The organism is Streptomyces flavotricini (assembly GCF_020639365.1).
Classification (GTDB): Bacteria; Actinomycetota; Actinomycetes; order Streptomycetales; family Streptomycetaceae; genus Streptomyces; species Streptomyces flavotricini.
In genome coordinates, this window is record NZ_JAINUL010000001.1 from 1,409,805 (window position 1) to 1,525,147 (window position 115,343).

Sequence of the window (115,343 nt, forward strand, 5' to 3'; positions counted from 1 at the left end):
CCGCCGTCGAAGTGCTGAGCCCCACCGACCGGTACACCGTGTCGGGCACGGGCTACGGGCTCGAAGGGAAGGTCCACCATGCCGCCGGGTCCGCCGCGGGCATCGAGGACGCGATCCTGCCGTACGTGGTGGCCAGCGACGCCAAGCTGGTGGGCGGCAAGGTGGTGGGCGACCCCACCGAGGGCGCGCTGCTGGTCCTCGCGCACAAGGCCGGCCTGGACACCGACGCCACCCGGGACGCCCTTCCCCGGCTCGCCACCCTCCCGTTCGACCCCGAGTACAAGCTGATGGCCACCTTCCACTCGGCGACCGACGCCTCCGGGCGGCAGGTCGTGCGCTGCTTCGTCAAAGGGGCGGCCCCGGCCGTGATGGAGCGGGCCGCCACCGCGCTGGCCGCCGGCGAAACGGTGCCCTGGGACGCCGAACTGCTCGGTCGGGCCGAGGCGGCGAGCGAGCGGATGGGCGGCGAGGGCCGCCGCGTGATGGCCGCGGCCACCCGTGACCTGGACCCGGCCGGCTTCGACCCGGAGGGCGAGCTGCTCCCGTACGTCACCGGTCTGCGGATGACCAGCCTCGTCGGCATGGTCGATCCGCCCCGCGAGGAGGCCAAGGCGGCGGTGGCCGACGCCCAGGCGGCGCACATCCGGGTCCGTCTGGTGACCGGGGACGACGTCACCACCGGGGCGGCGATCGCCCGGCAGATCGGCATCCCCGGCGAGGCCGTCCTCGGGGCCGACTTCGCCGCCATGAGCGAGGACGAGCAGCTCTCCCGCATCGAGGGCATCGGCGTGGTGGGGCGGGTCGCGCCGGAGCACAAGGTACTGCTCGCGAACACGCTCAAGAAGAAGGGCGAGGTCGTGGCGATGACCGGGGACGGTGTCAACGACGCTCCCGCCATCAAGGCCGCGGACATCGGCATCGCCATGGGCAGCGGCACGGACGTGGCGAAGAACGCCGGCCGCATGATCCTCTCCGACGACAACTTCGCCACCATCGTCTACGCCGTGGAACAGGGCCGGACGATCTACGACAACCTCACCAAGTACATCCGGTTCGTGCTGCTCCTGCTGGTCACGTTCGTACTGACCTTCCTCGGGGCCACCGTCTTCAACGTCGCCGCGGGCGAACCCTTCACCCCGCCGCAGGTGCTGTGGATCCACTTCGTCGTCAACGCCTCCTTCGGCTTCGCGCTCGGCTTCGACCGGGAGAGCGCCGGACTCATGCGGCGCAGGCCCCGCCCGCGCGGGGAATCGGTGCTCACGCGGCCCGTGCTCGTCACGGTCGGACTGGGCGGGCTGGCGATCACCGTCCTGCTGCTCGGACTGATCAGGCTCGGACAGACCCACTACGACAGCGTCGCGACGGGCCAGTCGATCGCGTTCACGGCCTTCTCGCTCTGTCTGATCGTGGCCGCCTTCGAATGCCGCAGCGAGACGGAGTCGGTGCTGACGACCTCCACGTTCGACAGCAAGCAGATGAACTGGGTCGCCCTGGCCCAGCTCGTGCTCTCCGTGCTGGTCACCCAGATGGACGGCTTCCAGCGCATCCTCGGAACGACCGAGATCGACGCGCGGCAGTTCGGCTGGGCGTTGTTGTCCGCCCTCGCGCTCCTGCTGCTGTGGGAACTGGGCAAGTTCGCGGCCCGCCGGACGAAGACCTCCTGAGGAAGGCCCGTCCGTGACCACCCGGCACGACGGCCACGGGGCGCTCTCCCGTTTCCGGGCGGTCCCCGGGATCCGCGCCGTGTCGGCCTACCGGCGCGAGTGGCTGGTCAAGGACCTGGTCGCGGGCGTCGTGCTGACCACGCTGCTGGTACCGCAGGGCATGGCGTACGCCGAGCTGGCGGGCCTGCCGGCCATCACGGGCCTGTACACGACCATCCTCTGCCTGCTCGGATACGCGGTGTTCGGCCCGTCCCGGATCCTGGTGCTGGGCCCGGACTCCTCGCTGGGGCCGATGATCGCCGCCACCGTGCTGCCCCTGGTGGCCGCCGGCGGGGATCCCGACCGGGCCGTCGCACTGGCGTCGATGCTCGCGGTCATGGTCGCGGCCATCATGATCCTCGCCTCGGTGGCGAAGCTCGGCTTCATCGCCGACCTGATCTCCAAACCGACGATGATCGGCTACATGAACGGCCTGGCCCTGACCATTCTGATCGGCCAGCTGCCCAAGCTGCTCGGCTTCAAGGTCGAGGCGGACGACCTGATCGGCGAGTGTGCCGGCCTCGTGCGCAAGATCGCCGAAGGGGCGACGGTGCCGGCCGCCGCCGCCGTGGGCCTGGGCGGGATCGCCCTGATCCTGGTCCTGCAGCGCTTCCTTCCGAAGGTCCCCGCGGTGCTCGTGATGGTGGTGCTGGCGATCGCCGCGGCCGCCGTCTTCGACCTGGACGAGCACGGCGTCGGCCTGGTCGGGGTGCTGCCCGAGGGCTTCCCTCCGTTCACGATCCCCGACGTGCGGCTCGCCGACCTCGCGCCGCTGCTCGGCGGCGCGCTGGGCATCGCCCTGGTCTCCCTGGCCGACACGATCTCCAACGCGTCCGCCTTCGCGGCCCGTACGGGACAGGAGGTCCGCGGCAACCAGGAGATGGCGGGCGTCGGTGCGGCCAACCTGGCGGCCGCCCTCTTCCAGGGCTTCCCCGTCAGCACCAGCGGGTCCCGGACGGCGGTGGCGGAGCGCGCGGGGGCCAGGAGCCAGCTCACCGGGGTCGTGGGGGCCGCGCTCATCGTCCTCATGCTCGTGCTGGCTCCGGGTCTGTTCCGCAACCTGCCGCAGCCGGCCCTGGCCGCCGTGGTCATCACCGCGTCACTGTCCCTGGCCGACGTACCGGGAGCCGTACGGCTGTGGCGGCAGGGCCGGGCGGAATTCCTGCTGTGCTCCGCCGCGTTCGCCGGCGTGGCCCTGCTCGGCGTGCTGCCCGGGATCGCCATCGCCGTGGGCCTGTCCGTCCTCAACGTCTTCCGGCGCGCCTGGTGGCCGTACGACACCGTACTGGGGCGTGTGCGGGGCCTGGAGGGCTACCACGACATCCGCTCCTACCCGCGGGCCGAGCAGCTGCCGGGCCTGGTGATCTACCGGTTCGACGGCCCGCTCTTCTTCGCCAACGCCAGGACCTTCCGGGACGAGGTCAGGCGGCTGGCGGGCGCGGAGCCGCGGCCGAGCTGGATCGTGGTGGCGGCGGAGCCCATGACCGACGTGGACACGACCGCCGCCGACGTGCTGGAAGAGCTCGACGAAGCGCTCAACGCGCAAGGCGTCCACCTCGTGTTCGCCGAGATGAAGGACCCGGTGCGGCGGAAGATCGAGCGGTACGAACTCACCCGGACCATCGACCCCCGGCACTTCTTCCCCACGGTGGAAGCGGCCGTCACCGCCTTCCGTCTGCGCACCGGAGCGCGGTGGGCGTCTTCCGACGCGGGCGGACCGCCCGCCGGACCGTCCGCCGGGCCCGAACCCGGGTCCACCGGCACCGCACCCGCCGGCGGGAAGTGACCGCCCGCCGGCCGCGGCGACCGGGAAGCCCCCGACGGCCGCCGCTCAGGCGGCGCCGTGTCCCGCCGCGGTCCGTCCCATGGTCAGCGCCAGCCGCCGCACCCGGCGCCAGTCCATCGGCGGCGCGGCACGCGGCACGCCGGGACGGTGCCGGGGCACGCGCACGCGCAGGACGCCGGACGCGATGCTGCAGTGCACGGGGGTGGACAGCACCAGTGCCTCGCCGTCGACGCCGACCGGGATGGCGCTGGCGTCGGCATCGACGACGACCTCGCGGGCGGTCACGGCGGTCAGTCCGCGGCCCTGCCTGCCGTGCAGCAGCAGCCCCGCCGCTTCGGCGGCGCTCGAGACCTCGACGCCGAGTACCCCCAGCCGACCGGAGTCCAGTCGCTCCCGGCGCCCGAGCCCCGCCGAATCACCCTTCTGATAAGGGTTGTTGCTCACCAGTACGGCCTGGGGAGCGTCCAGGACCAGCGCATCCGCACGGACGCTCAGCTGCGAGCCGCTGCCGTGGGTCAGCAGGTCCGGAAGCATCTCCAAAATGGTGCCGGCCTTGTCGTCACGGTAGGCCGGACTCTGGACGACTTCCGCGTACACGCCGAACGAGGCGCTGTTGACGAACACCCGCCCGGTGTTCCCGTCCGCCGGTTCTCCCTCGTGGATGTAGCCGAGGTCGACGTGCAGTTCGACACCGTCGGTCAGGGCCTCCAGGCACCGGGAGGGATCCTGCCGGTCCAGGCCCAGATCCATGGCGAAGTGGTTGCGCGTGCCGGCACTGATCACCATGAACGGAATGTCGTGCTCTACGGCCACGGCGGCGACCAGTGCCTGAGTGCCGTCGCCGCCCGCGACGCCCAGCAGGTCGGCCCCGCCCTCGACGGCCTGCCGCGCCAGCTCGGCCACGTCCTGGTGCCGGGCAGGATCCAGTACGACGACCTCGGCGCCCAGGGCCCTGGCCCGCTCCGCCAGGCGGAACTTCTCGACCTTTCCGCCACCCGAGCGCGGATTCATGATCAGGAAGGGCCGCTCGGCCGTTCCGGCGGCGTGCTCCGGCATGCCCTGCGCGTCCTCGGCGAGGGCGGCGCTGCCCGCGGCGACGGCCAGCGCCCACAGGGCGAGCGAGACCAGTACGACCCACAGCAACCCGGCGGCCGAGTAGAGGAGCAGGACGGCGAGCGGTGCGCCGACCACGAGCAGCCCGGCGAGCACCCTGATCCAGCCGGTGTGGGTGAGCATCCACCACCCGCCGGCCGCCGTGAGGACCAGTCCGGCCCACCCCACCGCCATCAGCAGGAGGCTCGCGAGGCCGCCGAACACCACCAGCACCACGAGCGCCGCCAGGCCCGTCGCCAGGGCCAGACGTGCGGTCCAACGCCTGCTCATGGGACCACCTCCCGCCGTTTCACGGGCCGCCGGACAGGAGTCGGCACCCACTTCAGGCTACGAGCGCCGACCCCGCGCGGCCTGCCGACCACGGCACGCCCCGGCCGTCCGCGCCGGATGGCACGACCGACCGGGCCTTGGGACCATGGCCGCGGAGGCACCCATGACCGCTGACCCCCCGCCGGTCCCCGCGTCCGCGCCGAAGGAGCCGGCACCGCGCGAGTGCCGCCGGCGGCTCCGCCTGACGCTGCCCGGCTGCTGGGGCGCCCTCGTCCTGGCGTGCCTGTCCTTCACCCCGTCGCTGCTTCCCCGCGGAGGCGTGCTCCAGGGACTGGTCTGCGGCATCAGCGCGGCCATCGGGTACGGGCTGGGCGTGGTCGGCGCCTCCGTGTGGCGCGCTTTCGCCGACCGGGAGGCGCGCCGCGCCTCGCGCAGGTCATGGCTGATCCTGCTCGTCAGCGCGATCGTGCTCTTCGGCGTCGCGTTCGGGCTCGGACAGTACTGGCAGCACGAGATCCGCCGGCTCATGGACGTCCCCGACCACGACGTCCTCGCCACCGTCGCCTGCCCCTTCGTCGCCGCTCTCGTCTTCCTGCTGCTGCTCCTGGCCGGGCGGGGGCTCCGGGCCCTGTACCGGTGGGCCGCCCGTCACCTCGCGCGCTGGGTCGGCGCGCGGGCGGCGCGGGCGGTCGGCTGGATCCTGGTGGCCGCCCTGGCGTGGGCCGCGTTCTCCGGACTGCTGCTGAGCGGCATCGTGAACGCGGCCAACGAGGCCTTCTCGCTGCGCGACACGCAGACCCCGGAAGGCGTGCACCAGCCCACGTCGACACTGCGCTCGGGCGGGCCCGGCTCGCTGGTGCCGTGGGACTCGCTGGGCTATCAGGGCCGGGCGTTCACCGGCAGCGGTCCGTCGGCCCAGACCATCGGTGCGTTCACCCACCGTCCGGCGCGGGAGCCCATCCGGGCCTACGCCGGGCTGGAGACCTCCGGCGACACGGAGACCCGGGCGGCCCGGGCCGTCGCGGACCTCGAACGGGCGGGCGGCTTCGCGCGCGAGAACCTCCTCGTGATGACCACCACGGGCAGCGGGTGGGTCGATCCCGCCGCCGTGGACTCGTTCGAGTACCTCGCCGACGGAGACGCGGCCAGTGTGGCGATCCAGTACTCGTGCCTGCCGTCGTGGATGTCGTACCTGGTCGACCGGTCCAAGGCGCGCGAGGCCGGCCGCGACCTCTTCGACGCGGTCTACGACAAGTGGTCCAAGCTGCCCCAGGACCGGCGGCCTCGCCTGTTCGTGGCGGGCGAGAGCCTGGGCTCGTTCGGCGGTGAGACGGCCTTCAGCGGGGAGGCCGACCTGCGCAACCGCACCGCCGGCACCGTGTTCGCCGGCCCGCCCAACTTCAACACCCTGTTCCGCGAGTTCAGCGACCACCGCGATACGGGAAGCCCCGAGATCGAGCCCCTCTACCGGGCGGGCCGCACCGTCAGGTTCACCGACGACCCGGCCGCCGGGATCCCGCCCGCGGACCGGCCGTGGGACGGCCCCCGGGTGCTCTACCTGATGCACCCGTCCGATCCGATCGTCTGGTGGAGTCCCCAGCTGGCCCTCTCCGAGCCCGACTGGATCGGCGAGCGTCCCGGCTCGGACGTGCTCGGCGCGATGGTCTGGATCCCGTTCGTGACCTTCTGGCAGGTCACCGCCGACCTGCCCTTCTCAACTGGCGTACCGGACGGCCACGGGCACACCTACAAGGCCGCGTACGTCGACGCCTGGAACGCCGTCATGCGGCCCCAGGGCTTCACCGCGCAGGACCTGGACCGGCTGAAGGACGTCGTCTCGCCGCCGCCGTGAACCCGTCGAACCGGTCAGCGCAGCAGGAACCCGACGAGGTAGCCGAGTGCGTTGACCGCCCAGTGCAGGCCCATGGGTGCCAACAGGCTGCCGCTGCGGCGGCGCAGTTCGCAGAACAGGACGCCCGCCGCCGCCGTGAACAGCACGGCCCCCAGGACCGCCAGAGCCGCCCCCGGCCCGGACTGGCCGACGACCGAGCCCACGGCCGGCTTCGCGGTCGCCAGGTGCAGCGAGGGCAGCACGTGCCACAGGCCGAACAGCACGCTCGACACGGCGGTCGCCCACACCGCCCCGCGGTCGCGGCGGACCAGACCGTAGAGCACCCCGCGGAAGGCGGTCTCCTCCACGAGGACCGTGCCGACGGGGACCAGCACGAAGACGCGCAGCATGACCTCGCCGCCGTCCATCGCGCTGTACCGCCGGTCCTCGAACAGCGTCCTGGTGGCCGGCAGCAGGGCCCCGGCCAGGTAGACGGCGGCGACCAGGCCGATCAGGGCCAGCGCCCAGCTGGCACCGCGGGCCAGTGTGCCCGGCGCCAGCCCCGCGTCCGCGAGGGTGCCGCCGGCCAGGCGGAGCACGCCGAGCAGCACGGCGCTGACCACGACGGCCGTCCCCACGCCCCAGAGGCCCGACCAGCGGTGCAGGGCCAGGTTGGCGGCGGCGAGGACGGCCACCGTGACTCCCACGGCGGGCCAGGTGCCGATCGGCCGCAGGCGGCGCCCTGCGTCGGCGGGGGTGCTGCGGGTCATGGGAACCCACTACTTGAGCACAAGGTTGGCCACGGCCTCGGAATGCCCCTCCGCCGCGGCGGCAAGGGAGAACTCCGTCCAGACGGTCTTGCCGTCCCGGGTGTAGCGGGTGCCCCACCGTTCGGTGAGCTGGGCCACCAGGAAGAGGCCGCGCCCGCCCTCGTCGGTGGTGCGCGCCCGTCGCAGGTGCGGAGCGGTGCTGCTGCCGTCGGAGACCTCGCAGACCAGGCTGCGGTCGCGGATGAGCCGCAGGGTCAACGGCGTCCCGCCGCCGTACCGGTAGGCGTTCGTGACCAGTTCGCTGACGACGAGTTCGGCGGTGAAGGCCAGCTCCCCCAGGCCCCACCCGGTCAATGTGGTCTCCGTCAGGTGTCGTGCCCGGGCTGCGGCGGTCGGCTCCGCGGGCATTTCCCAGGAGGCGACCCGCTCCGGCGCCAACACGCGGGTGCGGGCGAGGAGCAGTGCGACGTCGTCCGGTGGGTGATCCGGCAGCAGCGCGTCCTGCACGTCCGTGCAGGTCTCCTCCAGCGAGCGGCCGGGCCGGCACAGGACTTCTCTCAGCCGCTCAAGTCCCTGGTCGAGGTCGAGGCCACCGGCCTCGACCAGGCCGTCCGTGTACAGCGCCAGCAGACTCCCCTCGGCCAGTTCCAGCTCGGCGGACTCGAAGGGGAGTCCGCCGAGCCCCAGTGGCGGCCCCTCGGGCAGGTCGGGCAGGCTGACCGTGCCGTCGGAGGTCACCACGACGGGCGGCAGGTGGCCCGCCCGGGCCAGGGTGCAGCGCCGGGAGGTGGGGTCGTAGACCGCGTAGAGGCACGTCGCGCCGACGATCTGCTGGCCCGGCGGGTGTCCGTCGGCACGCTCCTGCTCGGCTGCCAGCCGGTTGACCAGGTCGTCCAGGTGGGAGAGCACCTCGTCCGGGGCGTAGTCCAGGCCGGCCAGGGTGTGTACTGCCGTGCGCAGGCGGCCCATGGTGGCCGCGGCGTGCAGACCGTGGCCGACCACGTCGCCGACGACGAGGGCGACGCGCGCTCCGGACAGCGGGATGACATCGAACCAGTCGCCGCCGACGCCGGTGGCGGGATCGGCCGGCAGGTAGAGGTGCGCCACCTCGACCGCGCTGTACTCGGGCAGCGCCTGCGGCAGCAGGCTTCGCTGCAGGGTCAGCGCGGCCTGATGCTGCTGGGTGTAGCGGCGGGCGTTGTCGATGCACAGGGCGGCTCGTGCGGCGAATTCCTCCGCGAGCGTGAGGTCGTCCTCCTCGAACGGCTCGGGCCGCCCGGCCCGCCACAGGCTGAGCAGGCCCAAGAGCGCACCGCGGGCCGTCAGCGGTACGACGATCAGTGAGTGGGCTTCCAGGCCGAGGGCGCGCCGTCTGCGCTCCTGGTCCCGGAAATACCAGCCGGGGTCGCTCCGGAGCACGGGTTCGAGGATGGGCCGCTGTTCGGCGAGGCACCTGGCCTGCGGGGTGCGAGGGTCGAAGCGGAAGAGCTCGCCGTCGGAGTACATCACCCGCAGCGCCTCTGCCATGACCGAATGGACGGCCATGCGCCGGACCGGTCCACCCGCTTCCCGGGCGGCCGGCTCTTCGCCCCGGGCCACCGACTCCAGCAGATCCACCGAGACGGCGTCCGCGAGGTCGGGGACGGCGACGTCGGCCAGCTCCCGGGTGGTCTGGGCGAGATCCAGGGTGGTCCCGATGCGGCTGCTCGCCCGGTTGAGGAGGGCGAGCCTGTGCCGGGCCCGGTAGCGGTCGGTGACGTCCTCCACCAGTTGGGTGACTCCGAGGATCCCGCCGGAGGGCTCCTGCATCCGGAACGCCGACACCGAGACCACCCGCTCGTGGTCGGGGTCGCTCCGCAGGCGACAGGGCTGCTCGGTGAAGATCAGCGGGGCGCCCGTCTCCAGCACCCGGCGCAGCCGGGTCTCGATGGTCTTCACGTCCGGCCCGATGAGGAAGTCGCCGATGCGCAGGCCCCGGATCTCCGCCGCGGACAGCTGCGTGAACCGGGCCAGCGCCCGGTTGATCCGCAGGACGCTGAGGTCGGGGGCGTGGACGGACAGGCCGATCGGGGAGCGTCGGAACAGACCGTCCAGGACCGACCGATCGGTCTCCCACCGGAGCACCTCCTCCGCCGGGGCGACGACGAGGAACCACTCGCGGGCCGAGCCGGCCCGGACGACGGCGCGGGCCCGGAAACCCAGCTCCACCCGCCGCCCGCTACGGTGCAGGACGGGCAGGATGCCGGACCAGCCCCGGTCGCGCTCGCACGCGGCCGCCGCGTCCCGGACCGCCTCACGGTCCCGGGGGTCGCACAGGAACTCCAGGGCCTCGCGGCCCAGCACCTCCTCGGGCGGGTAGCCGAGGTGCTCCTGTGCGCGCTCGCTCCAGCCGACGACCCTCCCATGGCCGTCCAGAACGGCCGAGGCCGAGTTGTGCAGCGCGAACGGGTCCTCGGGCGCCTCGCCCGGTCCGGGCGCTCGTGCGTCCATCGCTGCCACCCTTCGACCTGCCGAACGGACCGCACAGCGGGCATTGCCGCGGCGACTACCCAAAGTGATCGCAGACCACGGTCGAGCAGTCGGCTCACCTTCAGTATCGCCGCGCCGCCGTACGTCGGCAGAAGGTCGGGATCGGGAGTCGGCCGAGCCCTCGGCCTCGCCGTGGCGGGTCCCCGGGTCACCCCGGAGCGGCACGTGGAGCGGCATGCGGAATGGCGTGCCGCCTTCGGCGTAATGACCGTTCTGCCCGTAACGCCGTGACACGCTGTGGTCCCGATCGACCAGGGTCGTGTCAGGAGCACCGGACGCACGTGATGGCAGGGAACGAGGAAGCGAAGCAGCCCGGGCAGCCGCACCTTCCCGACCTGCACGTACGTCTGCGAACCGAGTTGACCAGGATCGACGAGCAACTGCGCTCCCTGCTGGCCGCCATGGACCGGCTGCAGGGCCTGCTGGACGCGGTGGTGTCCATCAGCCGGGAGGTGGAGCTGACCGACGTGCTGCACCGGATCGTGACCACCGCCATGGACCTGGTCGGCGCTCGGTACGGGGCGCTGGGCGTACTCGGCGAGTCCGGCGAGCACTTGGAACAGTTCATCACCGCCGGCCTGTCCGAGCAGGAACGCGCCGCTCTGGCCGGGACCGGTCTGCCCCGCGGTCTGGGTGTCCTCGGGCACGTGATCCACCACCCCGAACCCCTGCGGGTCGACAGCATCTCGGCCCATCCGTCGTCCGCCGGGTTCCCCTCCGGCCACCCGCACCTGCACACCCTGCTCGGCGTCGCCATCAGCGTCCGCGGCGAGATCTACGGTGACCTCTACCTCTCCGAGCGGCGCGACGGACTTCCCTTCGACGTCCACGACGAGAACGTCGTCGTCGCCCTGGCCAGTGCCGCCGGAATCGCGATCGAGAAGGTCCGCCTGTTCGAACGGGTTCGCCTCGGGGCCGAGCAGTTCCAGCGGCTTCTGCTGCCCACCCTGCCGGATCTGCGCCCTTTCGCCGCCGCCGCCGTCTACCGGCCCGCTGCCGAGCCGAGCCAACTCGGCGGGGACTGGTACGAAGCCATCCGGCTGGCCGACGACACCGTGGCGATCGTCATCGGTGACGTGGCCGGTCACGATCTGGAGGCCGCGGCCTCCATGGCCTGCGTCCGTAACATGCTGCGGGCTCTGCTGTTCGAGCGGAGCAATCCGCCCGGCGCCGTCCTCGCCCAGCTCGACCGCACCCTGCACGCCATCACGAGCAATCCCGTCACCACCACGACCCTGGCACGCATCGAACCCGCGGGACCGGGCTGGCGACTCCGCTGGAGCACCGCGGGCCACGTCCCACCTCTGCTGATCACCCCTGGGCGCCCGGTGGAGTACCTCTTCGCCGAGCCCGGGGTACCGCTCGGGGTCGACCCCGAACAGCCCCGCCCCGACCATTCCCGCTTCCTGCCCCCGGACTCCACCGTGGTCTTCTTCACGGACGGGCTGGTCGAACATCCTGAGCACCCCATCGACGAGAGTCTCGACCGGCTCACCGATCTCGCCACCCGGTACGCCGCCCTGCCCCTGCAGGAGTTCGTCCAGGCCCTGGCCGATCACCACCCCAGCGACGGTCACGACGACCTGGCCATCCTCGCCCTGCGCACCCCGCCCCTCTGATCCCCATGCGTCATGTCCGGCGCGACAGTGCCGTGGAGGATCCGGGGGATCCGACGGATGATGGATTTCGGGACGACGTCGATGCGGAGGTGTCGCCTGATGACCGCCGCACCGCCTGAACGGCTGCGGCAGGCCGGCTTGGCCGCCCTGGAGATCTGCGCCGTCGCCGCGCTGTACTACGGCTCGGCCACGCTGGGACTGATCCAGCAGCTGGTGGGGGGCCAGGTCACCCCGCTGTGGCCGCCGACCGGCATCGCCCTGGCGAGCCTGCTCCTGCGTGGTCTGCGGGTCTGGCCCGGGATCGCGCTGGGTGCGTTCCTGGTCAACGTCCCGCTCGGCCCCTCCGTGCCGGCCGTGCTCGCGATCGTGGCGGGGAACACCCTCGCGCCCGTCTGCTCGTACTGGCTGCTCCGTCGAACGGGGTTCCGTACGGAATTGGACCGGCTGCAGGATGCGCTGGGGCTGATCTTTCTGGGCGCGCTCACCGGGATGCTGATCAGCGCGACGGTGGGCAGCGGCACCCTGGCCCTCGCCGGTGCGCTGAGCGCCGAGGACTTCTGGCCGACGTGGTCGGTCTGGTGGACGGGCGACGCGATGGGCGTACTGGTGGTGACGCCCGTCCTGCTCGTCCTCCGCTTCGCACGCTGGCCGAAGGACGCGCGGCCGGCCCGTTGGGCGGAGGGGCTGCTGCTTCTGGCGGCCACGGTGTTCGTCGGCTTCCTCGAGACCAGCAGCACGCCGCTCCTGTTCCTCGGCTTCCCGCTGCTGATCTGGGCGGCCTTCCGCTTCCAGCTGGCCGGGGCCGCGCTCTGCGCCCTGTCCGTGTCGACCTTCGCGATCGTTGCCGCTGCCCGCGGCTCAGGCCCGTTCGCCGGTCATGACCTGCTCACCAACATGATCACCCTCCAGGCGTTCAACGGTTCCTCCTCGCTGACCGCGCTGCTGGTCGCGGCCGCCGTCAGCGAGCGCAACCAGACCCAGACGGAGATCGCACGAGCCTGCGGGCTGCTGGCCGACATGGTGGCCGAAGCCACCGCCGGCGGCCACCACCCGAGGCTCCCCGGTCGCGGCGACACGACGCAACCGCACGCCGACCGACCCGAAACCCCAACGTGACGCAGCTGAACGGGCGCGCCGCCTCCGTAAGCGGCGAGCTGGCCACCCCTGGGGTCGGCCACGTGTCAGCACACGGCGTACGGGGGCCGGGCGGTCCGGGCGGCGGAGGAGGGCGGGCACACACCGCCGTGCAGGAGCGGTCGCGCATGGATCGCGCGGTCCGCGGCGACGTCCTGATCCGCGGTGCGGATGGTGCTCCTGGGGACGAACTCAACGGCCGAGCTCCCAGATGCGGAAGCCGTCGATGGCGGTGGGCAGGGTGGGGTAGATGCGGTCCTCGCCGACCGATGCCGTCAAGCCGTAGGCATCGAGCGGGGCGCGGAGGTCCTGCTTGACGCGGGCCAGGGCGAACACGACGTCGCGTTGGACGAGTTCGGCGCGCAGTGCCTCGACGGCGTCGAGGGCGGTGATGTCGACTTGGACGTTGGCCTCGGTGTTCAGGACGAACCAGTACACCGGTTCGTCCTGGGTGTCGACGGCGTCCAGTGCCCGGCGGTGGAAGTCCTCGGCGTTCGCGAAGAACAGCGGGGAGTCGTAGCGGTAGATGAGGAGGCCGGGGATGGTGTGGGCGGACGGGTAGTCGTCGATGTCGTGCATGCCGGCGAGGCCCGGGACGACCCCCTCGACGGCGTCGTGCGGGCGTGCGACCCGTGCGAGCAGTTCGGCGACGGACAGCGCGACCGCGACCAGTACGCCGTACAGGATGCCGAGGGTGAGGACCCCGAGGGTGCAGCCGAGAGCCAGGAGGAGTTCGCGACGGCGGAAGGCGGCCAGTCGGCGGAACTCGCTCAGCTCCACCAGGCGTACGGCGGCGTAGACGACGATGGCGCCGAGAACGGCAGTCGGAGTGCGGGTGAGCAGCGGGCCGAGGAAGAGGAGGACGGCGGCCACGCAGGCGGCACCGACGAGGGAGTACGCCTGCGTGCGGGCTCCGGCGGAGTCCCCGAGGGCGGTGCGGCTCGCGCTGCTGCTGACAGGAAAGCCGTGCAGGACGCCTGCGCCGATGTTGGCCGCCCCGAGCGCCAGCAGCTCGCGATTGGCGTCCAGGGGATGCGGGTCGTCGCGGCGGGCGAAGGCGCGGGCGGTCAGGACCACGTCCGAGTAGCCGACGAGGAGCACGCCGAGGGCCGGCAGGAAGAGATCGGCATAGTCCGATGGTCGGGGCAGGGCGAAGTCCGGCAGACCGGTCGGGACGGGGCCGATGACGGCGATGCCGTGTTGGGTGTCGAGGGCGAATGCCGCCACCACGGCGGTGGCGAGGACGAGCACGAGAAGCGGTCCGGGAAGCGGGCGCCACAACAGCGGCAGGGTGAAGAGCAGGACGAGGCAGGATGCGGCCAGGGCGGCGGTGGGCCAGTGCACGTCACCGAGGTGACCGAGGAACGAGAGCAGTCGGGGGAAGAACCCGGATCCGCTGCCGTGGGCGCCCGTGAGGCGGGCCAACTGGTCCACGATCATGATGAAGGCGACGCCGGCCAGGTAGCCGACGAGCAAGGGCCGGGAAAGCAGGTCCGCGAGGAAGCCGAGCCGGACGGCCCAGGCGGCGAGGCAGAGCAGGCCGACCACAACGGCCAGGGCCGCCGTGAGCGCCGCGTACCGGGCTGGGTCACCGGCCGCGAGCGGGCCCACGGTCACGGCGGTCATCAGGGCGGTGGTCGACTCCGGGCCGACGGACAGCAGGCGCGAGGACCCGCTCAGGGCGTAGAGGGCCATGGCCGGGAGAGCCGCCCACAGCCCGACGACGGGCGGCAGGCCGGCGACCCCGGCGTAGGCCATGACCTGAGGTACGAGATAGGCGGCGACCGTGATCCCGGCCAGGACGTCGCCGCGCAGCCAGGTCCTGCGGTAGCCGTGGAAGGCGGGTGGGAGCACAGCGATCCGTCCGTGCTTCGGCATGGCACCTCCGGGACTCCCTGCGGGCGTGTGCGGCACCATCGTGCCGCGCGGAGGGGCACAGGGGCGTGAAGCGCGCACGCGGGCCGACGGCTACGGGCTGTCCTCCCGCAGGCGGAATCCGGTGACCAGGCCGGGCCGGATCCGAATGGCGCCCGATGCGGTACCCGGGGCCCAAGGCTGGAGCAGGCGCGCGTAGCGCTCGATCTCGGTGGGGTCGGTAACGGCAGTGGCGTAACCGGTCGCGACCACGCTCCAACCCAGGTGTGACCGCGGATCGATAGTGTCCGCTTCGTACGCGACGACGATGCCCGCGTCTTCCTGGGTCGCGAGCAGCGCTGCGAGCGTCGAGCCGTCCTGAACGCGAACGATGATGTCACCCGCGTCGAGAAGGTGGTTGACCGGACGGACGGCGGGCAGCGCGTGCCGGGTGAAGACGATGCGCCCCAGCTCTATGGAACCCAGCAGCTTCAGCGCCTCGCCGGTAGGCAGATCCTCCACGCGCCGCTTCGCCGTCCGGAGAGCGACCGGAGTGGGGGCCGTACCGAATCGATGGCTCTTCATCGTGGGCACCTCGGTCAGCAGGAGGACGTCGGTCGCTCATCCGCAGTGGGCTCGGCGGCAGCGGCCGCAGAGGGAGGTCTCCTGCCAGGGTCTCCGGGGCGCACTCGTCCGGACAGGGGCCGGTCGGACCACAGGGGGGGCCACAGGGCCCATGCCCGGGAGGGGCCGGACCCCCCAAGACTGGAGGCACACTCGAATCAAGGAGGCTGTTCATGAGCACCCCCTCCTCTCCCCACCCGCTTCGCCACGGCGCTGGCCACCGAGTGCCGTTCCCGGCTGATGGAACTGGCCCACGAGGTCAATTTCGACGAGGGTACGAGTTCGACGCGGAGCGAGTGCGGGCGCTGATGGACGCCGACGCCGTATTCGGCTCCGCCCTCGGCCATTGGGTCGGGGAGGTCCTCGCCCACCGGCTGCAGGCGGCCCGAGTTCGCCTTCTCGATCTGTACGCGCCCCACGGCAGCGGCAGCTTCCTCTGACCATCCGTACGGCGAAGGAGCCCCGGCCATGCCCGCATCCCGCTACACCGTCAGTGACGTCATGACGCACACCGCGATCGCCATCGGCCGGGAGGCGTCCTACAAGGAGATCGTCGAGCTGATGCATCAGTGGAAGGTCAGCGCGGTCCCCGTCCTGGAGGGCGAGGGCCGGGTCGTCGGCGTGGTCTCCGAGGCGGACCTGCTGCCGAAGGAGGAGTTCCGGCGTACGGATCCCTCTCTGCCCGATCAGCTGGAGGAGGCGTCGAAGGCCGCCGGGGTGCTGGCCGAGGAGCTCATGTCGAGCCCGGCGATCACCGTGCACCCCGATGCTCCGGTCGCCGAGGCCGCCCGGATCATGGCCCGCAAGCACGTCAAGCGCCTGCCGGTCGTCAACGCGCTGGACATGCTGGAGGGCGTGGTCAGTCGCAGTGACCTCCTGAAGGTGTTCCTGCGGCCCGACGAGGAGCTCGAAGAGGAGATCCGCCACGACGTGCTTGCCGAACTGGCGCGCGGTACGACCGTGAATTTCGTCGTGCAGGAAGGCGTCGTCACCTTGTACGGCCCGCTGCGCGACCGCCACCTGGTACCGCTTCTCGCACGAGCCATCCGTACGGTCGAAGGTGTCGTGGACGTCAGGATGGACTCGGACCGCCCGCTCGATGCGGCTGCCCGGTCCTGACCGTCGGCACGTACCTGGCCGCGCCATGGGGTGCATCGCATTCCCCGCTGAGACAATCCGACTGAAGAAACGAATTTCGGACCAAACCAGGGGCGATCATGGCCGACGATTCGAACGCCTCCGCCGAGGCTCCCATCAAGGTGTTCCTCCTCGACGACCACGAGGTGGTCAGGCGCGGACTGCACGACCTCCTCGACGCCGAACCGGACATCACCGTCGTGGGCGAGGCGGGCACGGCCGAGCAGGCCGTGGCCCGCGGACCGGCACTGCGGCCGGACGTCGCCGTGCTCGATGTGCGTCTCCCCGACGGCGACGGGATCAGCGTGTGCCGCGAGCTGCGCTCGCGCATGCCGGACCTGGCCTGTCTGATGCTGACCTCGTTCGACGACGAGGACGCCCTGCTGGACGCCATCATGGCCGGTGCCGCCGGATACGTGCTGAAGCAGATCAAGGGCTCGGACCTCGTCTCCGCGGTGCGGACGATCGCAACGGGCCAGTCCATGCTGGACCCGGCCACCACCGCCCGCCTGATGCATTCGCTGCGCGATCCGGACGTGTCCAAGGAGCCCGAGGACGCTCGGCTCACCGGTCTCTCCGAGCGGGAGCGGGCGGTGCTGGAACTCATCGGCGAGGGCATGACCAACCGGCAGATCGCCAAGCAGCTCTACCTGTCGGAGAAGACGGTCAAGAACCACATCTCGCGGCTCCTGGGCAAGCTGGGCGTGGAACGGCGGGTCCAAGCGGCCGTGATCGCGGCCCAGGTCCACGAGCACGAGCACGAGATCGGCGACCCGAAGCACTAGCCAGGTCGACAGGCACGGGTCACGGCGACGGGGGCTTCAGCGGTACCCGCCATTCCAGGCGGGTCCCCCGCTCCCCCGCACCCCGCGCAGCGACCCCCATGGTCCCACCGAGCTTCTCGGCGCGCTCGGCGAGGTTGCGCAGACCGCTGCGCCGGCCGCCGTCGGGCAGGCCGATGCCTTCATCGGTCACCGTGACCGTCAGCGTGCCGTTGGCCGCGACGACGGAGACCTCCGCCCGGGCGGCCCGCGCATGCCGGGCGACGTTGGTCAGGGCCTCTCCGACGACGGCAAGGACCTCTTCGGCCACGTTCGCGGGAACGTCGGTGTCGATCAGCCCTTCCATGCTCAGTGCCGGGGTGAACCCGAGGACGGCGGCAGCCTCGTCGATGGCCTGGACGGTTCGGGAGCGCAGCTTCAGGGGCTTTCCGGCCGCTTCGTGTTCACGGAGCCCGAAGATGGTGGATCTAATGATCTTGATGGTGGCGTCGAGGTCGTCTACGGCCCGCGCCAGCCGTTCGGAGGCTTGGGGATGGTCTACGAAGCGTTGCGCACTCTGGAGGGTCATGCCGGTGGCGAAGAGGCGCTGGATGGCAAGGTCGTGGAGATCGCGGGCGATCCGGTCGTGGTCCTCGAGCAGGCTCATCTGCTCGGCGTCGTGGCGCCGGTCGGCCAGTTCCAGGGCGAGGGCGGCCTGACCGGCGAAACCGGCCAGGGGGGCGACCTCCGCAGGGGCGAACACGGGACGGCCGTGACGCCTGGCCAGCATCATGACGCCGCTGAGCTTCTCCTTGGTGCCGACGGTGACGGCGACGGCCGGGCCGAAACCCGTCCAGCGTTCGGTCTGCACGGTGACCCGCTCGTCGGTCGCCACGTCCGTGACCGTGATCAGGCCGTCGTTGGCGAGGGCGGCCTCGGCGAGGGTGCCCTCGGTACCGGGCAGGATGATGTCGCGGTGGGCCTCGGCGCCTTCTCCCAGGACGAGGGAGCCGCGTAGTTCTCCCGTGGGGCCGAGGATGTAGAAGATGCCCATGTCCGCGCCGGCGATGTCCTTGGCACGCTCCAACATGCCTTCGAGGACCTCGTCCCGGGGAGTGCCGGAGAGCAGGGCGCTGGTGATGTCGGAGCTGGCCGCCAGCCAGCGCTCGCGCAGCCGGACCTCCTCGAAGAGGCGTGCGTTCTCGATGGCGATACCGGCCGCGACGGCGAGGGTGGACAGGACTGCTTCGTCCTCCTCGTCGAAGTCGGTGCCGCCGCGCTTCTCGGTGAGGTAGAGGTTGCCGAAGACGTCCTCGCGGACCCGGATGGGGACGCCGAGAAAGGAGTGCATCGGGGGGTGGTGGGCCGGGAAGCCGTACGAGGCGGGGTGCTCGGAGAGCTCGGAGAGCCTCAGCGCTTCCGGGTGACGGATCAGCTCGCCGAGGATGCCGTGGCCGGAGGGCAGGTCGCCGATCTGCGCGCGGAGCTCCTCGCTGATGCCCACGGGAAGGAACTGCGCGAGCTTCTGGTCGTCGCCGATGACGCCGAGGGCCCCGTATTCGGCGTCGACCAGGACCACCGCGGCCTCGACGATCCCGCGCAGCACCTGGGGCAGGTCCAGTTCACGGCCGACCGACATGACGGCTTCCAGCAGGCCGTTCAGGCGGTCCCGGGTACCTCTGACCTCGTCCATCCGGACCTGGAGCTCGTCGAGCAGTTCGTCCAGCCGCAGCCGCGGCACGCCGCTTCCCTGGACGTACCGACCGCCTGCGCTCATGTCCCACCTCCGGGCGGCAGCAGCCGTGGGTGCCGCTTCCTTCACGGTAGTCCCGGCCGGGTGGGCGTGCCGCTCAACCGGTTCCGCCGGCTTCGTACGGGCGCGGCGGCCGGATGGGCGGCGCGGGAGCCTCGTGCAGGTGCCGGACGTGGGCGTCGGGGCCGGGGAAGAACACAGTGGTACGGCCTGTGTCGGACCAGCGCACGTCGTAGGGCGGGGTGCCGTCCGTGTGGTGCAGAGCGATGACCTCCCCGTCGCGACCCGGCGTCCCGACGGCAGGGCCGCCCACGACGATCTGGTCGCCCACTTCGGCGTGGATCCCGTTCCCGGGGGTGTACACGTTCATGATCATGGCCTTCTTCGGAATGCGACCCGCAGGAGCCGGGCGGCGAGGAACGCGGAGATCGCGGCAGCTGTCGCGAGCCAGATGCCGGACCAGCCCACCGGCTGGGTCTCCAGCAGGGACTGCAGCGCGGGGACGTACAGGGCGGCCATGGCCAGCAGGGCCGAGCCGGCCACCGCGGCCGGGAGGAATAGGTTCTCCCTGGTCAGCAGCCGGGTCCGCAGCCCCAGGGCCACTCCCAGCTGAGCGCCGAGCAGGGCGAGGAAGAGCACGCTCTGCCAGGGCAGGTCCATGGCCCGGGCGGCGACGCCGGCCAGCAGGCTTGCAGCCGTCACGGCCGCGGCCAGGACGAGGAGGCGTTGCCAGACTCCTGCGGCGAGGATGTGCTGGGTCGGGGGCCGGGGAGGGCGTCGCATCGCTTCCGGGGCAACGGGTTCGGCGCCCATGGCCACACCCGTCAGACCATGGGTGAGGAGGTTGATCCACAGGATCTGGCCGGCACGCAGGGGCAAGGGCAGGCCGAGGAGCGGTCCCGTGAGCATCACCAGGATCTCGGCTGTCCCTCCCGCCATGGCGTAGACGAGGAAGCGCCGGATGTTGTCGTAGACGCGGCGGCCTTCCTCCACGGCCACGACCACCGTGGCGAGCTCGTCGTCGGTGAGGACGAGGTCGGCGGCCTGCCGGGCCACCTCGGTGCCGCGGGCGCCCATGGCGACGCCGATGTCGGCCTGGTGGAGGGCGGGGCCGTCGTTGACTCCGTCGCCGGTCATCGCGGTGACGGCGCCTCGGGCGCGCCAGGCGCGGACGATGTCCAGCTTCTGCTGCGGGTCGGTGCGGGCGAAGACGCGGACCTCGGTGATGTCGGTGTCCGGGGCTGCGGCAAGCTCCGGGCCCGTGAGGACCTCGCCGGCCGGGCCGTCCTCGACGAGTCCGGTGCGTACGGCGATGGCGTGGGCTGTCGCCGGGTGGTCGCCGGTGATCAGGATCGGGGTGATGCCTGCCGCGCGGCAGGCCGCCAGGGTGGCGGCGGCTGCCGCTTTCGGCGGGTCGCTGATCGCGAGCAGGCCCAGCAGGCGCAGTCCGTGCTCCGCCTCGGCAGCAGATGGGGACCGGGTCCGTTCGGCGGTGGCGACGGCCAGGACGCGAAACCCTTCGGTGGCCATCTCGGCGGCCTGGCGGCGGGACGTGGCCAGGAGCTCGGACGGATCGTCGAGCAGCTCCGGGGTGAGGACGGCCTCCGGTGCCCCTTTGAGGCAGATGAGAGTGGTCCCGGCAGGGGTCCGGTGCAAGGTGGTCATGCGCTTGCGCAGGCTGTCGAAGGGCGCTTCCCCGGTACGGGGGTGGGTCCTGCGCAGCTCGTCCGGGTCCGGGCAGCCGGCTTTGGCAGCGGCTGCCAGCAGTGCGGCCTCCATCGGGTCTCCGACGGCCGTCCAGACGTCGGACCTCTCCCCCGGCGGCCTCAGGCCTGCGTCATTGCACAGGGACACCGTGGTGAGCAGTTCCCGCACCGGTCGCAACTGCTCCGCCGTGGGAGGGCGCCCGTCGATGTCCAGGTCCCCGTGGGGCTCGTATCCGGTGCCGGACAGGCCGACCGTGCCGGAGGGAAGCCACAGCTGCTGGACGACCATGCGGCCCTCGGTGAGGGTGCCGGTCTTGTCCGTGGCCAGCACGCTCACCGAGCCCAGCGTCTCGACGGCCGGCAGGCGCCTCACCAGCGCCCCGCGGGCCGCCATGCGGCGGGCGCCCAATGCGAGGGCGAGGGTGACCACGGCGGGCAGGGACTCGGGCACGGCGGCGACGGCGAGGCTGATCGCTGTGACGGCCATCGTGCCGAGCGCGAGCCCGCGCACGAGGCCCAGGGCGAAGAACAGCACGCACAGGACGAGGGTCAGGGCGGCCAGGATGCGGCCGAGGGAGGCGAGCCTGCGCTGGAGCGGTGTCGGCTCGTGACCGCCGTCGAGGAGGACCGCGATCCGGCCGAGCGCGCTGGCCCCACCGGTGGCCGTTGCGGCGGCGACGCCCCGGCCGCGCACGACGACGGTGCCGGCGCTCACCGTCCCGCCGGAGGTCTTGTCGACGGGTTCGGACTCTCCGGTGAGCATGGATTCGTCCATCAGCAGCGAGGACGCCTCGGTGATGTCCGCATCCGCCGCGACGATGTCGCCCTCGCCCAGCAACAGGGTGTCGCCGGGCACCACGAGGGCCGCGGGCACCTCGCGACCGGATCCGTCGCGCAGGACCCGGGCATGGGGGGCCGAGAGTGCCGAGAGTGCGGCGACCGCGTGGTCCGCCCGGACCTCCTGGGCGACCCCGACGGTGGTGTTGAAGACGACCACCAGGCCGATGATCACGGCGTCGGGGTGGTCTCCGATCGCGATGGTCAGCAGGGCGGCACCCAGTAGCACCATGATCAGTGGATCGCGGAGCTGTGCCAGCACCCGCTGGTGGATCGGTGTCGGTGGGGGCGGTGCCACCTCGTTGCGGCCGTACCGGGCCAGGCGGCGTTCGGCCTCCGCCTGTGTCAGTCCCGTCGGGGCGGAGGAGCCGACATGGGCCGTGTCGATCGCTCGGCCGGTCATCGCGGGCTCAACCGGTGGGGACGGTGATCACCGGGCAGTGCGCGCGGTGCAGGAGGCCGTGGACGACGGATCCGATCCGCATGCCGGTGTATCCGCCGCGTCCGCGGCGGCCCACGACGACGGCCAGGGCGTGCTCGGCCGCGCGTGCCAGTTCCTCGACCGGGTGGCCGGTGAGGACCTCGTGGGTGACGTGCACGTCCGGGTACTTCTCGGACAGGCCTGCCGTGGCCTCGGAAAGCAGGGTGCGCTGGGCCCGCAGTGCCACCTCCTCTTCGTCCATCATGATCAGGGGCCGCTGCCAGACGCAGACGACCCGCAGGGCCGCGCCCCGGAGGTCGGCCTCGTCGAAGGCGAAGGCCAGTGCGGCGGTGGCGGACGCACTGCCGTCGACACCCGCGACGACATAGGCCGGCTGCTGGCTGATGTGCTCCGCGTCACCCACCACGACGACCGGGCATTCGGCCTGGGCGGTGACGGGGACCACGAGTGAGCCGGCGCTGAAGAACTCCGCAGTCCGGCTCAGATGGCGGGAGCCGAGCACGACCATGCGGGCGTCCCGCGCCGCGCCACCGAGGACGGGGCCGGGGAAACCGCCCAGCAGATCTGCGGTGACGGCCACCTCGGGGTGGCGGTTGCGCACCCAGTCCTCGGCTTGTGCCAGTCTTTCCGTCCCTGCCTGCCGCGGGGACATCCGGCCAGGGGTGTCGTCGACCTGATGGGTGTCGTGCTGGGGCGGTACCGCGAGCACCAGGCGCAGCGGCAGTCGGCGCCGTTGTGCCTCGTCGGCGGCCCAGGCCAGGACGAGGTGCCAGTCCCTGGCCGGGTCGATGCCCACGACGATGTTCCGGGTTGCTGTCCGGCGGCCGGTCATGAGTGGCTCCCGAAGTCGCTGCCGGTCCGGGGGATGAGCAGGACGGGGCAGTGGGCGTGGTGGACCAGGCTGTGCGTGGACTTGCCCAGATTGGGGGTGATCCCCAGGGCCCCGGGGACCCGGCGGCCGCCCATGACGAGCAGGTCGGCGTGGCGGGACGCCTCCACGAGGACACCGGCCACGGAGACGCTCTTCTCCGCATGGGCCTGCACGTCCAGATCGGGGAACTCCTCACGGATCACGTCCGTGACGGCCCGCAGGGTCTCTGCGTGCCCGGCCGCGATCTCGTCGATCCCGTCGATCATGCTGACCACCTCGCCGACGGACTCGAGCACGTTCCACACGTGCAGCAGCCGCAGCGAGGCCTTGTGCAGCTCGGCTTCCCGGGCCGCGTACCGGGCGATCAGAAGATCGTGCTCGTCACGCACGGCGGCGGCGACGGTGCCGGTCTCCTCGGCCCCGTCGACGCCTCGGACCACGATGACGGGGGTCGTGGCCATGGCCGCCGTATCCAGCCCCACCGAGCCGAGCATGAGGGAGTTGAAGCCGCCCAGTCCCCGATTGCCCACCACGATCGTGCCATGGAGCCCACCTGCCCGATGCAGGCTGTTGACCGCGTCTGCGCGGCTGAATTCCGTGGTCACGGTCAGGCCTGGGTGCTCGGCCGAGACGGCCTTGGCCGTGTCGTCGAGGAGCTCCCGACCGTTGAAGCGGACCCGTTCGATGGTCTCCGCCGACACGTACAAGGCCCGGCCGTCGGTGTCGGCCCCGAAAACGATGTGCAGGGGGCGATCGCGACGTACGGCCTCCTTGGCCGCCCACAGGGCAGCGACGCGTGCCGGCTGCGAGCCGTCCACGCCGACGACGACCGAGCTGGTGTCCGGGGTACGGAATGCGCTTTCCACGGTTCCTCCCAACCGAGAAGCCGATGAGGGCCACCACTCACGCTGGCACCGTCGATGCTCCGGGGCGAGGGCCGCCCGGGACCACCGTCGGGACCAAAGGTCCCCATCGCCCTGGCCGGGCCCTTACGGACCACAGGACGGGACCGTTCGGCCCTCGATCGCCGGAAGGCCCCGACGGATGGTGGGGGCAGGCCCCGCAGCGTGCACGGACCTGGCGGGACACGGCGGAGCAGGAGGACCTCATGAAGCACATCAAAGTGGCGGACTTGATGACCGACGAGGTCGCCTCCGTGACGCCGGACACCCCCTTCAAGGACGTTGCGAAGCTCCTCTCCCAGTACGACATCACGGGAGTCCCGGTCCTGGACGACCAGGACCGTGTCGTGGGTGTCGTTTCACAGACGGACCTGCTGGCGCACACGGCCCGGCACAACAGCGCAGTGGCCGTGCCGCCCACCGCGGGCAACGTCATGTCCGCGCCCGCGGTCACGATCCACCCCGAAGAAACAGTGGCCGACGCCGCCCGGCTGATGACCCGCCGGAGCATCGAACGCCTCCCCGTCGTGGACGTGGAGGACCGGCTCGTCGGCATCGTCACCCGCCGGGACCTGCTCCGCACGTTCCTGCGCCCGGACTCCGAGATCCGTCGGCGAGTGACCGACGAGGTCCTCGCGGAAGTACTCCGTGTGCCGGCGGGTGACGTCGACGTGCACGTGGTGGACGGCATCGTCACTCTGGACGGCCAGGTCGAGCTCCGAAGCCAGCTCCCCGTACTGCGCAACCTCGTCGAACACCTCGACGGGGTGGTCGCCGTGGCATCGCGCGTCACCGCCCGAACCGACGACACGGCAACCGCTCAAGCCGGCCACGCCCGCCATGCGATGCCGTGGTGACGAGGCGCCCGGCCACGCGAAGGCGCTGACCGCGACCTCAGCGGAACTGCACCGGCGCCATCCGCAGCTGGAGATCACCACGCGCAGCCTCAAAGGCCGACCGGCGGCCGCCCTCGCCGCGGAGGCCGCCGACGCCGGACTCCTGGTACTGGGCTCCCGCGGCCTGGGCGGGCTGGTGGGTTTCATCATCGGCTCGGTGGCGATGTCCACCCTGGTCGCAACCGACACCCCGGTCGGGATCCGCGGGCGAGCACCTCGTCCGGGCTTCACAGGGCGCCGGACTCGTCGCGTGGGACGCCATGTGCGCCGCTCTCCCCTCGGCCGCACCTCGGTTCGGTCGCCCACGCGGTGCTGCACCACGCAACGGTCCCTGTGGCCGTCATCGCCCACCGGTGAAGGGGCGGTCTGCCCGGGCGCCCCGGACGGTTCACCCTCCCCACCCTCTCAAATACCCCCTTTTCCCTCGAGAAGGAAAGCCCATGAAGCGTCTGCGCACCGTCGAGGACGTCATGACACACACCGTGATCTCCGTCGACCGCGACACCGCGTTCAAGGACATCGTGGAAACACTGCGGATGTGGAACGTCAGCGCCCTCCCGGTCCTGTCCGAGGACGGACGGGTGACCGGTGTCGTCTCGGAAGCCGACCTGCTGCTCAAACGCCAAGCCACCCGCACGGACCACGACACCACCGCCGGAGAACTGATGACCCGCCCGGCCGTGACCGTCACGAAGGACGCCACCATCCCCGTTGCGGCGCGTCTGATGGCCCGCAGCCACCTCAAGCGCCTTCCCGTGGTCGACGAGGACGGCCGCCCGGTCGGTCTCGTCAGCCGCGGCGATCTCCTGAAGGTCTACCTCCGCCCGGATGCGGACATCGGCGCCGAGATTCGCGAACTGATCACGTACCGGCTCATTCCGCACGGTTCCACGGAGGTATACGTCCACGTCGCCAACGGCATCGCCTACCTGCGCGGGTCGCTGCCGGACCCCACGCTGGAAGACGTCGTCGTGCGCGCCGCCGGCACCGTACCGGGCGTCGTGGACATCAAGGCGGATTTCACCGCCCCCGTACCCGCATGAGGGGACGGCTGCCATGAGGCACCGCAGTGTCGCGGACCTGATGACGCCCACCGTCATCACCGTCCAGCGCGCGACCGCCTTCAAGGAGATCGCCCGGATCCTGAAGGAGTTCGACATCACCGCCGTGCCCGTCGTCGACGAGACCGGGCACCCCGCCGGTGTCGTCTCCGAAGCCGACCTGCTCCGCCGGCGGCCCGCCGGCGATGCGAGAACCGCCGAGGAGCTGATGACGAGCCCGGCCGTCACGGCACGGCCCGAGTGGAGCGTGGTCCGCGCAGCCAGGGTCATGCAGCGACACCAGGTCAAGCGGCTACCGGTCGTCGACTCGGACGGGCGTGTGGTCGGCATGCTCAGCCGCAGCGATCTGATCCAGCTTTTCCTGCGCCATGACCACGCGATACAGGAAGAGATCCTCGAGGACGTGCTCACCCGGACGCTCCACCTCGCCCCCTCGGCCATCACCGTCGAGGTCGATGACGGCATGGTGACGCTGAGTGGCACCCTTCCCCGGCCCGGAGTGCTGCCCGTGATCGTCCGCCTCTGCCAGAGCGTCGACGGAGTCGTCGACGTCGACAACAGGCTGACCCGGACCGAGGCCGGGGCCGAGCCGAACTGAACTGAACGGGCAAGGAGGGCCGATCGGTCCCCGGTCGGACCGCTCGGACCCTCCCACCGGCACGACAAGCGGAACAGTCTGGAATCAGCCGACCACCGACTCCAGGAGGGACACCATGTTGAACCGGATCACGGTAGGTCTGGACGGATCGAGCGCCGGCCTCGCCGCAGCCGACTGGGCCGCCCACGAGGCCGAACTGCGCGGCGCGGCGCTGGAACTCGTCCACGCGGAGGACTGGGCCCAGTACGGGCCCTTCGCCGTCCCGCTCCCCGAGCCGCGTCAGCAGTGGGCGGAGGATCTCCTTTCGCACACACGTGACCGGCTGCTGCGCGAACACGGCACGCTCGACATCAGCACCCGCGGCACCGAAGGACTCGCGGCCTTCAAGGTCCTCGCCTCGGCCGCATCCGATGCGGACCTGCTCGTGCTCGGCTCACGCGGTCTCGGCTCCGTCACCGGGTTCATCGTGGGCTCGACCGGCTCGGCGACCATCCCCGAGACCGAGACTCCCGTCGTCCTCGTGCGCTCCGTCGACGGCCAAGACCGTCCGCACGTGAATGCGGACGATGCCGGACCGGTGGTGCTCGGAGTGGACCCGCGCAGCAACTGCGACCGGCTCCTCTCCTTCGCCTGCGAGGAAGCCGACCGGCGGTCCTGCCCGCTCGTCGTCGTACACGGCTGGTCGCTCCCGCCGGTCTTCTCCTACGCTCCCACCCTCGACCCCGGCGTCGAGAAGGAGATGGCCGACCGGCTCAAGACCACTCTCCGTGACCTGCTGAGCCCCTGGGAGCGGAAGTACCCGCAGCTCTCCGTGGACGCACGCTTGGTCATCGGTCAGCCCGCCATCCAGATCCTGGACGCCGCGTCCGGCGCGGCACTCGTCGTGGTCGGCCGGCGTATCCGCCGTCCGGCACTCGGCGCCCGCATCGGGCCCGTCACCCACGCGGTGATGCACCACGCCACCTCACCGGTCGCCGTCGTGGCGCACGGCTGAGGCCGCACAGACAGGACAGCCCCGTGACCGCCACGCACCTCGACCCCGACACCGTCATCCGGCTCATCGGTGACGCCGTCACCGCCCCGTCCATGCACAACGCCCAGCCATGGAAGTTCGTGTTCCATGTCGGCAGCGGTGTACTCGCCCTGTACGGCGATCCGGAACGCGCCATGCCCCGGACCGACCCGGATCACCGTGGCCTCCACCTCAGTTGCGCCGCGGCGCTGTTCAACCTGCGTGTGTCCGCAGCCTGGATCGGCCTCCCCATCCGTGTGCAGCTCGTGCCCGACGACGCCGAACCATGGCTGCTCGCCACGGTGACCATCGACGAAACCGCGGGCGCGGACCCCGAGCTGGCCTCCTTGCACGACGCCGTCCGGCGCCGGCACACCAGCCGGTACCCGTTCAGCGAGGAGCCGGTGCCGACCGCACTGCTGGACGGTCTGTGGGCCGCGGCCCACTTGGAGGGCTGCCGGCTGACCGTCCCGGACACCTGGCACATCGACACCGTGCTCGGGCTGGTACGGGACGCCGAACACCGCGAGGAGATCGATCCGCTCGCCCGGGCGGAAACCGCGGCCTGGACCTCCCACACGCAGGACTCTGCGAGCCCACGTGACGACGGCATTCCCGCCGCCGCATTCGGACCCAAGGGTTCCGGCGGGCCCACCCCCGTGCGCGACTTCGGTTGGGCCAACCCGACACCGGATCGTGGCTGGGCCGTGTTCGAGAAGCGGCCGCAGCTGGCCCTGCTGAGCACCGAGGGGGACACGAGGGCCGACTGGCTGCGCGCCGGCCAGGCCATGGAGCGCGTCCTCCTGCAAGCCACCGCTGACGGCCTTGCCACTTCGATGACGTCCCATCCCCTGGAATGGCCGGAGCTGCGGTGGACGGTGCGCGACCCGGTCGCGGCCATGGGACACGTGCAGATGGTCTTCCGCCTCGGCTACGGCCCCGCAGGCCCCGACACGCCCCGCCGTCCGTTGACCGAGGTCCTGGAAATTCGGGAGTAGAAGACGGTGGAGGACGCGCGGCCGCTCAAGGGCCAGCGCCGCAAACACCAGTGCGGCGGCCGGCTCGGCCAGCAGCCGGGTACGGCTGGGTGAAGACGAGTTCGAAGGCGATGCCGGCGAGCAGCAGCGCGCCTCGGACTGGGCGACCCGTGCAGGTTCGGCGTACCGATGCCGACGGCGCGGGCCACGGCAGCCGCGGTGGCACCGTTGTCACCGAGGCGCATCCGGTTGCGGGTGAGGGTGCCGGTCTTGTCGGTACGGATGACATGGGTGGAGCCGAGGGTCTCCACGGCACTCAGCCGCTTGATCACCGCGCCGTGGCGGACGAGAACACGTACGCCGACGGCGAGGGCGAGGGGCGATGGTGGGCAGCAGCCCTTCCGGCACGTCGGCCACGAGCAGGCCGATCGCGAACACCAGCGAGTCGGTGAGCGGCAGCCCCACTGCGACGCCCAGCACGAGGAATACCGCTCCCAGGGCGACCGCGACGGCGGCGCGCAGCCAGGCGACCTTCTTGACCTGCGTCTCCAGCGGGCTCGGTTCGCGGCGGGTGCGCCGGCTGAGAGCGGCGATCCGGCCGAGTTCGGTGTGGTCTCCGGTGGCGAATACGATCGCCTGCGCGCCGGGGACCCGGTCCCGGGCCGGGACGTGTTGCGGCTGGCCGTCGCGGAGCACCCGGGCCGGCGGCGGTCTCAGTCGTCACCGGCTCCCTGGCCGGGGCGCAGGCGGCCGGACCAGAGCGGCTCGACGCCCGCCCACTCGGATTCCCAGGCCCGTGCGCTGCGCGCGTCCAGGACACGGAGGCGGACGGCGACGAGGGCGCCGCCGGCGAGCACGATCCCGGCCAGCGCTCCGGTGCCGATGCCCACCGCGTTCAGAGCGATGTCGGCCTGGCCGGGCGGAGCGGCTGCCACGCTGCCGTTTTCATCGACCCACACGCGGACCGTGTCGCCGTTCCGGGTTCCTGCCGGAACGGGGATGGTTTCCGTGTGCGAGCGCTGCGCGGGGTAGTGCCACGTGGCGCTCGCAACGGTCACCGGGCGGCTGCTCGGCTGGTCTCCCGCTCGGTAGCCGGTCTCGCCGACCGTGGTGGCCGTCACGGTGTGGCGGTGGCGCGCGATGTTCTCCGCGGTGCGGTGGCCGTCCGTCCAGGCCGCCCGCCCGAGGGCGAAGCCGACGACCACCGCCAGCAGGCAGATCAGCGCGAAGGCGGCACGCATACGCGTCCGGGTGCGGTCGGCATCACGCCTGAGCGGGTTGGCCCCCGTCCCTTGCGTCCGGTGGTGCATGGCACGCCTCCGTGCTGGTGCGTGCCGAGCCGGGCCGTCCCTTCAGGCGGCGACGAGCTCGGCGCTGATGTGGTGGGCCCACTTCTGGATCCGCTCCGGGTTTCGGAAGTCTCCGCCTTTGCCCTGGCGGGTCAGTGCCTTGGCGAGGAAGCCCGGGGTGTGGGCCGTGACGCTGCCGCCGAAGGTCATGTGCTCGCGCGCTCCGACCAGCTGCATCTCCCGGGCGACCGCGGAGACCGGGGGGACGTCGTGTTCCTCGGCCGAGCGGTCGAGCGGGCCGCTGCTGAACATCCACACAGGGCGGTGCCGCAGGGAGTCGGCGTTGCGTTCGGCGCAGTGCTTGGCCTTGCTGCTCCAGTGGCCGGCGTAGAGGGAGCCGCCGAGGACGACGGCGTCGTAGGCACGGACGTCGTGGACGTCGTCGGCGGGCAGCACGACGGCGTCGAGACCGTCCTCGCGCAGGGTCACCGCGATCTGTTCGGCGATCCCTGCGGTGGCTCCGTGCTTGGTCCCGTAGGCGACCAGGACTCGCTTGGTGCTCATGGCGGGTGCTCCTTGGCTCCATGGTGCGTTACTGATGCCACTGTCACGCGGCCGACGGCTGGTCCGCTTGGGCCGGACGGATCCCTAGAGGGACCATTCGGTCCTCCCCGTAGCGGCTCTCCTCGGCGGCGGCGACGTGCTGCTTGACAGCGGCGGAGCTGTCTCGGCGAAGTCCTGGGCGAGGAGGATGTCGGCGGGGATCCCGGCCATCACGTAGACCTGGAGGCCGTGCTCGCCGCGCCGGAGCCCTTCGGCCGCCATCACCTCGAGGACCTTGTCGGCCTCTTCCAGGTGCGGCAGCACGGGATCATGACGATGACGCTGGTCAGGCCCATCTCCTCGCGCACCCGGCGAAGGGGCTGCTGCATGCCACGACGCCCACGGGCGGGTCCGCAGGTGCTACGGAAGGCCCATCCCACCGGCTGGACACACACGGCACGGGCGCGGCCGTCGAGGTGTGCGCCGGGCTCAAGACGTCACGCCGCAGCCCGAAGCCCACCCCTTGCGCCTGGGCTCCGGCTGGACACCCGGCCCGGCGTGCGCGAGGCGAGCAGGATCACTCGACGGGGGCGTCAGCCCGGACGATGGTGATCGGACACGGCGCATGGGACGCCGTTTGCTGGCTCACCGAACCGAGCAGGGCTCGGCTGAAGCCGCCGCGACCTCGGCTGCCCACGACCAGCATGTCCGCACCCTCTGCCGCATCGACCAGGACGTCGACCGGATTGCCGCGCACCAGACGCTGGTGCACGGAGGAGGCGCCGTCCTCACCGAGAACCGTGCGGACCTCCTCAACCAGACGCCGCTCGGCCTCCTCCTCGTCAAAGTCGGCGTCCACCGCCGGAGCCGACCACGATGCGGCACCGGGGAGGTCCCACGCCGCGACCGCCTCTACTCGCCCGCTCACCAGCCCCGCGTACCGGACCGCCCAGCGCAGCGCGGCCTGGGACGAGGGCGATCCATCGACGCCCACCACGATCCGCGGAGCCTCTTGCTGCCTGTTCATCCCGTTTCACCCTTCCGACGGCTGATACATCCACAGTGTGCGCATCACGAACGCAGCGCCACGCGAGCATGCGGCGGTTGTCGGGTCAGCCCTTGGGCAGCCGGAACCACCGTTCCTGGCCTGCGGCAATGCGTGCGTGCCGGTCGCCGGGACGCTGATGCCGAGCCGGCCGGGCCGGAACCGGATACGGATGTCCTCGTGCCCCGGGTAGGGGACCGAGAACGAGCCCGTCCAGGGCGCGGCAGCGTTCGACACCCGAGTTGGTGATGTCGCCGTCGAGGACGGATTCGATCTCGATCTCGCCTTCCAGCCGTACGCCCGGAAGACGGTCCGTCATCGGCGACGCACGCGGGGGCAGACCCGCGCGTGGCGAACCGGCCGTGCCCCGGGTGCAGAGGGACTCGATCAGCCGCTCGGTCGTCGACCAGCTCCCGGTACCCACGGGCGGCGTCGAACGGGCACGGTGGTTCTCGTGGCGAGGAGCAGTCCGCCCGTGTCGAAGACGACTGCGCCCGGCCCGTTCATCACTCATGCACCACACGGCGGCCGGTGAGACGGACCGGGGTGAGCTTCATCCAGTGGGTACGGGCGCCGCCGGCCCAGGGGTGGGACCGGGCCGTGGCGTTGAGGTGGTGGAGTTCTTCCGCGTCGGTGACGGGTGCCAGTTCGCCCACGGCCAGGACGCTCCATCCGCTTGCGGTGACGTCGTCGATGTTGTCGATCTCGAAGGCGGCCTCGGTCCCCGCCGCTCTGGCGGCGGTCGCTCCCTCAGCGGTCCGGAAGGTGATGTCGGATCCTGCGACCAGGTAGTTGACGGGGAGAACCGCTGGGCCGTCCGGAATGAAGACGGCGATGCGGCCCACGCCGTGCGTGGCGAGCAACCGTCGGCATTCGGTCTCGTCCAGCGGTACGAGCGAGCTGTCGCGCCGGGCGGTGGACCGGCCGGGCACACGCTCGGCGCTCGCGCCGGTCAGGTCCTCGACGGTGACGCCGAGCGCGTCGGCGATGCGGAGGAGGGTGCTGATGGCCGGGGACGCGGCGTGGTCCTCCAGATAGGCGATGTAATTCGCGTCGGCTCCGCACTTCTGGCCGAGTTGCTCACGGCTCAGGCCGAGTGCGTTCCTGCGGGCCGCCAGGCGGCGGCCCAGGTCGGTGCGTCCGGTCGTCTCGCCGGACTGCTGCGGGTGGGTGCCCGGCGTGCTCTTCACGGCACTCACGCTCCCTGGGGAGGTACGGCGAGCGTGTCGTGCTGCGGTCCGCCGAGCACGACCTTGAGGGCGCCGGTTTCGCCGGCGCGGGAGAAGACGTCGTACGCCTCTTCCATCTGGTCCAGCTCGAAGCGGTGGGTGACCATCGCGGCCCCGGGCAGGCGGCCTGCGGCCATCATGCGCAGCAGCATGGGGGTGGAGTGGGTGTCGACGAGGCCGGTGGTGATGGTGACGTCCTTGATCCAGAGGTCTTCGAGGTGGAGGACGGCGGGCTTTCCGTGGACACCGATGTTGGCGACGTGTCCGCCGGGGCGGACCATCCGGGTGCACATCTCGAACGACTCGGGAACACCGACCGCCTCGATGACCACGTCGGCGCCCAGCCCCTCGGTCAGGTCTTCGACCAGCCGCTCGGGCTCCTCCAGCGCGCTTGCGGTGGCGTCGGCACCGAGGTCGCGCGCGGCAGCGAGCCGGGAGGCGGCGAGGTCGACGGCGATGATGCGCCCGGGGCTGTAGAGCTGGGCGGTGGCGATGGCGGCCAGGCCGATGGGGCCGGCTCCCACCACGACGACGGTGTCGCCGGGGCGCACGTTGCCGTTGAGGACGCCGACCTCGTAGGAGGTCGGGAAGATGTCGGCGAGCAGTACGGCGTCGTGGCTGGCCAGGGCGCTGGGAAGCGGGTGGACGGAGAGGTCGGCGAAGGGGACGCGTACGTATTCGGCCTGGGTGCCGTCGATGGTGTGGCCGAGGACCCAGCCGCCGCCTCCGCGGCACTGTCCGTAGTGGCCTTCGCGGCAGAAGCGGCAGCGGCCGCAGGCGCAGATGCAGGAGATCAGGACGCGGTCCCCGGGGCGGACGGTACGGACGTCGCCGCCGGTTTCGACGACGGTGCCGACGGCCTCGTGGCCCAGGATGCGTCCGGGCGTCACCTCGGGGACGTCGCCCTTGACGATGTGCAGGTCGGTGCCGCAGATGGTGACGGCGTCGACCCGGACGATCGCGTCGGCGGCGTCCTTGATCGAGGGGTCCGGGACGTCCTGCCAGGAGGTCTGTCCGGGCCCGTGGAAGACGAGTGCCTTCATGGCGCGGCCTTCTCTCTGTGCTGTGCGGTGCGGTGCGGTAGGGGTCACCGCCAGGCTGTGCCCCCGCTCCTGCCGCCCGCTTGGGCCGGTCGGTCCCCTACCGGGGACCGGTAGGGACCCTCCCCAGTGGTCACGGCGGATGCGACGGTGGAATCCGGCATCCGTCCGGAAAGGAGGGCTGCTGCCATGTCCCGGCCAGCCCCTGCCTCCATCGCCCGTCCGGCCCTGCGGCGCTTCCTCGGCGGGCTGCGCACGGTCACCGGCAGCGAGTTCCTCGTCGAGAGCGACCACGCCCGGATACCCGTCGACTGCGGGCTCTTCCAGGGTGTCGCGGACCTGCGCCGCCGCAACTGGGACACGCCGGCCTGCGATGCCCGTGACATCCACGCGGTCGCACGGTGAAGTTCCTCGACCCGGTAGGCCACGTCCTGGGCTCCGCGTGGGCGCACCTGACCCTGGAGGACGGCCACACGGTCGCCGTGAGCGGCGACCTCGGCCGTCCCGGTCACCCCTTCCTCCTGTCACCCGAACCGTTCTCGCCCGAGATCGCGGCACGAGGTGAGGCCGCGATCGGCGAGTACGTACCCGTACGCGCCGAGGTCGCCGACGTCCCGCACTTCTCGGCCCACGCCGACGCCGACCGGATCGATGACGAGCTGGGCCGGACGGCCGTCGTACCCAAGTCCGGGGAGGCCGTCCTGGTCCGCTGACCGGGGCCGGACGGCCCTGCACAATGCACCGCGCGGCCCTCCCGGCCCCCATGGCCCGCGGAGCACGGTGAGGACGAAGGGTTGGAGGCACTCCATGAGCACCATGCACGGCGTCCTCGAAGGAATGGCACCGGAAGCCCGCGAGGCCCTGCCCGCCCACTCCCACCAGCTGACGTCCCCCGCCGGCCGTACGGGAGCTGTGCGAGGAGGACTCGGACGTGGGCCGGTCCGTCGCCATCGCCGTGGTCGCCGTCATCACCGACCGGCTCGACTCCGCCCGGACCCGGCTCCTCGACCTGTTCGCCTTCTACGGCGGCGGCCGGCCACTCGCCTACTCCCGCTGAGGAACCCTGCCATGACATCCACCCCGTACACCGTCCACGACGTGATGACGACGCCCGTCGTCACGGTCACCCCCGCCACCGAGTTCAAGGAAATCGTCGCCGCCATGGAACGGTGGAAGGTCAGCGCCGTCGTCGTCATCGAGGGCGAAGCCCGCGCCGTCGGCGTGGTCTCCGAAGCCGACCTGCTCCCCAAGGAGGAGTTCCACGAGCACCGTCCCGGCATGATCGAGCAGTTGCGGCGCCTCGGCGACACCGCCAAGGCGGGATCGGTACGCGCGGAGCAACTGATGACCACCCCCGCCGTCACCGTCAGCCGCGACGCCACGCTCCCCCAGGCTGCCCGCCTCATGGCCGACCGCCACGTCAAGCGGCTCCCGGTGGTCGACGCCGACGGAACCCTCCAGGGCATCGTCAGCCGCTCCGACCTCCTGAAGGTCTTCCTCCGTTCCGATGACGAGCTGACCGCCGAGATCCGCCAGAGCGTCGTCGAGCGCCTCTTCCCGCTCTCCCACAAGGCCGTCGAGGTCACCGTGTCCCGGGGGATCGCCACCCTGACCGGAACGGTCCGCGACGCCGACCTGATCCCCATGGCAGAACACCTCACCCACTCCGTCGAAGGCATCGTCGACGTCCGCTGCCGACTCGTGGGCCCCGCACCGAACTGAGCGTCCCGGGCCGTGCTCGCCGGTCGGCGCCGACGCTCGGACAGGGGGAATGCCGCTCTGGAGGAATCATGAAGCACCTGCGCACCGTCAACGACGTGATGACCCACGCCGTCATCTCCGTCGACCGAGGAGCACCGATCAAGGAGATCGTGGAGGCCATGCGGCAATGGCGGATCAGCGCCCTGCCCGTCCTGTCGGACGGGGGTCGCGTCGCCGGCGTGGTGTCCGAAGCCGATCTGCTGCTGAAGGCCCAAGGCGCGGACGAATCCCGCGCCGTGACCGCCGGCCAGCTGATGACCTTCCCGGCCGTCACCGTGACCGAGGAGACCGGCATCGCGAGCGCCGCCCGTCTGATGGCCCACGGGCACCTCAAGCGACTACCCGTCGTCGACCGCGACGGCCGCCTCGTAGGCGTGGTCAGCCGGGGCGACCTGCTCAAGATCTACCTCCGTCCCGACGCGGACATCGCGGAAGAGCTCCGCGAACTGATCATGGCCGAGCTCATCCCCGCCGGCTCAGCCGTGGTGCAGGTCCACGTCTCCGACGGCCTCGTCCACTTGGAAGGCACCATCCCCGACCCGGCCCTGAGGAACGTCCTGATCCGCGTCGCACGCACCGTACCGGGGGTCGTTGACGTCACGGCCGCGCGCCTCGGCACCGAAGTCCACACGTAGGAGGGGCCTGCCCTGAGGCACCGCAGCGCCGCCGGCCCGAGCCGTCGGCCTGCACCCGCGCCAGAGCACCGACGGTCCCGTGGATGTGGGCAACCGGCTCGACAACGAACAGGACGACGTGTCGGTCGGCACTCGCACCGCTGCCGAGAGGTAGGAGAAGAGCATGAGGCATCGAGAAATCCGCGAGTTGATGACCCGCGAAGTCGTCACCGTCCCCGACAACGCCCCGTTCAAGCAGATTGCCCGAGCCCTGACGGACCACCGGGTGTCGGCAGTCCCTGTCGTCGACCGGGCCGGCCATCCGCTCGGCGTGATCTCGGAACGGGATCTGCTGCCGAAGTCCGCAGGCCAAGGAGACTACTTCCAGTCACTGCCCGAACGAGAAGCGTGGCAGGAGGACAAGGCCGCGGGAACACGCGCCGACGAGCTGATGTCCTCGCCCCCCGTGTGCGCCAGACCCGACTGGACCGTCGCCGAGGCGGCGAGACTGATGGAAGCGCAAGGGGTCAAGCGGCTCCTGGTCGTAGACGACTCGGACGTGCTGATCGGCATCGTCAGCAGAAGGGACCTGCTGCGGATCTTCCTGCGGGACGACGAGGACATCCGTCACGAGATCATGGCCGACGTACTCGACCTCGGCCTGCGTCAGAGCCCCGAGGCCGTCACCGTGGAAGTGGCCCAAGGGCGGGTCGAACTGCAGGGAACCGTCGACTTCAGGAGCCTCGTCCCGCTGATCGAACGGCTCTGCCGCACCGTGGACGGCGTGGTCTCCGTCACCCAGCACCTGGGGTACGCCATCGACGACACGAACCCGGCCTGAAGGGTCTGACGAGCGTGACGATCGCGAGAGAAGCCATCATGAACGACCTCATCGCCGTCGGCCTCGACGGATCCGCCGAAAGCGTCGCGGCAGCCCACTGGGCGGCTCGTGAGGCCCTGCTGCGCGGCGTGCCGCTCCACCTCGTCCACGCCGAGGAGTGGTCGTCCCCCCGGGCCGTCCCCGTCCCGACAGCCGATGTGCGTCGTCCATGGTCCCAGGCACTGCTGACCGAGGCCGCCGAAGCGCTGCGCACGGCGCACCCCCAACTGGACGTCGGCATCCGGTCGATCGACGGCCGCCCGGCCGCCGTGCTGGCACACGTCGCGGCGAACGCGGGCATGATCGTCCTCGGGTCTCGGGGCCTGGGCACGCTCATGGGTTTCGTCCTCGGTTCCGTCGGCATGGCGGTCATCCAGGCGACGGTGCGGCCGGTTGTCGTGGTGCGGGCGAGCGAGGACGCCGTACCGCACCCCGTGAGCCGGCACGCATCCCGTGACCTGGTGGTGGGCATCGACACCAGCAAGCCCTGCGATGCGCTACTGACCTTCGCGTTCGAGGAAGCGGCGCGGCGGGCCTGCGCCCTCCATGTCCTGCACAGCTGGTCGCCACCTCCTCTGGTGGGATACGGCGGGGCTTACGAACCGAGGATTCACGCGCAGCTCGAGATGAGCGCGAAGGCTGCCCTGGACGACGTCCTGGGGCCCTGGCGGGTGAAGTACCCGGCCGTCGCCGTCACCTCGCGGGCGAGCGCCGGGCACGCCGCCACGGAGCTCGTCGACCGCAGCTCCGAAGCGGGACTCATGGTCGTCGGCCGCCGCATCCGGCAGTCCCCGATCGGCGCGCACATCGGACCTGTTGCCCACGCGGTCCTCCACCACGCCAAGGGACCCGTCGCCGTCATCGCCCACGCATAGCCCCCCGAAGCGATGACGCACTGCCGCTCTGCGCTCTGCGCAGAGCGTCTCGACTGCCTGAATTCTCAGTTGAGCTGCGTCGGGGCACGCGGGTGGCGAGCGGTGTCTCCTCAGTCGACGTGGTCTCACCGCCACAAGTGTCCCGCGAGGGGTATCGGGCAGAAGGTTCTGTTACTGAGTTTGAACACGTGATGTCGTGTGGTTGCCCGGGCATCTATGAGAGCGAACGTCCTCAGGCTTCGACCGTGCTTGACTCCGGCGCCCCGACATGCGTGTCAGTCCTGGCTGAACTACTGTAAATGAGGGGTCTACGCCAACTGCAAGGCCGGTACCGGCTCTTGGTCGTGGCCGCTCTGCGCCGTACAGAGCCCCTTGACTCCTGCCGCAAAATCCTCACCCGTTTCCCACTCCCCGGGCCGAGCGTCTACAAAATGTCATCGTTTCCGACGGATGCGGAGGAGGCAGTCATGATGCACAAGGGCGGACGGCGATGGCTTCGTGCAGTGATGGTTTTTGGAACCGCGCTAAGCAGCTGCCTTTGGGTGTTTTCCGGTCCTGCGCAGGCTCAGGGCATCCCCCTTGCGGGCGGTTCGTTCTTTTTGATCAAGCCGATGCACGCCAACGGGACAAGGTGTCTTGACGTATCGAATGCAAGTGGTGAGGACGGAACCCCCGTGGTCTCAGCCAGGTGCTGGGGAGGGTCAAACCAACTCTGGACTACGCGGCTCCGTGGAGCTGGCTACGAAATCGCGCCACTGCATAGCAGCTATTTGAACATGTGTCTCGCCGTGTCTCATTTCCACATGTGGAATGAACGGGCGTCGGTGGTTCAAGAGAAGTGTTCGGGTAGAAATAATCAAATCTGGCGATTCTTCTCCGTGGATAATGGCGCGGAGGTGAATGTGCGCAGGCCTGCGGTCGGCCAGTTCGTGGAATTCCGGAGTGTGGTTAGCGGCAAATGCATGGACGTTGCGCACATGAGCCTTGCCCATGGCGCGCCGGTGGTCCAGGCAGGGTGCTGGAATGGGGCCAATCAGAGGTGGGTCGTCACCGCCCTGACCAATGAGGGCGGGGGCTGATGAGCTTGTGGGCGTGGCGTCATGAGCGGCTTGAGACCGGTTGCGGCGAGGCATCCGTCGACGAGGTCGCTGCGGTACTGGATCAGCCTGCTGGCCGCTGTCCTGCCAGGCCCGCCGCAACCGCTGGACCGACCGGACGCTGACCCGTAACTCCTTGTCCATGCGACACCACGCCTGCAAGCTCAGTAGACGGTCTGGAGGTGTTCTGCAGCGGCCAGAACCTCGTGGAGCAGGGTATCCACGTCATCGGTGGTGGTGAGGTAGTTGCAGACGCAGGCGCGCAGGACCGTCTGCCCGTCGTGGCTGACCGTGGCCAGATAGGCGTGGCCACGGGCTTGGACGCGCGCGGCCACTGCCGTGTGCAGGTCCGTTTTGCCCTGTCGGCCTGCTTCGGGGTGGGCGGCCAGACGGAAGCACACCACCGGCAGCGGGCCGCTGGTGCACAGGTCCAGCAGGGGGTGCTCCCGGACACGCTGCCGCATGTAGCCGGCGAGGTCCTGGTGACGCTGGAGAAGAGCGGCCACGCCGGAGCGGCCGAGGTGGCGCAGGGTGGCCCAGAGTGTGAGGGCGCGGGTGCCGGGGCGGGTGAGTTCGATCGTGTAGTCGGACATCCAGGGCCAGTCCTGGTCGCCTTCGAGGTAGGAGGCGCGGAAGGTGAACGCGTCGCGCAGCCGGGAGGGGTCGGTGACGAGGGCGGCGCCGCAGCCGACCGGCACGGACAGGGACTTGTGCGGGTCGACGGTGAGGGAGTCGAGGCCGGCGACGCCTCGATAGGAGGGGGCCAGTTCGGGGACCAGGGCGCCGAGTCCGCCCCAGGCTCCGTCGGCGTGGTGCCACAGGCCCGATCGGTGACAGACCTGGGTGATCTCTTCGATCGGGTCGACGGCGCCGGTCGCGGTGGAGCCGAGGCTGGAGACGACGCAGAAGGGCAGCAGGCCGGCCGTGCGGTCGGCGTCGACCATCGTCCGCAGGGCATCGACGTTCATGGACCGGTCCGGCGTGGTGGGCACGGCGCGCAGCCGCCAGGGCGGCAGGCCGATCACTGCCGCGGCCTTCGCGACCGACATGTGGGCCTGGTCGCTGTGGTAGGCGACCAGACGCGCGTGAGCCTGGTCGTAGGCGGGGCCGTCGGTGACGCCGTGCTGCCGCAGGAACCAGGTGCGGGCGGTGCCCAGGCAGAGCAGGTTGGCCATCGATCCGCCGCTGGTCAGCACCCCGCCCGCGGTCGGCTCCAGGCCGGCCAGCGAGGCCAGGTCGCGCAGCACCCCGCGTTCGAGGTCCATCAGGGCGTGCTCGCCCATCCCGCAGGTCGCGTTGACGGCGGTGGCCAGCAGTTCGGCGATCACCCCGGCCGGGGACGGCGGCGAGTTGATCCAGGCGAAGAAGGCGGGATGACCGTTGCCGGTCGGGTACGGGGCGATGGCCCGGTCGACGAACTCCAGCAGGGCGCCGAGATCCTGGCCCTCCTGCGGCAGCGACCCAGCGGCCATCGCCTGCCGGTGCGCCGACGGCATCGGCCGGGTCACCGGACGCTGCGGGATCTCCTGGAGGTAGTCGGCGACCCACTCGGCGGCAGCTGCCAGTTCGTCCCGGAAGACCTTCGGAGCCACGGCCAACGGACCGGCGCCGCCATCGTACTCCGGCCGGGGTGCGGCCAGTTGGGCCAGGCGGTCGATATCTGGCGGTGTCGGCATGGGGCGGCTGCGCCTTCGTTCGGGGTGTCGGCCGGACGGCCATGATCCAAAACGACGTCCGTGCGCGAAGGTAACGCTCTGCCGGTTCCCCGGCCCGTTGCCACTCCCGAAGGCTGCCGGCCACCCTCAGCCGAGCACCACCCGCCCCGCTGCCCGGCGGACGGCCCTCAGACACGCTGGTTCCGCATGGACGGAGCCAGCAGCCGGACGGTGCGGCTCGTAGCTGCCGAGCAGTACTCCCCTCTCGCGGAGTTCGGCGAGGCTGCGCCGGTATGCGGGGTGCGCCCTGTACGCCGCAATCGGCGAGCCGAACCGGTTCACCGATGCGTGCGACCCACTGCGCGGGATCCCGTGCCCACGGAGGGCCCATGTGGGTGGGCTGGCCGACGGCGGAGCAACACCGGCAGAGATCGCCGAGCGGTTCGACGTTCCGGCCTGCGTTCTGGACGAGGGCGCGGTCCGCGAGCGGTGCCGAACCTATCGGGATGCGTTCCCCGATGCCGATGTCCTTTACGCCGCCAAGGCGTTCCTCTCCCGTGCCATGGTGCGCTGGGTCGATGAGGAGGGGTGGGGCTCGACGTGTGCTCGGCAGGTGAGCTGGAGCTCGCCGTCACCGGTTCGGGTGGTGCCCGGCGTCGCGGCCGGCGGACACGACAAGATCCGTACCGGTACCGGCGGCCAGAAGTTCGGCCTCTCCCTCGCCGACGGGGGCGCACAGCATGACACCGGCGGCTGGGGCCGACCTCACAGATCCAACGGATCTTGCGTCGTGCCCGTCTACGGTTGGCAGACGAGCTCGATCACCATCGCTGCGATGACGCCCCAGACCCCGACCCCGAGCAGCCACAGGGCGTCCCATCCGGCGCCGGTGGCGATGACGGTCGGCCCGGCCGCCCGGCCGCCCCGCCGCGTCAGCCGGCGTGGACGTGGGGGCGGCGGGCGCGGTCCGGTTCGGCCTCGCGGATGACCTCGCGGGTGACGGGGGCGACCTCGCCCTGGCCGAAGAGGAAGAAGCGGAAGAAGTTGGCCATCGGGTTGCCCTCGGTCCACTCGAAGTAGATGTGCGGCCGCTGCCCGGTCTCGTCCCGTACGTGCAGCAGGAGGGCGGCGAGGGCGTTGGGGATGCTGGAGCTCTCCAGGGTCAGCACGCGGTAGCGGCCGTGGAGGACCTCGCCCCGCACCCGCATGCCCGATTCGAACTCGGACGCGTCCAGGACGGTGACCTCGACGAACATGACGTCGTCCTCGGCCGGGATGTCGTTGTCCGCGCGGATCTGCGCCTTCTTCTGCCGGTACTCCTCGAAGTCCCGGTTGCCGGGCTCGTTCGCGATGAACCGGATCGTGCGGTTGGCGGTGTCGCGGATGAACCGCTGTGCCATGTCGTCGAACTCGATGTGCGTGACGCGCAGCTCGAAGACGCGGGCGAGCCGGGAGAGGAGGGAGAGCGCGATGATGCCGCCGATGAAGCAGGCACCGATCTTCACGCCGTCCGGCCGCTCCACGACGTTGACGGCCGTCGTGTAGATGAAGACGGCCGAGATGACGCCGAAGCCGATGGTCCAGCCGCGCTCCCCGGCCCGGCGGGCGGCGATGGTCACGGCGACCGCGGCCGAGGTGATCAGGACGAGGACGCCGGTGGCGTACGCGCCGCCCTGCGCGTCGACGTCCGCGTTGAAGATCCAGGTCACGAGGAACGCGATCAGGGTGAACACGATGACCATCGGGCGCAGGGCGCGGGCCCAGTGCGGGGCCATGCCGTACCGGGGCAGGTAGCGCGGCATCAGGTTCAACAGACCAGCCATCGCGGAGGCGCCGGCGAACCAGAGGATCAGGATCGTCGAGATGTCATAGACCGTGCCGAAGGCGGAGCCCAGGTACTCGTGGGCCAGGTAGGCGAGGGCGCGGCCGTTGGCCTCGCCTCCCGGCTGGAACTGGTCGGCCGGGATCAGCAGGGTCGTGATGAGGCTGGAGCAGATCAGGAAGATGCTCATGATCACGGCGGCCGTGGTCAGCAGCTTCTTGGCGCCGCGGATTCGGCCGGCGGGCTCGGCTTCGGTGTCGTCGGGCTCGCCTTGGACGTGCGGCATGACCGCCACACCGGTCTCGAAGCCGGACAGGCCCAGCGCGAGCTTCGGGAACACGACGAGCGCGATCGCGATCATCATGAAGAAGTTGCCGTGTTCGGCGGTGAGCGCGGTCGTCCAGTCGGTGATGACCTGCGGTTCGGTGAACACGTTCCACAACCCGACGGCCACGACGACGACGTTCAGGCTGAGATAGGTGGCCACCAGGACCACGGCGACGCCGATGGCCTCGCTGAACCCCTTCAGGAACACCCCGCCCAGAAGCGCGATCAGGATCAGGGTGATCAGAACCTCGTGGCCGTGCAGGGTGCTGGTGAGGTGCGGGTTCTCCACCATGTGGGCGGTCGCGTCGGCGGCGGAGAGGGTGATGGTGATGAGGAAGTCGGTCGCCGCGAACCCGAGCAGGGTCAGGACGAACAGCTTCCCCTTCCAGAAGGTGAGCAGCCGCTCCAGCATGGCGATGGAGCCCTCGCCGTGCGGGCTCTCCTCCGCGACCCGCCGGTAGACCGGGAGCGCGCCGAACAGGGTCAGCAGCACGAGCACGATGGTCGCCAGCGGCGACAGCAGACCGGCCGCGAGGAACGCGATGCCGGGCTGGTAGCCGAGGGTGGAGAAGTAGTCGAGACCGGTCAGGCACATGACGCGCCACCACGGTCGGCCGTGGGGCTGGGCCGCCGCCTCCTTGGCGGCGGGCGAACTGTTCTCGGCGGTCAAGCCTTCCAGCATCCACGCGCGCAGGCGCGAGGAGCGGGCAGGGGTGGCCATCGTGGGGTGCTCCTGTCGTACGCAAAGAATCAGCCGTCGACATCGACGGCTGAGCCAGCGTACGCAGGCTGATCGCTCATGCACGCGAGCGGACAATCCCTGACGCGTCCTTAACGCGAACAGTGCCACCTGTGGCGTAGTAGAGGCACGCACGCTCAGGACGGAGATCGCTGGTGCGGGGGCGGCCCGGACGGGGACCGCCCCCGCGGGGGACCCGACGCTGTTCAGCCGAGGCCGGGGATGGTGGACACCAGCAGGTCGATGAGCTTGATGCCGACGAACGGCAGGATCAGGCCTCCGAGCCCGTAGACGCCCAGGTTGCGGCGCAGCAGGTCGTGCGCGGAGGCGGGCTTGTAGCGGACGCCGCGCAGGGCGAGCGGGATGAGGGCGACGATGATCAGGGCATTGAAGATGATCGCCGAGGTGATGGCGGAGGTCGGGCTGCTCAGGCCCATGATGTTGAGGGCTTCGAGTCCCGGGTAGGCCGAGGCGAACATGGCCGGGATGATCGCGAAGTACTTGGCGACGTCGTTCGTGATCGAGAACGTGGTGAGCGCGCCCCGGGTGATGAGGAGCTGCTTGCCGATCTCGACGATGTCGATGAGCTTGGTGGGGTTGGAGTCCAGGTCCACCATGTTCCCGGCCTCCTTGGCGGCCGAGGTGCCCGTGTTCATCGCCACGCCCACGTCGGCCTGGGCCAGGGCCGGGGCGTCGTTGGTGCCGTCACCGGTCATCGCGACGAGCTTGCCGCCCGCCTGTTCCCGCTTGATGAGGGCGAGCTTGTCCTCGGGGGTGGCCTCTGCGAGGTATTCGTCGACGCCGGCCTCCTGCGCGATGGCGCGGGCCGTCAGTTCGTTGTCGCCGGTCACCATGACCGTACGGATGCCCATGCTGCGCAGCTCCGCGAAGCGCTCCCGGATCCCCTCCTTGACCACGTCCTTGAGGTGGATGATCCCCAACACTCTCGGGCCGTCCCAGTCGTGGACCGCAACCAGCAGGGGCGTGCCCCCGGACTCGGACACGGTGGCCGACCAAGCTGCCGCTTCCGGCGGTACGGTCCCCCCGCGCGCCACCACCCAGTCGCAGACCTGCGTCACCGCGCCCTTGCGGATGGCGCAGCCGGCGCCGTTGTCCCAGCTCAGATTCACGCCGCTCATCCGGGTCCGGGCGCTGAACTCGGTGAAGCGGGGGTTGCTGAGGTCCTCCGCGGCGGCCGGCTGGAGTCCGTACTGCTGGGCGAGGGCGACGACGGAGCGGCCCTCGGGCGTCTCGTCGGCGAGCGAGGACAGCTGGGCGGCGTCCGCCAGCTTGATGTGATCCGCACCGGGCAGGGGGACGAAGGCTGCGGCCTCACGGTTGCCGAGGGTGATGGTGCCGGTCTTGTCGAGGAGCAGGGTGTTCACGTCTCCGGCCGCCTCGACGGCGCGCCCGCTCATCGCGATGACGTTCCGCTGGACGAGCCGGTCCATGCCCGCGATGCCGATCGCCGACAGGAGGGCGCCGATCGTGGTGGGGATGAGGGTGACGAGGAGGGCGACCAGGACGGTCGTGGACTGTGCGGCGTGCGCGTAGGCGGCCATCGGCTGGATGGCGACGACCACCAGGACGAAGATGACGGTGAGTGCGGCCAGCAAGATGTTGAGCGCGATCTCGTTCGGGGTCTTCTGCCGGGTGGCGCCCTCGACCAGCGCGATCATGCGGTCGATGAAGCTGTTACCCGGGCGCGAGGTGACCCGTACGACGATCGTGTCGGACAGCACGGTCGTACCGCCGGTGACCCCGGAGCGGTCGCCGCCCGATTCCCGCAGGACGGGTGCCGATTCGCCGGTGACGGCCGACTCGTCCACCATCGCGGCCCCGTCGACCACGTCGCCGTCGGCCGGGATCAGCTCGCCGGCCTCGACGAGCACGAAGTCGAAGGGCTGGAGCTCGGCCGGCGTGACCACCTCGGTCTCGGCCCGGTTCAGGTTCGCCCCGTACGTCCAGTGGTTCAGCCGTACCGCGACGGTGTCCGTACGCGCCTTGCGCAGCGACTCCGCCTGAGCCCGGCCCCGGCCTTCGGCAACGGCCTCGGCGAGGTTGGCGAACAGGACCGTCAGCCAGAGCCAGACGCTGATCACCCAGGTGAAGACGGACGGGTGGATGAGCGCCGAGAGCGTGGTCAGCACTGATCCGACGGCGACGACGAACAGCACCGGCTTCTTGACCAGTTCGCGCGGGTGGAGCTTTCCGACGGCCTCCCGTGCGGAGGCGGCGAGGAGCTCAGGGTCCACGACGTTCACCTGGCCGGAGCGTTTTCGGGACGGTCGGTTGGTCGGAGTCCGCGGAGGTGTCCCGAGACCCGGAGGAACGTGCTGCGCGGCGGCGGGAGGCATGAAGCGACCTTCTGGATGGGTTCGAGGCGTGGCAGCCCCGGCAGCTCGCGGCCAGGGTGCGGAAGAGGGTGTCGCCGCCGGGGACCGTCCCCCATGGACCCCCTCGGCCGTCATGTGAGTATGCGAGGTCACCGGCGGCGCAACAGGCAGGAAACTACTGCCTGTTCCATCGGAAATACGCTTGTGGGTACGGGAATTGGCACCTTTTTGACGGCGGCGCACGAGACGTGTCAAGCCGCCGTCAGAGGTGCGTCAACGCACGTCAGCGCGTGTCTGCCGTGATGCGGAAGCGCAGCCGGCAGATCACGGCGTCGGTGTCGCGGCGGACCGCGTGGGCGACGACGGAGCCGCGCTGGTTCTGGAGCAGCCGCTGCCACAGGTGGGCCGGTTCGGTCTCCGGGATCAGGACGGTCACCTGTGCGTCCGGATGGGCCTGGGCCAGCTTTCGCACGTATGCCGCCAGGGGGCGGCCGAGCGATCGGGTTTCCGAGGAGAGCTCGATCAGTTCGACGCCGGGCTTCCACAACTCCCAGTCCCGCTTGAGGGCTTCAGTGGTCTGGTGGTCCTCGGGGGCCGGGTGGGTGACGGTCACGGCGAGAACGTCATCGCCGAGTGAGCTGGCCGCGTTGAGGGCCTGGCCGGTCAGGCGGGACAGACCGGAGACGGGAACCACGACCACGGAGCGGGAACGATGCGGAGCCTGGGGAATCCGGCCGAGCTCCAGACGCTCGCCGATCTCGGTGTATGCGCGGTGGATCTTCTCGAAGCCGAGAACGAGCAGCGGCAACGCGACGACGATCAGCCAGGCGCCCTCGGTCGACTTGGTGGCGGTGACGACGACGGCCGAGACCCCGGTCAGCAGGGCACCGAAACCGTTGAGCGCCGCCTTCGCCTGCCATCCCCGCGGCCGCTCGCCGTACCAGTGCCGGACCATGCCGACCTGGCAGATGGTGAAGCCGATGAAGACGCCGATCGCGAAGAGCGGGACGAGGGTGTTGGTGTCGCCGCCGGAGAAGACGAGCAGCAGGGCGGAGACGAGGGCCAGCCAGACCACGCCGTGGCGGTGGACCTGGCGGTCGGCCTTGAGCGCGAAGACGTGCGGCAGGTGGTTGTCGCGGGCCAGCAGGCTCATCAGCACCGGCAGACCACCGAAGGAGGTGTTCGCTGCCAGCGCGAGCAGCACCATCGTGGCGAACTGGACCACGTAGAAGGCGGCGTTGTGCCCGAAGGAGGCGTCCGCGAGCTGGGCGAGCACGGTCACGCCCTCGACGGGCTGGAGGTGGAAGCGCCCGATCAGGATCGACAAGCCGATCAGCATCACACCGAGCAGGGCGCCGAGCGCGACCTCGGTGCGCTGGGCGCGGCGGGCGGCCGGCGCCCGGAACGACGGCACGGCGTTGGCGACGGCCTCGACTCCCGTCAGCGCGGAACAGCCGGCGGCGAAGGCCTTCAACAGCAGGAGCGCACCAACGGCGGTGGCACCCTCGCCGAGCGCGGAGGCGTGCCCGGCGGCGGAGGCGTAGCTGACGGGACCGTCGCGGAAGAGGCCGACGACGACCATCGCGAGGATCGACCCGACGAAGACGGCGGTGGGCACGAGGAACGCCTTGGCGGATTCCACGACCCCCCGCAGATTCACCGCGGTGACCAGCACCAGGACGCCCAGGCAGATCCACACCCGCTCCCCGTACAGCTCGGGGAACGCCGAGGTCAGGGCAGCCACGCCGGCCGTGACGGACACGGCGACGTTCAGCACGTAGTCCAGGATCAGCGAGGCGGCGGCCACCAGACTCGTACGCCGACCGAGGTGCCGCTTGGCCACGGCGTACGAGCCGCCGCCGTCCGGGAACGCGGCGATGACCTGCCGGTACGAGGCCACCAGCACCGCCAGCAGTGCGGCGATCGCCAAGGTGACGGGGAGGGTGAAGCCCATGCCGTACGCACCGGCCGCGGCCAGGACGAGCACGATCGACTCCGGCCCGTACGCCACGGACGCCATCGCGTCCAGCGACAGCGCGGCCAGTCCCTGGAGGGCGGTCAGCCTGTGGCGGTCGCCTGCCACGGGCGCCCGTACGCCGGTATCAGGGGGCTCCTCCGTGCCCGGGGCCTGTCCTGCCGTGCTCGGCTTTCCCATGTCTATGGACATCTTTCGCTGTTCCTCCGTTGGACAAAGTGAGGACAGCGTCGGAATGCCGTGGCTTGCTCACCAGTGTTCTTGGCGTCATCCATACGGCCGCTTCTCCCGTATTCACGCGCCTTTGATGCCGAGGCGGGGCAGGCGTATGAGGTGCGTCAAGACCTGGCCGCGGTGTGTGGCTGTCCCTCCGGCAGGGGGCAGTGTTCTTACAGGCGGCTGCCCCGCCTGCCGCCGTGAAAGGGAGAAGGTCCAGATGGATGCGGAGAACGTGGTCGGGCTGGTCATCGCCCTCGCTCTGCTCGGCTATCTCGTGGTCGCACTGATCAGGCCCGAGAAGTTCTGACATTCGAACCCCTCGTGTCCGGACAGGAGGCATCACATGTCCGGGTATCGACTTCACGACACGGCCGCCCTGCTCGCGGCCCTCGTGGTCCCCTTGCTCGTGGCGCTCGCGCTCGTACCCTTCCGCACTGATCTTTCGGCGACGAACGCGGCTCTGGTCCTGGTCGTCGCCGTGGTCGCGGTGGCCGCGCTCGGCACCCGGGTGGCCGGGGCCCTCGCCGCGCTGTCGGCGGGCGCCTGGTTCGACTTCTTCCTGACCGAGCCCTATCAACGGTTCTTGATCGCCGGCCGCGACGACATCGGGACGGCGGTCCTGCTGCTCGTCGTCGGCCTGGTCGTCTCACAGCTGGCGGTACGCGCACGGCGGCTCCGGAGGACCGTGATCACTGACGCGGCCCATCTGTCGAGCCTCCGGGGAACCGCCCGGCTGACCGAGGACGGCCGCTCGCCGGAGGCCGTGGTCGAGTACGTGCGCCGGGAACTCGTCGGCCTGCTGGGGTTGCGCGGCTGCCGCTTCGAATACGGCACCCTGACGGGAAATCTGCCGCGCCTCCAGCACGACGGCGGCCTGTGGCTGCACCGCCCGGGGCGGGTGACGGAGTACGCCGGCTGGCCGGACGGCGAGACCGAGCTGCGCGTCGTCGGCGGCGGGCACTACTACGGCCGCTTCCTGCTGGACCCCCTCCCCGGCCCGCTCCCCCCGGAACAGGACCGCCTGGTGGCCGTCGCACTGGCCGCCCAGGCCGGCTCCGCCCTGGACACGGCCGGCCTGTCCCACCAGGGCTGACCAGGCTTTCTCCGGCGCTTCGCGTAAGGGCGGCGTTAAGAGTTCCCGCGCGTCCGTATGGACCCCGTCAAGGCGTCTTAACGCCGGGCCGAAGACGCGGTTATCTCGTCATCGGCCATCTGGCCGATTCATTTCTTCCCTCTTCATCCAGGAGCTCACGGTGGCCGATCTGGCCTTCGTCGTCACCACGGTCGCGGTCTTCGCGCTGGTGGCTCTCATCGCCCGGGGGGTGACCAAGCTGTGAACGCCGAAAACATCGTCGGCCTCGTCGTGGCCGTCTCCCTGCTCGGATACCTCGTCCTCGCCCTCGTGTACCCGGAGAGGTTCTAGCCACCGATGAGTCCCGTTTTCGCTGGTGTGCTCCAGCTGCTCGCGCTCGTCGCCGCGCTGGCGCTGGCCTACCGCCCGCTGGGCGACTACATGGCCAAGGTCTACTCCTCCGAGAGGCACTACCGTCCGGAGAAGTGGATCTACAAGGCCATCGGCGCCAACCCGTCGGCCGAGATGCGCTGGCCCGCGTACCTGCGCGGCGTCCTGGCCTTCTCCGCGGTGAGCGTCCTCTTCCTCTACGCCCTGCAGCGGGCCCAGGGCATCCTGCCCGGCTCGCTGGGCTTCTCCGCGATCGACCCGGACCAGGCGTTCAACACCGCCGCCTCGTTCGTGGCGAACACGAACTGGCAGTCGTACGCCGGCGAGCAGGCCATGGGCCACGTCGTGCAGACCGGCGGCCTGGCGGTGCAGAACTTCGTCTCCGCGGCGGTCGGGATGGCCGTGGCGGTGGCCCTCGTACGGGGCTTCGCGCGCTCGCGCACCGGTGAGCTCGGCAACTTCTGGTCCGACCTGGTCCGCGGTGTCTTCCGCATCCTGCTGCCCATCTCGGTGATCGGCGCGGTCATCCTCGTCGCGTGTGGCGCGATCCAGAACTTCGCCGGGATCCACGAGGTCGGCCAGTTCATGGGCGGCAGCCGGCAGTGGAACGGCGGGGCGGTCGCCTCCCAGGAGGTCATCAAGGAGCTGGGTACCAACGGAGGCGGCTACTTCAACGCCAACTCGGCCCACCCCTTCGAGAACCCGAGCCCCTTCTCGAACCTGTTCGAGATCTTCCTGATCCTGGTGATCCCGTTCGCGCTGACCCGGACCTTCGGCCGCATGGTCGGAAGCCTGCGCCAGGGCTACGCGATCCTCGCCACGATGGCGACCATCTGGCTCGCCTTCACCGCGCTGATGATGTGGACCGAATTCGCCCACCACGGCCCGGCCTTCGAGGTCGCGGGCGGCGCGATGGAAGGCAAGGAGACCCGCTTCGGGATCGGCGCCTCCGCGATCTTCTCCGTCGCGACCACGCTCACCTCGACCGGCGCGGTCAACTCCTTCCACTCCTCCTTCACAGGTCTCGGCGGCGGCATCCAGCTGCTGGGCATGCAGCTCGGCGAGATCGCACCCGGCGGCGTCGGCTCCGGCCTCTACGGCATGCTGATCATGGCGATCATCGCCGTGTTCATCGCCGGCCTGATGGTCGGGCGGACCCCCGAGTACCTCGGCAAGAAGATCGGCACCCGCCAGATCAAGCTCGCGGCCTGCTACATCCTCATCACCCCTGCGCTCGTGCTCTGCTTCACCGCCGCCGCCATGGCGCTCCCCACGCCCGGCAACTCGATGGCGAACCCCGGTGCGCACGGCTTCTCGGAGATCCTCTACGCCTACACCTCGGGCGCGAACAACAACGGCTCCGCCTTCGCGGGCCTGAACGCCGACACGCAGTGGTTCAACAGCACCATCGGCCTCGCGATGCTGCTGGGCCGTTTCCTGCCGATGGTGTTCGTCCTCGCGCTGGCCGGCTCGCTCGCCGAGCAGAAGCCCGTGCCGGAGACGGCAGGCACGCTCCGTACGGACAAGCCGCTCTACACCGGCCTGCTCGTCGGCACGATCCTCATCATCACCGGTCTGACCTACTTCCCGGCCCTGGCGCTGGGTCCGCTCGCCGAAGGGCTCGCATCATGAGCACCGCCACTCCCACCAGGGCTCCGCACCAGGACGTGCCCACCGGCCACAAGCCGGGCGCCGGACGCGTGGGCGGCGGCCTGTTCGATCCCAAGCAGCTGCTGAAGTCCTTCCCGGACGCCGTCCGCAAGCTCGACCCCCGCGTCATGATCAAGTCCCCGGTCATGTTCGTGGTCCTGATCGGCTCGGTGGTCACCACCGTCCTGGCCATCAAGGACCCGACGGACTGGTTCGGCTGGGCGATCACCGCCTGGCTGTGGCTGACCACGATCTTCGCGAACCTCGCGGAGGCGGTGGCCGAGGGCCGCGGCAAGGCCCAGGCCGACACCCTGCGCAAGGCCAAGACCGACTCCGTCGCCCGCCGCCTGACCCGGGACGGCCTCGGCGAGGAGCAGGTTCCGGGCACCGACCTGCGCATCGGCGACCTCGTCGTCTGCGAGGCGGGCGACATCATCCCCGGCGACGGTGACGTCGTCGAGGGCGTCGCATCGGTCGACGAGTCCGCCATCACGGGCGAGTCCGCACCCGTCATCCGCGAGTCCGGCGGCGACCGCTCGGCCGTCACCGGCGGCACGAAGGTCCTCTCGGACCGGATCGTCGTGAAGATCACGACGAAGCCCGGTGAGACCTTCATCGACCGCATGATCGCGCTCGTCGAGGGCGCGGCCCGGCAGAAGACGCCCAACGAGATCGCGCTGAACATCCTGCTCGCGTCCCTCACCATCGTCTTCCTGCTGGCCGTGGTCACCCTGCAGCCCTTCGCGATCTACGCGGGCGCCGAACAGTCGATGATCGTGCTGACCGCGCTGCTGGTCTGCCTGATCCCGACCACCATCGGCGCGCTGCTCTCCGCGATCGGCATCGCCGGCATGGACCGGCTCGTCCAGCGCAACGTCCTCGCGATGAGCGGTCGTGCCGTGGAAGCCGCCGGTGACGTGTCGACCCTGCTGCTCGACAAGACGGGCACCATCACCCTCGGCAACCGCCAGGCCTCCGAGTTCGTCCCCGTCAAGGGCACGACGGAAGCCGAACTGGCCGATGCCGCCCAGCTGTCGTCCCTCGCGGACGAGACCCCCGAGGGCCGTTCCATCGTCGTCCTCGCGAAGGAGAAGTACGGGCTGCGCGAGCGGCACCAGGGCGAGCTGTCGAACGCCGAGTGGATCGCCTTCACCGCCCAGACCCGCATGTCGGGTGTGGACGTGGATGGCAAGAAGACCCGCAAGGGCGCCGCCGGTTCGGTCATCACCTGGGTCAAGGAGCAGGGCGGCCAGGTCTCCGACGACGCCGACCTCCTCGCGAACAACATCTCCGAGGCCGGCGGCACACCACTGCTCGTGGCCGTCGACGACGAGAAGGGCGCCCGGGTCCTCGGTGTCATCCACCTCAAGGACGTCGTCAAGGAGGGCATGCGCGAGCGGTTCGACGAACTGCGCCGCATGGGCATCAAGACCGTCATGATCACGGGTGACAACCCGTTGACGGCCAAGGCGATCGCCGAGGAAGCGGGCGTCGACGACTTCCTCGCCGAGGCCACCCCCGAGGACAAGATGGCCCTCATCAAGCGGGAGCAGGCCGGCGGCAAGCTGGTCGCGATGACGGGTGACGGCACGAACGACGCCCCCGCCCTCGCCCAGGCGGACGTCGGCGTGGCGATGAACACGGGCACCTCGGCCGCCAAGGAGGCCGGGAACATGGTGGACCTGGACTCCAACCCCACCAAGCTCATCGAGATCGTCGAGATCGGCAAGCAACTCCTGATCACGCGCGGTGCCCTGACGACGTTCTCCATCGCCAACGACGTCGCCAAGTACTTCGCGATCATCCCCGCCATGTTCGCCGTGGTCTACCCCGGCCTGGACAAGCTCAACATCATGGGCCTGTCCTCGCCCGAGTCGGCGATCCTGTCCGCGGTCATCTTCAACGCGCTGATCATCATCGCGCTGGTCCCGCTCGCCCTCAAGGGCGTGCAGTACAAGCCGACCAGCGCCGACAAGATGCTCCGCCGCAACCTGGGTCTGTACGGCGTGGGCGGTCTGATCGCCCCGTTCATCGGAATCAAGATCATCGACATGCTCATCACCCTCATCCCCGGAATCGGCTGAGCCATGAACAACTCCGTAGGAAACACCGCTCGTCTGCTGTGGGCCGGCCTGCGCGCACTGCTGGTTCTGACGCTTGTCTGCGGCGTCCTGTACCCGCTGGCCGTCACCGGCATCGCCCAGGTCGCCTTCGGCGACAAGGCCAACGGCTCGGAGACCAAGGACGAGAGCGGGCAGGTCGTCGGCTCTTCCCTCATCGGCCAGACCTACAACCTCCCGAAGCAGAACCCCGACGACCCGGAAGAGGCCGCCAAGCCGGACCTGAAGTGGTTCCAGCCCCGCCCCTCCAACGGCCTCGGCTCCAACAGCGTCAACACCCAGTACTCCCTGATCCTCTCCGGCGCCACCAACAAGGCCGCCGACAACCCGGACCTGGTCAAGCTGGTCACCGACGCCAAGGCAGCCGTCATCGCGGACAACTCCACGGCGACGTACAAGGTCAAGCCCTCCGAGGTGCCGGCCGACGCCGTCACCTCCTCCGGCTCCGGCCTCGACCCGGACATCTCCCCCGCCTACGCCGAGATCCAGATCCACCGGGTCGCCGAGCAGAACCACCTCGACGTCAAGCAGGTCGAGAAGCTCGTCGCCGACCACACCACCGGCCGGACCCTCGGCTTCATGGGCGAGCCCCGCGTCAACGTCCTGGAGCTGAACACCGCCCTCAAGGCACTGACCAAGAGCTGATGTTCCACAGCGCACGGACCGGGGGCCGGCGGGGCGCGGAACTCCCCCAGCTGACGCTGGGAGGGCCCCAGCGTCCCGCCGGCCCCTTACCGTCCCCGCAACGAAGGAAAGGCTGCACACCGATGACCCGGGTGCTGGTGGTGGAGGACGACCCTCAGCTCGTCCGCGCACTGAAGATCAATCTCCAGGCGCGCAAGTTCGACGTCGAGGAGGCTTCCGACGGGGGCTCGGCCCTGCGGCTCGCGGCCGCCCGCACGCCGGACGTCATAGTGCTGGACCTCGGCCTCCCGGACATGGACGGCATCGACGTCATCAAGAGCGTTCGCGGCTGGAGCCGGGTCCCCATCCTGGTCCTCTCCGCGCGTCACACCTCGGAGGACAAGATCCGAGCACTGGACGCCGGCGCGGACGACTACGTGACGAAACCGTTCAGCATGGACGAGCTCCTGGCCCGCCTGCGGGCCGCCGCCCGCAGGCAGGAGCCGACCACCCCATCCCAGGCCGACAAGGTCGCCGTCGTGACGACCGGCGAGTTCACCGTCGACCTGATCGCGAAGAAGGTCCACCGGGGCGAACGCACGGTGCGGCTGACCCCGACCGAGTGGCACCTGCTGGAAATCCTCATCACCCACCCGGGCCGGCTGATCACCCAGAGCAGGCTCCTGCTGGAAGTCTGGGGCCCGAGTTATGGGGAGAACACCAACTACCTGCGCGTATACATGGCTCAGCTACGGCGCAAGCTGGAAGCGGACCCCTCGCACCCCCGGTACCTGATCACCGAACCGGGCATGGGCTACCGCTTCGAACCCTGATCACCCACGCGATCGTCACCAGAGAAGAAGAGTCTGAACATGGGACGCGGCAAGCTCCGCATCTACCTCGGCGCGGCACCGGGCGTCGGCAAGACGTACGCGATGCTGTCCGAGGCCCACCGCCGCGTCGAGCGGGGCACCGACTGCGTCGTGGGCTTCGTCGAGCACCACAGCCGCCCGCGGACCGAGGTCATGCTGCACGGCCTCGAGCTCGTCGAGCGGCGCGAGATCGAGTACCGCGGCTCCACGTTCACCGAGATGGACGTCGACGCGATCCTCGCCCGCCGCCCCGCCGTGGCTCTCGTGGACGAGCTCGCGCACACGAACGTCCCGGGCTCGCGCAACGCCAAGCGGTGGCAGGACGTCGAGGAGCTGCTCCAGGCCGGCATCGACGTCGTCTCGACCGTCAACATCCAGCATCTCGAATCACTGGGTGACGTGGTCGAGACGATCACCGGCGTCCGCCAGCGGGAGACGGTCCCGGACGAGGTCGCGCGCCGCGCCGACCAGATCGAGCTCGTCGACATGTCCCCGCAGGCGCTGCGCCGACGCATGGCGCACGGCAACGTCTACAAGCCCGACAAGGTCGACGCCGCCCTCTCCAACTACTTCCGCCCCGGGAACCTGACCGCGCTGCGCGAGCTGGCGCTGCTCTGGGTGGCCGACCGGGTCGACGAGTACCTCCAGGAGTACCGGGGCGAGCACAACATCCGCTCCACCTGGCAGGCCCGCGAACGCATCGTCGTCGGTCTGACCGGCGGCCCCGAGGGACGTACGCTCATCCGGCGCGCCGCCCGGCTCGCCGAGAAGGGCGCGGGCGGCGAGGTCCTCGCCGTCTACATCGCCGCCAGCGACGGGCTCACCTCCGCCTCCCCCAAGGAACTGGCCGTCCAGCGCACCCTGGTCGAGGACCTCGGCGGCACCTTCCACCACGTCATAGGCGACAGCATCCCCGACGCGCTGCTGGAGTTCGCCCGCGGGTGCAACGCCACCCAGATCGTGCTGGGCGTCAGCCGACGGCGCTCCTGGCAGTACGCATTCAGCCCAGGTGTCAGCGCCACCGTCGCCCGCGAATCGGGCCCGGACCTCGACGTCCACATCGTCACCCACGACGAGGCCGCCAAGGGCCGCCGCAGCCTGCCCGTCGCACGCGGCGCGCGGCTCGGCCGCTCGCGCATCATCTGGGGCTGGCTCACCGGCATCGCCGGCCCCGCCCTGCTCACCGTGCTGCTCAGCCAGCTCGTCCCCGAGCTCGGGCTCGCGAACGACATGCTGCTCTTCCTCACGTTCACGGTGGCGGCGGCCCTGCTCGGCGGCCTGCTCCCCGCGCTCGCCTCGGCGGCGTTCGGGTCCCTCCTGCTGAACTACTACTTCACGCCGCCACTGCACGAGTTCACGATCTCCGACCCGAGGAACATCGTCGCCATCGCGATCTTCGTCGGTGTCGCGGTGTCGGTTGCCTCGGTAGTGGACCTGGCCGCCCGGCGTACGCACCAGGCCGCCCGGCTGCGCGCCGAATCCGAGATCCTCTCCTTCCTCGCCGGCAGCGTCCTGCGCGGTGAGAACTCCCTCGACGCGCTCCTCGAACGGCTCCGCGAGACCTTCGCGATGCAGTCGGTCGTCCTCCTGGAGCGCAGCAGCGAGGTGGACCCCTGGACGACGGCGGCGTCCGTCGGCACCAGTCCCGTCGGCCGACCCGAGGACGCGGATGTCGACCTCCCCATAGGCGACAACATGGCCCTCGCCCTCACGGGCCGGGTCCTGCCCGCCGAGGACCGCCGCGTCCTGGGCGCCTTCGCCGCCCAGGCCGCCGTCGTACTCGACCGCCAGCGCCTCGTCGACGAGGCCGAGAAGTCTCGTGAACTCGCCGAGGCCAACCGCATCCGCACCGCGCTCCTCGCCGCCGTCAGCCACGACCTGCGTACCCCGCTCGCCGGCATCAAGGCCTCCGTCACCTCCCTGCGCTCCGACGACGTCGAATGGTCCGAGGACGACAAGGCCGAACTCCTCGAAGGCATCGAGGACGGAGCCGACCGCCTCGCCGCCCTGATCGGCAACCTCCTCGACATGTCCCGCCTCAACACCGGCACCGTCGTCCCGCTGATCCGCGAAACGGATCTCGACGAGGTCGTCCCCATGGCCCTGGGCGGGGTACCCGAGGACAGCGTCGCGCTCGACATCCCCGAGACCCTGCCGATGGTGGCCGTCGACCGCGGGCTCCTGGAGCGGGCCGTCGCCAACATCGTCGAGAACGCCGTCAAGTACAGCTCCGACGGCCAACCCGTCCACGTCTCCGCCAGCGCGCTCGCCAGCCGGGTCGAGCTGCGCGTCGTCGACCGCGGGCCCGGCGTCCCGGACGAGGCCAAGAACCGGATCTTCGAACCCTTCCAGCGCCACGGCGACGCCCCGCGCGGCGCCGGCGTCGGCCTCGGCCTGGCTGTGGCCCGCGGCTTCACCGAGGCCATCGGCGGCACCCTCACCGCCGAGGACACCCCGGGCGGCGGCCTCACCATGGTCATCACCCTCCCCATAGCAGGGGACGTCCCTCCGGTATCGCCGGAGCTCCCGACGTCTGCGGTCACCTGACGACGAGGCGACCGGCAGGGCGACTCCCCGAGTACGGGCTGACGACAGGAACACGCGAGCCGTCCGGCCCCGGTATCCACACGCCGGAGAGCCGGACGGCTCATGTGTTGTGCGACGGGTGACCGACACGCGGTCGCATCGGTCCGTACCCCCACGGTGGGACCATGCGCCCTCGGGCGGTGTTCAGGTCACCGCCAGCCGGCCGCGTGCCGCCGGTCCGTCGTCCGGCTCCGTCGCAACACCAGTCTGCTCCGGGCGGATGGCCCTGGCAGTACTCCTTGACGGGTTCCTTCCGCACGGAAGTCGATCTTTGATGCGGCTCTGACGAGAGGTCGTCAGAAGGCCGTCAAGAAGCCTTCGTGCGCTTGCCTCCGGGTCCCCGATGCGCTGGGATTGCGCCATGAACAGCGGTCCGCGCTACGACGATCGGCCACCGTCATGGTGGAGCCGTGCCGGTGTCGCATCGGTGCAGCCGACGGCGCCCGCTGTCCGCCCGGCCCTCTGACGTCGGCCGCGCGTACTCCCCGTACCTGCCATCAGCCCCTTGAAGGGTGCTGACCGAGGCCGCGTACGCATCCTCACCTTCACCGCATGGACCGAGCCCACGCACCAGCCTCTCGCTGGGGCGCCGGGCACTTCGGCCATGCCTGCTTCCAGGAATCCCACATGCCTTCATCCCTGTCCGGACGTACCGTCCTCGTCACCGGAGCCACCTCCGGCATCGGCTACGAGACCGCCCGCCGGCTCGCCGAGCGCGGCGCCACCGTCCTCCTCCACGGTCGTACGCCCGAGGAGGCCCAGGCCGCCGCCGACCGGCTCGTTGCCACCGCCGGGGTGGACGGCGCCCGTCTCCGGGCGCTCGCCGCCGACTTCGTTCGCCTGGAGGAGGTCGAGAACCTCGCCCACGCCGTCGTACGGGAGCACCCGCGCCTGGACGTACTGGTCAACAACGCGGCCATCGCCGCACCCGAGCGCCACACGCTCACCGCCGACGGGAACGAGATCTCCTTCCAGGTCAACTTCCTGGCCCACTACCTCCTCACCAACCTCCTGGAGCCCGCCCTCACCAGCGACCCCGGCGGACGCGTCGTCAACGTCTCCTCCGCGCTCCACCGCACGGGTGCCATCCAGTGGAACGACCCGCAGCGCGTGCGGCGTTACTCGCGCCTCGCCGCGTACGCCCAGTCTCAGCTCGCGCTGACCGTCTTCGCCGCCGACCCGCGCGTCACCGCCGTCTCCGTCAACCCCGGCGTCTGCGAGACCGGTCTTCTGCCGCTGTACGGCCACGAGGGCGCGCCCGCCACCGAAGGTGCCCAGCACGTCGCACGGCTCTGCGACCCGGCCACCGAGATCGTCAACGGCGCCTACTACGACCGCTCCGAGCGCGTCGCCCCGGCCCCCGCCGCCACCGAGGACCGCACCGTCAAGCGCCTCAACAAGCTCGCCGACCTCCTCGTCGGCCACACCGCCTGAAGGGATCCACGGACATGTCCAAGCGCGCACGCAAGAAGAGGGCCCGCCGCAAGAAGGGCTCCAACCACGGCAGCAAGCCCAACTGCTAGTCATCCGCCCGACCCGTGGGGCGGCCCTCCGACAGGTCCGCCCCACCTGCATCCCTCATCCAACAGCTCGCTGAGCTCCCCGAGGTCGCCGCCGCGTCGGACACGTCGGCCAGCCGGTCCAGAGCGGTCTCGTGTGCCCTCCCCGCCGAGGCCGGAGCCCAAATCGAGCGTCTGGCTCGCCGGGGATTCACGCCTCGGTGGGTGGACCTGCAGCGCGATCCGTGGATCCTCGTGTTCGCCACCCACCCGGACCGCGCGTTCACCCTCTTCCGCGACCAGGCCGAGACCACGGCCGACCCGGCGCTGCGGCAGCTCTACCTCGGCTAGGACCACGCGTACGACCTCGACGCCGACGATCCCCGCATCGACGGTCTCGCGCAACGCTTCGCCGGTGCGACACGGGAGCGCTACGGACGCGACGTGCGGGCAGCCCGGTCACGGTGGCGCGCCGCAGCCGGCCGGCGCGCCGCGAGCTACAGGGCACACGTGGGCGAGTACCTCTCCCCGGAAGTCGGCCAGCCGTCGCCGCACCCCAGCCACCGCCAAGGAGCAAGATCCGGAGCCGGGCCTAGGATTGGCCCGTGAGCACGGCAGACGACGACCGCATCGCCCTCGACCTCCTCGACGCCCATCTGGAAGACCTGTGGCGGGCAGCCGTCGAACTCCAGCGGGGAAACCGGGCCGTCGTCCCCGAGGTACCGCGCGAGCTGAGCGGGGCCGCTTCGGACGGTGCGGCCACGGAACTCCTGCGGTGGGGGTACGGAGAGCTGGCCGGCATTCCGCGCTCGCCGGCCGACGTGTTCGCCCGCAGCATCGGCAGCACCCTCATGGAGGTGCGGCGGCGGCGCAGCCCCTGGAACGCGGCGGCCCTGCGCCTGCTGGAAGACCCGTACGTCTTCCTTGCCACCGGCCCGCGCCGGCATGAGGACTGGGCCGTGGACGTGCTCGCCCTGATGCACCGTGAGGTCCCGGACCCGCGCGGTTGGCTGCGGATCGACGGCGACCGCACCAACAATGCCCGCTACGCCGTGCCGACGTACCCCTTCGAGCCGCCGCCCGCCGCCGAGTTCCGGGACCGCCTGCACGAGCTGGAGCCGGCGGGGGCCATCACCGCGCTCGCCGTCATGGCGGAGGAGTGGAACGAAGGCCGGCCCGTCCGGAACCGGCCGGAGCGCGATGCCCTGCTGGCCGACGCACGGGTCCTGCTGGACCGCTACGGCCCGGACGCCCGGTTCTGGACCAATGCCCAGGAGGCGGCTTCGGACCCCGCCCGGGACTTCGTCCAGGCCGGCCTCCGAGGGACGAGGGTCCACGGGTTCATCACAGGCGAGTACATCAACGGCCTCGACCTGTTCGAAGAACTGGGCCTCATCGCCGTGTCCGACGAAGAGGTCGGGGTCTTCTGGTCCTTCGGCGCATACTGACACCGGCTCCCCTTGTACCCGGACCCGTCCAGATCCCTGGCCCGTCACCCCCGGGAGCCTGTCTTGGCGATCACCTCGCGGCCCAGAAGCAAGGGCCACGGGAGGCAGATCACACTGGCGTCCGGGGCGGACCGGGATCAGAGCTGTATCAAGGACTGGCCGACCGTCTTGAGCCGCGCCTCGCAAGGCAGTTGGATGGGTGATGTGAACAGCGGTCTGCGCCACGACGACCGGCCACCGCATACGGTGCGCCCGGCCTCGTGCGCTGCTCACCCGCCGGTGCGCTGACGCACCGTTCCCGAACCGCGGCCGCCCGCCCCCGCCCGTACAGCGGGCGGCCGCTTCCACCCGGTGCCTGCCCCGCCGGGCAGGCACCGGGCCTCACCTTGCGTCCTGCGACCGTGACGAGCGCGAGGCCCCGGCCGCCCGCGCCACCGAGGAGCGCCCGATCCGGCGCCCTGGACGAGCTCGCCGAACTGCTCGTCGGCCACGACGCCTGAAGGTGAACCCACCCCGGGACGGGACGGCCTCCCGTCAGGGAGCGCCACGCTCCCCTCCATCCCAGCCCGCGCGCCACAAGGGAGTGTTGATGATCGAAATCGCGCCGCAGCAACTGCCCACGCTGAGCCGGTGGTTTCCCACCGGCTCCCCCGGTCTCGGGGCACTCGCCGAGCACGTGCTGACCACGGGCAACGGCTACTGGTGGGCCGATCGTCCTGACCGGCCCCGGGTCCTCGCCGTCACCTGCGCGGACCACGTGCTGCTGCGCGGCGACCCCAGCGCGCTCGCCCCGGATGCCCTGGCCCGGTTCGCGGACCAGTACGTCGAGGCGCCCTCACGCTTCTGGCCCGCCCTCGGCTCCGCTTTCGAGCGCGTCATCCCCTGGGAACGGATGCTGTACGTCCACCAGGCTCAGGCATCGGCATGCCTCCCCCGCACGCCGCGTGGCGTGACGGTGCGTCGGCTGACACCCGAGGACGTTCCGGCACTGGCCGAGCTGCACTCCGAGAACGCCTGGATCCATGCCAGTTGGGGTGGACCGTCCCGGCTGGCCGCCTCGGGCCACGCCTGGGCCGCTTTCGCCAAGGGCCGGATCCTCTCCGTCGCCTGCACCTACTTCCTCGGCAGCGCCTACGAGGACATCGCGGTCGTCACCGTGCCCGACCGCCGCCGCGAACGTCTCGCACTGGCCTGCGTCGCCGGCTTGGCGGCGGATGTCCAGGCGCGCGGACGCACCGCGAGCTGGTGCTGCTCGCGCGACAACCGACCCAGCCGACTGCTGGCCTGGACGGCCGGATTCCGGCTCACCCACGAATACGTCCACCACGCCACGGGCCGCGCCCTGGCACACGAGGTCCGGGCAGCGCCGGTGCCGACGTCGGGCGGGGCCGCAGCCTTGGCCTGACGGCCGGCTCGCCACGTCGAGTACGTCGCGCTCTGGGCAGTCACCCGGCGCGGCGGGCTCCGGTGGGACCGCACCTGCCAGCGCCTCGCGCAGCGCGGCTTCGCTCGGCGCGCCGAAAACCGTGCCGTCCTCGTCCCGCCGACGATCGCCTCGGCCACGCGCTCGACGATCTGCGCACCGCCGTGGTGGCGGTCGAGGCCGACAAGGCCTGCGTGGACGCAGAAGAACAGGGCTGCTGCTGGTGGCCGCCGAGATACCCACCGGCATAGGCCCGGCCCCGGCCCCTCGTCGGCCCTGGCACCCGACACGTCATCCTCGGCACCATCGACGCCCGAGCGCTCTGCCGAGCCATCCATCCCAGCGAACTGCGAGCGCACACAGGATGACGGCGACAGAACCCGCGCCGGGTTCACCCGCGTTACGTCAAGGGCGGGGACCGCCTTCACCCAGACGAGAGCGATCCATGCACACCGAACCGAACCAGGCCGTATGCAAAGGATGTGGCCGAGCCGGATTCGCGGCTTTGCAACACCACCGAACCCTCCAGGGATTGCCCGTCATCACCGCCCGGATCAACAGCGCGTGAGATAGCGGTAGACCCCGCCGGATCCCGGCCGGACGAGATCAGTCAAGGCCGCCCGGCCCGCTGGGACCCAGAAAAAACGCTTTGTGCACGGGCGAGATGCGGGCTTGAGTGCGTCCGTGACCGCTTTGAATGATCTCGTGCGACCCGACCGGTACCCGCGTTCCTCCCGCTACGACCCTGCCTGGCTCGTCGGTCTCGACATGGGCCCGAACCCGTTGTGGCTCCTGGAAGACCTGGCACGGGACCTCGACCTGCGGCCTGGGATGCGGGTCCTCGACCTCGGCTCCGGAAAGGGCGCCACCTCCGTGTTCCTGGCCCGCGAGTACGGCGTTGACGTCATCGCCGCCGACTGGTGGATCCCCGAACGGGATGCCGCCGCCGTCTTCGTCGAGGCGGGCGTCGACGACCGGGTGACGGCGGTAAGGGCGGAGGCGCACGTGCTGCCGTTCGAGGCAGAGAGCTTCGACGCGATCGTGAGCATCGACGCGTTCGAGTACTTCGGCACCGCCGACAGCTATCTGCCCTACCTGGCCCACTTCCTCCGCCCCGGCGGCCAACTGGGCGTCGCCACCCCCGCCATGACCCGCGAGGTCCGCGACCTCGGCGCGATCCCGCCCCACATCAAGCACGTGGTCGGCTGGGAGGCCATAGCCTGGCATACGGCGGAATGGTGGCGCTTCCAGTGGGAGATCACCGAACTGGTGGACGTCACCTCCGCCCGCCTCCAGGACGGCGCCTGGCGGGACTGGCTGCTGTGGGCGCGTGCGTGCGCCGAGCACCAGCCGGACGGTGAGAAGGCCAACCGGCCGGTGATCGAGATGCTCGTCGAGGACGGTGGAGAGTACCTCTCCTTCGCCCTGGTGACCGCCCGCAAGCGGTGAGCGGGTGACAGCCGCCGGAAGCGATCGACGACGTCCTGAAGGCCGCCGACCGCTTCCGGACCTGGTCCGCCCACGTCTTCGCTGGCCCTGTGCACACGGAATGGCCGGATCAGCAGCCCCAGGGGCGTAATGAACACACGCAGGGCGAAGACGCCCACCAGGGCGCGGGACAGGCCCGTGCACAGCCGTCCAGGGGCGGTTGGCGCGCACCATGCCGAGGTGCCGGGAGACTCCTACCCGCTCCAGGAAGCGCTGGCTCCCCGTCGCCGGCGCCGTCACCCACCCCGGTGGGCGGGTCCTGATCCGTCACCTTCCGCCGCAGCGGCCGCCCGTACCCGTTGCTCCTCGCGAGCGGAGCCGACGTCCCGTTCCAGGGGGGTACGGCTCACGGCCGTCGCGAGGTCCTCCAAGGCCCGCTTCTGCATTTCCGCCCCGCGCCGCACCACCGGGCTCCCGTCCCCGGCGACGGCGCCCTCCCACGCGTGGAGCGCCGCCTCCACGCGCGCCCAGTCCGGATTCCTGTGCTCGCGCACGTCGACCGCCGCCTGCACGGTGTCCGCCTCCACGGCCTCGGCGAACCGCTCCGCCTCGGGAACGAGACGGCTGTCGGCCCGCGGGACGTGGCTCTCCATGAGCATCGCCGCCCGGTCGAACCCCTTGAGCGCCTCCTGCGCCTCCTCCGCCTCGCGTGACGTCAGGCCCCTGGGGCGGACCGGTTCCTGCCTTGCCCGGTCGTACGTCTCCTGCCAGGCGGCACGTGCCTCCCTGCTCGCCAGCAGTGCCCTGCGCATGTCGGCGTGATGTTCCCGGGTCGGTTCGGCGTAGCTGCGGAGCACCGCGGCCGCGTAACGGCCCTCGGCGGCGAGCCAGTCCGCAAGCCGGCCCGGCAGCCGGGGTGTCTCCCAGGCGGGGAACACCACGTACGCCAGCATCGCGAGGGCCCCGCCGAGCAGGGTGAGCACCACCCGCTCCGGGACCGTCTGCTCCCATGCCTGGCCGCCCATGCCGAGCAGGAAGACGACGTATGCGGCAGTGAAGCACTGGGAGTAGGCGTAGCCGGTACGGTTCAGCGTGAACGACAGGCCCGCCGAGACCACCGCCAGCAGGCCGAACACCTGGGCGTCCGGGCCCAGGGCCCGCACCATCCCGGTGGCGAGCGCGACCCCCGCCAGGGTCCCGGCGAGACGGGCCACCGCGCGCGCGTACGTCCGGTGGAAGTCCGGCCGCATCACCATCACCGAGGTGATGGGCACCCAGTAGCCGTGGCCCACGGGTAGCCGGGCGGCGACCAGGTAGCCGAGCGTGGCCACCGCCGCCAGACGAACGGCGTGCCGGAACACCGGCGAGTCCCGGCGGAGCTCACGGCGGACCGCCCGGACTACGACCGGGACCAGCCGGAACATGGTCGGGCGCACCAGGAACTGGTCGCCCACGGAGCCGCGCGGCTGGGGTGTCCTCCCGCGCGCGCCGCACCCGGCGATCTCCAAGGCCTCGCCGAGCAGTTCCACGAGCCGCTCGGCGGCCTGCCGTGCGGGGCCCTCCAGCGCCTCGTGCTTCTCGTCGACTCGCAGCGCGTCCGTGCTTCCGGGCGACACCTCGGCGGGAATGCCGCGGCGGATCGCACGGGCGGCCGCATCCAGGACCTCGGCGGCCGCGTCGAGCAACTCCCGCGTGCGGTCCCGCCCGGGCCCCTCCGCCGGGGCGCCGACGTCCGGGTCGGCGAGTGCGGCGACGACGGGCCGGATGCGCTCGGCGAGTCCCCGGGGGCCGTGCAGGACGGAGGGACGCGTGCGGGCCTGTGACGGCGTCACGGCGGCCGCGTCCCGGGCGGTCATCAACGGTTCCGGGTCGAACGGGGCGGTCGGGTCGTGCCGTAGCCGGCGGGCGTAGTCCGCGACGGCGGCCAGCGCGTCGGCGAGCGCGTCGCGATGCGCCCCCCAACGGCGGATCGGGAACAGCAGGATCAGCAGGGCCTGCGCCACGCCCCCGAGCGCGATGATCCCGGCGTGCTCCAGAGCCCGCCCGACGCTCGTGGGCAGGGTGACGGTCACCAGCATGCTGCCGACCGTCGTCGCTGCGACGATCCCGGCGGTCGATCCGACGGCCCACGCCATCCCTGCGGCAAAGGCCCATACGGCCAGCAGTGAGAGGAACGTCGCGAGTCGCCCCGCGGCCAGATAGCCCACGAAGGTGCTGAGTGCCAGACCGGCGCCCGCGCCGAGCGCGATCACTTTGCGGGGACGCCAGGTGCGCTGGAAAGTGGCTGCGCCCGCGGAGTAGGCACCGAGGGCGGCGGACGCGGCGTACGCCGGGGAGGCCAGCCACAGCGCCGGCCCGATGACGATCGCCACCCCAACAGCAGTGCGCAGCGCGAGCAGGGGCTCCAGTCGCGCCTCCTCGATCGTGAGCCCGGATCGCACGACTTCCCGGAGGGCCCGCAGCCACGTCACGGACAGGAGCCTAGCCCGCCCCCCCCTACCGGGTCGCGCCGGCCACGCCGCCGAGTCCGTTGAGCATGAGGCTGGAGTCCTCGTGGCCCTCGGGGGCGTCGATCGACCGGCGACATGGTCGGAACCGGACGACCACCCACCACCGACGCATCTCCGACTCAGGTCACCAGCTGGTCACCGTGATCGCCTTGGAGCATGTGGCGGCGTTCCTTTTCGCGCGTGGAGTAGGCGGCTGCACGGATCGCCTCGTCGCTCTCCAAGCCTGATCCCAGCGCGCCGGCCACCGTGGCGACCGAAGCGACGAACCAGGACAACGTCAAGTACTCCGTGGCGTGCAGCGGGGTTCCCGTCAAGGAAGCGAACACTCGGTCGTTGAGGATGAACAGCGCCCACACCAAGTTGATGACCATCAAACCCACGTAGCAGACGAGCGCCCCGATACCGACGGTGAGGACCGTCGAGGTGTTGTAGAGCCGCGCCCTCTGCCTCGCCTCCGGCGAGCCCTCTGTCGATCGATGCCATAGTTCCCCGTCTACGATCAGCCAGCCGATCATGAGCCCGACGGACCCGACCATGGCGATCACGAGGCGTGGCGCGCTCAGGGCCCCGGAGAGGCTCCAGGTGGTGGAGTCCAGGGTGGCGATGGCCCCCGTGGCGAGTGCGGCCGCCAGGGCTTTCGACAGGCCCGATACCAACCGCCAAGGCCGGTTGGCGCGGACCATACCGACGAGCACCCGCAGGTAGCCGCGCGGCCCGCTGACCACGTATCGGAGATCGGCAGTCTCCTCCTCACCGACCGGGCCCGGATGGATAGGCGCGAGACGACCGGCAAAAGGGCCCAGAAGCGGCTGACTCCGCGGAGGCCCCTCAGTGCCAGTGGCCTGCGGACCCGCCAAACCGAGCACGGCTTCTTCCACCGCCCGCCGAGCCCTCGTCTGCAGCCGCAAGCCCCCCAGGGAAGGAAGGGACAGCAGCGCCAAGCCGTGTTCGCGGCTCAGATCCACAACGATCTTGCGCCCGTGTGAGTGCAGCGGAAGGTCGGTGAGGGCCACCACGATGTCCCAGTTCTCCGCACTTCCGCGGTCCATGATCCGGCGTATCAAGGTGGGCGGGTCCTCGGTCCCTGAGGTGAAGGGCTCACTGACCACCTTGATGTCGAACCGACGCCCCTGGCCCGCCTTTTCGGAGAGCCGATCAGGAAGTATCCGGGCGATGCGCTGCGCGATGTCCGTGGGCGCGTCCGGATCCGCCAGGAGAGCTACGACGGTAACGCCCTGCGACGACACCCGCACGACTGGACCATCCTCCTCGGCTGCCCTCCGCGATTGCAGGGGTTCACAGGATGCCCCGGGGTGACGGCGAAGCCGTGGTGACACGCTGTTCTTACGGGTGGGGCCAACTGTGGGGTCCGTCAGGGGCAGGGTCAGCGCGAGGACACGGACCCGCCCGCTTCCGGCCGACGTCCCTCGGAGCCGGCGGTGACGAGGATTCCCCTCCTTTCCCGGTGCTCGTGCACGAGGCGGATCGCCATGGCGCCTTCACCGGTCGCCGAGGCCACCCGTTTCACCGAGCCGCTTCTGACGTCGCCGGCGGCGAAGACCCCGGGAAGGGTGGTCTCCAGCAGCATCGGATCGCGGCCCAGCGAGGCCCACCGGTTCGCGTCGGCCACCGCCCGGGCGTCGGCGCCGGTGAGGACGAAGCCCTTCTCGTCCAGGGCCAGCACGCCCTTGAGCCATTCCGTGCGCGGCCGGGCCCCGATGAACACGAACAGCGCCGCGGCCTGCAGCTCGCGGCGCTCATTGCTTGCGTTGTCCTGCACCGTCAGCGACTCCAGCTGCTCCTCCCCGGCGACGCCCTGGACTTCGGTGTGGAGCGACACCTCGATCTTGGGGTGCTGTTCCACCTGGTCCACCAGATAGCGCGACATGTCCGCGTTGAGGTCGCTGCCCCGGACGAGGAGGTGGACCCTGGACGCGTGGTTGGCGAGGAACAGCGCCGCTTGCCCGGCGGAGTTCCCGCCGCCGACCACGGCGACCGGGTCCGCCCGGCAGAGGCTGGCTTCGTGGACCGTCGCCGCGTAGTAGACGCTGATGCCTTCCAGGCGGTCGATGCCGGGCACTTCGAGCCTGCGGTACCGCACGCCCGAGGCGAGCACCACGGCGCCGGCCCGGGCCCGGGACCCGTCTGTGAACGTGACGATGTACTCATCGTCCTGCGGGGTGAGCCCGCTGACCTCCGCCGGCACCGTGAAGCGGGCGCCGAACTTGTGGGCCTGGAGCACCGCGCGTTCGATGAGTTCGCCCCCGGAGATGCCGGACGGGAAGCCGAGGTAGTTCTCGATGCGGGACGAGGTCGCGGCCTGGCCTCCGGTGGCCACGGCGTCGACGGTGACCGTGGTGAGGCCGTCGGAGGCGCCGTACACGGCGGCGGCGAGTCCTGCGGGGCCCGCACCGACCACCATGACGTCGCACCGTTCGTTCTCGGGCACGGGGGCGGGCAACCCGATGAGCCGGGCGAGTTCGGCGTTGCTCGGATTGCGCAGTAGCCGCTCGCCCTGCCAGAGGACCACCGGCGTCTCCTCGGGACGGATGGCGAACCGGCGCAGCAGCGCCTCAGCCTCCTTGTCCCTCTCCAGATCCACCCAGCGGTGGGGCAGCCGGTTGCGGGCAGCGAACTCGCGCAGCCGCAGCGTGTCCCGTGAGTAGCACGACCCCAGGATCCGGAAGCCGGCGCCGAGGCCGATGAGCAGGTACCTGCGGCCCAGGTAGGCGCGGAGGATCAGGTCGCCGAGGACGGGATCGCTGCCGACCAGGGCGCGTTGCCGCTCCACCGGTACGGCCAGGATCTCTCCGGCCTCGCGCACCACGGCGGTGTCGAACGCCGCATGGCCTTCCAGCAGACCGAGTTCGCCCAGGAACCTGCCGGGTCCGTGGACCGCCACCGTCCGCTCGTCGGGGCCGCCCTGGTCGTGGAGGATCTCGACGGTCCCGCTGAGGATCACGAGGAACTCTTGGAACGGCTCGCCCTCGCGGTACAGCACCTCGCCCCCGGCGGTCCTGCGGCGCTCACCGTGCGCGGTCAGGTCATCGAGCTGCTCCGGCGTGAGGCGCGGGAACGCCCCGTACCGGTCAGGTGTCTCGCGGACCGCACCCTTCTCGTGCTCGGCGGTGTTCATCAGACCAGGGCCTCGTGAACGTAGCACCAGCGCCAGTCCTCTCCCGGCTCGAAGGACTGCACGACGGGGTGCCCGACGCTCCCCGCATGCCGCCTGGCGTGCTTGAGGGGGGAGGAGTCGCAGCAGCCAACGTGCCCACAGGTGAGGCAGAGGCGCAGGTGGACCCACGGGGACCGCTGCCTGAGGCACTCCTCGCAGCCCTCCGGAGTACGCGGCGTCACGGGGCGCACCATCGCCAGGTGAGGGTCGGGAATCGTGGCCATGAGGGTTTCCTTCCGTGCATGGGCCTGATCGGCCGCGGTCGGCGATGGTCTTCCTCAGCACCGTCGCCTTCACCCTCCCGCAGTGGTCGGCCGGCCCGCCATCGCCTGCTCGACCCACGAGCGCAGAACGTGCGCGGGTGCCGCGCCCGCCTGCCGGGCGACCGTCTCGCCCCGGTCCAGGACGAGCAGGGTGGGCACCGCCTGCACCTCGAACCGCCGGCTGAGCCGTGGGTTCTGGTCGACGTCGACCTTGACGAGCTTGATCTGTCCGGCGAGGTCCCGGGCGACCTGTTCGAGGGCTGGGCTGACCATGCGGCAGGGGCCGCACCAGGTGGCCCAGAGGTCGACGACGACGGGCACCGTGGCGTTGTCGGCGACCTCGGCGAAGTCGGCGTCGCCCGCGTCGACGACCCAGGGCAGGGGCTTCTTGCAGTGGCCGCATCGGGGCCGTCCCTCGGCGGCCACGGGAATCCGGTTGCCGCGACCGCAGTTCGGGCAGGTCACCGTCGTCGTCCGGGTGGTGTTCACGCCGCCCTCGCCTCCCGGTCATCCTCCTGCTGGTCGTAGGTGACCACCAGCTCTCCGTGCTCGGCGTCGACGCGCACCGTCGCCCCGTCCTGGACGTCGCCGCGCAGCAGGGCGCGCCCGACCAGCGTCTCGACCTCGTGGGAGATGTAACGCCGCAGCGGCCGGGCCCCGTACACCGGGTCGTAGCCCTGGTGGGCGATCACCTCCCGCGCAACGTCGGTGAGTTCGACGGTGATGCGGCGCTCGGCGAGCCTCCGCCGCAGCTCGTCGAACTGCAGCTCCACGATCCGCTCGATCTGCCGCTCACCGAGCGGCTTGAACAGCACGATGTCGTCGACGCGGTTGAGGAACTCCGGGCGGAAGTGCCCGCGCAGCTCGCCCATCACCAGGGCGCGGGCGTCGGGCTTGATCTCACCCTCGGCGGTGGCGCCGTCGAGGAGGTGCTCGGAGCCGATGTTGGACGTCATGATGATCACGGTGTTGCGGAAGTCGACGGTGCGGCCCTGGGCGTCGGTGATGCGGCCGTCATCGAGGATCTGCAGCAGGGTGTTGAAGACATCGGTGTGCGCCTTCTCGATCTCGTCGAACAGGACGACCGAGTACGGCTTGCGGCGTACGGCCTCGGTGAGCTGGCCGCCCTCCTCGTAGCCGACGTATCCGGGCGGTGCGCCCATGAGCCGGCTGACGGTGTGCCGCTCCTGGTACTCGCTCATGTCGAGGCGGACCATGTTCTCCTCGGAGTCGAACAGGGTCCGGGCGAGGGTCTTGGCCAGCTCGGTCTTCCCGACGCCGGTGGGGCCGAGGAAGATGAACGAGCCGATGGGGCGGCGAGGATCGCGGATGCCGGAGCGGGCACGGATGATGGCGTCGGTGACGAGCTTGACGGCCTCGTCCTGGCCGATGACGCGCTCGCGCAGGATCTCGTCGAGGCGCAGCAGCTTCTCGCGTTCGCCCTCCTGGAGGCGGGCGACGGGGACGCCGGTCCAGGCGGCGACGATCTCGGCGATCTCCTCCTCGGTGACGACCTCGCGCAGCAGCCGGTTCTGACCTTGTTTGGCGGCCAGTTGCTCCTCCTCCGCGGCGAGTCGGCGCTCCAGGTCCTGGAGGCGTCCGTAGCGCAGTTCGGCGGCGCGGTTGAGGTCGTAGGCGCGTTCGGCCTCCTCGGCCTCGTGGCGGACCTGTTCCAGTTCCTGGCGCAGTTCCTGCACACGGCGGATCGCCTGCCGTTCGGCCTCCCACTGGGCGTGTTTGGCGTCGGCCTCGCCGCGCAGGTCGGCCAGTTCCCTGCGCAGCTCCTCCAGGCGCGTTTTGCTGGCGGGGTCGGTCTCCTTGGACAGGGCGGCATCCTCGATCTCCAGCCGCGTGACGCGGCGGGTGATCTCGTCGAGTTCGGCGGGCATCGAGTCGATCTCGGTACGCAGCCTGGCGCACGCCTCGTCGACGAGGTCGATGGCCTTGTCGGGCAGGAACCGATCGGTGATGTAGCGGTGGCTGAGGGTGGCCGCGGAGACCAGCGCGGTGTCCTGGATCTTCACGCCGTGGAAGACCTCTAGGCGTTCGCGCAGTCCGCGCAGGATGGAGATGGTGTCCTCCACGCTGGGCTCCTCGACCAGGACCTGCTGGAAGCGGCGTTCGAGGGCGGCGTCCTTCTCGATGTGCTTGCGGTACTCGTCGAGGGTGGTGGCGCCGATCATGTGGAGTTCACCGCGGGCCAGCATCGGCTTGAGCATGTTGCCCGCGTCCATGGCGCCTTCGGCGGCTCCTGCGCCGACGACGGTGTGGAGTTCGTCGACGAAGAGCAGGATGCGCCCTTGGGCGGCCTTCACCTCGGACAGCACGGCCTTGAGGCGTTCCTCGAACTCGCCGCGGTACTTGGCACCGGCGACCAGGGAGCCCATGTCGAGGGCGAACACCGTCTTGTCGCGCAGGCCCTCGGGGACATCGCCGCGGACGATGCGCTGGGCCAGGCCCTCGACGATGGCGGTCTTGCCGACGCCGGGGTCGCCGATGAGGACGGGATTGTTCTTGGTCTTGCGGCTGAGGATCTGGGTGACGCGGCGGATCTCCGCGTCACGGCCGATGACCGGGTCCAGCCGCCCGGACCGAGCCTCGAGGACCAGGTCGCGTCCGTACTTCTCCAGAGCCTCGTAGGCCACTTCGGGGTTGGCGGAAGTGACGCGCTGGTTGCCGCGGACCTGGGTGAGCGCGCTCAGGAACGAGTCCCTGGTGATGCCGGCCTGTTTGAGCAGGCGCCCGGCGGCGGTTGACGAGCTCTCCTCGGCCAGGGCGAGCAGGAGGTGTTCCACGGACACGTACTCGTCCTTGAGGCGCTTGGCCTCCCGTTCGGCGGCGTCGAGCAGGTGGGCGAGACGCTGGGTGACGAAGACCTGGCCGGGTGCCGCGCCGGGGCCGGTGACCTTCGGGCGACGGGAGAGTTCCCCGCGCACGGCCTCGCGCAGTCCCTTCGGCTCCTTGCCTGCCTGCTCCAGCAACCGCGGGATCAGACCGTCCTCCTGATCGAGAAGTGCGAGCAGCAGGTGTTCCCCGTCGACCTCGGTGTGCCCCATGCGGCCGGCCGCGGTCTGGGCCTCCTGGAGGGCTTCCTGGGACTTCTGGGTGAGACGGTTCATGTCCATGGGGGTGTTTCACTCCTCGTGCCGCGGCCGCGCAGGGCGGCTTCGAGCAGGCTGATGCGGTCGAGCAGGTCGAGCACCAGGCCGATGGATGCGTAGTTGAGGCAGAGGCCGGTGCGCAGCCGCTGAATGCGGGCGAGGACCGCCGGGGCCGCGGGGTCGAACACCAGGTGCCCCGCGGCGTCGCGTTCGGCGTCGATCAGGCCGAGGGCGACGAACCGGCGGATCAGGTCGGGGTGGAGGCCCGAGCGACGGGCCACGGCGTCGAGGGAGAGCCTGGGGGTGGGCACGAGCGCGTACCGGACGGTCGTCGAGGCGGTGAGGTCCGCGCCCGTTCGTACCGGACGGTTGCCCACGCCGGCCCGGCCGATGCCTCCCGCTCCCGCGGATGGTTCGTTCATCACGTCCTCCTGGGGTCGTACGAGGAGGCGGCCGCGAGCTCCTCGAACAGTTCGCGCTCCCGGTCGCCGAGGGTGGGTGGCACCACGATGCGGAGTTCGGCGTACAGGTCGCCGTTCGCGCCGCGCGGGTTCGGCATGCCCTCGCCGCGCAGCCGCAGCCGCCGGCCGCTGGACGAGCCCGCGGGCACCGTGACCTTGGCCGTGCCGCCGCCGGGGGTCGGCACCGGCACGGTCGCGCCCAGGGCCGCCTCCCAGGGGGCCACCGGGACCTGGACGTGCACGTCGCGGCCGTCCAGCCGGAACCGGGGGTGGGGCTGGACACGCACGCGCAGGTACAGGTCGCCCGCGGCGGCGTCACCACTGCCCCGGCCTCCCTCGCCCGCCAGCCGGATGCGCTGCCCGTCGGTGACGCCCGGCGGCACGTCGACCTCGTACCGTCGCGGCTGCCCGGTGGGACCGGCGAGCGTGACGGTGCGGCGGCCGCCCCGGAACGCCTCCTCGACGGTGAGCGGCAGTTCGGCCTCCTGGTCCGCTCCGGGGACGCCCCCTCGAGCGGCGCCGGCTCCGAACATGGAGCCGAGCAGGTCCTCGATGTCGATGCCCTCCGCTGCGAAGTCGTCGCCGAAGCCCGCGTATCGGACACGAGGGCCGCCCCCGCCTGCGGTCGTCCGACCGCGGAAGCCGCCGCCCGCTCCCGCCGCGACCCGTTCGTCGAAGTCCTCCGGGATCTTGCGGAATTCCTCGCCGAAGCGGTCGTAGCGGGCTCGGGTCTTCGGATCGGACAGGACGCTGTACGCCTCGTTGAGGTCTTTGAAGCGCTCTTCCGCCCCCGGGTCCTTGTTGACGTCGGGGTGGTGCCTGCGGGCGAGTTTGCGATATGCCTGCTGGATCTCGTCCTGGCTCGCGGACCGCGACACGCCGAGCACCTCGTAGTAGTCCCGCGCCATGACCGGTCACTCCCGCTTCGCTACGGTTACGGCGGCGGGCCTGAGCTGCCGCTCGCCGTCCCCGTAGCCGGGGCGCAGTACCTCGGCGACCGTGCCCGGTGGGGCGTCGGGGTCCTGGACGACGCCGACCACCTCGTGCCGGGCCGGATCGAAGGCGACGCCGGTCTCCGCGTGCCGCGGGTAGCCGAGCAGTTCGAGGATGTTCACCGCTTGGTCGCGTACGGCCCGGATGCCCTCCACGATGGCGCCCGGATCGGCGCCCGCGTGGGTCAGGGCGAGTTCGAGGTTGTCGAGGACGGGCAGGAAGGCGGCCGCCGTGCGGGCCCGCTCCACCGACCGTTCGCGCTCCAGTTCCCTGGCGTGACGCTTGCGAAGGTTGTCGAGGTCGGCGAGTGCGCGCCGCCAACGGTCCTCCAGTTCCAGGATCGCGGTCGTGTACTCGTCCTCGGCAGGCGGGGGGCCGGCGGCATCGGGTCCCGGTTCGCCGTTCGCCGCTTCGGGCCGGGGCGGGCCCGGTTGGGGCAGGTCACCGCGAGGAGGGCGTCCGGCGACTTCCGGGACCGGTTCGACCGGATCCGACGCCGCCCGGTCGGGTTCCTGGGGGTAGGTGGGCATGGCGTGCCTCAGCCCTTGTCGAACTCGGCGTCGATGACATCATCGTCACCGCCACTGCCGCTCGTGGGACCGCCGGTGGCGGCGTCCTGGCCGGGACCTCCGCCCGTAGCGGCGGCGCCCTGATGGGCCGCCAGCCCGGCGAGCACCTGCTGGAGTTCGGAGGTCAGGGGCCGCACGCGCTCGACGCCCGCCTCTTCCTTGACCGCCGCCCGGGCGTCCGACACCAGCATCTCGCCGCGTGCCTTCTCGTGCGCGGGCGCTGCGTCGCCCAGTTCGGCGAGACGCTTCTCGACCTGGTACGCGATGGCGTCGAGTTCGTTGCGGGCGTCGACGGCCTCGCGGAGTGCCTTGTCCTGGCCCTGGTTGCTTTCGGCCTCCTGGACCATGCGTTCGACCTCACTGCGGTCCAGGTTGGAGCTCTCGCTGATGGTGATGCCCTGTTCCTTGCCGGTGTCCCGGTCACGGGCCTTGACGTCGAGGATGCCGTTGGCGTCGATGTCGAAGGTGACCTCGATCTGTGCTTCGCCCCGCGGCGCCGGCCGGATGTCGGTGAGCTGGAACCGGCCCAGCACCCGGTTGTCGGCGGCCCGCTCGCGCTCGCCCTGGAGGACCACCACATCGACGGCCGGCTGGTTGTCCTCGGCGGTGGAGAAGGTCTCGCTGCGGCGCACCGGGATGGTGGTGTTGCGCTCGATGATCTTCGTCATCACTCCGCCGCGCGTCTCCACACCCAGCGACAGGGGGGTCACGTCGAGCAGCAGGACGTCCTTGACCTCTCCCTTGAGGACCCCTGCCTGGATCGCGGCACCCAGGGCCACGACCTCATCGGGGTTGACGCTCATATTGGGTTCCTTGCCGCCGGTCAGCCGGCGGACCAGAGTCTGAACAGCGGGAATGCGGGTGGATCCACCGACGAGGATGACCTCGTCGATGTCGCTCTCGCCGACCTTGGCGTCGGCGATGGCCTGCTGGACCGGTCCCAGGCAGCGCTCCACCAGGTCGCCGGTGATCTGCTCGAACGTGGACCGCATGACCGAGTCGGTGAGGTGCTTGGGCCCGGAGGCGTCGGCGGTGATGAACGGCAGGCTGACCTGCGTCTGCGTCACCGAACTCAGCTCGGTCTTGGCCTTCTCCGCCGCCTCGAACAATCGTTGCAGCGCCTGCGCGTCCTTGCGCAGGTCGATGCCGTTCTCCTTCTGGAAGTCGTCCGCGAGGTGATCCACCAGACGCCGGTCGAAGTCGTCGCCGCCCAGGTGGCTGTCGCCGGCGGTGGAGCGCACCTCCACCACGCCGTCGCCGACGTCGAGGATGCTCACGTCGAAGGTGCCGCCGCCCAGGTCGAAGACGAGGACGGTCTCGTGCTCCTTCTTGTCCATGCCGTACGCGAGGGCGGCCGCCGTCGGCTCGTTGATGATGCGCAGCACTTCCAGTCCCGCGATCCGTCCGGCGTCCTTGGTCGCGGTGCGCTGGGCGTCATTGAAGTAGGCGGGCACCGTGATGACCGCCTCCGTGACCCGCTCCCCGAGCTGCTTGGAGGCGTCGTCGGCGAGTTTGCGCAGCACCTGTGCGCTGATCTCCTCAGGTGCGTACAGCTTGTCGCGCACCTTGAAGCGGGCCGCCCCGCCGTCGCCCTCGACGACGTCGTACGCCACCGCCCTGGCCTCGTCGGAGATCTCGTCGAAATGCCGGCCGATGAACCGCTTGGCCGAGTAGATGGTGCCCTTGGGATTGAGGATCGCCTGGCGCCGGGCCAGCTGGCCCACCAGACGTTCCCCGGTGTCGGTGAAGCCCACCACGGACGGTGTCGTGCGGTTGCCCTCGCTGTTGGGCACGACGGACGGCTCTCCGCCCTCCCACACGGCGATCACCGAGTTGGTGGTGCCCAGGTCGATGCCCACTGCCTTGGCCATGAGGAACTCCTCCCGGTACGGCGCCTTCGCCGACTGTCCGGATCACGTTCGTTCAGGTACGGGCGGGACCTCCGCCAGTGGTCTGCAGCCCGCCGATCAGCCCTGCGGCCTCGTCGGAGACCTCCTCGTCCACGACGACCCCGTACCGGCTCGGCCGCATCGAGCAGAGCGAGGCGAAATCCCGGCGACCGCCCTGCGGGGCGTGCAGCGGCATCCCGTACAGCGCGCCGGTGATCGCTCCGAGAACCAGCCCGCATCAGGCACGGGGAACGGGGCGGAGGCGACGGGGTCGAGCCTCTTCACCAGGCCGAACGGCCAGCCGAGCAGGACACCGGGGCCCTCTCCACGGGAAATCCGTGGCCGGAGAGGTGGTCAGCGGCACGTGCGGCTCGCCGGTACGTCTTGTACGGGCAACCGGCATGCGGTGCTGCTCGGTTCACCGCCCGGCCCTTCCTGCCGGTGCGCACGGACGGTTTCGAACACTCTCCAGGGTGGCGGACCGAGTGGCTCCACGCCTGCGCCTGGCGAGTCAGAAACGCACGGGGCCGGTCGCCCCACGAGTACGAGAGGAAGGCTCCGGACGTCGCGGATGAGCCGGGCCGAGCAGGCACCACCGCGCGCCTGTAGGCTCGAAGAGAACGGAGTGATCCCATGGTCAGCAGCCGGGCGCACAGCCTGTACCACCGCTCTGACCGGAAGCGCAGCCTTCCGCGGGGCAGCGGCGGGCGGCTCCCCATGGCCGCGCGGCGAGGGCCCCGCCCACTCGTTCCCACCCCGACCGACCGTGTCCCCCACGAGCTGATGGTGCTCTCCAGCGCCCTGTTCGACACCCTGGACGAAGGCGAGATCCTGAGCCTGGCCATGGACCGCATAGCCGCCGCAGGGCCGTACAGCGCCGAAGCCGGATACCTCAAGGTGGACGGCGACCTGGTCCCCAGCCCGAGGAACGGGCAGCTCCATGCCCTGGCCGTGGACCGGAGGGTGCGGGAGCTGGCCGGGGAGGACGGCCCTGTGACCGTGCCCGGCTGGCCCTGGGGCCGGGCCCTGGGGCTGCGCCGGCTTGAGAGACTGCACGGCTACCTCGTGGTGACGTCCCACTCCCGGCCCACCGAGGCCGAGCGCTCCCTGCTCACCACGCTCGTCCGGCACACCGCCGCTGCACTGTCGGTCGCCTTCGCACACCGCCGCCAACGCGAGGACGCGCTGGAGCTGCACCGGCTGAGGGAGGAGCGGACAGCCCTCCAGGGTCGGCTGATCTCCGTCGTGGCCGAGCTGGGATACCAGCAGGCCGTTCACGCGCTCATGGCCGACGCCGCAGCCTCGGGCGGCGGCGAGGATGCCCTCACCCGCGTACTGCACGGGCTCACTGGACTCCCCGCGCTGGTCGAGGACCGCTTCGGTCGGCTGAGGTCCTGGACCGGTCCCGATCGCCCCGACCCCTATCCCGAACCGGACCCCGTGCGCCAGGAGGAAATGCTGTACGCCGTCGCCCGTCAGGCCGGGCCGGTGCGGATAGAGGACCGGTTGATCACCCTGGTCCGCCCGCACGGCGAGATCCTGGGCGTGCTGGCCCTGGTCGACGTCCGGGGCGAGGCCGACGAGCACACCCTGCGCGCGCTGGAGGACGGGGCCGCTTCGCTCGCCCCCGAGCTGGCGCACCTGCGCAACCTGGCCGAAGTGGAGTCGAGGCTGCACCGCGAGCTGGCCGACGACCTCCTGGCAGGGACGGACGCGGCGAGCGCCTACGCCCGGTCCGAGGCGGTCGGACACGACCTGCACCGCCGCCACTACGTCGTCGTGGTGCAGTGGTCGAACCGGACCGCGGACGGTTCCTTCGCGCAGACGGTGGCCCGGGCGGCCTCTGCCGTGGGCATGCACTCGCTGCTGACCCGGCGTTCCGACCACGTGGTCCTGGTCGCCGACGACAGGCCGCACGCCCGCGCGCTGTACGAGGCGCTCGCCCGGGAGACCGGGACACGGTCCGGGACGATCGGGGTGAGCGCCCCTTGCGACTCCCTGGACGACATCCCCCACCGCTACCAGGAGGCGCAGCGCGCCCTGGAAGTGCGCCGCCACTCCCGTGAGCACTACGGCACGACGTTCTTCGACGAGCTGGGCCTCTACCGCATCCTGGGACCCGGCAACGATTACCGGGAACTGGAGACGTTCGTCCAGCAGTGGCTCGGGCAGCTGATCGACTACGACTCCCGGCACCACACGGCCATGGTGGAGACGCTGTCCCAGTACTTCGACTGCGGCGGCAACTACGACGAGACCGCCGAATCCCTCGCGATCCACCGCAGCACGCTGCGCTATCGGCTCCAGCGCATCCGCAACATCAGCGGCAACGACCTCGCGAACGTCGAGGACCGGCTCAACCTCCAGGTGGCGACCCGAGTGTGGAAGATCGTGCTGGGCGAACAAGCAGGAGAACGGCGTCGTTGAACGCGATGCGGCAGATTGATCACCATGCGACACGTGCATACCTGGTCCGCTTGCGGCGAGGAGCCCGGTTCGCAAGAGCCGTACGGCCGGGGAGGGCTGGCCTCGGCGCGTGGTGAGTCCGAGCCGGGGTGCGGCGAAACCCTCGACCACGGCATCTCGGTCCTCTGGTCAACGGCCTTGATGGACGGCCACGATCCTGGCCTCCGGACGGAGTCGGCCCGGCGACCGACCTGATCCGCGGACCGGCCCGGGTGTACGCACCTCCTCGGCGCATGCACGGCAACAGGGGCCCCGGAGCACAATCGGCGAGACAAGGGGACCTCAGCGTCAGCGTCTGGTCACTCCCCGCGCCTTGAGTTCCCCGAGCTGCTTGGGCTGGTCGAGTTTGTTGTCCGAATGTCGGCCGGCTGCGCATCGGGGGCGGCCTGCGGTTCGGGTTCCTGAGAGCCCTGCCGGGCGGCCCAGCGACCCTGCTGGCGGCGCGACAACGCTTCCACAGCACCTCGACGGAGCGGGACCCAAAGACCTTCCTTCGAACTGCCGACCGACTGCGCCTATGACAGGCTGGAAGTGCGTATCCCGCCAGCTGGATCCACCGAGCGGGACCCGGAGGACAGGAGGGTTCTCAATGGCCACACAGAGCGCAGGAAGGCAGCAAACCGTCGCCGGTGATGAATTCGCCGTATCCGGCTGGGTTTTTTTCGCCGCGATGATGATGATCTTCGGTGGCATCATGGGGATATTCGAAGGAATTGCCGCCATCGCCAAGGACGACGTGTTCGTCGCGACCCGGAATTTCACTTTTCAGTGGAGCCTCACCGGCTGGGGCTGGCTGCACCTCATCCTCGGCATCCTCGTGACGCTGGCGGGCTTCGCTCTGTTTAAAGGGGCTACGTGGGCCCGCGTCGTCGGCATTATCGTGGCGGGGCTGTCGATGCTCGCCAACTTCGCATGGCTGCCCTGGTATCCGTTCTGGGCCATCACGGTGATCGTCGTGGACGCCATCATCATTGCGGCCCTGTGCGCCGCCCCAGGCAGGGACTCCGCAGCCTGAACCGGCCCGCCAGCCGCTGGGTCGATCGGCGTGGCGAGTGGTGTCGGGGCCGCGCCCGGCCGATCAGGACGCGGCCCCGACAGCGCCGAGGCGATCTCCGGAGCGGCGACCGAGCTGTCCTCGTCCTTCCTGAGGATCTCGTCGAACTGTCGGTAGCGGGGGCTCTAGTGGTCCAGGACGCGCCTCAGTGGTGGAAGGCGGCGCGGTCCGCGTCGTGCGGGTGGCCTTCGTCGAGGTGCTTGATCGCTCTGCGCATGTCGTCGGCGAGGAGTTCGATTTCGTCGCGGTCGACGCCGTGCCGGATCAGGACGCGCTGAATGACGGTCTCCTGGCGGTCCGGCGGCAGCGGATACGAGGGCACCTGCCAGCCGCGCATCCGCAACAGGTCGGAAAGGTCGTAGAGGCTCCAGCTGGTCGAAGCCGGGTCGGTCAGCGTGTACGAGACGGCCGGCAGCGCGCCCGCGCCGTCGTAGAGGAGCGTGAAGGGGCCCATCTCGGCGACCTGCCGGGCCAGGTGCTGCGCGGTGTCGGCGCAGGCCTGGTAGACCTGCCGGTACCCCTCGCGGCCGAGGCGCAGGAACGTGAAGTACTGGCTGACGACTTGCCCGCCGGGGCGGGAGAAGTTCAGCGCCAGGGTGGGCATGTCGCCGCCCAGGTAGTCGACGTGGAAGACCAGGTCCTCCGGCAGGGCCGACTTGTCGCGCCACAGGGCCCAGCCCACGCCGAGCGGCGCCATGCCGTACTTGTGGCCGGAGGCATTGATGGAGGCGACTCGGGACAGCCGGAAGTCCCAGGCCAGATCGGGGTGGAGGAAGGGCGCGATGAATCCGCCGGAAGCCGCGTCGACGTGCAGCGGGACGTCGAGGCCCTTCTCCGCTTGCAGGCGGTCGAGCTCGGCCGCGAACTCCGCGACCGGCTCGTAGGTGCAGGTGTAGGTGACGCCGAGGATCGCGACGACGCCGATGGTGTTCTCGTCGACGTACTCGCTCAGCTGGTGCGGCTGCAGGCCGGTCGCTCCCGCCTCCACCGGGACCTGCCGCAGCTCCACGTCGAAGTACCGGGCGAACTTCTCCCAGCACACCTGCACCGGCCCGCACACCAGGTTCGGGCGATCGGTGGACAGGCCGGCGGCTCGCCGCCGGTCGCGCCAGCGCCACTTCAGGGCGAGGCCGCAGAGCATGGCGGCCTCGCTGGAGCCGGTGGTCGAGCAGCCCACCGCATCGGCGTCACCGCCCGGGCCGGCCGGCGCGTGCCACAGGTCCGCGAGGATGCTGACGCAGCGCGACTCGATCTCGGCGGTCTGCGGGTACTCGTCCTTGTCGACGATGTTCTTGTCCAGGCACATGTCCATGAGGCGGCGGACCTCGTCGTCCGTCCAAGTGGTGCAGAAGGTGGCCAGGTTCTGCGCGGCGTTGCCGTCCAGGAGCAGCTCGTTGCGCAGCAGCTGGAAGACCACGGTCGGCGGCGCGGAGAACTCCGGCATCGACCGCTTCGGCAGGGGCCGCTCGCTGAGGGGAGAGACGAAGATGTCGGCGGCCGGGTCGGCCGCCTGCTTTTGGGCTTTGTGCAGGGCCACCGGTCACCTCACGTGTTGGTCATCAGATCCGCATCAGACACTACGGACACGGTCCGGGGGTCGGCATGAGAACGTACGCCATCTCGGGCGCGACCAGACGAGTGAGCCTGACACTCAGGTTGTCATCAGTCACGGTGTCCAGGGCGCCGACAGCCTGTGCGTCGCGACGATGTGCAGTCCCGCGACCGCCGGCAGCGGCGTAGCGGCCACACGTGCCGTCAGGCGACCAGCTCGTAAATGCCCTCCGCTGTCAGCCACAGGCCGACGAACAAGGAGAGCGTGACGATCAGCTGGTTCTGGTGCTGCTCGACCCACGTCCGCAGGGCGTTCAACCTGGCATCCGCGGCCGCCGGCGCCCATACCGTGTACATCTCCATGACGATGAGGCTGAGCGTGGCCAGCAGGCAGTAGCCGATCAGGGCGAGCCAGTCGTCGAGGGAGGAGAGGTCCGCGGCGACGACCGTGGCGGCGCCTGCTCCGACCAGCGCCCAGGGCTGGAACAGCCAGGCCAGCCCGGCCGCCGTGGCCAGTGAGGCACCGTCCACCCTGGCGGTCCAGCGCGGCGGGCCGTGCGGGCGCGGCGGCCGACGGCGCCGGTGCGCGCCGTACAGCACCAGCCCCACGCCGATGGCGAGTTTCACACACGCCACGGCCATCGACGGCGGGCTGTGGCGGGCCGGGGGCTCACCCCCGGTCAGCAGCAGCACGCACGCGATCACCACGACCAGGTTGGCGAGCCACGACAGCAAGAACGCCATGCCCTTGCGAACACCACGCCGCGAGGCGAGCAGAAGGATGAAGGCGCTGTTGTGCAGAGGCCCCAGGGTGATGGCCGTACCGATCACGACCAGGTCGAGCACCATCAGCGCAGTCACTCCCAGAGGTCGAGGCCATCTGCCGCCGTTGGACGGGAGAAGCGGGTGAACAGGGTCGAGCGGCGCTGTCGTGACACCGCATCCCGACTCTGCGGGCGGCGGCCCGACCGGTCAAGCAGGCCACGCGCACGTCCCCGAACGCCGCGCGCCGGGTCCGGGAGGAGGCTGACCGACCGAATGGCACCACGCGCCCACCGCCGAGGAACACGGCGCCATCCGCCACGACGCCCCTCTGGTAGATCCGAGCACCGCAGGCGCGCCTCCTTGGCTGACGGCGCCCGCCAAGGCGTGACACCACCGCCTTGCAGCCGATGTCGGAGGCCCTCACCCTCCACCTGCCCGGCGCGAGACCGCTTCGGTCTTGCACTTCTCACTACCGTGGGCAGGGCCTCGCGGCGGCTCGACGTCGCTGTCCCCCAGAACTGCCCCGGCACCCGTCAGGTTGGGGCGCCGTAATCCGCGAGTGCGTTCTCGCGCAGGTTCGGTTCCACGCGGACGAGGAAGCTCAGCGAGGCGAGCAGGAGGCCCAGGCGTTCGGTGAACATGGTGCTCTGCGCGGGGTCCGAGTGCTGGGAACGGATGCCAAGGTCTGCGGGTGTCCGGCGCAGGTGGATGCCGAAGGCCAGGCCGGCGGCCCAGGCCCCGATGAAGCCGCTGCCCTCGCCCATGGAGCACAGGACGTAGGCGATGACCGGGACGGCGAGTACCAAGAACTGCGCTCCTCCCGGCGCAGGTCCCGGGCCCTGATCCCCGCCGCGTCGGCGAACAGCAGGAGCACCAGTGCGCTCTCCAGCAGCGTCCGCGTGACCTCGGGATCCTTCGCCCGGTCCAACGGATCCAGGCCCAGGGGGCCGATCGCCAGACCGAACAGCAGTTTCATAATCATTGAATCGTTCGGCGTTTCTGCAGGTCAGAGCGCCACACGACCTGGGCGCCGTGAGTGCCGGCCTGATTCTGCAGTACGGCTCCGGCGCCGTGGAAGGCCACGTCAAGCGCATTCAGACGATCAAGCGGCAGGAGTACGGCCGAGCCTCATTCCAGGTCCGGCCGCTCCCAGATGCCCTGCCGGTCGGCGCGGTACCGGAGACGTACCTACGCCTCCGCCGACTGGCGGGAACGGACCCCCCGACCGGCTGGAACAGGGCTCGCGACGTCTCCGGGGATGGTGAGGGACCTTAGGGTCGGGTACGACGGGGATCGATTGACGACGGGGTGCGACGCACGTGGTTCGGGTAGTGGTGGTGGATGACGAGGCGCTGGTCCGATCCGGTTTCGGCCTCATCCTGGGTGCGGCGGAGGACATCGAGGTCGTCGCCACGGCGTCGGGCGGGGACGCCCTCGACGCCGTGCGGGAACACCGTCCGGATGTCGTCCTCCTCGATATCCGGATGCCGGACGTGGACGGCCTCACGGTTCTGGCTCAGCTGCGCGCCCTGCCCGCTCCCCCTGTTGTGGCGATGCTCACCACCTTCGACACCGACGAGTACGTCCTCACGGCCCTCCAGTCGGGCGCGGCCGGTTTCCTCCTCAAGGACACCGAACCTGACCAACTTCCCCAGTTGGTGAGGACGTTGGCCGCCGGTGGGGTGGTGATGTCATCCAAGGCATCCCGGAGCCTCCTGCGCACGCAGCCTGCTGCCGGGCCTGCGGCCGTGGACGAGGAAGCGTCCCGCGTGGAGCGGCTGACCGACCGGGAGCGGGACGTGCTCGTACTGCTGGCGGAAGGCTTGTCCAACGCCGATATCGGAACCCGTCTGCATCTGGGCACCGGCACGGTCAAGGACCATGTCAGCGCCATCCTCACCAAACTGCGGGTGGCCGGCCGGGTCCAGGCGGCGCTGCTCGCCCAGCGAGCCGGGCTGCTGGATGCCGGCCGGGAAGGCCGGTGAGCGCCACACGTGGGAAGCGGCTGTGGAATCGGGTACCGCCACCTGCGCGGGATGCCGGTCTGGTCGCCCTCGCCGCGCTGGACGCATGGCTCAGCCTCTGGAACGACACCCCGCTCGGCCTCGCCCTCGCCGCGATCGCCTGCGGTGCCCTGGCCCTGCGTCGGCGGTTTCCGCTGGCCGTCTTCCTGCTCACCCTGCCGGCCACGTTGGTCCAGGACATCGTGGTCGCCCCGGTCGCCGCCCTGTACGCCCTGGCCGAGCGCTCGCGGGACCGTCGTCTGCTCGGCGTATGCGTCTTCTTGTCCGCGGTCGCCATGGCGGTGCATGCTCCGCTGAACGATGACCCGTCGGCCAGCAGGGCCTGGACGCTGATCTTCTTGCTGTACAACCTGGCGACGGCCACCGCTCCGGTCCTGCTGGGTCAGCTGGTCCAGGCACGGAGGGACTTGGCACGGCGTCTGGTGGAGATCGAGGAGGCGCGGGAGCACGAGCGCGAGCTGCACGCGCAGGCCGTCCTGGCCCGGGAACGCGCCCAGCTGGCCCGCGAGATGCACGATGTCGTCTCCCACCAGGTCAGCCTGATCGCGGTCCAGGCCGGAGCCATGCAAGTGGCGGCCAAGGACGCGGGCAGCAGGGAAGCGGCGCGCACCATCCGCTCCCTGAGCGTGGACACGCTCGATGAGCTGCGCACCATGGTCACGCTGCTGCGCGCCTCCGGCGGAGCCTCGACGGAACTCACCCCGCAGCCCACCCTCGCCGACCTGCGCAGACTGGTGGCGTCCAGCGGCATCGAAGCGGAGCTCACGGGCGATCTCCCCGCCACTGTGGGCACGCCCGCCCAGCGCGCTCTGTACCGCACGGTGCAGGAAGCACTGACCAACGTCCGCAAACACGCCCCCGGAGCCACGGCGACCGTCGAGCTGTGGCACGACGGTGACGCCGTCGGTGTGACGGTCACCAACAGTGCGCCGTCCCGCCTCTCCCTGCCCCTGCCCGGCGCACACCAGGGCCTGCTCGGCCTCAAGGAGCGCGCCGACATCCTGCACGGCACCTTCGAGTCCGGCCCGACCGACCAGGGCGGCTACCGGGTACGGATGCGCATCCCGTCCCGCGCGGACTGACCCTCCCACCGCGCACTGCCCACCGCCCACCGGGAAGTCCGGTCCTTCGGCAACCCGTCAACGTTCTGTGCCCCTCATCAGGAATCCAAGTGCTCTTCACCGTGATCGTGATTACTGCTGCGGCCGCCGGGTGGTCGCTCGTCGCCGGATGGCTGGAGCAACGGCACGTCAGGGCCCCTCTGGTGCTGGTCCTCGCGGGGATCACCACCGGTTTGTTCACCCAGAGCGAGATCGCCGCCACCTTGAACTCCGAGGTCGCCCAGCACGTGGCCGAGGCCATCCTGACGGTCCTGCTGTTCGTCGACGCAACCGAACTGCCGGGCGGCCGCCTGTTCGGCAAAGATCCCGGCGCCGCCGCCCGGGCACTGCTGGTGGCGCTGCCCCTGAGTCTGGCCGCGGTGGTCCTGCTGGGCTCGCTGCTGCTGCCCGTGCTGCCTGCAGTGCTCCTGCTGCTGATCGCGTGCGTCATCGTTCCGACCGACTTCGCCCCGGCCGAGACACTGGTACGCGACACGCGCATCGCCGCACGGGTGCGCAACGTCCTCAACGTGGAGAGCGGTTACAACGACGGGATCGTGTCGCCCGTCTTCCTGTTCGCTCTGATCCTGGCCGGTGCCACCGCACAAGCCCACACCCCCATGCAGGCACTGGGCACGGCCGTTCCGTCCGCGGCGAAGGCACTCATCGTCGGCATCACGCTGGGGCCGCTGCTCGCGTGGTTGATGAACTCGGCCGACCGCATGCACAGGATGACCGAACAGTCGCGCCGGATCCTCGTGCTGGTCGCACCGCTGCTCGCCTACACCGTGACCGTGGCGGTCGGCGGCAACGGCTTCGTGGCCTCGTTCGTCTGCGGCATCGCCTTCCGTTACGTCCGACGGGCCCCGACCCGGCGAGGAGACATCCAAGCCCCCGACGCCTCGGACTTCCGGCTGATCGAGGACACCAACTCGATCATGACCATGTGCATGTGGTTCTTCTTCGGAAACGCCGTGGTGCTCGCACTGGGCGAGGGCGTCCACTGGCCCACCGTCGCGCTCTGCGCCGCCGCCCTCACCGTCGTACGCATCGTTCCGATCCTGCTCGCCTTCCTCGGCTCGGACTTCACCTGGCGCGAACGGCTCATGGTGGGAGCCCTCGGACCACGCGGCACCACCTCGATCGTGTTCGGGCTGATCGCCTTCAACACCCTCCCCGACGGGCCCTACGCGGACACCGTCCTGCACGCGACGACACTCACCGTGCTCGGCAGCGTTCTGCTCCACGGCGTCGGCTCGACCACCATCGCCCGCCTGCTCAGCCGGCCCTCTGCTCCGTCGGCTCCTGAGACCACGACCCCGGAGCGGATGGCGTCATGAACCCGCGCCGGGACTGAGCCCGGGGGCCCGGCCCCTCGGACCGCCACCTGGCGGGGCACGCTCCGCCAGGTGGCGGATGGGCTCCGGACGCCCAGCGGATACCTCCACGACCTGCCCTTGAACGAGGTTTGCAGGGCAGGGCACGACCACGCCGCCCTGCCTCCGGCGGCCGCTCTCCCTCCACCTGTGCGGGCGCACGCCGGTCCCGGAACGAGGAGGACGCGGACGTGTTCAGCGGCAACGAGGCCCTGCGCTTCGAGGAGTACGTACGGCTCAGGCAGGACGCGCTGCTGCGCACGGCCCGCCGCCTGGTTCCCGACCCGGTGGACGCCCAGGACCTGCTCCAGACCGCCTTCACACAGACCTTCGTCCGGTGGGACCGGATCGCCGACAAGAACCTCGCGGACGCCTATGTGCGCAGAGTGATGATCAATACCCGGACGGAGTGGTGGCGAGCCCGCAAGTTCGACGAAGTGCTCACCGCACACGATCCCGATGCCAGCGTGGCCGACAGCACTGACCGGTACGCCGACCGCGCCCTGCTCCTCGACGTCCTCGGCATACTGACCCCCCGGCAGCGCAGCATCGTCGTACTGCGCCACTGGGCAGAGCTGAGCACCGAGGAGACCGCGCAACTGCTCGGTCTTGCGCCGGGCACGGTCAAGAGCACCTTGCACCGGGCGCTGATCCAGCTCCGAGAAGAGCTTGAGGAGCGCGAACGGGACTTCCACGCCGCAGGCGGTACCCGCCCGCCGCAGGGCGGGATCGCACGGCCCCACCAGAAACCGCTGTCCACTGCGGCCTGACCCTGACCGGCATCGCCCAGGACTTCGGCGTCAGTCTCAGACACCGAAGCAACCGAGCCCCCGCCGCCCGCGCCGGTCACGCGGCCCCCCTCATCCGGGTACGCATGCGCCCGGGCTGGCATGCGGCCCAGCGCAAGGGGTTCCGGGAGACTGATCGGGCCCAAGCTGAACGCCGGCGGGGCGATGGGCACGTGTGCGCATCGCCCCGCCGACTGCCCGATCCTGCCGGCGAGACATGGCCCCGCCGGTCAGCGGGGGTGGTCACCGCCGACCGGCGGGGCTGTTACCGGAGCCTGCCGGATGGCCCGCCTCCTGGCGTCACCGCGAGATTCTCCCTATGACACAGATGCAGCCGCCCCTGGAGACGTCGCCTTCTGAGCCTCGAAACTTGCCCGAGTCCGCCGTGCCGGCCCGGGGCGGTCCCTCGATGGGGCGCCTCGTCGGGGTGGACCTGGCCCGCGGGTTGGCGGTGTTCGGGATGTACATCGTCCACATCGGCCCCCCGCTGTCGGCCACGGACGGCGTCGCCAGTTGGGTCCGGTACCTGGCGGATGGTCACTCCTCGGTCCTGTTCGCCACCCTCGCCGGGTTCTCGCTGATACTGATCGCCGGCCGCCGCAAGCCGAAGACCGGTCTGGCCGGTCGACAGGCGAAGGCGCGGATCGCGATCCGCGCGGTGGTCCTGCTGGCGCTGGGCACCGCGCTGTCGATGGAGTACGGGGACGTGATCATCCTCGCCTTCTACGGTGTCTACTTCCTCCTCGCCCTGCCCCTGGTGCGACTGCGCGCCAGGACGCTGGCGATGATCGCGGCCGGGCTCGCAGTGGTCACACCGCAGCTGGCGTTCGGACTGAAATCCCTGCTGAGCGAGTCCGTGCAGCAGAGCGTCAACGCCTACGACCCGCTCGAAAAGCTCAGCGACGTGGGAGTGCTCGATCTGCTGCTCACCGGCTTCTATCCGACGATCACGTGGATGCCGTTCGTGGTCGCCGGGATGGCGCTGGCCCGCCTCGACCTGTCCGCCACCACCGTCCAGCGGCGCCTGGCCGCGCTCGGTGCCGCCCTCACCGTGGCCGCGTACGGCATGTCCCTGCTGCTGGCGGGCAAGGACGCGCTGCGGAGCACGGCGGAGGGCGGGAAGTCGTCCGCCGGCTCCGAGGCGGCGTCCTCCGCCAGCGGATTCTTCGACGGCCAGGGGTCGGCCTCGGAGCTGTTGTCCGCCGGGCCGCACAGCGGCACCACGTTCGACATCATCGGCAGCGTGGGCGTCGCGATCCTCGTGATCGTGTGCGCGACGGTGCTGATGGACCGTCTGCCGCTCCTGCACCGTCTGGCGAAACCGATCATCGCCGTGGGCGCCATGTCCCTGACGGCGTACGTCGGCCACTTCGTCGTGCAGTCCGCGGCGGGCATCCTGACCGGCGAAAGCAGCCAGGTGTCCTGGGGGCCCGTGCTGACGTTCATCCTCGGGGCGATCGTGTTCGCCGCGCTCTGGTCCCGCTTCTTCCGCCGCGGACCGCTGGAGTATCTGCTCAACGCCGCCACCAAGCCGGCGAAGTACATCCGATGAGGTCCGGCCGGGGTGGCGCGCCCTCGTGCCCCACCCCGGCCCGGACATTCCGTGCGCGGCTCGCCGCTGACACCTCCCTCCCTCCCCAGTGGGCACACCAGCCACCTGGCGGGGTTGCGTCGGCCACCTGGGGGACGGGGTCCGGATGACTGCCGGATACCCGTGGGCGTGCCCCTCGCCAAGTCTGGACGCATGAACGACAGGCGAGTGGAACGAGACGGCCGCACACCGGCCCCGGCCGCCCCCGGGACGGCGCCCCGCAAGAGGTGCACGACGGCCAGGTGCTCGTCGCACGGACAACTCAGGGGTGGCCGGGAAGCAGGCCTCCTCGTTTTCCTCGCTGCGGCCGGAATCCTGGCGGTCCTCCGGCCCGATGTGTACGCCGACCTGGTCCACCACGCCGGCGGGATCCTCGCCGGGCTGTCCGGCTGAGCACTCCGACCCCGGTTGACGCGCGGGCACGACCTGGTGCTCAGATCCGCGACCGCCGACCGGACGACCCAAAGGGACCCACCATGACCGCGACCGACCCGTCGGCCGCCGACACCGCACGCCTGACCGCCCCGAAGACGTTCCAGGCGCTGTACGCCCATTTCCGACCGCACCGCAGGGCCGTCGCGCTGGCCGCCCTGCTCACCCTGATCGGGGCCGGGAGCGGGTTGCTCCAGCCCTTGGCCACGAAGGTCCTCGTGGACCGGCTGGGCTCCGGTGAGACGATCAGCAGGATCCTCCTCGCCCTCACCGCACTCGTCGCGCTGGGCGCGGTGCTCCAGGCGCTGGGCGCGTACGTGCTGGAGCGGACCGCGGAGTCGGTCGTACTGGCCGCCCGCCGCACCCTTGTCGGGCGGCTGCTGCGGCTGCGCCTCACGGAGGTCGAGCGGCACCAGCCGGGCGACCTGATGTCCCGGGTCACCTCCGACACGACGCTCCTGCGCGCCGTCACCACCCAGGCGCTCGTCAACGGTGCCACCGGCGTCGTAACCCTGGTCGCGGCCATCGTCATGATGGCCCTCATGGACGCCGTGCTGCTCGGCGTCACCCTGGCTGTGGGCGTGCTGATCGGCGGGGCCGTCGGCCTGGTGATGCCCAGGATCGCGCGGGCCACCGAGCGCGCGCAGGAGGCGGTCGGGGAGGTCTCCTCCGTCCTCGAGCGGATCTTCGGTGCGCTGCGGACGGTCAAGGCCTCAGGTGCCGAACAGCGCGAGAACGCGGTCGCCGACGCGGCACTGCAGCGGTCGTGGCGGCACGGCGTGACCAGTGCGAAGTGGGAGGCGGTGGCGGAGGGGTCGGTCGGTCTGGCCATGCAGCTGTCGTTCCTCGCGGTGCTCGGGGTCGGCGGGGCACGCGTGGCCTCCGGGGCGATCCCCGTATCCACCCTGATCGCCTTCCTGCTCTACCTCTTCTACGTCATCGAGCCGGTGGAAAGGCTGGTCCAGGCGGCCTCCGCGTATCAGGAGGGATCGGCGGCCATCACCCGCATCGACGAAGTGGAGCGGCTTGAAACGGAGCCCCTCGACCAGGAGCACCCCGAGCGGGCCGGGGCATCGGCAGCGGCCGACGGCCCCGCGTCGGTCCGCTTCGAGGACGTGAGCTTCCGCTACCGCGATGACCTTCCACCCGTCCACCACCAGGTCGACTTCGAGGTGCGGAGCGGCGGGATGACGGCCTTCGTCGGCCCCTCGGGGGCGGGCAAGTCGACCGTCTTCGCACTGATCGAGCGGTTCTACGAGACAGCCGGAGGCCGGGTTCTGGTCGACGGCAAGGACGTCCGGGACTGGTCACTGCCGGAGCTGCGGGGTGCCATCGGATACGTGGAGCAGGACACGCCGGTCCTGGCCGGGACGCTGCGGGAGAACCTGGTCTTCGCGGCGCCCGACGCGACCGACCAGGACATCCACGACGTCCTGGTCCGAGCGAAGCTGGACACGCTGGTGGACCGCCTGCCGCAGGGCCTGGAAACCCCGGTCGGACACCGCGGCACCAAGCTGTCGGGCGGCGAACGGCAGCGCATCGCGATCGCCCGCGCCCTGCTGCGCAAACCCCGGCTGCTGCTCCTGGACGAAGCGACCTCGCAGCTCGACGCCGTCAACGAATCGGCGGTACGCGACGTCATCACGCACGCCGCCCGGACGACCACCGTCCTCGTCGTGGCACACCGCCTCTCAACGGTGACCCACGCCGACCGGATCGTGGTGATGGACGCAGGACGCGTACGCGCGGTGGGCACCCATACGGAACTCCTCGACCAGGACAGCCTGTACGCACGCCTGGCGGCCACCCAGTTCCTGGCGCCGGCACCGTGACCGGCCGTCGACCGGTCAATGGGTCGGCGATGGACTCCGCCAAAGGAATAGGAGTGTCGCCTTGAAGCTTTCCCGGAGGGGCGCAGGCTCGGCGCTCCTTGGCGCTCCTTGGCGACGCGGTCTCGGCGGTACTCGCGAGCAGCCCCACAGGCCGCAGCGGGCGAAATCGGGATCACCCGCTGCGGCCTCAGCTTGATCGATTTCCCGTGACCCGGGCGGGCTCGGCCTTCCGCCGAGCCCGCCACGCCGGCTCCGCTCCGGAGCCGGACCCGTGTCACGCCGTTAGCGCTGCCGCGTCAGCAGACCCGGCCGGTAGGGCCATTGGCCGTAGTCGCCGCCGATGTTGGGGTTGCGTCCCTGGTAGAGGAATTGCAGGTTGCAGGGATCGACGGTGAAGGTCTGATCGGCGCTGGTACGGATCAGTTCGCCATGGCTGATGTCGTTGGTCCAGGTGGCGCCACTGTTGGCCTTGCCGGCGAAGGGGTTGCTCTCGGTCGCTGCCTGAGGTGCCCATGAGCCGTTCAGACTGGTGGCCGTGAACGAGCGGAAGTAGCGGCCCTGCGCGCCGACCGCCTCGACGATCATGAGGTAGCGGTCCTGGCCCTGGAGCTTGTAGACCTGAGGCGCTTCGAACAGGTTGTTCGTCGTATCGGTCATGATCGTTGTGTAGGTCGAGCCGAAACTGCTCGGGAAGTTCCCGATCGGCATGCTGGCCCGGTAGATCTTGCCGTTGTCGCCGGCGAAGAACAGGTACATGTTCGTGCCGTCAGCGATGAGCGTCTGATCGATGGGACCTGTTCCGGAGCCGGTGATGCTTCCGGAGAAGAGCACCTGCTGCGATGACCAGCCATTGGGGTCGGAGGGGTCGCTCGACGTCCGGTAGGAGAAGGCTCCCCCACCCCCCCACTGGTAGGCGAGCACCCAGATGTTCTTCGGCGCGAAGTAGAAGAGCGTGGGCGCGACGGCGGAGTTCGGCATCGTGTTCTGGCTGGCCGAGGCCATATCGGACCAGTTGGTGAACGGGCCGAAGTTCATCGAGCCCCAGCCCGAGTCCGGTCCCGAGCCGTGCGTCGTCGCATAGACGAGCTGCTTGCCGTTGTAGGGGGCGACGGTGAAGTCCTTGAGCGAGGCCCACCCGGCCTTGGGCTGCGCCAGCGCGCCCGTGGAGGTCCAGCGGTACGCCGACGGAAGATCACACGTGCCAGGGTTGCCGGCGCCGACCGGGACGAGCTGCCACTGCTGGTTGGTGCCGCCCCAGTCGTCGTACTGGACGATGTTCGCGTTGTCGGCGGTGGAGGCGCCTTGGACTTCGAGGGCCTTGTTGCTGTGGCGCGCGATGAACCTCACGTAGCCGTCCGAGCTGTCGGCCAGCCGCCACTGCTGGTTGGTGCCGTTCACGTCGGTCCACTGGACGATCGAGGCGCCGTTGGCGGCGGACCGGCCGGAGACGTCCAGCACCTTGCCGGAGTGGCGGGACTTGATGCGGTAGTAACCGTCTCCGGAGTCGACGAACTGCCACAGCTGCTGGTTCTGATCGTTCCTGGTCCACTGGGTGATGCGCGCGCCGTCGTTGGTCGCCAGGTTGTAGACGTCCAGGGCCTTACCGCTGTTGCGGTTGACCAGCGCGTACGAGGCGTTGGGGTCGACGGTCGCCGCGGAGGCGGCGACGGCGGGCTGGGTACCGAGGAGAGCAGCCCCGAGCAACAGGGACGAAAGGACCGCGAGTACGAGTCTCAGGACCCGTGGCGGATGGCGAAACCACATCAGAAGAGCTCCTTTGGGGGGCGGGGGTGAGGTGACCCCGACGAACCGCCGAGCGGCCGCGTCAGGGGGTCAGGGACGGGATGGGTGTGAAGGCGGCCGCACATGCCGAAGCGTTGGTGCTCCGGGCGCTCCAGTCGTGACACTTCGCCGTGGTCCAGGTGAGAGAGGTCTCCGGCCTCCAGGCGTCGGCGAAGAACCGTTTGACGCCGTAGGCCTTGGCCTCCGTGGCGAGCCGGACCTGGCCACCGGCCCATCCGTCCCAGACGTACTTCGGCGTGGCGTCCGGCCCGCCGGGATCGGCCGGCAGGATCGTCGGCATGTGGTCGTAGACCCTGTCGGTCGACGCCCCGATGCCCGGGCGCAGGATCGAAAGGCCTGCGCCCTTGTCCTTGCTGAGCAGCAGGTCGAGGACTTCGCGCTGCTTGGCCGGGCTGAGGCCGCGCGCGCCGTGCAGCAGGTCGGCCCGCTGGAAGGCCATCGAGAAGCCGAATCCGTCTATGGGCTGGAGCGCTGTGCGGAAGTCGATGCCGCTGCCGCTTCGCGCGGGGGCGGCCACGGCCTGCGATGTTAGCGCTAACAAAATGGGGACCGCCAATGCGATCAGGCGCTTCACAATGTCTCCTCGGGGGTGGAGGTCGCGCGGGACGGCTCAGCCCTTGGACGCGCCCGCGGTGAGGCCGCCGATCAACTGCCGCTCGGCGACGGCGTAGAACGCGAGGGCGGGGACCATGGCGAGCACGATGTAGGCGAGGACGAGCGCATAGTCGGTCGAGTACTGGCCCTGGAACTGCTGGACGCCGACCGGGATCGTCTGCCATTTCGGGTCGTTGAACACCAGCAGCGGCAGGAAGAAATTGTTCCAGCTCGCGACGATCGCCAGCACCGACACCGTACCGAGCGCCGGACGCGCCATCGGCAGCAGGATCTTCCAGAAGAAGCGGAACTTGCCGCAGCCGTCCATGATGGCCGCCTCCTCGACCTCCGCCGGGATGGTCCGGAAGAAACCGCGCAGGATGATGATCGTCATGGGGAGCCCGAAGGCCGCCTGCGGGAGGATCACACCGAGCGGGTTGTCGAGCAGGTCGAAGTTGCGCAGCAGCAGGAACAACGGCAGGACGGCCACCGCGAACGGGAACATCAGCCCGATCGTGAACAGCGTGTAGAACAGCTCCCTGCCCCGGAAGGCGTAGCGCGCCAGGACGAACGCCGCCATCGCGGACGCCGCCACCGTGCAGCACGTCGTGCCGATCGCGATGCCCGCGCTGTTGGCGATCTGCCGCCAGAACATACCGTCGCCGAGAATGCCGGTGTAGTTGCCGGTCTTCCAGTGCTCGGGCACCCCGAACGGGTTGGTCGTCAGCTCGCCGGTGCTCTTGAACCCGGAGATCACCGCGTAGACCAGCGGCACGACGACGAACGCGCCGATCAGCCAGACCACGGCGTGCAGCGACAGGCCGCGTGCCGTCCTGCGGGCGTTCATCGGCCACCTCCCGAGGTGACGGCCCCGCTCAGGTCACGGCGGAGCACGTAACGCTGGTAGAAGAGGGAGAAGACCAGACTGATCATGAAAAGCACCACGCTGATCGCACTGGCATAGCCGACCTGGTAGCGCTTGAACCCGAACTGGAACATCGAGATCGCCATCGTCTCGGAGGAGTGGTTGGGCCCGCCCGCCGTCATGACCCACACCAGGTCGAAGAGCTGGATGGCCCCGACGACCGAAAGAAAGGCGCTGATCCGGATCGTCGGGCCGAGCAGCGGAAGCGTCACGTGCCGGAAGCGCTGCCACACGCCGGCGCCGTCGATGGAGGCGGCCTCGAGGATCTCGCCCGGGATGCTCTGCAGTCCGGCGAGGAAGAGCATCATGTGGAAGCCGAAGTACTTCCAGGTCATGACCACGAACAGGGTCGGCATGACGGTCGAGGGATCGGCCAGCCACGTGCCCTGCAGCCCCTCCAGGCCGAGGGCGCCGGCGAGATGGTCGGCCATGCCGGCACCGGGAAGGAAGATCATCGTGAAGAGGACCGCCGTGACCACCTCGGACAGGATGTACGGCGCGAAGAACAGCATCCGGTAGACGGCCCGGCCGCGCAGCCGCTGGTTGAGCAGGACCGCGGTGAACAGCGCGAACGGCAACTGCACCGTGATCGACAGGGCGATCAGGTACAGCCCGCGCTCCAGATCGCCGAGGAAGACCTGATCGTCGAACAGCTTGGCGTAGTTCTCGAAGCCGACGAAGTCGTCCATGGGGCCGGTCCCGCCCCACTTGAAGAAGCCTGTGCAGACGGCGACGGCGATCGGGGCGAGGACGAAGACGAGGAAGAGGACCAGAGCCGGGAGGAGGAACCAGGCGACCGACGCCCAGCTTCCCCATCCGTGCAGGAGCGACCGTACCGGGGCGGGCGGGCCCACCGGCAGGGCGCCCTGCCTCCGCTCCTTGGTCAGCGTGGACACGGAGCTAGGCACCCTTCGCAGCCTCGGTGATCGACTTGGTGACCTGCTCGGGCGTCTTCTTGCCCGCGATGAGGTCGGCGACGCTGTCGTTGACCTCCTGGCCGACCGCCGGCGGGTAGGCCTGGTCGAGGAAGAGCTGGAAGCCCGTCGCCTTGACCAGGCTGTCGGCCACCACCTTTCTGTTGGCGTCGGTGAGCTGGCTCTCCGCGCCCCTGACCACCGGCAGGTAGCCATTGGAGGCCAGCAGCTTGGACTCGTTCTCCAGCACGAAGAACTTCAGGAAGTCCAGCGCCTCCTTCGGCGCGCCCTTGCGCAGCGCGAAACCGCCGCCACCGCCGAACACCTCGGTGACCTGGCCGACGCCGCCGTCGACCGTCGGGAAGGGGAAGAAGCCCAGGTCCGCTCCGAGGTCGGCGCCCGCGTCCTTCTGCACCGACGGTGCCCACTGCCCCATCAGCTCCATGGCGGCCTTGCCGTTGCCCATGGTCGCGGCCTGGCCGCCGGGGGAGGAGTAGCCGGCGCCGAGGAAGCCCGTCTGGAAGGGCTGGAGGTCGACCAGCTCCTTGAGGTGGGTGCCCGCCTGGACGAAGCCGGCGCCGGTGAAGTCCTTGGTGGTCGCGGCCTGCTGCAGCGCGGGGAGGCCCGCGACGCGCATCGCGAGGTAGGCCCAGTAGTAGTGGCCCGGCCATTTCTCCTTGCCCGCGAGGGCGATCGGGGTGATGCCCGCGGCCTTGAGCTTCTTGACGTCTTCGAGAAGCTCGGCCCAGGTGGCCGGCGGGGCGGTGATCCCGGCATCGGCGAAGAGTTTCTTGTTGTACCAGAAGCCGACCATGCCGATGTCGTAGGGCACCCCGTAGGTCCGGCCCTCGAACTGATAGGCCTGCAGCGAGACCGGGGTGAGGTCGGACGACCAGCCGAACGCCTCGGTGAGGTCCTCGACCAGCCCCGCATCGACCTGCTGCCGCAAAACGCCGCCACCCCAGGTCTGGAAGACGTCGGGGAGCTTGCCCGACGAAGTGTTGGCCGTCAGCTTGGACTTGAACGCCTCGTTCTCCAACGAGGTCGTCTTGATGGTGATGTTCGGGCGAGCGGCCGTGAACGCCGAGGAGATCTGCGGGAACAGGGACTTGCCCGGTTCCGTCGTGGCGATGTTCCACCACACGAAGGTCACCTTGCCGTCAGCCGTCGGCCCCGAGCCGGAGTCCCCGCCGCCGCAGGCCGCGGTCAGCGAGACGGACAGAACGGTCAGGCCCGAGAGCGCGAGGAAGCTTCGTCGACTCGGGGGTGTGCTGGCCATGGGACCTCCGGGGTGGGGAATGCCGGTTCGAGTTCGAAAATGTTTCGTAACATTCTCGAATTCGTGCTGCCACAAACTAGGAACGTAGAGCCCACCGGTCAAGCCTTCTCACCGAACTTGCGTCGGCAGCAGTCCACTTGGAGCTTGACAATCAGGCCGCGGCGACCGGAAACTCTTCGAAAGTTTGCGATACCTGTCACTGGCCCAAGGCGTCCGCGCGGAGGAGAGAAGTTGAGCGAGCAGCGCCCGACCCTGGCCGTCATCGCCGCTGAGGCAGGGGTCTCCCAGGCCACCGTGTCCAAGGTGGTCAACGGCCGCTCCGACGTCGCACCCGCGACACGCGAACGGATCGAGAGCCTGCTGCGCTCCCACAACTACCTCCACCCCGGCGCGCAGGCCAGGGCCCGCAGGTCCGGCCTGGTAGACCTGATCATCGGCGGCCTGGACAGCGCGTGGGCAGTGGAGATACTGCGCGGCGTCGAGGCCGAGTGCGCCCAGCGGAGCGTCGGCACCGTCGTGTCGCTCGTCCCGCCGGGCGAGGCCACACCTTCGAGCTGGGCCGCACTGCCGGTCCTGCACCACAGCGACGGCGTCATCCTCGTCACCGCCTCGGTCACCCAGGCCCAGCGCGCCCAGGTCGAACAGGCCGGGGTGGCACTCGTCGTCATCGACCCGATCGACCTGCCGGGCAACGGTGTGCCGAGCATCGGCGCGACCAACTGGGCCGGCGGCCTCGCCGCCACCGAGCACCTGCTGGAGCTGGGGCACCGCCGGATCGCCGCGATCGGCGGGCGCAAGGAGATGCTCTGCAGCCAGGCCCGCATCGACGGGTACCGCGCCGCGCTGGAGCGGGCCGGGATCGAGGTCGACCGCGACCTGATCCGGTTCGGCGACTTCCAGCACGAGGGCGGGTTCCAGCGCGCCCGGGAACTGCTCGCCCTCCCCGATCCGCCGACCGCCATCTTCGCCGGCAGCGACCAGCAGGCGATGGGCGTCTACGAAGCCGCCCGGCAGGGCGGACTGAGCATCCCGCAGGACCTCAGCGTGGTCGGCTTCGACGACCTGCCTATGTGCGAATGGCTGTCCCCGCCGCTGACGACCGTGCGCCAGCCGCTGGAGGAGATGGGCCGGCTCGCCGCCCGCACGCTCTTCCAGCTCCTGGACGGCCAGCCCCTGGTCAGCCCCCGGATGGAGCTCTCGACCGAGCTCAAGGTCCGGCTCTCCACCGCCCCGCCCCGTTCCTAGTGCTGTAACCGGAAAGGTCCACCGGGTCGCGGCGCCCGGCACGGCACCTCGCCGCGTTGTCGGACCACGCAAGTACGTCCAGCACGAGCGTGGCCCTCCGCCTTGCGATCCACCGCACCGAACACCGCGACCCGGCAAACCTTCCCGGCCACAGCACTAGGAGAACTCCTTGACCGAGCCCTGGCGTGACCCCCTCGTGCCCGTGTCCATACGAGTCGCCGATCTGCTGAAACGGATGACGCTGGAGGAGAAGGCGGGTCAGCTTGCCGGCTTCTGGGCACTGCCCTCGGATCCGGGCGCACCGGTCGCGCCGATGGAGGATGATTCCGGCGAGTCCGCGCCCGGCCTAGACGACATCGTCGCCCACGGCCTCGGCCAGCTCACCCGGGTGTACGGCACCGCGCCGATCACCGCGGAAGCCGGGATGGAGCGGCTCGCCTCGCTCCAGCGGCAGGTGACCGGATCCGGCCGGTTCGGGATACCGGCGGTCGCTCACGAGGAGTGCCTGACCGGGTTCATGACGTTCGGGGCGACGGTCTTCCCCGGGCCGCTGGCCTGGGGCGCCTCCTTCGATCCCGGACTCGTGCGCCAGATGGCCGCCGCCATCGGCGCGGGTATGCGCCGGGTCGGCGTCCACCAGGGGCTGGCTCCGGTGCTCGACGTGGTCCGCGACTACCGGTGGGGCAGGACCGAGGAGTGCATCGGCGAGGATCCCTATCTCGTCGGAGCGATCGGCACCGCCTACGTGCAGGGCTTGGAGGGTGCCGGGATCGTGGCGACGCTCAAGCACTTCGCCGGGTACTCGGCCTCGCGCGGCGGCCGGAACATGGCCCCCGTCGCCTCGGGACCGCGCGAGTTCGCCGACGTACTGATCGAGCCCTTCGTACGGGCGCTGCGCGAGGGAGGCGCCCGGTCGGTGATGAACAGTTACACCGACGTGGACGGCGTCCCGGTGGCCGCCGATGAACGGCTGCTGACCGAGCTGCTCAGGGGTGAGCTGGGTTTCAGCGGTGTGGTCGTCGCCGACTATTACGCCGTCTCCTTCCTGGAGACCCGGCACGGTGTCACCGGATCGCGCGGCGCGGCCGGCGCGGTGGCGCTGACCGCCGGAATCGACGTCGAGCTGCCCACGGCCCGCTGCTACGGCGCGCCGCTGACCGAACTCGTGCGGGCGGGAAGCGTACCCGAGGAACTCATCGACCGGGCCGCGGAACGGGTCCTGCTCCAGAAGGCCGAGCTCGGCCTGCTCGAGCCCGACTGGGAACCCGTCAAGCCCGAGCACGTCGACCTCGACCCGCCGGAGAACCGGGCACTGGCCAGGCTCCTGGCCGAACGGTCCACCGTGCTGCTCGCCAACGACGGCGTCCTGCCTCTGCGGCCGTGCCGGGTCGCGATCAGTGGGCCTTACGCCGACGACCCCCAGTCCTTCCTCGGCTGCTACTCCTTCCCCAACCACGTCGCGCTGCCCGGCGACCTCGGGCTGGAGATCCCGACGCTCGGCGAGGCGCTCACCACTGCCGGGTTCACGGTCACCGCGGACGATCCGGACGTGAACGTGCTCGTGCTCGGGGACCGGGCCGGCATGTTCGGCCGGGGCACCTCCGGAGAGGGCTGCGACGCCGAGACCCTCGACCTGCCCGGCGACCAGGCCGCACTCGCCTCCGCCGTCCTGGACTCCGAGGTGCCGACGGTCCTGGTCCTCGTCTCCGGACGGCCCTACGCGCTCGGCACGCTGGCCGAGCGCGCATCGGCCGTGGTGCAGTCCTTCTTCCCCGGCGAGGAGGGCGGGACGGCGCTGGCCCGGATCATCAGCGGTGCCGCGGAACCGTCCGGGCGACTGCCCGTCTCCATCCCCCGCCAGGTCGGCGGCCAGCCCGGCACCTACCTGCACGCCAGGCTCGGCGGGCACACCGACTGGAGCTCGGTGGACCCGACCCCGCTGTTCCCCTTCGGACACGGGCTGAGCTGGACCAACTTCACCTGCTCGGAGCTCTCGGTGGATCCCGTCGCCGCGACGGACGGGGCCGTCGCCGTTTCGGTCACCGCACGCAACGTCGGCGAGGTGACCGGGACCGAGGTGGTCCAGCTGTACCTCTCCGACCCCGTGGCGTCCGTCGTCCGGCCGCAGCGGTGGCTCGCCGGATTCGCCAGGGTCGAGCTGCGGCCGGGCGCGGCCGCCCGGATCACCTTCTCCGTCCATGCCGACCGGACCTGCTTCACCGGGATCGACCTGCGCAGAAGAGTGGAGCCCGGGGAGATCGGCGTGGCCGTCGGACGGTCCAGCGGCGATCTTCCGCTCCGGGGCTCCTTCACTCTGGAGGGCCCCGTACGTCACCCGGCGGCCGACCGGGTGCTGTCCGTGCCGGTCGAGATCGTCCCGGTTCCATGACCAGGTTCTTCGGTGATCCCGTGCTGCCCGGGTTCCGGCCCGACCCGTCCGTCTGCCGGGTAGGAGCGGACTACTACCTGGTGACGTCCAGCTTCGAATGGTTCCCGGGCCTTCCCGTGTTCCACAGCCGCGACCTCGTGAACTGGCGGCGCATCGGCTCCGCGCTCGACCGGGCGTCCCAGCTCGACCTCACCGGGTGCGAGCCCTCCCGGGGTCTGTTCGCACCGACGATCCGGCACCATGACGGGGTCTTCCACCTCGTCTGCACGCTCATGGACGGCCCCGGCCATTTCGTCGTCACGGCGACCGACCCGGCGGGGCCGTGGTCACAGCCGTACTGGCTGGACGGCGAGGGTTTCGACCCGTCACTGTTCTTCGACGACGGGCCGGACGACGGCGGGCCGGACACCGGCGACGACGACGGCGACGGCGACGGCCGGGCCTGGTTCACCGCCGCCCGCGTACTGGACGAGGCCGCCGGTCGCACCGAGATCTGGATGCGCGAGTACCTTCCCCGCGAACGACGGCTCACGGGACCCGAGCACGTCCTGTGGTCGGGAAGCCACCCGGGCGCCCGATGGTCGGAAGCCCCGCACCTCTACAAGACCGGCGGCGCCTATCTTCTGCTCACCGCCGAGGGCGGAACCGATGTGGACCACAGCGTGGTGGCCTCCCGCGCCGACCGCGTGACCGGCCCCTACAAGGGCGCACCCGGCAACCCGGTGCTACCGCCCGCCGAGGGCCCGGTCATCTGCACCGGGCACGCCGACCTCGTCCGAACCCCGAACGGTGACTGGCGGGCCGTCCTCCTGGGCGTCCGCCCCGGCTCCGCCCTCGGCCGCGAGACCTTCCTCAGCCGGATCACCTGGGACGACGGCTGGCCGGTCTTCTCCCCCGTCGTCCACACCGACCTTCGCCGCCCCCTCCACGACGACTTCGCCACGCTCTCCGCGGACTGGAGCAGCCTGCGCACCCCACCCGCGCGGTTCTGGACGACCGGCGACGGACTCCGCCTCCAACTCCGCCCCGAACGCCTCGGCGAACGCACCGCCCCGTCCCTCCTGGCCCGCCCCCAGGAACAGCCCGACTGCGAGGTCTCCACCGAACTGCACTTCACCCCCGCCGCACCGGACGAACAGGCGGGCCTCGCCGTGGTCCTCGACGACGACACCCATCTCCTCTTCCTCCGCACCACGGAAGGACTCAGCCTCCGCCGCGGGCCCGAGGTCCTGGCCGGCATTCCGGTCCCCCCGGGCCCCGTTCGCCTGGGGGTCCGCATCCGCGGCTTCAGCCACACCTTCGCCCACGCGGCACCCGACGGCGCCTGGCAGGACCTGACCACCGTCGAAGCCACCTTCCTCACCCCGCTGTTCACCAGCATCCAGCTCGGCCTCTACGCCACCTCCAACGGCCGCCCCTCCACGAACCGAGCCCTCTTCACGTGGTTCGACATCACGTACCCGAGCCCACAGGAACGGCCTGGACTCTAGCGCCGTCGCCGATGCCAGTCGGTCCCGGACGGCGGCCGGTGGCAGTCGCCCTTCGGCTGTCCACCAGCGGGGGGGCCGCTCCGGGGCGACGGATTTCGGCGTTCCGGAGATGCGAACTGTAGGAATACTCGTTCATGGCTGGATCTCTCCTCAGGGACCGCCGTTCTGATTTCGCCTGAGCCTCCAGCAGCAGGCCAGTCGGGCGATCTTCATCGAAATACTTTCGATGAGGATCGTTCTATGAGAAGCGGCTATTGGGATATCTCGCGGAATGGATTATCGAAATCCTTTCGAAACTCTTGACATGTTTCGGCGGGGTTTCCAGACTGAGGCCCGAGGCGATGCCCCCGTCTGTGTCCGGGTGCCGGGTTCCGGCCTTGGATCTCTACGCCCTGATGGTGAGCGTCCTTTGCCAATGGACGCGGGCGTCGTTCACGCGGATTCACTCTGCCGCGCTCCAATCCTTCCGTGATTTCTGTCCTGGAGGCTCTTTCATGGGCTCAAATGCCATTCCCCCATCCACCGTCCGCCGGAAGATCGGTGTTCTTCGTGCGGCCCTGCTCGTCGGCGTCCTCGGTTCGGCCGCCGTGCTGGTGGCTCCGCTGACCTCACACGCCGCCGAGAGCACGCTCGGCGGCGCGGCGGCGCACAGCGGCCGCTACTTCGGCACCGCCGTCGCCTCGGGCAGGCTGGGCGACTCGGCGTACACGACGATCGCGGGCCGCGAGTTCAACATGGTGACGCCCGAGAACGAGATGAAGATCGACGCCACCGAACCTCAGCAGGGCCAGTTCACCTTCGCCGCCGGTGACCGCGTCTACAACTGGGCCGTGCAGAACGGCAAGCAGGTACGCGGCCACACCCTGGCCTGGCACTCCCAGCAGCCCGGCTGGATGCAGAACCTCAGCGGCAGCACGCTGCGCCAGGCGATGACCAACCACATCAACGGCGTGATGGCCCACTACAAGGGCAAGCTCGTCCAGTGGGACGTCGTGAACGAAGCCTTTGCCGACGGAAGTTCGGGGGCCCGGCGCGACTCCAACCTGCAGCGCACCGGCAACGACTGGATCGAGGTCGCCTTCCGCACCGCGCGCGCCGCCGACCCGGCCGCCAAGCTCTGCTACAACGACTACAACGTGGAGAACTGGACCTGGGCCAAGACCCAGGCGATGTACGCCATGGTCCGGGACTTCAAGCAGCGCGGGGTACCGATCGACTGCGTCGGCTTCCAGTCCCACTTCAACAACGACAGCCCGTACAACAGCAACTTCCGCACCACCCTGCAGAGCTTCGCCGCACTCGGCGTCGACGTGGCCGTCACCGAACTCGACATCCAGGGCGCCTCGGCCACGACCTACGCCAACGTGACCAACGACTGCCTGGCCGTCCCGCGCTGCCTCGGCATCACCGTCTGGGGCGTGCGCGACACCGACTCCTGGCGATCGGAGCAATCGCCGCTGCTCTTCGACGGCAACGGCAGCAAGAAGCCCGCCTACGCCTCCGTGCTCAACGCACTCAACGCCGGCTCCTCCACCCCCACTCCGACGCCCTCGCCCGGTGCCGGACAGATCAAGGGCGTCGGTTCAGGCCGCTGCCTGGACGTGCCCGGTGCCAGCACCACCGACGGCACCCAGCTCAACCTGTGGGACTGCAACAACCGCGCCAACCAGCAGTGGTCGTACACCTCCGAGGGCGAGCTCAAGGTCTACGGCAACAAGTGCCTGGACGCCGCCGGCACCGGCAACGGCGCCAAAGTCCAGATCTACAGCTGCTGGGGCGGCGACAACCAGAAGTGGCGCCTCAACTCCGACGGAACCGTCGTCGGAGTCCAGTCCGGACTCTGCCTGGACGCCGTCGGCAACGGCACCGCCAACGGCACCCTGATCCAGCTCTACTCCTGCTCGAGCGGCAGCAACCAGCTCTGGCGCCGCACCTGACGACCCGCCACGGTGAAGGGGTGAACCGATGGATACCTACGGTGCGGCTTCCCCCGGCCCCTCCACACAGGAATCGCTGGTGGTCCCGGTTGGCCGCCGTGGTGGCGGCGACGCTCGCGATCGGCATGCTCTTCGCGGTGAGGCCGGCGCCCGCCGAGGCGGCGACGGTGGACAGCAATGCCTGGTACGTCCTGGTCCATCGCAACAGCGGCAAGGCCGTCGAGGTGCAGGCCGCCTCGACCGCCGGCGACGTCGCCTTGGGCGGAACGAGCGGGAACGCCTGGTCCCACTGCGGCCGACAAGAACGATCGAACAACAGCGCAATCCTCGTCGCCCCCAGAGCCTCGACAGCGGCTGGGCCAATTCGGGCGGTGAGGACGCCGCCTGGGGCGGCGGTATGAGCTACGCACTCGCATGCACCCGGGCGAACCCCTTCAGGGCTGTCGCGGTCATCTCCGGCGGCGAGATCAGCGGGTGCAGGGGCGGCACCCAGCCCATCGCCTCCTTCGGAATCCACGGCGTCAGCGGCTCCGTTCTCGCCATCGCGCAAGGACGGTCCCTGCGCGACAGGTCCGTCAGCAACAACGGCTGCACTCCCCAGAGCCCGCGCGAGCCCGCGCCGGGCAGCCGGACGCACATCACCACCACCTACTCGGGCCGCCGTGCCGGGTACCCGGTCCAATGGGCCGCGTTCGACGGAGGCCACTTGCCCGGTCCGGGCGACGGCTCCCCCAACGAGAGCGGTGTCCCTACCTGGACCAAGGGAGAGACCTGGAGGTTCTTCGCACAGTTCCAGTGACACGCCCGCACCATGGAGTGGAGCCAGGATCATCCTGGCTCCACTCCGTCGTCGTCCATCGACGGCAGCGCTTCCTGCAAGACACCTTCGACAGTGCGGTCGCGCGCATCACCTACGGCCGCCGACGGATTCCGCATGTCCGCACGCCATTTCGAGGACTACGCACCTGGCGACGGCAGGGCAGCGCCGCGCGCGGCCCTGGACTCCGATACCCCCAGAATCGACCTCAACGGGTACTGGGCGTTTCCGGTTCTCACCTGCCCTGCGCCCGGGTCTGGCTCAACGGCCACGAGCTGGGCGTCACCTACGGCAGCCGCCTGCCGACCGAGTTCGCTTCACCGACGGAGCCGGCAACGGACTGCGCGTCGCGGGCGAAGAACCGTTTCATTTCGTCGCGCGCCTCTGGGCCGACCAACAGCTCGACGCCGCACGGCACCGCAGCGATCTCGTTCCGGCCCGCTGATCCACCTCCACACCGACCACGCCGTCCAGGGCCTCGGCACCGCCGCCGTGGGACCCGGTGTCCCGCCTCAGCAGCGGCTCGAACTCGGCCCGGTGTCCTTCGCGTTCACCCTGGCTCCCCTCCAGCAGGGCCGAGCCCACCGAGCAGCCCGCCGCACCAGAGTTCCAGGTGCGGCGGGCGGGCGAGTCGTGGTGATCGCTCAGGAACAGAGTGCACCGTTGAGCGTGTAGCGCGCCGGGATGGCGTTGGTACCCGAATACGTCGCCTGGAAGCCGAAGCCCACGCTGCCGCCGGGCTCCAGCGTGCCGTTCCATCCGGCGTCACGGGCGGTGACCGTGCTGCCCGACTGGCTCACCGTGGCGTTCCAGCCGTTGCTGATCCGCTGATCACCCGCGAAGCTCCAGCCGAGGGTCCAGCCGGAGATCGCCGAGGTTCCGGTGTTCCTCACGGTCACCGTCGCGGTGAAACCGTTGCCCCAGGCGTTGTCGATCCGGTACGCCACCGTGCAGGAGCCCGCCGACGCGTCGTCGTCCGCTTCCGTCGCCGTGAACGTCGCCGACTGCACGCCAGGACCACCGACCGTGAACGTCGCGCTGCCCGGCGACGCGTCGGCGTCCTGCGCGGCGAGGACCGAAACCTGCTGCGTCGTCGCCCAGTCGGCCGGGGTGAACACCAGGGTCGCGGCTGCCGACAGGTCCTCGTCGCCGGAGTTCCGGGCCACCGTCACCGTCACGTTCTGCGCGGGCGCGGCCGAGAGCCGCACGCCCACCGGCGCCGAGCCGCCCTCCGGGACCGTCACGGCCGCCGGTGCCACCCGGACCACCGGCGCCGCGGGGGCGCCGCGCCGCTCAGCCGCGAAGGCCGCCAGCCAGGCCAGCGAGGCGTTCCAGTTGATGGCCACCTCGTTGGTGGAGTACGAGCCGATGTCGTCCACGTAGCAGGCCGCCGGTGCGCAGCCCACGAGCTTCTCCTTGGCCACCGGGTCCTCCAGCCCGGCGTTCGGCCCGCCCGCGAAGGAACCGGCCGGCGGGTGCGGCAGTGAGGCGTCGTTCTGGTGCGCCCAGAACCGGTGGTGCTGGTTCTCGGAGTAGCGGTCGCCGTAGCCGGTGACGTAGGAGAGGTCGAGCGCGTTGCGGCCGAGCAGGTAGTCCAAGGACTCCAATGCCCCGGCCCGGTAGCGTTGTTGACCGGTGAGCTCGTACGCGACGGCCAGCACCATCGCGTTGTTGGTGACGGAGCTGTTGGAGCCCCACACGTACCCGGTGGCGGGGAGCGGCACCGCGTAGCCCTGTCCGGCCATGGTGGACAGGTGGCCATCGGCGGCCGTGGTCAGCAGGCCGCGCAGCCTGGCCACGTCGTCGGCGGGCAGGGACACGCCGGGGACGGTGGCGAGGGTGATTCGGCCGAGCGTCGCGGTGCCGCCCCACCAGAACGCGTCGACGGGCTTGGTGTGGTGCGGGGAGGAGGTGACGGCGTCCCGGTACTGAGACTCGCCGGTGGTGGCCAGGAGTTCCGCCGCCGCCCAGTAGAACTCGTCGGAGACGTCGGCGTCCTCGTACGCACCGCCGCCGGTATTGTCGCTCGCCTGGGCGAGCACGTTCGGGTTGGCCTTGGCGGCCGTCCAGGCGCGGCGGGCCGCGTCCAGGCAGCGCGCGGAGAACGCGGCGTCGTACGACGCGTACACCCGGGCACACTGCGCGGCCGAGGCCGCCAGGTTCAGCGTCGCGGCGGTCGACGGCTTGTGCAACTCACGCTGCTCGGAATCGAGTTCGGGCCGGGTCGGCAGGGCAGTCCACTTGGCGTCGTGCACCTTGTGGAAGGCCATCCCGGCCATCGGCTTCCCGGCCGGAACCTGCATCCGCAGCAGGAACTCCAGTTCCCAGCGAGCCTCGTCCAGCACGTCCGGCGTGCCGTTGCCACGCTCCGGCACCCGCAGCGTCGCATCGCCGAGGGCCGCGTCGCCGCCCGAACGACGGGCCCGCTCGAAGGAGTTGACCATCTCCCAGACGGAGATGCCGCCGTTGACCACGTACTTGCCCTGGTCGCCCGCGTCGTACCAGCCGCCGCGCACGTCCAGTTGGTAGTCGCACACCCCGGTCTGGCAGGGGACGCCGGTGTCACCCTTGTTCGGGGCGACGCCCAGGTGCCCGGCGGGGCGGGCGTAGGCGCTGCCGCCCGCCAGGGCGGCGTCGATCGCGATGCCGCTGCGCTGCTGGTAGAAGAACGACATGCTGTCGGCGCGCAGTCCGTCGTACAGCGACGCGGAGATGTCGAAGGGGTGGCTGGTCCGGCCGTCGACGACCAGGGTGAAGCCGGTGCCGGCGCCGGTGTACGCGCCGAAGTCCACCAGGTGCGTGGACTGGCCGGACGCCTGGTCGGCCCCACGTACCGTGGTGGCGCCCGAGGCGGCCACCACGCCGGAGGCGTCGCGCAGTTGCCAGGCGAGCGGGGCGGTCGCGGAGCTGGCCACGGTGGCCCGCTTGGGGCCGTCGGGCAGGTAGCCGAGCTGGTTGACCCGGACGGGCGTGTCTGCAGCGGCGGCCACGGTGGCGGCAGCCGCGACCGGAACGGTCAGGGCGGTCGCGGACAGGCCGCCGACCGCCAGCGCGAAGCCGGCGAGCACGGCGGCCGCGCGACGTGGCACGCCGCGGGCGGAGGTGACAGGAGGCACGGTGAAGCCTTCCTCGGTGGATGAGGGGCAGAGTGGGAGCGCTCCCAATCAAGCCAGGCACCTGACGAACCCGTCAAGGCACCTGCATGAAGCGGTAGTTGACCGGCCTGCCTGGATATCGACGGACTGCCGGCTCCAGTCGTGCCCCACATGGACGCGGCGTCCGCCCGGGACGGTACCGGTCGCCGCGGTGACGGACGCGGGCAGGTCGCGCCTGCCGCTGCGGAGCTTCGGCGCCGGTCAGTCGGCGCCGGCCGGACGCCCAGCTCCCGGGCAAGGTCGCGCCCCGCCACAGGGCCGATGCAGGTGATCCGGCCCGCCCCGCCGCGGCGGGTGACGAGGGCGGGCCAGCTGCCGGAGTGCAGTGGTCACACTCGGCCGGCACCGCGGCATCGGCGACCATGAGGCCGTCCACCCAGCGGGTCGAGGTCACGCCCTGCGTGCGACAGTACTGCGCGGTGATCTGAGGCCCCTCCCCCACTGGCGCCGCAGGTCGCCGGCGGCCCGCCGCAGTTCGCCGCGTCGCGCGGCGGTGCGCGGCCTCAGACACCCGGGGGGTGAGGGGCGTTGCCGTAATAGGCGTCCGGTCCGTGCTTGCGGGTGAAGTGCCGCTCCAGCAGATGCCTCGGCGGTTCGGAGGTGTCTCCGAGGCGGGAGCCCAGCGCCAGCGTGTGCAGCGCCATCTCCGCCACGGCCTCGCAGACGATGGCGTTCTCCAGCGCAGCAGTCGCGGTGGCGCCCCAGGTGAAGGGGCCGTGCCGTGAGACGAGCGCTCCGGGAACCTCGTCGGCCCGACGGGGGTCGCCGTCGAGCCGGGCAACGATCACCTGGCCGGTGTTGTACTCGTAGTCCTGCGCGCACTGCTCGGCGGTGAGGTCCGCCGTCACGGGGACGGGCCCGTTGAAGGTATCGGCGTGTGTGGTGCCGAGCACGGGGATCGGGCGGCGCGCCTGGGCGAAGGCGACGGCGTGCGCCGAGTGCGTGTGGGTGACGCCGCCGATGGAGGGGAAGGCCCGGTAGAGGCACCGGTGGGTCTCGGTGTCGGTGGACGGCCTGAGGTGTCCACCGACGACCCGTCCGTCCTCCAGCGCCACCACCACCAGGTCCTCCTCGGTGAGGTCGGCATAGGAGACCCCGGACGGCTTGATGACGAAGACGCCGGCGTCTCGATCCACGCCACTGACGTTTCCCCAGGTGAGGGTGGCCAGACCGGCTTCCGGGATGCGCAGGTTGGCCGCGAGGACCTCGCGACGGAGGTCCTTGAGAATGGTCTCGCTCACTACGCTCTCACCGTCTGTCTGACATGCGCGGCGGTTTCTCTGGACCGGCGTCCCGCCGGCCCGGCAGTCGCGCATGAGCGGGCTGGACTGACCGGGGGCCGCACCAGGCATCGCGGCTGCGCTGTCGCAGCTCTCCCACTCACCCAGCCACCCCGACCGAATTGTTAACGCTAACAAGCGGTAATCTCAAGAGGTTGCGAGAAAATTCCTGCCCGTACCATGCGACCAACGCTGCATAATGTGAACGCCAACATCGATACCTGATCGACAAACTCCCGGTTGGTCCGAGATGTGTGCGGGCCGTGGCTGATTCGGTACCTTGAGGGAAGGCCGCTCGATGAGGAAAGGAAGAGACTTGACCCAGCTCCCAGACGTCTCGCGAGCGCCCACCATGACGGACGTCGCACGTGTTGCCGGCGTGTCCCATCAGACCGTTTCGCGGGTGCTCAGCGACCACCCGAACGTCAGCGCCAAGACCCGGGCCGCCGTGACACAAGTCATCGAGCAGCTGGGGTACCGCCGCAACTCGGCGGCCCGGGCCCTGGCCACTCGCCGGACCCACACGCTGGGCGTCATCGCGGTGAACACCACTCTGCACGGTCCCGCCAGCACCGTGGCGGGAGTTCAGGAGGCGGCTCGGGACCGCGGCTATCTGACGTCTGCCGTCACGCTCCGGACAGCCACGCAGACGGCCCTCGCCGAAGCCATGCAGCACCTCGCCGGGTGGGGCGTGGAGGGGATCGTCGCCGTCACTCCCCAACGCGCCGCGGTGAGGGCCCTGGCGGCATTGGAAGCACCGTGCCCGGTGGTCACCGTGGAAGGCGGCCACACCCTAGACCTGCCGGGGGTGTCGCTGGACCAGAGCCTCGGCGCTCGCATGATCACGGAGCATCTTCTCGCCTCGGGCCACGCCACCGTGTGGCATGTCGCAGGCCCTCCCGACTGGCTCGAGAGCGAGGCCCGCACCCAGGGTTGGGAGGACGCGCTACGAGATGCCGGCGCCGAGGTGCCGCCCGTGCTGCGCGGCGACTGGAGTCCGCTGTCGGGATACCAGGCCGGCCAGCAGCTCGCGGGTCGGTTCCGGACGTCGCGAGGGCGGGGAACGGGCCTCACCGCGGTGTTCGTCGCGAACGACCAGATGGCCCTCGGTGTCCTACGGGCCTTGCGGGAGGCGGGCCTGCACACGCCGGAGGACGTGGCGGTCGCCGGCTTCGACGACATCCCCGAGGCCGAGTTCTTCCCGCCCCCGCTGACGACGATCCGTCAGGACTTCGCCTCGATCGGCCGCGACAGCATCGGGCTGCTCCTGGACCACATCGAAGGCCGGACCGACGAGTCGACGCACCTGGTGGTGGCGCCGGAGCTCATCGTGCGCGCCAGCACGGCCCGCAGGATCGCTCCCCCCGGCACATGACACCCACCCGCCCGGCCGTAGGCCCCTCCCACGCGGAGCCGGGCCCCGAGGGCACCTCGTACGGGGAAAGGCGCCGCGGGCACGGAACCCGCTGTCCGGTGCCGCAAGGGCACCGGACAGCGGCGATGGCCGGCGCCGCCCCCCTCAGGCGCTGACCGTGGTGAAACTGTGGATCGTGGTGGACCGGTACAGCTCGCCCGGGCGCAGGAGGACCGTCGGGTAGTCGGGGCGGTTCGGTGAGTCCGGGAAGTGCTGGGTTTCCAGCGCGACCCCCGCGTAGGCCTGGTAGGGCCTGCCTCCCTTGCCCGTGATGTCACCGGTCAGGCCCTGGGCGGTGTAGACCTGGATGCCCGGTTCCGTGGTGAGCACGTCCATGCGGCGGCCGGATGCGGGGGCGTACAACACGGCGGCCTTGCGAGGACGGGTTCGCGGGGCGCCGTCGAGGACCCAGTTGTGGTCGAAGCCGCCACCGGCGAGGGCCAGTTGCGTATCCGTATGGGTCAGCACGTCGGAGAGCCGCCGGCTCCGGCGCAGGTCGAACGGGGTGCCGCTGACCGAGCGGTGAGGGCCGTCGGGGATCAGCTGGGCGTCGACGGGGGTGTAGAGGGGGGCCTCGACCTGGAGATGGTGGGCCAGGACGTTGCCGCGCCCCTCTCCTTCGAGGTTCCAGTAGGCGTGGTTGGTCAGGTTGACGATCGTCGGCGCGTCGGCGACCGCCTGGTACGACAGGGTCAGGTTGTCATGCTGGTCCAGCGTGTAGGTGACGCGGACGTTGAGGGCGCCGGGGAACCCCTGGTCGCCGTCGGGGCTGTGCAAGAACAGACGGACACCGGTGCGGTGCGCGGAGTGGAAGGGTTCGCACCGCCACACGCGCTGGTCGAACCCGTCGGGACCGCCGTGCAGCGTGTGCCCGGTCTCCTGGGTGGCGATCCGGTGGGTGACGCCGTCGACGACGAGCCGGCCGCGCGCGATCCTGTTGGCGTAACGGCCCACCGTCGCGCCGAAGTAGCGTGCGGAGCCCTCGCAGGCGCCGGGGGCGCGGGCGGCGAGCACGACATCGGCGGTGTGGCCCCAGCGGTCCGGCAGGATCAGGGAATGGAGGCGGGCGCCGCGCGTGTGGACCTCCGCGCAGGCCCGGCCGGGGAAGCCGAACCGCCACCTCTCCCCAGGTCCGTCATCGTCCAGACGCAGGGGGCGGACCGTCCGCGGACAGGCGGCAGTCTGCCCGGGCTCGGCGGCCTGGTCGACAGATTCGTATGCGTGTTTCATGACGGTATTCCTGGAAGTCGGTCCACCGCAGGGCGCGCCGGGAAGCGAGCTGTGATCGCGGCGTGCGAACGCGGTGGCACGGGCTGATGGGCTGCGGTGCCGGAGTCAGTCGGCGGCGGGGCGACGGCCGCTCATCAGACGTTGCAGCACGATGAACACGAGCAGCAGTGCGCCGATGACGATCCGGGTCCACCAGGAGCTGAGCGTGCCCTGGAAGTTGACGACCGTCTGGATCATGCCGAGGACGAGCACGCCGACGGCGGTGCCCAGGACGAAGCCGGAACCGCCGGTCAGCAGCGTGCCGCCGATCACGGTGGCGGCGATCGCGTCGAGTTCCATGCCCATGGCATGGAGGGCGTAGCCGGAGAGCATGTAGAAGGTCAGCAGCAGACCGCCGAGTGCGGAGCACAGGCCGCTGACGGCGTATACGGCGATCTTGGTGGAGCCCGCCGGAAGACCCATCAGGCGTGCGGAGGACTCGTTGCCGCCCAGCGCGTACACGTTGCGGCCGAAGCGCGTGTGGTGTAGCACGACGAAGGCGATCACCAGCACGGCCAGGGCGATGACCACCGGGACCGAGACGAACAGGCCCCCCGGGCCGTACAGCCGGGTCTGCGCGATTCCTGCCGTGGTGGGGTCGCTGATCGTGATGGATTCGGTGCTGATCGTGTAGCAGAGCCCGCGGGCGAGGAACATGCCGGCCAGGGTGACGATGAACGGCTGGATCTCGAAGGTGTGGATGATCCAGCCCATGAGCGTCCCGCTCGCGGCGCCGACCAGCAGGACGAGGGGGATGACGGTGGCCAGGGACCAGCCGTGCGACTCGACCAGCCAGGCGGTGAGCATGGTCGACAGGGCCACCATGGAGCCGACGGACAGATCGATGCCGCCGGTGAGGATGACGAAGGTCGCTCCGACCGCGACGACCAGGAGGAATCCGTTGTCGATCAGCAGGTTCAGTACGACTTGCGCGGAGAGGAAGCCCTCGTAGCGCACCGATCCGACGCTGAACATGACGACCAGCAGGAGGGCCGTGACGATCAGTGGGATGCGGGTGCGGGTGCGCGGGGACACGGCCGCGAAGGGACGGGTGAGTTGCGCGGCGGCGCTCGCGATGCCGGTACTCATGCGCCTGCCTCCTGCTGCTGCGGGGCGGCGCCCGCCGTGGTGTGGGATCGGGGAGTGGTCGTCCTGCGGCGACGCAGGACCTTGGCCCGGAAGACCGGGGACTGCACGAGGCAGACGACGATGACGACGAAGGCCTTGAAGACGAGGCTGGTCTCGGGTGGGACACCGAGGGTGTAGACGGTGGTGGACAGGGTCTGGATGATCAGGGCTCCCAGGACGGTGCCGCCGACGGAGAAGCGTCCTCCGGTCAGGGCGGTGCCTCCGACGACGACCGCGAGGATCGCGTCGAGTTCGATCCACAGGCCGGCGTTGTTGCCGTCGGCGCTGGAGACGTTGGAGCTGATCATCAGCCCGGCGACGGCGGCGCACAACGCGCTGACGACGTAGACCAGGGCGAGCAGGCCGCCGGCCCGGATGCCGACCAGGCGGCTGGCCGCGGGGTTGCCGCCGACGGACTCGATCAGCATGCCGAGTGCGCTGCGACGGGTGACGAAGGCCGTGAGCGCGACGAGGCCGGCTGCCAGGAGGACGGCGAACGGGAAGGTCAGCCAGTAGCCGCCTCCGATCATCTTGTAGGGGGCGCTGGTCACCGTGATGATCTGGCCGTCGGTGATCAGCTGGGCGACACCGCGGCCCGCGACCATGAGGATCAGGGTGGCCACGATGGGCTGCACCCCGAGCCCGGACACCAGGAAGCCGTTGGCCAGGCCCAGCGCGAGGGCGACGCCGAGCGCGAGGGCGACGGCCGTGAGCATGGTGGCGACACTGCCGGGACGAGCGGCGGTGGAGATGTGCCCGCAGGCGAGGGCGCCGGCGATGGCGACGGTGGAACCCACCGAGAGGTCGATCCCGCGGGTGGCGATGACCAGCGTCATGCCGAGCGCCACCAGGATGAGGGGTGCACCGAACTGCAGGATGTCGATGAGACTGCCGTAGAGGTGGCCGTCTCGTACGCGGACGGAGAAGAAGTCGTGGTGGAACGCGAGGTTGCCGAGGAGCAGGGCGAGCAGGATGAGCGCGGGCCACAGCAGGCGGTGGCCGGCCGGCCGTCTCCCGACTCCGCCGGCCGCCTCGGACTTGGCGGGCTGGGTGGTCATGAGTCCGTTCCGGTGGCGATGGTCGTGAGGAGGCGTTCGGGCGTGACGGTGTCGTCGTTCGCGAGGGTGGCCACCATGCGGTGGTCGCGGAGCACGGCGATGCGGTGGCTCAGGCGCAGGACCTCTTCGAGTTCCGCCGAGATGAACAGCACGGAGGTGCCTTCGCCCGCCAGGCGGGCCACGAGTTTCTGGATCTCCGCCTTGGCCCCGATGTCGATGCCCCGGGTGGGTTCGTCGAGGATCAGGAGCCGGGGGGCGGTCAGCAGCCAACGGGCGAGCAGGACCTTCTGCTGGTTGCCTCCGCTGAGGTGGCGTACCTGTGCTTCGGGGTCGGCGGGGCGGATGTCCAGGGCTTCGATCCAGTGCCGCGCCAGTTCGTCCTGCGTCGCACGGGCCAGCGGCCTGGTCCAGCCGCGGGCGGCCTGCAGGGCGAGGATGATGTTCTCGCGGACCGTGAGCTCGCCCACCAGCCCCTCGGACTTGCGGTTCTCGGAGCAGAACGCGATGCCCCGGGCGATGGCGTGGCGGGGGGTGCGCAGGACCACCTTCTCGCCCTCGATGCTCACTTCCCCGGCGTCCGCGCCGTCCGCTCCGAACAGGAGGCGCGCCACCTCGGTGCGGCCCGAACCCAGGAGGCCCGCCAGTCCGATGACCTCGCCGGCGTGGATGTCGAGGTCGTACGGTTCGATCGAGCCCGTGCGGGTCAGCTGCCGTGCCCGGAGGAACGGCACGCCGGCCGCCCGTACGGCCGCTCCCTCGTGGGAACGGCCGGACAGCTGGTCGAGGGTCGCCAGTTCCCCTCCGATCATGCGCTGTACCAGTGTCACCGGCGTCAGTTCCCCGATGGGGTACTCGCCTTCCAGTTGGCCGTTGCGCAGGACGGTGACGCGGTCGCAGAGGTCGAATACCTGGTCGATGAAGTGCGTGACGAACAGGATGGCCACACCGCGGTCCCTCAGGCGGCGCACCAGTGTGAAGAGCTGGGCGACCTCCTCGCGGTCCAGGCTGGAGGTGGGTTCGTCCAGCACGAGCACCTTCGCCGAGACGTCCACCGCCCGGACGATGGCGACCAGTTGCTGTACCGCCAGGGAATGCGAATCGAGCAGACTGGTGACGTCCAGGTCGAGGTCCAGTTCCGTCAGCAGCTCGGCCGCCCGCTGCCGCATCGCGGACCAGTGGATGAGACCGAACCGGCGCGGTTCGCGCCCGATGAGGATGTTCTCGGCGACCGAGATGTTCGGGCAGAGGTTCACCTCCTGGTAGACGGTGCTGATTCCGGCCTGCTGCGCCTGGAGGGGGTCCGCGAACGCGTGGGGCCGGCCGTCGACCACGAGGGTGCCGCCGTCGGCGGGGTGGACACCGGTGAGCACCTTGATCAAGGTGGACTTTCCGGCACCGTTCTCGCCCATCAGGGCGTGCACCTCACCGGGGAAGAGCCGCAGGGCGACTCCGTCGAGGGCGAGCACGCCCGGGAACTGCTTGCGGATGCCCTGGGCTTCCAGGACGGGCCGCGGGCCGCCCGCGTCCGTGGGCCGCGGGGTGGTGGACGGGGATGCCATCCGCCCTCCTCTCATGGGTGGGGTGGTGGAGCGGGCTGCCGACGGTGGAGGAGGCACCGAGGCCGGGCCTCCTCTCGCACCGGAACCTGCTGTTTCAGTAGTTCCGGGACGGCAGCGCGGCCGCGGCCTTGTCCTGCGGGAAGACACCCTCCTGGGTCTCGATGCGAGGCGGCACGTCTTCTCCTGCCGCGACCTTCTTGGTCAGCTCCATCAGCTGGTCACCGAGCATCGGGTTGCACTCCACCACGACGTTGATCTTGCCCTCGGTCATCGCGACGAAGGCGTCCTTGATCCCGTCCACCGAGATCACCTTGATGTCCGTACCGGGCTTCTTGCCGGACTCCTCGATGGCCTGGATGGCGCCGAGGGCCATGTCGTCGTTGTGGGCGTAGAGGACGTCGAT

94 protein-coding genes and 3 pseudogenes (2 of these 97 cut by a window edge) are annotated in these 115,343 nt (G+C 70.5%); 51 read left to right on the top strand and 46 right to left on the bottom strand.

Annotated elements, in window-relative coordinates:
• Positions 1 to 1,664, top strand: the 3' portion of a protein-coding gene (locus K7B10_RS06750; protein ID WP_229335031.1) for a cation-translocating P-type ATPase. The gene continues 1,057 nt to the left of window position 1, outside the view; 1,664 of the gene's 2,721 nt are visible here — the last part of the coding sequence; the start codon falls outside the window, past its left edge; its stop codon occupies positions 1,662 to 1,664.
• Between the two features lie 13 nt (positions 1,665 to 1,677).
• Complete coding sequence (locus K7B10_RS06755; RefSeq protein WP_229335032.1) at positions 1,678 to 3,489, top strand: SulP family inorganic anion transporter; 1,812 nt, start codon at positions 1,678 to 1,680, stop codon at positions 3,487 to 3,489.
• A gap of 45 nt (positions 3,490 to 3,534) precedes the next feature.
• On the opposite strand, the gene K7B10_RS06760 is transcribed toward K7B10_RS06755, so the two are convergent.
• Positions 3,535 to 4,872: a diacylglycerol/lipid kinase family protein gene (locus K7B10_RS06760; RefSeq protein WP_229335033.1), complete on the bottom strand. Its 1,338-nt coding sequence runs from the start codon at positions 4,870 to 4,872 to the stop codon at positions 3,535 to 3,537.
• Positions 4,873 to 5,035: 163 nt separating this feature from the next.
• Between K7B10_RS06760 and K7B10_RS06765 the strand changes: the two genes are divergently transcribed.
• The gene (locus K7B10_RS06765) at positions 5,036 to 6,724 is read left to right on the top strand and encodes an alpha/beta hydrolase (RefSeq protein ID WP_229335034.1); all 1,689 of its coding nucleotides are present in this window, start codon (positions 5,036 to 5,038) and stop codon (positions 6,722 to 6,724) included.
• A gap of 14 nt (positions 6,725 to 6,738) precedes the next feature.
• On the opposite strand, the gene K7B10_RS06770 is transcribed toward K7B10_RS06765, so the two are convergent.
• Together K7B10_RS06770 and K7B10_RS06775 are read right to left on the bottom strand one after the other, a co-directional pair.
• Complete coding sequence (locus K7B10_RS06770; RefSeq protein ID WP_229335035.1) at positions 6,739 to 7,473, bottom strand: CPBP family intramembrane glutamic endopeptidase; 735 nt, start codon at positions 7,471 to 7,473, stop codon at positions 6,739 to 6,741.
• 9 nt (positions 7,474 to 7,482) lie between these two features.
• Positions 7,483 to 9,963, bottom strand: coding sequence for a SpoIIE family protein phosphatase (locus K7B10_RS06775; RefSeq protein ID WP_229335036.1), 2,481 nt, complete (start codon positions 9,961 to 9,963; stop codon positions 7,483 to 7,485).
• Between the two features lie 323 nt (positions 9,964 to 10,286).
• Between K7B10_RS06775 and K7B10_RS06780 the strand changes: the two genes are divergently transcribed.
• Both K7B10_RS06780 and K7B10_RS06785 read left to right on the top strand, forming a co-directional pair.
• Positions 10,287 to 11,621 (top strand): PP2C family protein-serine/threonine phosphatase, encoded by a 1,335-nt coding sequence (locus K7B10_RS06780; RefSeq protein ID WP_229344807.1) that lies wholly within the window; start codon positions 10,287 to 10,289, stop codon positions 11,619 to 11,621.
• Positions 11,622 to 11,720: 99 nt separating this feature from the next.
• Positions 11,721 to 12,737, top strand: a complete 1,017-nt coding sequence (locus tag K7B10_RS06785; RefSeq protein ID WP_229335037.1) for an MASE1 domain-containing protein — start codon at positions 11,721 to 11,723, stop codon at positions 12,735 to 12,737.
• Between the two features lie 210 nt (positions 12,738 to 12,947).
• Here K7B10_RS06785 and K7B10_RS06790 read toward each other — a convergent pair whose 3' ends face one another.
• Both K7B10_RS06790 and K7B10_RS06795 read right to left on the bottom strand, forming a co-directional pair.
• Positions 12,948 to 14,633 carry a SulP family inorganic anion transporter gene (locus K7B10_RS06790; RefSeq protein ID WP_229335038.1) on the bottom strand — a complete coding sequence of 562 codons (1,686 nt, stop codon included), beginning with the start codon at positions 14,631 to 14,633 and terminating at the stop codon, positions 12,948 to 12,950.
• 90 nt (positions 14,634 to 14,723) lie between these two features.
• Positions 14,724 to 15,194 carry a pyridoxamine 5'-phosphate oxidase family protein gene (locus tag K7B10_RS06795; protein WP_229335039.1) on the bottom strand — a complete coding sequence of 157 codons (471 nt, stop codon included), beginning with the start codon at positions 15,192 to 15,194 and terminating at the stop codon, positions 14,724 to 14,726.
• A 308-nt stretch (positions 15,195 to 15,502) separates the two neighbouring features.
• Between K7B10_RS06795 and K7B10_RS06800 the strand changes: the two are divergent.
• The 3 genes and pseudogenes from K7B10_RS06800 to K7B10_RS06810 form a co-directional block, all read left to right on the top strand.
• A pseudogene (locus tag K7B10_RS06800) lies at positions 15,503 to 15,673 on the top strand (regulator); the annotation flags it as partial.
• A 28-nt stretch (positions 15,674 to 15,701) separates the two neighbouring features.
• Entirely contained in the window at positions 15,702 to 16,352 is a 651-nt protein-coding gene (locus K7B10_RS06805) for a CBS domain-containing protein (protein ID WP_229335040.1), read from the top strand.
• 98 nt (positions 16,353 to 16,450) lie between these two features.
• The gene (locus K7B10_RS06810) at positions 16,451 to 17,155 is read left to right on the top strand and encodes a response regulator (RefSeq protein WP_229335041.1); all 705 of its coding nucleotides are present in this window, start codon (positions 16,451 to 16,453) and stop codon (positions 17,153 to 17,155) included.
• A 19-nt stretch (positions 17,156 to 17,174) separates the two neighbouring features.
• Here the strand turns inward: K7B10_RS06810 and K7B10_RS06815 are convergent, their stop codons facing one another.
• The 5 genes from K7B10_RS06815 to K7B10_RS06835 all read right to left on the bottom strand — a co-directional run bounded on the left by K7B10_RS06815 (position 17,175) and on the right by K7B10_RS06835 (position 23,606).
• Positions 17,175 to 18,908, bottom strand: coding sequence for a sensor histidine kinase (locus tag K7B10_RS06815; RefSeq protein ID WP_229335042.1), 1,734 nt, complete (start codon positions 18,906 to 18,908; stop codon positions 17,175 to 17,177).
• Between the two features lie 73 nt (positions 18,909 to 18,981).
• Positions 18,982 to 19,254 carry a DUF1918 domain-containing protein gene (locus K7B10_RS06820; protein WP_308284544.1) on the bottom strand — a complete coding sequence of 91 codons (273 nt, stop codon included), beginning with the start codon at positions 19,252 to 19,254 and terminating at the stop codon, positions 18,982 to 18,984.
• Between the two features lie 2 nt (positions 19,255 to 19,256).
• Positions 19,257 to 21,830, bottom strand: coding sequence for a cation-translocating P-type ATPase (locus K7B10_RS06825; protein ID WP_229335043.1), 2,574 nt, complete (start codon positions 21,828 to 21,830; stop codon positions 19,257 to 19,259).
• 7 nt (positions 21,831 to 21,837) lie between these two features.
• Complete coding sequence (locus tag K7B10_RS06830; RefSeq protein ID WP_229335044.1) at positions 21,838 to 22,701, bottom strand: universal stress protein; 864 nt, start codon at positions 22,699 to 22,701, stop codon at positions 21,838 to 21,840.
• On the bottom strand, positions 22,698 to 23,606 hold the full coding sequence (locus tag K7B10_RS06835; protein ID WP_229335045.1) for a universal stress protein: 909 nt from the start codon (positions 23,604 to 23,606) through the stop codon (positions 22,698 to 22,700). Before K7B10_RS06835 ends, K7B10_RS06830 begins: the two co-directional genes overlap by 4 nt.
• Before the next feature lie 242 nt (positions 23,607 to 23,848).
• Here K7B10_RS06835 and K7B10_RS06840 point away from each other — a divergent pair, with 242 nt between their 5' ends.
• The 6 genes and pseudogenes from K7B10_RS06840 (at position 23,849) to K7B10_RS06865 (ending at position 28,207) form a co-directional block, all read left to right on the top strand.
• On the top strand, positions 23,849 to 24,499 hold the full coding sequence (locus K7B10_RS06840) for a CBS domain-containing protein (RefSeq protein ID WP_229335046.1): 651 nt from the start codon (positions 23,849 to 23,851) through the stop codon (positions 24,497 to 24,499).
• Positions 24,483 to 24,674 (top strand): annotated as a pseudogene (locus K7B10_RS06845) (universal stress protein); the annotation flags it as partial. The gene K7B10_RS06840 and the pseudogene K7B10_RS06845, both read left to right, overlap by 17 nt.
• A gap of 304 nt (positions 24,675 to 24,978) precedes the next feature.
• The gene (locus tag K7B10_RS06850; RefSeq protein ID WP_229335047.1) at positions 24,979 to 25,581 is read left to right on the top strand and encodes a CBS domain-containing protein; all 603 of its coding nucleotides are present in this window, start codon (positions 24,979 to 24,981) and stop codon (positions 25,579 to 25,581) included.
• 13 nt (positions 25,582 to 25,594) lie between these two features.
• Positions 25,595 to 26,197, top strand: coding sequence for a CBS domain-containing protein (locus K7B10_RS06855; RefSeq protein ID WP_229335048.1), 603 nt, complete (start codon positions 25,595 to 25,597; stop codon positions 26,195 to 26,197).
• A 115-nt stretch (positions 26,198 to 26,312) separates the two neighbouring features.
• Positions 26,313 to 27,191, top strand: coding sequence for a universal stress protein (locus K7B10_RS06860; protein ID WP_229335049.1), 879 nt, complete (start codon positions 26,313 to 26,315; stop codon positions 27,189 to 27,191).
• A gap of 23 nt (positions 27,192 to 27,214) precedes the next feature.
• Positions 27,215 to 28,207 (top strand): Acg family FMN-binding oxidoreductase, encoded by a 993-nt coding sequence (locus K7B10_RS06865; RefSeq protein WP_229335050.1) that lies wholly within the window; start codon positions 27,215 to 27,217, stop codon positions 28,205 to 28,207.
• Positions 28,208 to 28,899: 692 nt separating this feature from the next.
• Here the strand turns inward: K7B10_RS06865 and K7B10_RS06875 are convergent.
• The 6 genes from K7B10_RS06875 to K7B10_RS06900 form a co-directional block, all read right to left on the bottom strand.
• A complete protein-coding gene (locus K7B10_RS06875) occupies positions 28,900 to 29,496 on the bottom strand; it encodes an Rv1733c family protein (protein WP_443734638.1) in 597 nt (198 codons plus the stop codon).
• 42 nt (positions 29,497 to 29,538) lie between these two features.
• Complete coding sequence (locus K7B10_RS06880; protein WP_229335053.1) at positions 29,539 to 30,039, bottom strand: flavodoxin domain-containing protein; 501 nt, start codon at positions 30,037 to 30,039, stop codon at positions 29,539 to 29,541.
• Between the two features lie 84 nt (positions 30,040 to 30,123).
• Entirely contained in the window at positions 30,124 to 30,342 is a 219-nt protein-coding gene (locus K7B10_RS06885; protein WP_229335054.1) for a hypothetical protein, read from the bottom strand.
• 253 nt (positions 30,343 to 30,595) lie between these two features.
• Positions 30,596 to 31,045, bottom strand: a complete 450-nt coding sequence (locus K7B10_RS06890) for a universal stress protein (protein ID WP_229335055.1) — start codon at positions 31,043 to 31,045, stop codon at positions 30,596 to 30,598.
• A gap of 524 nt (positions 31,046 to 31,569) precedes the next feature.
• Positions 31,570 to 32,253 carry a helix-turn-helix domain-containing protein gene (locus K7B10_RS06895; protein WP_229335056.1) on the bottom strand — a complete coding sequence of 228 codons (684 nt, stop codon included), beginning with the start codon at positions 32,251 to 32,253 and terminating at the stop codon, positions 31,570 to 31,572.
• Positions 32,254 to 32,258: 5 nt separating this feature from the next.
• Positions 32,259 to 33,335 carry a zinc-dependent alcohol dehydrogenase family protein gene (locus K7B10_RS06900; RefSeq protein ID WP_229335057.1) on the bottom strand — a complete coding sequence of 359 codons (1,077 nt, stop codon included), beginning with the start codon at positions 33,333 to 33,335 and terminating at the stop codon, positions 32,259 to 32,261.
• A gap of 186 nt (positions 33,336 to 33,521) precedes the next feature.
• Here K7B10_RS06900 and K7B10_RS06905 point away from each other — a divergent pair, with 186 nt between their 5' ends.
• The 8 genes from K7B10_RS06905 (at position 33,522) to K7B10_RS41540 (ending at position 38,541) form a co-directional block, all read left to right on the top strand.
• Positions 33,522 to 33,737 carry an MBL fold metallo-hydrolase gene (locus tag K7B10_RS06905; RefSeq protein WP_229335058.1) on the top strand — a complete coding sequence of 72 codons (216 nt, stop codon included), beginning with the start codon at positions 33,522 to 33,524 and terminating at the stop codon, positions 33,735 to 33,737.
• A complete protein-coding gene (locus tag K7B10_RS06910; protein WP_229335059.1) occupies positions 33,734 to 34,045 on the top strand; it encodes an MBL fold metallo-hydrolase RNA specificity domain-containing protein in 312 nt (103 codons plus the stop codon). Before K7B10_RS06905 ends, K7B10_RS06910 begins: the two co-directional genes overlap by 4 nt.
• Before the next feature lie 218 nt (positions 34,046 to 34,263).
• Positions 34,264 to 34,389 (top strand): hypothetical protein, encoded by a 126-nt coding sequence (locus K7B10_RS40730; protein ID WP_267501346.1) that lies wholly within the window; start codon positions 34,264 to 34,266, stop codon positions 34,387 to 34,389.
• Between the two features lie 11 nt (positions 34,390 to 34,400).
• Positions 34,401 to 35,054, top strand: a complete 654-nt coding sequence (locus K7B10_RS06915; protein ID WP_229335060.1) for a CBS domain-containing protein — start codon at positions 34,401 to 34,403, stop codon at positions 35,052 to 35,054.
• A gap of 68 nt (positions 35,055 to 35,122) precedes the next feature.
• Positions 35,123 to 35,728 carry a CBS domain-containing protein gene (locus K7B10_RS06920; RefSeq protein ID WP_229335061.1) on the top strand — a complete coding sequence of 202 codons (606 nt, stop codon included), beginning with the start codon at positions 35,123 to 35,125 and terminating at the stop codon, positions 35,726 to 35,728.
• 163 nt (positions 35,729 to 35,891) lie between these two features.
• Positions 35,892 to 36,548 carry a CBS domain-containing protein gene (locus K7B10_RS06925; RefSeq protein ID WP_229335062.1) on the top strand — a complete coding sequence of 219 codons (657 nt, stop codon included), beginning with the start codon at positions 35,892 to 35,894 and terminating at the stop codon, positions 36,546 to 36,548.
• Between the two features lie 14 nt (positions 36,549 to 36,562).
• Positions 36,563 to 37,462, top strand: coding sequence for a universal stress protein (locus K7B10_RS06930; RefSeq protein ID WP_229335063.1), 900 nt, complete (start codon positions 36,563 to 36,565; stop codon positions 37,460 to 37,462).
• A gap of 611 nt (positions 37,463 to 38,073) precedes the next feature.
• Positions 38,074 to 38,541, top strand: a complete 468-nt coding sequence (locus K7B10_RS41540) for an RICIN domain-containing protein (protein ID WP_372481537.1) — start codon at positions 38,074 to 38,076, stop codon at positions 38,539 to 38,541.
• A 182-nt stretch (positions 38,542 to 38,723) separates the two neighbouring features.
• Here K7B10_RS41540 and K7B10_RS06935 read toward each other — a convergent pair whose 3' ends face one another.
• Positions 38,724 to 40,235 carry a pyridoxal phosphate-dependent decarboxylase family protein gene (locus K7B10_RS06935; RefSeq protein WP_229335064.1) on the bottom strand — a complete coding sequence of 504 codons (1,512 nt, stop codon included), beginning with the start codon at positions 40,233 to 40,235 and terminating at the stop codon, positions 38,724 to 38,726.
• A gap of 370 nt (positions 40,236 to 40,605) precedes the next feature.
• Between K7B10_RS06935 and K7B10_RS41545 the strand changes: the two genes are divergently transcribed.
• On the top strand, positions 40,606 to 41,202 hold the full coding sequence (locus K7B10_RS41545) for a hypothetical protein (RefSeq protein ID WP_372481378.1): 597 nt from the start codon (positions 40,606 to 40,608) through the stop codon (positions 41,200 to 41,202).
• On the opposite strand, the gene K7B10_RS06950 is transcribed toward K7B10_RS41545, so the two are convergent.
• The 3 genes from K7B10_RS06950 to K7B10_RS06960 form a co-directional block, all read right to left on the bottom strand.
• Positions 41,147 to 43,084, bottom strand: a complete 1,938-nt coding sequence (locus K7B10_RS06950; RefSeq protein ID WP_229335065.1) for an APC family permease — start codon at positions 43,082 to 43,084, stop codon at positions 41,147 to 41,149. The genes K7B10_RS41545 and K7B10_RS06950 overlap by 56 nt on opposite strands.
• A gap of 224 nt (positions 43,085 to 43,308) precedes the next feature.
• Positions 43,309 to 45,459: a potassium-transporting ATPase subunit KdpB gene (gene kdpB, locus K7B10_RS06955; protein ID WP_229335066.1), complete on the bottom strand. Its 2,151-nt coding sequence runs from the start codon at positions 45,457 to 45,459 to the stop codon at positions 43,309 to 43,311.
• 262 nt (positions 45,460 to 45,721) lie between these two features.
• Positions 45,722 to 47,605, bottom strand: a complete 1,884-nt coding sequence (locus K7B10_RS06960) for an APC family permease (protein ID WP_229335067.1) — start codon at positions 47,603 to 47,605, stop codon at positions 45,722 to 45,724.
• A 244-nt stretch (positions 47,606 to 47,849) separates the two neighbouring features.
• Between K7B10_RS06960 and kdpF (K7B10_RS06965) the strand changes: the two genes are divergently transcribed.
• The 14 genes from kdpF (K7B10_RS06965) (at position 47,850) to K7B10_RS07020 (ending at position 62,765) form a co-directional block, all read left to right on the top strand.
• Positions 47,850 to 47,939 carry a K(+)-transporting ATPase subunit F gene (gene kdpF / locus K7B10_RS06965; protein WP_037847856.1) on the top strand — a complete coding sequence of 30 codons (90 nt, stop codon included), beginning with the start codon at positions 47,850 to 47,852 and terminating at the stop codon, positions 47,937 to 47,939.
• Positions 47,940 to 47,975: 36 nt separating this feature from the next.
• Complete coding sequence (locus K7B10_RS06970) at positions 47,976 to 48,725, top strand: DUF4118 domain-containing protein (protein ID WP_229335068.1); 750 nt, start codon at positions 47,976 to 47,978, stop codon at positions 48,723 to 48,725.
• Between the two features lie 240 nt (positions 48,726 to 48,965).
• Entirely contained in the window at positions 48,966 to 49,055 is a 90-nt protein-coding gene (gene kdpF, locus K7B10_RS06975) for a K(+)-transporting ATPase subunit F (RefSeq protein WP_037789535.1), read from the top strand.
• Between the two features lie 6 nt (positions 49,056 to 49,061).
• Positions 49,062 to 50,726 (top strand): potassium-transporting ATPase subunit KdpA, encoded by a 1,665-nt coding sequence (gene kdpA / locus K7B10_RS06980; protein ID WP_229335069.1) that lies wholly within the window; start codon positions 49,062 to 49,064, stop codon positions 50,724 to 50,726.
• Positions 50,723 to 52,828 (top strand): potassium-transporting ATPase subunit KdpB, encoded by a 2,106-nt coding sequence (kdpB, locus tag K7B10_RS06985; RefSeq protein WP_229335070.1) that lies wholly within the window; start codon positions 50,723 to 50,725, stop codon positions 52,826 to 52,828. Before kdpA ends, kdpB (K7B10_RS06985) begins: the two co-directional genes overlap by 4 nt.
• A 3-nt stretch (positions 52,829 to 52,831) precedes the next feature.
• Positions 52,832 to 53,509, top strand: coding sequence for a potassium-transporting ATPase subunit C (locus tag K7B10_RS06990; protein WP_229335071.1), 678 nt, complete (start codon positions 52,832 to 52,834; stop codon positions 53,507 to 53,509).
• Positions 53,510 to 53,631: 122 nt separating this feature from the next.
• Entirely contained in the window at positions 53,632 to 54,321 is a 690-nt protein-coding gene (locus tag K7B10_RS06995) for a response regulator (RefSeq protein ID WP_229335072.1), read from the top strand.
• Between the two features lie 39 nt (positions 54,322 to 54,360).
• Positions 54,361 to 56,907: a DUF4118 domain-containing protein gene (locus K7B10_RS07000; RefSeq protein ID WP_229335073.1), complete on the top strand. Its 2,547-nt coding sequence runs from the start codon at positions 54,361 to 54,363 to the stop codon at positions 56,905 to 56,907.
• Positions 56,908 to 57,573: 666 nt separating this feature from the next.
• Positions 57,574 to 58,380, top strand: a complete 807-nt coding sequence (locus K7B10_RS07005; protein ID WP_229335074.1) for an SDR family NAD(P)-dependent oxidoreductase — start codon at positions 57,574 to 57,576, stop codon at positions 58,378 to 58,380.
• A 290-nt stretch (positions 58,381 to 58,670) separates the two neighbouring features.
• Complete coding sequence (locus K7B10_RS40735; protein ID WP_267501347.1) at positions 58,671 to 58,796, top strand: hypothetical protein; 126 nt, start codon at positions 58,671 to 58,673, stop codon at positions 58,794 to 58,796.
• A 254-nt stretch (positions 58,797 to 59,050) separates the two neighbouring features.
• Complete coding sequence (locus K7B10_RS07010; protein WP_229335075.1) at positions 59,051 to 59,893, top strand: hypothetical protein; 843 nt, start codon at positions 59,051 to 59,053, stop codon at positions 59,891 to 59,893.
• 589 nt (positions 59,894 to 60,482) lie between these two features.
• Positions 60,483 to 61,298, top strand: coding sequence for a GNAT family N-acetyltransferase (locus K7B10_RS07015; RefSeq protein ID WP_229335076.1), 816 nt, complete (start codon positions 60,483 to 60,485; stop codon positions 61,296 to 61,298).
• On the top strand, positions 61,208 to 61,567 hold the full coding sequence (locus K7B10_RS41550) for a transcriptional regulator (protein ID WP_372481538.1): 360 nt from the start codon (positions 61,208 to 61,210) through the stop codon (positions 61,565 to 61,567). The genes K7B10_RS07015 and K7B10_RS41550 overlap by 91 nt, the downstream gene beginning before the upstream one ends.
• 433 nt (positions 61,568 to 62,000) lie before the next feature.
• A complete protein-coding gene (locus K7B10_RS07020) occupies positions 62,001 to 62,765 on the top strand; it encodes an SAM-dependent methyltransferase (RefSeq protein ID WP_229335077.1) in 765 nt (254 codons plus the stop codon).
• Positions 62,766 to 63,040: 275 nt separating this feature from the next.
• On the opposite strand, the gene K7B10_RS07025 is transcribed toward K7B10_RS07020, so the two are convergent.
• From K7B10_RS07025 to K7B10_RS07075, 11 genes are all read right to left on the bottom strand, one after another.
• Complete coding sequence (locus tag K7B10_RS07025) at positions 63,041 to 65,215, bottom strand: FUSC family protein (RefSeq protein ID WP_229335078.1); 2,175 nt, start codon at positions 65,213 to 65,215, stop codon at positions 63,041 to 63,043.
• Positions 65,216 to 65,373: 158 nt separating this feature from the next.
• Positions 65,374 to 66,507 carry a hypothetical protein gene (locus K7B10_RS07030; protein ID WP_229335079.1) on the bottom strand — a complete coding sequence of 378 codons (1,134 nt, stop codon included), beginning with the start codon at positions 66,505 to 66,507 and terminating at the stop codon, positions 65,374 to 65,376.
• Between the two features lie 131 nt (positions 66,508 to 66,638).
• The gene (locus tag K7B10_RS07035) at positions 66,639 to 68,390 is read right to left on the bottom strand and encodes an FAD-dependent oxidoreductase (protein WP_229335080.1); all 1,752 of its coding nucleotides are present in this window, start codon (positions 68,388 to 68,390) and stop codon (positions 66,639 to 66,641) included.
• Complete coding sequence (locus K7B10_RS07040; protein WP_229335081.1) at positions 68,390 to 68,653, bottom strand: UBP-type zinc finger domain-containing protein; 264 nt, start codon at positions 68,651 to 68,653, stop codon at positions 68,390 to 68,392. Before K7B10_RS07040 ends, K7B10_RS07035 begins: the two co-directional genes overlap by 1 nt.
• A 69-nt stretch (positions 68,654 to 68,722) precedes the next feature.
• Positions 68,723 to 69,181, bottom strand: a complete 459-nt coding sequence (gene trxA / locus K7B10_RS07045) for a thioredoxin (RefSeq protein WP_229335082.1) — start codon at positions 69,179 to 69,181, stop codon at positions 68,723 to 68,725.
• Positions 69,178 to 71,817 (bottom strand): ATP-dependent chaperone ClpB, encoded by a 2,640-nt coding sequence (clpB, locus tag K7B10_RS07050; protein ID WP_229335083.1) that lies wholly within the window; start codon positions 71,815 to 71,817, stop codon positions 69,178 to 69,180. The genes trxA and clpB overlap by 4 nt, the downstream gene beginning before the upstream one ends.
• The gene (locus K7B10_RS07055; protein WP_229335084.1) at positions 71,808 to 72,215 is read right to left on the bottom strand and encodes a chaperone modulator CbpM; all 408 of its coding nucleotides are present in this window, start codon (positions 72,213 to 72,215) and stop codon (positions 71,808 to 71,810) included. The genes clpB and K7B10_RS07055 overlap by 10 nt, the downstream gene beginning before the upstream one ends.
• The gene (locus K7B10_RS07060; RefSeq protein WP_229335085.1) at positions 72,215 to 73,162 is read right to left on the bottom strand and encodes a DnaJ C-terminal domain-containing protein; all 948 of its coding nucleotides are present in this window, start codon (positions 73,160 to 73,162) and stop codon (positions 72,215 to 72,217) included. The genes K7B10_RS07055 and K7B10_RS07060 overlap by 1 nt, the downstream gene beginning before the upstream one ends.
• A gap of 6 nt (positions 73,163 to 73,168) precedes the next feature.
• Positions 73,169 to 73,777 carry a nucleotide exchange factor GrpE gene (locus K7B10_RS07065; protein ID WP_229335086.1) on the bottom strand — a complete coding sequence of 203 codons (609 nt, stop codon included), beginning with the start codon at positions 73,775 to 73,777 and terminating at the stop codon, positions 73,169 to 73,171.
• Between the two features lie 8 nt (positions 73,778 to 73,785).
• Positions 73,786 to 75,687: a molecular chaperone DnaK gene (dnaK, locus tag K7B10_RS07070; RefSeq protein ID WP_229335087.1), complete on the bottom strand. Its 1,902-nt coding sequence runs from the start codon at positions 75,685 to 75,687 to the stop codon at positions 73,786 to 73,788.
• Positions 75,688 to 75,739: 52 nt separating this feature from the next.
• Positions 75,740 to 75,901: a hypothetical protein gene (locus K7B10_RS07075; protein WP_229335088.1), complete on the bottom strand. Its 162-nt coding sequence runs from the start codon at positions 75,899 to 75,901 to the stop codon at positions 75,740 to 75,742.
• A 521-nt stretch (positions 75,902 to 76,422) separates the two neighbouring features.
• On the opposite strand from K7B10_RS07075, the gene K7B10_RS07080 reads away from it, so the two are divergent.
• Both K7B10_RS07080 and K7B10_RS07085 read left to right on the top strand, forming a co-directional pair.
• Positions 76,423 to 78,132, top strand: a complete 1,710-nt coding sequence (locus K7B10_RS07080) for a PucR family transcriptional regulator (RefSeq protein WP_372481539.1) — start codon at positions 76,423 to 76,425, stop codon at positions 78,130 to 78,132.
• A 628-nt stretch (positions 78,133 to 78,760) separates the two neighbouring features.
• The gene (locus K7B10_RS07085; protein WP_229335090.1) at positions 78,761 to 79,186 is read left to right on the top strand and encodes a DUF7144 family membrane protein; all 426 of its coding nucleotides are present in this window, start codon (positions 78,761 to 78,763) and stop codon (positions 79,184 to 79,186) included.
• Between the two features lie 184 nt (positions 79,187 to 79,370).
• Here the strand turns inward: K7B10_RS07085 and gad are convergent, their stop codons facing one another.
• From gad to K7B10_RS07100, 3 genes are all read right to left on the bottom strand, one after another.
• Positions 79,371 to 80,762 (bottom strand): glutamate decarboxylase, encoded by a 1,392-nt coding sequence (gad, locus tag K7B10_RS07090; protein ID WP_229335091.1) that lies wholly within the window; start codon positions 80,760 to 80,762, stop codon positions 79,371 to 79,373.
• A gap of 218 nt (positions 80,763 to 80,980) precedes the next feature.
• Complete coding sequence (locus K7B10_RS07095) at positions 80,981 to 81,625, bottom strand: GAP family protein (RefSeq protein WP_229344810.1); 645 nt, start codon at positions 81,623 to 81,625, stop codon at positions 80,981 to 80,983.
• 449 nt (positions 81,626 to 82,074) lie between these two features.
• A complete protein-coding gene (locus tag K7B10_RS07100) occupies positions 82,075 to 82,347 on the bottom strand; it encodes a hypothetical protein (protein WP_229335092.1) in 273 nt (90 codons plus the stop codon).
• Positions 82,348 to 82,872: 525 nt separating this feature from the next.
• On the opposite strand from K7B10_RS07100, the gene K7B10_RS07105 reads away from it, so the two are divergent.
• The 6 genes from K7B10_RS07105 to K7B10_RS07130 all read left to right on the top strand — a co-directional run bounded on the left by K7B10_RS07105 (position 82,873) and on the right by K7B10_RS07130 (position 90,684).
• On the top strand, positions 82,873 to 83,526 hold the full coding sequence (locus tag K7B10_RS07105; RefSeq protein ID WP_229335093.1) for a response regulator: 654 nt from the start codon (positions 82,873 to 82,875) through the stop codon (positions 83,524 to 83,526).
• Positions 83,523 to 84,647, top strand: coding sequence for a sensor histidine kinase (locus K7B10_RS07110; RefSeq protein ID WP_229335094.1), 1,125 nt, complete (start codon positions 83,523 to 83,525; stop codon positions 84,645 to 84,647). The genes K7B10_RS07105 and K7B10_RS07110 overlap by 4 nt, the downstream gene beginning before the upstream one ends.
• Positions 84,648 to 84,736: 89 nt before the next feature.
• Positions 84,737 to 86,005 (top strand): cation:proton antiporter domain-containing protein, encoded by a 1,269-nt coding sequence (locus K7B10_RS07115; RefSeq protein WP_229335095.1) that lies wholly within the window; start codon positions 84,737 to 84,739, stop codon positions 86,003 to 86,005.
• Between the two features lie 227 nt (positions 86,006 to 86,232).
• Positions 86,233 to 86,811, top strand: a complete 579-nt coding sequence (locus K7B10_RS07120) for a SigE family RNA polymerase sigma factor (protein ID WP_229335096.1) — start codon at positions 86,233 to 86,235, stop codon at positions 86,809 to 86,811.
• A gap of 337 nt (positions 86,812 to 87,148) precedes the next feature.
• On the top strand, positions 87,149 to 88,381 hold the full coding sequence (locus tag K7B10_RS07125) for a DUF418 domain-containing protein (RefSeq protein WP_229335097.1): 1,233 nt from the start codon (positions 87,149 to 87,151) through the stop codon (positions 88,379 to 88,381).
• 515 nt (positions 88,382 to 88,896) lie between these two features.
• Positions 88,897 to 90,684, top strand: a complete 1,788-nt coding sequence (locus K7B10_RS07130; protein WP_229335098.1) for an ABC transporter ATP-binding protein — start codon at positions 88,897 to 88,899, stop codon at positions 90,682 to 90,684.
• 282 nt (positions 90,685 to 90,966) lie between these two features.
• Here K7B10_RS07130 and K7B10_RS07135 read toward each other — a convergent pair whose 3' ends face one another.
• The 5 genes from K7B10_RS07135 to K7B10_RS07155 form a co-directional block, all read right to left on the bottom strand.
• Entirely contained in the window at positions 90,967 to 92,448 is a 1,482-nt protein-coding gene (locus tag K7B10_RS07135) for a non-reducing end alpha-L-arabinofuranosidase family hydrolase (protein WP_229335099.1), read from the bottom strand.
• Positions 92,449 to 92,509: 61 nt separating this feature from the next.
• Positions 92,510 to 93,061, bottom strand: coding sequence for a glycoside hydrolase (locus tag K7B10_RS07140; protein ID WP_229335100.1), 552 nt, complete (start codon positions 93,059 to 93,061; stop codon positions 92,510 to 92,512).
• A 36-nt stretch (positions 93,062 to 93,097) separates the two neighbouring features.
• Entirely contained in the window at positions 93,098 to 93,928 is an 831-nt protein-coding gene (locus K7B10_RS07145; protein WP_229335101.1) for a carbohydrate ABC transporter permease, read from the bottom strand.
• A complete protein-coding gene (locus K7B10_RS07150) occupies positions 93,925 to 94,914 on the bottom strand; it encodes a carbohydrate ABC transporter permease (protein ID WP_372481379.1) in 990 nt (329 codons plus the stop codon). The genes K7B10_RS07145 and K7B10_RS07150 overlap by 4 nt, the downstream gene beginning before the upstream one ends.
• On the bottom strand, positions 94,907 to 96,199 hold the full coding sequence (locus tag K7B10_RS07155) for an extracellular solute-binding protein (protein ID WP_229335102.1): 1,293 nt from the start codon (positions 96,197 to 96,199) through the stop codon (positions 94,907 to 94,909). The genes K7B10_RS07150 and K7B10_RS07155 overlap by 8 nt, the downstream gene beginning before the upstream one ends.
• A 231-nt stretch (positions 96,200 to 96,430) precedes the next feature.
• Here K7B10_RS07155 and K7B10_RS07160 point away from each other — a divergent pair, with 231 nt between their 5' ends.
• From K7B10_RS07160 to K7B10_RS07185, 5 genes and pseudogenes are all read left to right on the top strand, one after another.
• Positions 96,431 to 97,444: a LacI family DNA-binding transcriptional regulator gene (locus tag K7B10_RS07160; RefSeq protein ID WP_229335103.1), complete on the top strand. Its 1,014-nt coding sequence runs from the start codon at positions 96,431 to 96,433 to the stop codon at positions 97,442 to 97,444.
• Between the two features lie 169 nt (positions 97,445 to 97,613).
• Positions 97,614 to 99,833 carry a beta-glucosidase gene (locus K7B10_RS07165; RefSeq protein ID WP_229335104.1) on the top strand — a complete coding sequence of 740 codons (2,220 nt, stop codon included), beginning with the start codon at positions 97,614 to 97,616 and terminating at the stop codon, positions 99,831 to 99,833.
• Positions 99,830 to 101,323 carry a glycoside hydrolase family 43 protein gene (locus K7B10_RS07170; RefSeq protein ID WP_229335105.1) on the top strand — a complete coding sequence of 498 codons (1,494 nt, stop codon included), beginning with the start codon at positions 99,830 to 99,832 and terminating at the stop codon, positions 101,321 to 101,323. Before K7B10_RS07165 ends, K7B10_RS07170 begins: the two co-directional genes overlap by 4 nt.
• Positions 101,324 to 101,817: 494 nt before the next feature.
• Complete coding sequence (locus tag K7B10_RS07175; protein ID WP_229335106.1) at positions 101,818 to 103,260, top strand: endo-1,4-beta-xylanase; 1,443 nt, start codon at positions 101,818 to 101,820, stop codon at positions 103,258 to 103,260.
• Between the two features lie 239 nt (positions 103,261 to 103,499).
• A pseudogene (locus tag K7B10_RS07185) lies at positions 103,500 to 104,059 on the top strand (alpha/beta hydrolase family protein); the annotation flags it as partial.
• A gap of 662 nt (positions 104,060 to 104,721) precedes the next feature.
• On the opposite strand, the gene K7B10_RS07190 reads toward K7B10_RS07185, so the two are convergent.
• Together K7B10_RS07190 and araD are read right to left on the bottom strand one after the other, a co-directional pair.
• Complete coding sequence (locus K7B10_RS07190) at positions 104,722 to 107,193, bottom strand: glycoside hydrolase family 9 protein (protein ID WP_229335109.1); 2,472 nt, start codon at positions 107,191 to 107,193, stop codon at positions 104,722 to 104,724.
• A 542-nt stretch (positions 107,194 to 107,735) separates the two neighbouring features.
• Complete coding sequence (gene araD / locus K7B10_RS07195; protein WP_229335110.1) at positions 107,736 to 108,473, bottom strand: L-ribulose-5-phosphate 4-epimerase AraD; 738 nt, start codon at positions 108,471 to 108,473, stop codon at positions 107,736 to 107,738.
• Between the two features lie 337 nt (positions 108,474 to 108,810).
• Between araD and K7B10_RS07200 the strand changes: the two genes are divergently transcribed.
• Positions 108,811 to 109,887, top strand: a complete 1,077-nt coding sequence (locus tag K7B10_RS07200) for a LacI family DNA-binding transcriptional regulator (RefSeq protein ID WP_372481380.1) — start codon at positions 108,811 to 108,813, stop codon at positions 109,885 to 109,887.
• Positions 109,888 to 110,031: 144 nt separating this feature from the next.
• Here the strand turns inward: K7B10_RS07200 and K7B10_RS07205 are convergent, their stop codons facing one another.
• The 5 genes from K7B10_RS07205 to K7B10_RS07225 all read right to left on the bottom strand — a co-directional run.
• Positions 110,032 to 111,156 carry an aldose epimerase family protein gene (locus tag K7B10_RS07205; protein ID WP_229335112.1) on the bottom strand — a complete coding sequence of 375 codons (1,125 nt, stop codon included), beginning with the start codon at positions 111,154 to 111,156 and terminating at the stop codon, positions 110,032 to 110,034.
• 105 nt (positions 111,157 to 111,261) lie between these two features.
• Positions 111,262 to 112,284 (bottom strand): galactofuranose ABC transporter, permease protein YjfF, encoded by a 1,023-nt coding sequence (gene yjfF / locus K7B10_RS07210; RefSeq protein ID WP_229335113.1) that lies wholly within the window; start codon positions 112,282 to 112,284, stop codon positions 111,262 to 111,264.
• A complete protein-coding gene (locus K7B10_RS07215) occupies positions 112,281 to 113,381 on the bottom strand; it encodes an ABC transporter permease (protein ID WP_229335114.1) in 1,101 nt (366 codons plus the stop codon). The genes yjfF and K7B10_RS07215 overlap by 4 nt, the downstream gene beginning before the upstream one ends.
• Positions 113,378 to 114,940, bottom strand: a complete 1,563-nt coding sequence (locus tag K7B10_RS07220; RefSeq protein ID WP_229335115.1) for a sugar ABC transporter ATP-binding protein — start codon at positions 114,938 to 114,940, stop codon at positions 113,378 to 113,380. The genes K7B10_RS07215 and K7B10_RS07220 overlap by 4 nt, the downstream gene beginning before the upstream one ends.
• Before the next feature lie 94 nt (positions 114,941 to 115,034).
• Positions 115,035 to 115,343, bottom strand: partial view of an ABC transporter substrate-binding protein gene (locus tag K7B10_RS07225; RefSeq protein ID WP_229335116.1) — the end only. The gene runs 687 nt beyond the window's last position; 309 of the gene's 996 nt are visible here — the last part of the coding sequence; the start codon falls outside the window, past its right edge; the stop codon is at positions 115,035 to 115,037.

What these genes read in the sequence shown, in the direction of transcription:
- K7B10_RS07035 (WP_229335080.1), bottom strand. Translation starts at nt 68,390, where the DNA reads ATGAACACCGCCGAGCACGAGAAGGGTGCGGTCCGCGAGACACCTGAC.
- K7B10_RS06805 (WP_229335040.1), top strand. Translation starts at nt 15,702, where the DNA reads ATGCCCGCATCCCGCTACACCGTCAGTGACGTCATGACGCACACCGCG.
- K7B10_RS06820 (WP_308284544.1), bottom strand. Translation starts at nt 19,254, where the DNA reads ATGAACGTGTACACCCCCGGGAACGGGATCCACGCCGAAGTGGGCGAC.
- K7B10_RS07015 (WP_229335076.1), top strand. Translation starts at nt 60,483, where the DNA reads ATGATCGAAATCGCGCCGCAGCAACTGCCCACGCTGAGCCGGTGGTTT.
- kdpA (WP_229335069.1), top strand. Translation starts at nt 49,062, where the DNA reads ATGAGTCCCGTTTTCGCTGGTGTGCTCCAGCTGCTCGCGCTCGTCGCC.
- K7B10_RS06990 (WP_229335071.1), top strand. Translation starts at nt 52,832, where the DNA reads ATGAACAACTCCGTAGGAAACACCGCTCGTCTGCTGTGGGCCGGCCTG.
- K7B10_RS41540 (WP_372481537.1), top strand. Translation starts at nt 38,074, where the DNA reads ATGCACGCCAACGGGACAAGGTGTCTTGACGTATCGAATGCAAGTGGT.
- K7B10_RS07130 (WP_229335098.1), top strand. Translation starts at nt 88,897, where the DNA reads ATGACCGCGACCGACCCGTCGGCCGCCGACACCGCACGCCTGACCGCC.
- clpB (WP_229335083.1), bottom strand. Translation starts at nt 71,817, where the DNA reads ATGGACATGAACCGTCTCACCCAGAAGTCCCAGGAAGCCCTCCAGGAG.
- K7B10_RS06890 (WP_229335055.1), bottom strand. Translation starts at nt 31,045, where the DNA reads ATGAACAGGCAGCAAGAGGCTCCGCGGATCGTGGTGGGCGTCGATGGA.
- K7B10_RS06960 (WP_229335067.1), bottom strand. Translation starts at nt 47,605, where the DNA reads ATGTCCATAGACATGGGAAAGCCGAGCACGGCAGGACAGGCCCCGGGC.
- K7B10_RS06765 (WP_229335034.1), top strand. Translation starts at nt 5,036, where the DNA reads ATGACCGCTGACCCCCCGCCGGTCCCCGCGTCCGCGCCGAAGGAGCCG.
- K7B10_RS06785 (WP_229335037.1), top strand. Translation starts at nt 11,721, where the DNA reads ATGACCGCCGCACCGCCTGAACGGCTGCGGCAGGCCGGCTTGGCCGCC.
- K7B10_RS06795 (WP_229335039.1), bottom strand. Translation starts at nt 15,194, where the DNA reads ATGAAGAGCCATCGATTCGGTACGGCCCCCACTCCGGTCGCTCTCCGG.
- K7B10_RS07125 (WP_229335097.1), top strand. Translation starts at nt 87,149, where the DNA reads ATGACACAGATGCAGCCGCCCCTGGAGACGTCGCCTTCTGAGCCTCGA.
- K7B10_RS07175 (WP_229335106.1), top strand. Translation starts at nt 101,818, where the DNA reads ATGGGCTCAAATGCCATTCCCCCATCCACCGTCCGCCGGAAGATCGGT.
- K7B10_RS06775 (WP_229335036.1), bottom strand. Translation starts at nt 9,963, where the DNA reads ATGGACGCACGAGCGCCCGGACCGGGCGAGGCGCCCGAGGACCCGTTC.
- K7B10_RS06830 (WP_229335044.1), bottom strand. Translation starts at nt 22,701, where the DNA reads ATGACCGGCCGCCGGACAGCAACCCGGAACATCGTCGTGGGCATCGAC.
- K7B10_RS06850 (WP_229335047.1), top strand. Translation starts at nt 24,979, where the DNA reads ATGAAGCGTCTGCGCACCGTCGAGGACGTCATGACACACACCGTGATC.
- kdpB (WP_229335070.1), top strand. Translation starts at nt 50,723, where the DNA reads ATGAGCACCGCCACTCCCACCAGGGCTCCGCACCAGGACGTGCCCACC.
- K7B10_RS06970 (WP_229335068.1), top strand. Translation starts at nt 47,976, where the DNA reads ATGTCCGGGTATCGACTTCACGACACGGCCGCCCTGCTCGCGGCCCTC.
- K7B10_RS06815 (WP_229335042.1), bottom strand. Translation starts at nt 18,908, where the DNA reads ATGAGCGCAGGCGGTCGGTACGTCCAGGGAAGCGGCGTGCCGCGGCTG.
- K7B10_RS06875 (WP_443734638.1), bottom strand. Translation starts at nt 29,496, where the DNA reads ATGCACCACCGGACGCAAGGGACGGGGGCCAACCCGCTCAGGCGTGAT.
- K7B10_RS06925 (WP_229335062.1), top strand. Translation starts at nt 35,892, where the DNA reads ATGAGGCATCGAGAAATCCGCGAGTTGATGACCCGCGAAGTCGTCACC.
- K7B10_RS06900 (WP_229335057.1), bottom strand. Translation starts at nt 33,335, where the DNA reads ATGAAGGCACTCGTCTTCCACGGGCCCGGACAGACCTCCTGGCAGGAC.
- K7B10_RS07095 (WP_229344810.1), bottom strand. Translation starts at nt 81,625, where the DNA reads ATGGTGCTCGACCTGGTCGTGATCGGTACGGCCATCACCCTGGGGCCT.
- K7B10_RS07075 (WP_229335088.1), bottom strand. Translation starts at nt 75,901, where the DNA reads ATGCCGCTGCACGCCCCGCAGGGCGGTCGCCGGGATTTCGCCTCGCTC.
- K7B10_RS07135 (WP_229335099.1), bottom strand. Translation starts at nt 92,448, where the DNA reads ATGTGGTTTCGCCATCCGCCACGGGTCCTGAGACTCGTACTCGCGGTC.
- K7B10_RS07005 (WP_229335074.1), top strand. Translation starts at nt 57,574, where the DNA reads ATGCCTTCATCCCTGTCCGGACGTACCGTCCTCGTCACCGGAGCCACC.
- K7B10_RS06950 (WP_229335065.1), bottom strand. Translation starts at nt 43,084, where the DNA reads ATGGCCACCCCTGCCCGCTCCTCGCGCCTGCGCGCGTGGATGCTGGAA.
- kdpB (WP_229335066.1), bottom strand. Translation starts at nt 45,459, where the DNA reads ATGCCTCCCGCCGCCGCGCAGCACGTTCCTCCGGGTCTCGGGACACCT.
- K7B10_RS07055 (WP_229335084.1), bottom strand. Translation starts at nt 72,215, where the DNA reads ATGAACGAACCATCCGCGGGAGCGGGAGGCATCGGCCGGGCCGGCGTG.
- K7B10_RS06760 (WP_229335033.1), bottom strand. Translation starts at nt 4,872, where the DNA reads ATGAGCAGGCGTTGGACCGCACGTCTGGCCCTGGCGACGGGCCTGGCG.
- K7B10_RS07000 (WP_229335073.1), top strand. Translation starts at nt 54,361, where the DNA reads ATGGGACGCGGCAAGCTCCGCATCTACCTCGGCGCGGCACCGGGCGTC.
- K7B10_RS06855 (WP_229335048.1), top strand. Translation starts at nt 25,595, where the DNA reads ATGAGGCACCGCAGTGTCGCGGACCTGATGACGCCCACCGTCATCACC.
- K7B10_RS07220 (WP_229335115.1), bottom strand. Translation starts at nt 114,940, where the DNA reads ATGGCATCCCCGTCCACCACCCCGCGGCCCACGGACGCGGGCGGCCCG.
- K7B10_RS06810 (WP_229335041.1), top strand. Translation starts at nt 16,451, where the DNA reads ATGGCCGACGATTCGAACGCCTCCGCCGAGGCTCCCATCAAGGTGTTC.
- K7B10_RS07170 (WP_229335105.1), top strand. Translation starts at nt 99,830, where the DNA reads ATGACCAGGTTCTTCGGTGATCCCGTGCTGCCCGGGTTCCGGCCCGAC.
- K7B10_RS07085 (WP_229335090.1), top strand. Translation starts at nt 78,761, where the DNA reads ATGGCCACACAGAGCGCAGGAAGGCAGCAAACCGTCGCCGGTGATGAA.
- K7B10_RS06780 (WP_229344807.1), top strand. Translation starts at nt 10,287, where the DNA reads ATGGCAGGGAACGAGGAAGCGAAGCAGCCCGGGCAGCCGCACCTTCCC.
- K7B10_RS07155 (WP_229335102.1), bottom strand. Translation starts at nt 96,199, where the DNA reads ATGGCCAGCACACCCCCGAGTCGACGAAGCTTCCTCGCGCTCTCGGGC.
- K7B10_RS06840 (WP_229335046.1), top strand. Translation starts at nt 23,849, where the DNA reads ATGAAGCACATCAAAGTGGCGGACTTGATGACCGACGAGGTCGCCTCC.
- dnaK (WP_229335087.1), bottom strand. Translation starts at nt 75,687, where the DNA reads ATGGCCAAGGCAGTGGGCATCGACCTGGGCACCACCAACTCGGTGATC.
- K7B10_RS06770 (WP_229335035.1), bottom strand. Translation starts at nt 7,473, where the DNA reads ATGACCCGCAGCACCCCCGCCGACGCAGGGCGCCGCCTGCGGCCGATC.
- K7B10_RS07065 (WP_229335086.1), bottom strand. Translation starts at nt 73,777, where the DNA reads ATGCCCACCTACCCCCAGGAACCCGACCGGGCGGCGTCGGATCCGGTC.
- K7B10_RS06825 (WP_229335043.1), bottom strand. Translation starts at nt 21,830, where the DNA reads ATGACCGGCCGAGCGATCGACACGGCCCATGTCGGCTCCTCCGCCCCG.
- K7B10_RS06915 (WP_229335060.1), top strand. Translation starts at nt 34,401, where the DNA reads ATGACATCCACCCCGTACACCGTCCACGACGTGATGACGACGCCCGTC.
- K7B10_RS06880 (WP_229335053.1), bottom strand. Translation starts at nt 30,039, where the DNA reads ATGAGCACCAAGCGAGTCCTGGTCGCCTACGGGACCAAGCACGGAGCC.
- K7B10_RS06995 (WP_229335072.1), top strand. Translation starts at nt 53,632, where the DNA reads ATGACCCGGGTGCTGGTGGTGGAGGACGACCCTCAGCTCGTCCGCGCA.
- K7B10_RS06935 (WP_229335064.1), bottom strand. Translation starts at nt 40,235, where the DNA reads ATGCCGACACCGCCAGATATCGACCGCCTGGCCCAACTGGCCGCACCC.
- K7B10_RS07145 (WP_229335101.1), bottom strand. Translation starts at nt 93,928, where the DNA reads ATGAACGCCCGCAGGACGGCACGCGGCCTGTCGCTGCACGCCGTGGTC.
- K7B10_RS07080 (WP_372481539.1), top strand. Translation starts at nt 76,423, where the DNA reads ATGGCCGCGCGGCGAGGGCCCCGCCCACTCGTTCCCACCCCGACCGAC.
- K7B10_RS07060 (WP_229335085.1), bottom strand. Translation starts at nt 73,162, where the DNA reads ATGGCGCGGGACTACTACGAGGTGCTCGGCGTGTCGCGGTCCGCGAGC.
- K7B10_RS07205 (WP_229335112.1), bottom strand. Translation starts at nt 111,156, where the DNA reads ATGAAACACGCATACGAATCTGTCGACCAGGCCGCCGAGCCCGGGCAG.
- K7B10_RS06790 (WP_229335038.1), bottom strand. Translation starts at nt 14,633, where the DNA reads ATGCCGAAGCACGGACGGATCGCTGTGCTCCCACCCGCCTTCCACGGC.
- kdpF (WP_037847856.1), top strand. Translation starts at nt 47,850, where the DNA reads ATGGATGCGGAGAACGTGGTCGGGCTGGTCATCGCCCTCGCTCTGCTC.
- K7B10_RS06920 (WP_229335061.1), top strand. Translation starts at nt 35,123, where the DNA reads ATGAAGCACCTGCGCACCGTCAACGACGTGATGACCCACGCCGTCATC.
- K7B10_RS07215 (WP_229335114.1), bottom strand. Translation starts at nt 113,381, where the DNA reads ATGACCACCCAGCCCGCCAAGTCCGAGGCGGCCGGCGGAGTCGGGAGA.
- K7B10_RS07040 (WP_229335081.1), bottom strand. Translation starts at nt 68,653, where the DNA reads ATGGCCACGATTCCCGACCCTCACCTGGCGATGGTGCGCCCCGTGACG.
- K7B10_RS06860 (WP_229335049.1), top strand. Translation starts at nt 26,313, where the DNA reads ATGTTGAACCGGATCACGGTAGGTCTGGACGGATCGAGCGCCGGCCTC.
- yjfF (WP_229335113.1), bottom strand. Translation starts at nt 112,284, where the DNA reads ATGAGTACCGGCATCGCGAGCGCCGCCGCGCAACTCACCCGTCCCTTC.
- K7B10_RS07200 (WP_372481380.1), top strand. Translation starts at nt 108,811, where the DNA reads ATGAGGAAAGGAAGAGACTTGACCCAGCTCCCAGACGTCTCGCGAGCG.
- K7B10_RS06905 (WP_229335058.1), top strand. Translation starts at nt 33,522, where the DNA reads ATGTCCCGGCCAGCCCCTGCCTCCATCGCCCGTCCGGCCCTGCGGCGC.